80 protein-coding genes, 3 tRNA genes and 2 pseudogenes (1 of these 85 running past the window's edge) are annotated in these 115,343 nt (G+C 56.5%); 27 read left to right on the top strand and 58 right to left on the bottom strand.

The window, feature by feature from the left end; genetic code table 11:
• The 3 genes from ACZ5K9_RS07850 to ACZ5K9_RS07840 form a co-directional block, all read right to left on the bottom strand.
• A protein-coding gene (locus ACZ5K9_RS07850; RefSeq protein WP_464273860.1) for a right-handed parallel beta-helix repeat-containing protein crosses the window boundary here: on the bottom strand, positions 1–1,435 show its 5' portion. The gene continues 287 nt to the left of window position 1, outside the view; the window shows 1,435 of its 1,722 coding nt (coding positions 1–1,435); the start codon lies at positions 1,433–1,435; its stop codon lies beyond the left edge, outside the window.
• 81 nt (positions 1,436–1,516) lie between these two features.
• Positions 1,517–3,892 carry a S8 family serine peptidase gene (locus ACZ5K9_RS07845; RefSeq protein WP_464273859.1) on the bottom strand — a complete coding sequence of 792 codons (2,376 nt, stop codon included), beginning with the start codon at positions 3,890–3,892 and terminating at the stop codon, positions 1,517–1,519.
• Positions 3,893–4,321: 429 nt separating this feature from the next.
• On the bottom strand, positions 4,322–4,501 hold the full coding sequence (locus ACZ5K9_RS07840) for a hypothetical protein (RefSeq protein WP_464273858.1): 180 nt from the start codon (positions 4,499–4,501) through the stop codon (positions 4,322–4,324).
• 303 nt (positions 4,502–4,804) lie between these two features.
• On the opposite strand from ACZ5K9_RS07840, the gene ACZ5K9_RS07835 reads away from it, so the two are divergent.
• The 4 genes from ACZ5K9_RS07835 to ACZ5K9_RS07820 all read left to right on the top strand — a co-directional run bounded on the left by ACZ5K9_RS07835 (position 4,805) and on the right by ACZ5K9_RS07820 (position 9,660).
• Complete coding sequence (locus ACZ5K9_RS07835; RefSeq protein WP_464273857.1) at positions 4,805–5,734, top strand: LysR substrate-binding domain-containing protein; 930 nt, start codon at positions 4,805–4,807, stop codon at positions 5,732–5,734.
• A gap of 485 nt (positions 5,735–6,219) precedes the next feature.
• Positions 6,220–8,424, top strand: a complete 2,205-nt coding sequence (locus tag ACZ5K9_RS07830) for a molybdopterin-dependent oxidoreductase (RefSeq protein WP_464273856.1) — start codon at positions 6,220–6,222, stop codon at positions 8,422–8,424.
• Positions 8,425–8,435: 11 nt separating this feature from the next.
• Positions 8,436–9,041 (top strand): TorD/DmsD family molecular chaperone, encoded by a 606-nt coding sequence (locus tag ACZ5K9_RS07825; RefSeq protein WP_464273944.1) that lies wholly within the window; start codon positions 8,436–8,438, stop codon positions 9,039–9,041.
• 4 nt (positions 9,042–9,045) lie between these two features.
• Positions 9,046–9,660, top strand: coding sequence for a 4Fe-4S dicluster domain-containing protein (locus tag ACZ5K9_RS07820; protein ID WP_464273855.1), 615 nt, complete (start codon positions 9,046–9,048; stop codon positions 9,658–9,660).
• Positions 9,661–10,112: 452 nt separating this feature from the next.
• On the opposite strand, the gene ACZ5K9_RS07815 is transcribed toward ACZ5K9_RS07820, so the two are convergent.
• From ACZ5K9_RS07815 to ACZ5K9_RS07795, 5 genes are all read right to left on the bottom strand, one after another.
• Positions 10,113–12,398: an ATP-binding protein gene (locus ACZ5K9_RS07815; RefSeq protein WP_464273854.1), complete on the bottom strand. Its 2,286-nt coding sequence runs from the start codon at positions 12,396–12,398 to the stop codon at positions 10,113–10,115.
• Positions 12,395–15,322 (bottom strand): chemotaxis protein CheB, encoded by a 2,928-nt coding sequence (locus tag ACZ5K9_RS07810; protein ID WP_464273853.1) that lies wholly within the window; start codon positions 15,320–15,322, stop codon positions 12,395–12,397. Before ACZ5K9_RS07810 ends, ACZ5K9_RS07815 begins: the two co-directional genes overlap by 4 nt.
• Positions 15,323–15,622: 300 nt before the next feature.
• Positions 15,623–16,252 carry a response regulator gene (locus ACZ5K9_RS07805; protein ID WP_464273852.1) on the bottom strand — a complete coding sequence of 210 codons (630 nt, stop codon included), beginning with the start codon at positions 16,250–16,252 and terminating at the stop codon, positions 15,623–15,625.
• Positions 16,253–16,822: 570 nt separating this feature from the next.
• Positions 16,823–17,578, bottom strand: coding sequence for an SAM-dependent methyltransferase (locus ACZ5K9_RS07800; RefSeq protein ID WP_464273943.1), 756 nt, complete (start codon positions 17,576–17,578; stop codon positions 16,823–16,825).
• 312 nt (positions 17,579–17,890) lie between these two features.
• Positions 17,891–18,061 (bottom strand): hypothetical protein, encoded by a 171-nt coding sequence (locus ACZ5K9_RS07795; RefSeq protein WP_464273851.1) that lies wholly within the window; start codon positions 18,059–18,061, stop codon positions 17,891–17,893.
• A gap of 745 nt (positions 18,062–18,806) precedes the next feature.
• Here ACZ5K9_RS07795 and ACZ5K9_RS07790 point away from each other — a divergent pair.
• From ACZ5K9_RS07790 to ACZ5K9_RS07775, 4 genes are all read left to right on the top strand, one after another.
• Positions 18,807–19,061, top strand: coding sequence for a tyrosine-type recombinase/integrase (locus ACZ5K9_RS07790; protein ID WP_464273850.1), 255 nt, complete (start codon positions 18,807–18,809; stop codon positions 19,059–19,061).
• Between the two features lie 253 nt (positions 19,062–19,314).
• Complete coding sequence (locus ACZ5K9_RS07785) at positions 19,315–19,788, top strand: hypothetical protein (RefSeq protein ID WP_464273849.1); 474 nt, start codon at positions 19,315–19,317, stop codon at positions 19,786–19,788.
• 108 nt (positions 19,789–19,896) lie between these two features.
• A complete protein-coding gene (locus tag ACZ5K9_RS07780) occupies positions 19,897–20,439 on the top strand; it encodes a CBS domain-containing protein (protein ID WP_464273848.1) in 543 nt (180 codons plus the stop codon).
• 15 nt (positions 20,440–20,454) lie between these two features.
• A complete protein-coding gene (locus ACZ5K9_RS07775; protein ID WP_464273847.1) occupies positions 20,455–20,898 on the top strand; it encodes a magnesium transporter in 444 nt (147 codons plus the stop codon).
• Between the two features lie 843 nt (positions 20,899–21,741).
• Here ACZ5K9_RS07775 and ACZ5K9_RS07770 read toward each other — a convergent pair.
• Together ACZ5K9_RS07770 and ACZ5K9_RS07765 are read right to left on the bottom strand one after the other, a co-directional pair.
• Positions 21,742–22,779, bottom strand: coding sequence for a DUF4236 domain-containing protein (locus tag ACZ5K9_RS07770; RefSeq protein ID WP_464273846.1), 1,038 nt, complete (start codon positions 22,777–22,779; stop codon positions 21,742–21,744).
• Between the two features lie 1,365 nt (positions 22,780–24,144).
• Positions 24,145–24,897, bottom strand: a complete 753-nt coding sequence (locus ACZ5K9_RS07765; RefSeq protein WP_464273845.1) for a hypothetical protein — start codon at positions 24,895–24,897, stop codon at positions 24,145–24,147.
• Between the two features lie 198 nt (positions 24,898–25,095).
• Here ACZ5K9_RS07765 and ACZ5K9_RS07760 point away from each other — a divergent pair, with 198 nt between their 5' ends.
• Complete coding sequence (locus tag ACZ5K9_RS07760; RefSeq protein ID WP_464270968.1) at positions 25,096–26,421, top strand: IS1380 family transposase; 1,326 nt, start codon at positions 25,096–25,098, stop codon at positions 26,419–26,421.
• Between the two features lie 198 nt (positions 26,422–26,619).
• Here the strand turns inward: ACZ5K9_RS07760 and ACZ5K9_RS07755 are convergent, their stop codons facing one another.
• The 20 genes and pseudogenes from ACZ5K9_RS07755 to tadA form a co-directional block, all read right to left on the bottom strand.
• On the bottom strand, positions 26,620–28,713 hold the full coding sequence (locus tag ACZ5K9_RS07755) for a sacsin N-terminal ATP-binding-like domain-containing protein (protein WP_464273942.1): 2,094 nt from the start codon (positions 28,711–28,713) through the stop codon (positions 26,620–26,622).
• A 43-nt stretch (positions 28,714–28,756) separates the two neighbouring features.
• Positions 28,757–30,156 (bottom strand): IS3 family transposase gene (locus ACZ5K9_RS07750; protein ID WP_464271224.1). Its coding sequence is split into 2 segments (ribosomal slippage): positions 28,757–29,805 and positions 29,805–30,156, totalling 1,401 coding nucleotides; the frame shifts between segments, so codons are not numbered across the junction.
• Between the two features lie 253 nt (positions 30,157–30,409).
• The gene (locus ACZ5K9_RS07745) at positions 30,410–34,024 is read right to left on the bottom strand and encodes a helicase-related protein (protein WP_464273844.1); all 3,615 of its coding nucleotides are present in this window, start codon (positions 34,022–34,024) and stop codon (positions 30,410–30,412) included.
• Positions 34,025–34,248: 224 nt separating this feature from the next.
• Positions 34,249–37,161: an ATP-binding protein gene (locus tag ACZ5K9_RS07740; protein ID WP_464273843.1), complete on the bottom strand. Its 2,913-nt coding sequence runs from the start codon at positions 37,159–37,161 to the stop codon at positions 34,249–34,251.
• Positions 37,158–40,130, bottom strand: a complete 2,973-nt coding sequence (locus ACZ5K9_RS07735; RefSeq protein ID WP_464273842.1) for a DUF1156 domain-containing protein — start codon at positions 40,128–40,130, stop codon at positions 37,158–37,160. The genes ACZ5K9_RS07740 and ACZ5K9_RS07735 overlap by 4 nt, the downstream gene beginning before the upstream one ends.
• A gap of 14 nt (positions 40,131–40,144) precedes the next feature.
• Positions 40,145–40,690, bottom strand: coding sequence for a hypothetical protein (locus tag ACZ5K9_RS07730; protein ID WP_464273841.1), 546 nt, complete (start codon positions 40,688–40,690; stop codon positions 40,145–40,147).
• Complete coding sequence (locus ACZ5K9_RS07725) at positions 40,683–41,525, bottom strand: HD domain-containing protein (RefSeq protein ID WP_464273840.1); 843 nt, start codon at positions 41,523–41,525, stop codon at positions 40,683–40,685. The genes ACZ5K9_RS07730 and ACZ5K9_RS07725 overlap by 8 nt, the downstream gene beginning before the upstream one ends.
• 58 nt (positions 41,526–41,583) lie before the next feature.
• A pseudogene (locus ACZ5K9_RS07720) lies at positions 41,584–41,838 on the bottom strand (HD domain-containing protein); the annotation flags it as partial.
• A 185-nt stretch (positions 41,839–42,023) separates the two neighbouring features.
• Positions 42,024–45,542 carry a helicase-related protein gene (locus ACZ5K9_RS07715; protein WP_464273839.1) on the bottom strand — a complete coding sequence of 1,173 codons (3,519 nt, stop codon included), beginning with the start codon at positions 45,540–45,542 and terminating at the stop codon, positions 42,024–42,026.
• Between the two features lie 1,238 nt (positions 45,543–46,780).
• Positions 46,781–46,856: transfer RNA gene (locus ACZ5K9_RS07710), tRNA-Asn, on the bottom strand.
• A gap of 130 nt (positions 46,857–46,986) precedes the next feature.
• Positions 46,987–47,976 (bottom strand): pyruvate synthase subunit PorB, encoded by a 990-nt coding sequence (gene porB, locus ACZ5K9_RS07705; protein ID WP_464273838.1) that lies wholly within the window; start codon positions 47,974–47,976, stop codon positions 46,987–46,989.
• Positions 47,977–49,152, bottom strand: coding sequence for a transketolase C-terminal domain-containing protein (locus tag ACZ5K9_RS07700; protein WP_464273837.1), 1,176 nt, complete (start codon positions 49,150–49,152; stop codon positions 47,977–47,979).
• A gap of 1 nt (position 49,153) precedes the next feature.
• Positions 49,154–49,447 carry a 4Fe-4S binding protein gene (locus ACZ5K9_RS07695; protein ID WP_464273836.1) on the bottom strand — a complete coding sequence of 98 codons (294 nt, stop codon included), beginning with the start codon at positions 49,445–49,447 and terminating at the stop codon, positions 49,154–49,156.
• Between the two features lie 3 nt (positions 49,448–49,450).
• Entirely contained in the window at positions 49,451–49,999 is a 549-nt protein-coding gene (locus tag ACZ5K9_RS07690; protein ID WP_464273835.1) for a 2-oxoacid:acceptor oxidoreductase family protein, read from the bottom strand.
• Positions 50,000–50,170: 171 nt separating this feature from the next.
• The gene (gene recR / locus ACZ5K9_RS07685) at positions 50,171–50,779 is read right to left on the bottom strand and encodes a recombination mediator RecR (protein ID WP_464273834.1); all 609 of its coding nucleotides are present in this window, start codon (positions 50,777–50,779) and stop codon (positions 50,171–50,173) included.
• A gap of 15 nt (positions 50,780–50,794) precedes the next feature.
• Positions 50,795–51,130, bottom strand: a complete 336-nt coding sequence (locus tag ACZ5K9_RS07680) for a YbaB/EbfC family nucleoid-associated protein (RefSeq protein WP_464273833.1) — start codon at positions 51,128–51,130, stop codon at positions 50,795–50,797.
• Between the two features lie 7 nt (positions 51,131–51,137).
• Positions 51,138–52,892 carry a DNA polymerase III subunit gamma/tau gene (gene dnaX / locus ACZ5K9_RS07675; RefSeq protein WP_464273832.1) on the bottom strand — a complete coding sequence of 585 codons (1,755 nt, stop codon included), beginning with the start codon at positions 52,890–52,892 and terminating at the stop codon, positions 51,138–51,140.
• A 38-nt stretch (positions 52,893–52,930) separates the two neighbouring features.
• Positions 52,931–53,024 (bottom strand) — tRNA-Ser (locus ACZ5K9_RS07670).
• Between the two features lie 47 nt (positions 53,025–53,071).
• A tRNA-Ser gene (locus ACZ5K9_RS07665) sits at positions 53,072–53,167 on the bottom strand.
• The gene (tadA, locus tag ACZ5K9_RS07660; RefSeq protein WP_464273831.1) at positions 53,144–53,647 is read right to left on the bottom strand and encodes a tRNA adenosine(34) deaminase TadA; all 504 of its coding nucleotides are present in this window, start codon (positions 53,645–53,647) and stop codon (positions 53,144–53,146) included. Before tadA ends, ACZ5K9_RS07665 begins: the two co-directional genes overlap by 24 nt.
• 89 nt (positions 53,648–53,736) lie before the next feature.
• Here tadA and ACZ5K9_RS07655 point away from each other — a divergent pair, with 89 nt between their 5' ends.
• The 6 genes from ACZ5K9_RS07655 (at position 53,737) to queF (ending at position 60,526) form a co-directional block, all read left to right on the top strand.
• Positions 53,737–54,057 (top strand): hypothetical protein, encoded by a 321-nt coding sequence (locus tag ACZ5K9_RS07655; RefSeq protein WP_464273830.1) that lies wholly within the window; start codon positions 53,737–53,739, stop codon positions 54,055–54,057.
• Between the two features lie 261 nt (positions 54,058–54,318).
• The gene (locus tag ACZ5K9_RS07650) at positions 54,319–56,091 is read left to right on the top strand and encodes a penicillin-insensitive murein endopeptidase (RefSeq protein ID WP_464273829.1); all 1,773 of its coding nucleotides are present in this window, start codon (positions 54,319–54,321) and stop codon (positions 56,089–56,091) included.
• Positions 56,092–56,222: 131 nt separating this feature from the next.
• Positions 56,223–58,292 carry an elongation factor G gene (gene fusA / locus ACZ5K9_RS07645; protein ID WP_464273941.1) on the top strand — a complete coding sequence of 690 codons (2,070 nt, stop codon included), beginning with the start codon at positions 56,223–56,225 and terminating at the stop codon, positions 58,290–58,292.
• A 129-nt stretch (positions 58,293–58,421) separates the two neighbouring features.
• A complete protein-coding gene (locus ACZ5K9_RS07640; RefSeq protein ID WP_464273828.1) occupies positions 58,422–59,159 on the top strand; it encodes a hypothetical protein in 738 nt (245 codons plus the stop codon).
• Between the two features lie 101 nt (positions 59,160–59,260).
• Positions 59,261–59,974: a hypothetical protein gene (locus ACZ5K9_RS07635; protein WP_464273827.1), complete on the top strand. Its 714-nt coding sequence runs from the start codon at positions 59,261–59,263 to the stop codon at positions 59,972–59,974.
• 87 nt (positions 59,975–60,061) lie between these two features.
• Positions 60,062–60,526, top strand: a complete 465-nt coding sequence (gene queF, locus ACZ5K9_RS07630; protein WP_464273826.1) for a preQ(1) synthase — start codon at positions 60,062–60,064, stop codon at positions 60,524–60,526.
• Positions 60,527–60,554: 28 nt separating this feature from the next.
• Here the strand turns inward: queF and ACZ5K9_RS07625 are convergent, their stop codons facing one another.
• From ACZ5K9_RS07625 to ACZ5K9_RS07570, 12 genes and pseudogenes are all read right to left on the bottom strand, one after another.
• The gene (locus ACZ5K9_RS07625) at positions 60,555–61,934 is read right to left on the bottom strand and encodes a DUF4340 domain-containing protein (protein ID WP_464273825.1); all 1,380 of its coding nucleotides are present in this window, start codon (positions 61,932–61,934) and stop codon (positions 60,555–60,557) included.
• Positions 61,931–63,388 carry a GldG family protein gene (locus tag ACZ5K9_RS07620; RefSeq protein ID WP_464273824.1) on the bottom strand — a complete coding sequence of 486 codons (1,458 nt, stop codon included), beginning with the start codon at positions 63,386–63,388 and terminating at the stop codon, positions 61,931–61,933. Before ACZ5K9_RS07620 ends, ACZ5K9_RS07625 begins: the two co-directional genes overlap by 4 nt.
• A gap of 40 nt (positions 63,389–63,428) precedes the next feature.
• Complete coding sequence (locus ACZ5K9_RS07615) at positions 63,429–64,199, bottom strand: ABC transporter permease (RefSeq protein ID WP_464273823.1); 771 nt, start codon at positions 64,197–64,199, stop codon at positions 63,429–63,431.
• A complete protein-coding gene (locus ACZ5K9_RS07610) occupies positions 64,196–65,194 on the bottom strand; it encodes an ABC transporter ATP-binding protein (protein WP_464273822.1) in 999 nt (332 codons plus the stop codon). Before ACZ5K9_RS07610 ends, ACZ5K9_RS07615 begins: the two co-directional genes overlap by 4 nt.
• A gap of 66 nt (positions 65,195–65,260) precedes the next feature.
• Entirely contained in the window at positions 65,261–65,473 is a 213-nt protein-coding gene (locus ACZ5K9_RS07605; protein WP_464273821.1) for a cytoplasmic protein, read from the bottom strand.
• A 67-nt stretch (positions 65,474–65,540) separates the two neighbouring features.
• The gene (gene dnaJ / locus ACZ5K9_RS07600; protein ID WP_464273820.1) at positions 65,541–66,686 is read right to left on the bottom strand and encodes a molecular chaperone DnaJ; all 1,146 of its coding nucleotides are present in this window, start codon (positions 66,684–66,686) and stop codon (positions 65,541–65,543) included.
• Positions 66,687–66,776: 90 nt separating this feature from the next.
• Complete coding sequence (locus ACZ5K9_RS07595) at positions 66,777–67,112, bottom strand: hypothetical protein (RefSeq protein WP_464273819.1); 336 nt, start codon at positions 67,110–67,112, stop codon at positions 66,777–66,779.
• A gap of 215 nt (positions 67,113–67,327) precedes the next feature.
• Positions 67,328–67,516, bottom strand: a pseudogene (gene rpoZ, locus ACZ5K9_RS07590) (DNA-directed RNA polymerase subunit omega); the annotation flags it as partial.
• A 142-nt stretch (positions 67,517–67,658) separates the two neighbouring features.
• Entirely contained in the window at positions 67,659–69,278 is a 1,620-nt protein-coding gene (gene groL / locus ACZ5K9_RS07585; protein WP_464273818.1) for a chaperonin GroEL, read from the bottom strand.
• A 24-nt stretch (positions 69,279–69,302) separates the two neighbouring features.
• The gene (gene groES / locus ACZ5K9_RS07580; RefSeq protein ID WP_464273817.1) at positions 69,303–69,590 is read right to left on the bottom strand and encodes a co-chaperone GroES; all 288 of its coding nucleotides are present in this window, start codon (positions 69,588–69,590) and stop codon (positions 69,303–69,305) included.
• Between the two features lie 226 nt (positions 69,591–69,816).
• Positions 69,817–70,338 carry a cob(I)yrinic acid a,c-diamide adenosyltransferase gene (locus tag ACZ5K9_RS07575; RefSeq protein ID WP_464273816.1) on the bottom strand — a complete coding sequence of 174 codons (522 nt, stop codon included), beginning with the start codon at positions 70,336–70,338 and terminating at the stop codon, positions 69,817–69,819.
• A gap of 212 nt (positions 70,339–70,550) precedes the next feature.
• The gene (locus ACZ5K9_RS07570) at positions 70,551–73,151 is read right to left on the bottom strand and encodes a PAS domain S-box protein (RefSeq protein WP_464273815.1); all 2,601 of its coding nucleotides are present in this window, start codon (positions 73,149–73,151) and stop codon (positions 70,551–70,553) included.
• A gap of 103 nt (positions 73,152–73,254) precedes the next feature.
• Between ACZ5K9_RS07570 and ACZ5K9_RS07565 the strand changes: the two genes are divergently transcribed.
• The gene (locus ACZ5K9_RS07565; protein ID WP_464273814.1) at positions 73,255–74,586 is read left to right on the top strand and encodes a UDP-glucose dehydrogenase family protein; all 1,332 of its coding nucleotides are present in this window, start codon (positions 73,255–73,257) and stop codon (positions 74,584–74,586) included.
• 1 nt (position 74,587) lies between these two features.
• Here the strand turns inward: ACZ5K9_RS07565 and mraY are convergent, their stop codons facing one another.
• The 13 genes from mraY to ACZ5K9_RS07500 all read right to left on the bottom strand — a co-directional run bounded on the left by mraY (position 74,588) and on the right by ACZ5K9_RS07500 (position 88,018).
• The gene (mraY, locus tag ACZ5K9_RS07560) at positions 74,588–75,694 is read right to left on the bottom strand and encodes a phospho-N-acetylmuramoyl-pentapeptide-transferase (RefSeq protein WP_464273813.1); all 1,107 of its coding nucleotides are present in this window, start codon (positions 75,692–75,694) and stop codon (positions 74,588–74,590) included.
• A complete protein-coding gene (locus ACZ5K9_RS07555) occupies positions 75,691–77,856 on the bottom strand; it encodes a glycosyltransferase (RefSeq protein WP_464273812.1) in 2,166 nt (721 codons plus the stop codon). Before ACZ5K9_RS07555 ends, mraY begins: the two co-directional genes overlap by 4 nt.
• Positions 77,857–77,875: 19 nt before the next feature.
• Complete coding sequence (locus ACZ5K9_RS07550; RefSeq protein ID WP_464273811.1) at positions 77,876–78,523, bottom strand: L-threonylcarbamoyladenylate synthase; 648 nt, start codon at positions 78,521–78,523, stop codon at positions 77,876–77,878.
• Positions 78,520–79,044, bottom strand: coding sequence for a 5-(carboxyamino)imidazole ribonucleotide mutase (gene purE / locus ACZ5K9_RS07545; protein WP_464273810.1), 525 nt, complete (start codon positions 79,042–79,044; stop codon positions 78,520–78,522). The genes ACZ5K9_RS07550 and purE overlap by 4 nt, the downstream gene beginning before the upstream one ends.
• A 205-nt stretch (positions 79,045–79,249) precedes the next feature.
• Positions 79,250–80,545: a phosphoribosylamine--glycine ligase gene (purD, locus tag ACZ5K9_RS07540; RefSeq protein WP_464273809.1), complete on the bottom strand. Its 1,296-nt coding sequence runs from the start codon at positions 80,543–80,545 to the stop codon at positions 79,250–79,252.
• A 98-nt stretch (positions 80,546–80,643) separates the two neighbouring features.
• A complete protein-coding gene (locus tag ACZ5K9_RS07535; RefSeq protein ID WP_464273808.1) occupies positions 80,644–81,234 on the bottom strand; it encodes an IMP cyclohydrolase in 591 nt (196 codons plus the stop codon).
• A gap of 31 nt (positions 81,235–81,265) precedes the next feature.
• Positions 81,266–82,030 carry an ATP-binding protein gene (locus ACZ5K9_RS07530; RefSeq protein WP_464273807.1) on the bottom strand — a complete coding sequence of 255 codons (765 nt, stop codon included), beginning with the start codon at positions 82,028–82,030 and terminating at the stop codon, positions 81,266–81,268.
• A gap of 170 nt (positions 82,031–82,200) precedes the next feature.
• Entirely contained in the window at positions 82,201–83,127 is a 927-nt protein-coding gene (locus ACZ5K9_RS07525) for a methylenetetrahydrofolate reductase (RefSeq protein WP_464273806.1), read from the bottom strand.
• Entirely contained in the window at positions 83,124–83,795 is a 672-nt protein-coding gene (locus ACZ5K9_RS07520) for a methylenetetrahydrofolate reductase C-terminal domain-containing protein (RefSeq protein WP_464273805.1), read from the bottom strand. The genes ACZ5K9_RS07525 and ACZ5K9_RS07520 overlap by 4 nt, the downstream gene beginning before the upstream one ends.
• Positions 83,796–83,922: 127 nt before the next feature.
• On the bottom strand, positions 83,923–84,369 hold the full coding sequence (locus tag ACZ5K9_RS07515) for a hydrogenase iron-sulfur subunit (protein WP_464273804.1): 447 nt from the start codon (positions 84,367–84,369) through the stop codon (positions 83,923–83,925).
• Positions 84,370–84,528: 159 nt separating this feature from the next.
• Entirely contained in the window at positions 84,529–85,137 is a 609-nt protein-coding gene (locus ACZ5K9_RS07510) for an archaemetzincin family Zn-dependent metalloprotease (protein WP_464273803.1), read from the bottom strand.
• Entirely contained in the window at positions 85,134–86,483 is a 1,350-nt protein-coding gene (locus tag ACZ5K9_RS07505; RefSeq protein WP_464273802.1) for a sigma-54-dependent transcriptional regulator, read from the bottom strand. The genes ACZ5K9_RS07510 and ACZ5K9_RS07505 overlap by 4 nt, the downstream gene beginning before the upstream one ends.
• Entirely contained in the window at positions 86,483–88,018 is a 1,536-nt protein-coding gene (locus tag ACZ5K9_RS07500; protein ID WP_464273801.1) for a two-component system sensor histidine kinase NtrB, read from the bottom strand. Before ACZ5K9_RS07500 ends, ACZ5K9_RS07505 begins: the two co-directional genes overlap by 1 nt.
• A 272-nt stretch (positions 88,019–88,290) precedes the next feature.
• Between ACZ5K9_RS07500 and ACZ5K9_RS07495 the strand changes: the two genes are divergently transcribed.
• From ACZ5K9_RS07495 to ACZ5K9_RS07470, 6 genes are all read left to right on the top strand, one after another.
• Positions 88,291–89,199 carry a glycine cleavage system protein H gene (locus tag ACZ5K9_RS07495; RefSeq protein WP_464273800.1) on the top strand — a complete coding sequence of 303 codons (909 nt, stop codon included), beginning with the start codon at positions 88,291–88,293 and terminating at the stop codon, positions 89,197–89,199.
• Between the two features lie 104 nt (positions 89,200–89,303).
• Entirely contained in the window at positions 89,304–89,924 is a 621-nt protein-coding gene (locus ACZ5K9_RS07490) for a 4Fe-4S dicluster domain-containing protein (RefSeq protein ID WP_464273799.1), read from the top strand.
• 20 nt (positions 89,925–89,944) lie between these two features.
• Positions 89,945–90,799: a CoB--CoM heterodisulfide reductase iron-sulfur subunit B family protein gene (locus ACZ5K9_RS07485; RefSeq protein WP_464273798.1), complete on the top strand. Its 855-nt coding sequence runs from the start codon at positions 89,945–89,947 to the stop codon at positions 90,797–90,799.
• A 60-nt stretch (positions 90,800–90,859) separates the two neighbouring features.
• Positions 90,860–95,368, top strand: a complete 4,509-nt coding sequence (locus ACZ5K9_RS07480) for an NAD(P)-binding protein (RefSeq protein ID WP_464273797.1) — start codon at positions 90,860–90,862, stop codon at positions 95,366–95,368.
• Between the two features lie 210 nt (positions 95,369–95,578).
• A complete protein-coding gene (locus tag ACZ5K9_RS07475) occupies positions 95,579–98,344 on the top strand; it encodes an FAD-dependent oxidoreductase (protein WP_464273796.1) in 2,766 nt (921 codons plus the stop codon).
• A 48-nt stretch (positions 98,345–98,392) separates the two neighbouring features.
• A complete protein-coding gene (locus ACZ5K9_RS07470; protein WP_464273795.1) occupies positions 98,393–98,803 on the top strand; it encodes a hydrogenase iron-sulfur subunit in 411 nt (136 codons plus the stop codon).
• 93 nt (positions 98,804–98,896) lie between these two features.
• Here the strand turns inward: ACZ5K9_RS07470 and ACZ5K9_RS07465 are convergent, their stop codons facing one another.
• Entirely contained in the window at positions 98,897–99,787 is an 891-nt protein-coding gene (locus ACZ5K9_RS07465) for a bifunctional 5,10-methylenetetrahydrofolate dehydrogenase/5,10-methenyltetrahydrofolate cyclohydrolase (protein WP_464273794.1), read from the bottom strand.
• A gap of 72 nt (positions 99,788–99,859) precedes the next feature.
• Positions 99,860–101,623 carry a formate--tetrahydrofolate ligase gene (locus tag ACZ5K9_RS07460; RefSeq protein WP_464273793.1) on the bottom strand — a complete coding sequence of 588 codons (1,764 nt, stop codon included), beginning with the start codon at positions 101,621–101,623 and terminating at the stop codon, positions 99,860–99,862.
• Between the two features lie 570 nt (positions 101,624–102,193).
• On the opposite strand from ACZ5K9_RS07460, the gene dnaN reads away from it, so the two are divergent.
• The 5 genes from dnaN to ACZ5K9_RS07435 all read left to right on the top strand — a co-directional run bounded on the left by dnaN (position 102,194) and on the right by ACZ5K9_RS07435 (position 110,913).
• Positions 102,194–103,306 (top strand): DNA polymerase III subunit beta, encoded by a 1,113-nt coding sequence (gene dnaN / locus ACZ5K9_RS07455; RefSeq protein WP_464273792.1) that lies wholly within the window; start codon positions 102,194–102,196, stop codon positions 103,304–103,306.
• A gap of 225 nt (positions 103,307–103,531) precedes the next feature.
• Positions 103,532–105,973, top strand: a complete 2,442-nt coding sequence (gene gyrB, locus ACZ5K9_RS07450) for a DNA topoisomerase (ATP-hydrolyzing) subunit B (protein ID WP_464273791.1) — start codon at positions 103,532–103,534, stop codon at positions 105,971–105,973.
• Between the two features lie 48 nt (positions 105,974–106,021).
• A complete protein-coding gene (gyrA, locus tag ACZ5K9_RS07445; protein WP_464273790.1) occupies positions 106,022–108,448 on the top strand; it encodes a DNA gyrase subunit A in 2,427 nt (808 codons plus the stop codon).
• 5 nt (positions 108,449–108,453) lie between these two features.
• Positions 108,454–109,473: an NAD(P)H-dependent glycerol-3-phosphate dehydrogenase gene (locus tag ACZ5K9_RS07440; protein ID WP_464273940.1), complete on the top strand. Its 1,020-nt coding sequence runs from the start codon at positions 108,454–108,456 to the stop codon at positions 109,471–109,473.
• Positions 109,474–109,506: 33 nt separating this feature from the next.
• Complete coding sequence (locus ACZ5K9_RS07435; RefSeq protein ID WP_464273789.1) at positions 109,507–110,913, top strand: sensor histidine kinase; 1,407 nt, start codon at positions 109,507–109,509, stop codon at positions 110,911–110,913.
• Here ACZ5K9_RS07435 and ACZ5K9_RS07430 read toward each other — a convergent pair.
• Entirely contained in the window at positions 110,894–114,361 is a 3,468-nt protein-coding gene (locus tag ACZ5K9_RS07430; RefSeq protein ID WP_464273788.1) for a hypothetical protein, read from the bottom strand. The two genes, ACZ5K9_RS07435 and ACZ5K9_RS07430, sit on opposite strands and share 20 nt — an antisense overlap.
• Positions 114,362–115,343: the final 982 nt, after the last annotated feature.

Genomic DNA, 115,343 nt, shown 5'->3' with positions numbered 1-115,343 from the left:
CTTCAGTCACAAGAACGCCCAGCCGGGTCGCCGCTTCCACGCTATCGGAATACGAGAGGAGGCGGGAGCCTTCGCCCGAGATCCCGATGCCGACCTCAGATCCGAGAAGTGTATTTCCACTCATGCTCTCCAGCACGCTTCCACCGAGAACCGAAACGTTGGCGGTCCCGTTCCCCTCCATCCAATTCCATTTGAACGAAGCCCACACCGCGCCGCCGGCCAAGGTCAGACCGGAACGGTTCCGTTCCACCGCGTTGGCTTCGCCCAGAACGCCTCGGGTGCCAGGCCCGAGCAACCCGATCCCATCTTGAGCGTTTTCAACAATACGGTTCTGAAGGAGGGCTTCCAAGGTCGCACCTTCACCGCAGAAAACCCCGGCCTTGCCGTTCCATCGGGAAAGCGTTCGTTTCAGCCACCCCCGTGAGCCGGAAAACAACCCGTATCCGACCCCTGAATTGCCTCGCGTCAGCGAAAAATCCACCATCAAGACTCCCGATTGATCCGCGCCGAGACCGTCCAGGCTATTGCTTTCCGAAAAAACCATGACCACCGTCGCCGTCCCCCCGCGGCCCGCCGTGACACCGTCATAGGCATTCTCCGTAAAATGTCCTTTCACCACGTCCACGCGAGCGCCGTTGTAAGCGACGATTCCCCCACCGGCATGTCCACTGGAGACCACATCGCACAGAAACGCGGCGACTTCGCCATCGGCGGAAACTCCGCTTCCGGATGGGTTCCCCCAGACGGCAAGCCCACCCACCGAAACATTTTTCCCCTGCACGAGAATCGGCGAAAGTCCGGGCGTGGAAACACCGGAGCCGTCGATGGTCACACGGCCGGAACCCTCTCCGATGAGCATCTGACCGTCTTTCAATCGCAACACGGTGGAATCGGTCACGCGATAAGTCCCGGCCGGCACACGGATGAGACGGTTGTGGGGATTGTCGACCAGCTCCCGAAGACCCACCGCATCACCGGCTTTTGGGGAGAGGATGGTCGGATTTCCCACCTTCAAGGGAATAGAGGCCGCCGCGATATCCCCCTCGAAGCTTCTCACGGCAGCGCTGAGCCAGTACACACCTTCTCCGAGCAGACCAGCCGGAATGCGACGGACGGCAGAAACTTCGGTAAACGCCGCTTCATCCGGGCTGGAGACCTCCACCTCAGACAAGAAGTAGCTGGTTATGTCGAATTGATTGAAATAAATGACGAAATCCTGAAGCCCCGACCGCGGATGCTGCAGCCCTTCCAGATTCAGAACCCGAAGTCTGATCTCGAACCCGGCGTTGGTCTGCCCCGCACCTAGCGGCACAGGGGCCGTCGGCCCCGTAAAAGCGATTTCCATGGCGGCCGCCGGGTTACCTGCCGCCAGCACCAGAACGGCCGCTCCCAACACCAGCCATCCTCGGAACCCGTATCTCATTGTTCGAGCCAAACCGCCCTCCTTGGTTAGATCGCCCCACCAGGCATCCTCCCGGTCCTACCAGTCGAGATCCCTGTGAATTGCCCCGTTTCATCATTGAATGGTGGCAAAGCGGTCGGGCACGCTGTCGCATTGAAGATCAAGGAAAAACGTTTCGGTGAAAGGATCGAAAATACCGATTTCCGTTAATTGGTCTCCGTCCCAGTCTCCCACGAAAGCCGATACCCAAGGCATCACCCCGAACCGGATTCGGCGATCAGCGGTCCCGTTTTCATCGGTATCCAAATAAAAGGCCTGCACAGTCGGCCTGTAGATCCCAAAATCCACCAGACCGTCGCCGTCCCAATCGCCGGAAAGCGGAACATCCCCCGGCTCTCCCAGCTTTACCAGCCTATCGGCGTAGCCGTCTTCATTGAAATCCAAATAAAAGCGGGATTCATAAGGCCGGTAAATCCCCACATCATCGATACCGTCGCCGTCCCAGTCTCCCACAACGGGACGGTCACCCAGCGCCCCCAAGTAGATCCGCCTGTCCACCGTGCCATTTCCGTCGGTGTCCAGAAGAAAAAGATTTTCGTAGAGACGATAGACGCCGACCTTGTCACGACCGCTCCCGTCCCAATCGCCCACCACGGGCCAGTCGAACGGTCCCCCCATGGGAACGGTCCATTCCCACCATCCGTCGGCATTCACATCGAAATGGAAGGTCTGATTCTTGAACCATCCCAGTTCCTCCGTTTTGTCGCCGTCCCAATCGCCGACGAGCGGCACGGTCACGGCTTCCAACATCAAGGCTTGTACGAGTCCCGCGCCGAAAGCGTTGTCTGGGCCCGGCGGCCCCAGGTCTATGGCGCGCGACTGCAAAAAGCGCTTAATGCTTTCGGGACCCCAATCGGGATGGGCCTGCTTGATCAATGCCGCAACACCGGCCACATGAGGTGCGGCGGCGGAAGTCCCTGGAAAGCTCCGGGGGCCGTAAGCTGCCGTAGAAACCCAATCAGGACCGACAACATCCGGCTTGATCGTCCCATCGGGCAAGGGTCCCTGGTTGCTGAAAGGCTCTATCACGTGAGCGGCATTGAAAGGCACCGCTCCCACCGTAATGGCTAAGGGATGATCCGCAGGGGGATTCAAGAGCACCGTTTTCGAAGCATCATAGTACTTGAAGAAAGGAAAACTCTCATAACCGAGGAGAAGGCCCAATCTGGTGGGCTGGGCATTGTAGTTTTTTATCTGGACAAAATATCTTCGCCCAGGTTGAGGGTAGAATGCGCACGATTCGATCCCTATGGTCAGTTTATTCTGGTCTATCACCGACCCTGTCACCAACTGACCGTATTGATCGATAATGTAGAGATCATAATCATTTTTTGTCGTGCCTTGCTCCGAGTCCCAGGCCAAAACCAAAAAGACCGGCACGTTGGGAACGTATTGTCCGATGAGGATTTCGTTATAGTTTTCATGATTCGAAAAGTTGTGGCGACGATCACCGTCTGGGTCGTGAAATACCCCCTCCCACTTCTTCTGCGCATCATTTCCCGCCCCCTGACACCAGACCACGCCGCTTTGGACGACTGAGGTCACCGTTTGTTTCCATTGTTTCTCGAGTTCCGCCAGGTAATTTATGATCCATATGGTCTGAACATCAGCATAGAGCGCGTAGTAGATGAGAGCGCAGTACAATTTTAGGTTCATCACGATGGAGGAGCTGATGACGTGAACTCCTTGAGATCGGAGCCAATCCACGGCGCGATGAAAATCCACGTCCATGTCCCCGATAGCAGCCAAGTAAAGCTGTGCCTCAGGAGCCACGTCATGGACGATTTCAGCACAGGCTGTGCCGTGTGGGTTGGATTCGACAATCCATGGATCACCGAAAACCTTCACAACGGTCGAAGCAGGCAACTCCTTTCCGATCAACGACTGGTATCCTTTGAAGCCCACATCGATCACGCCGATGCGGATCCACCTCCCAGTCATCCCGAGTTGCTGCATCGGCCTGGCAAAAAGCGAGTCCAACGCTTCCGTCTGCACCCACTGCGGCTGTGGACGAATAGGTTCCCGAATCAGCCTGACCTTTTCCCATCGGGCCAATTCTTCGATTTGATCCCAGGGGATCCAAACCTGAACGTTGTTCCAGGCTGAGGCCCCCATGCGGCCTCCTAAGCTTCGAACCAGAGCATCCAGCTCATGGAGCAGCTGGGGATCTGCAGACATGTCCGCCGGGGCATCAAGAACGACAATGACCTTGTGGAGCTGAGATTCACCCTCAGGATCAAGCAATGGCTGCCTTCCACTTCTCTCACCTTCCACTGCCCGCTCTTTCAGCAAGTGCTGAAGGATCGGTCCGATCTTTTCGCTTGGTGCACGGCCTGTGTCGCTGCTCAAGGCTGGTGAAACCTGAGCACACAGAGCAGCAAGGAGGAAAATCACCCGAACATCAAGCTTGTACCTGCCGACCATCTCCATACCTCCGACCTTGCAATGGTTCCAAGACTCGGCCGCGTAAGACTTGGTGCGGCACTTTCAAGGCAGACCTTGGGTCGCAGATGATGATCTTCCGTGTCTGTAACCGCTCAGGTGACGATGGACGTGTGGCGTTCACACCTCGTCCTCAGAGGCTGCGTCCAAACTTCGGCGTTGAATTTTTTTATAATTTTTACCATTTGTGAAACTTGGTCAATCATGAATTTCGCAAAAGAAGCCATCGAACAACGCAGCGCAAAAGAGCGATCGGTTGACCCCACTTCTCCACAAACTGCCGTCGAGAGAGTTCAGGCGTATGCTCAAACCTTGATAACGCGCCATCTCCTCATACAGCCCTTGGCGCTCCCGCTCGCACGCGGACGGAAACCCTTTGAAATTCTCGACCTCGGTCGAGAGCCCCTTCCTGATTTGTTACGATTCCGCAAGAAATTCCTTTAAATCGGCGACCTCATGCGCCAGCGCATCCCGCTCGGCCCCCAATTCGGTGAGGTAGTTTTTGCACCCGTTTTCTTCGCCGAGCCCTTGCAATTCCCGGCGTGGTCTATCCGCTATATCCTCGTGGAAAAAGGCCGCCCAGGCTTTATCCGACATAAAATATTGGAATATTCCGAACGATCTTCATGAAGGCTTGCTGGTAGGCATACTTGCGATGATGGGAGGACTAGACGGACTTAGACACATAAGATCGCTATTCAGGGGTTTATTGCTCCCGGATTAACCATTTCGCCATTGTGCGCCTTATCCGTTCCATCCGACACGGTGAACCCGCATCTAAACCTCTAATTTTTTCTTGCCCACCGAAACGTGATTTTGATAGGCAGCAACGATGACCTGAATCAACAGATCCTTCTTTTCCCCTTGTCCAGTCCAGGCATCGCCCGGGAGGCGCCGCTCATGGAATGGAATTTATATAGCATCAAGGTTTTCTCCGAAGTGGTCCGCCGGAAGAGCTTTACAAAAGCGGCAAAAAGTTTGGGCTTGACCCAGCCGGCCGTCAGCCTTCAGGTGCTAAATCTGGAGAAACAAATGGGGTGCCCTCTGATGGTCCGCACGAGAACCGGGGCCATCACACTGACCCAAGCCGGTCAGGTGCTTTGGCGATACTCCCAAAAAATCTCCGAGCTGTTGCGAGACCTGGAAAAAGAGCTGAGGCCTTGGACGTCGGATCGAAGCCGAACGGTTGTCGTGGGCTGTTGCAGTATTGCCGGAGAATACGTGGTGCCTTCCTACACTATTGCTTTTCGGCAGAAAAGGCCTCAGGTGAACGTTCAGTGCCATGTGGGGCGCTGTGGTGACATATTCCAGCGCCTCCTGGAAGGGGTTCTTGATCTGGCTTTTGTCGGCATCCCGCCCGATGATTTTCGTCTCACCCAACACCCCTTCGTGCACATGCCGCTGCTCTGCTTCGAAGCGACACGACCATCGTCGCGACGTCTGTCCATCCGGCATTTGGTTCGGGAACCTCTGATCCTTCGGGAAGAAGGTTCAGGGACGCACCGGGCGTTTGTCGGGTTCCTTCATAGCCACAACCTCCGTTTGGACCAATTTGTCCTTGTGGCCACTTCGGAAAGCAACGAGGCCATTAAAGAAATGGTGTCCAGGCGATTGGGTTGGTCCATTTTGCCTGAGGCGGTCATTGAAAAGGAACTGACCTTGGGCCGCCTGAGCACTATTGAGCTTCACGAGGGCCACCCCGTCCAGGAGTTTTTTGTGGTTTACAGGAAGCAGGAGTTTTTGGACGGTCCGCAAAGGGAATTCGTCCGTTTTCTGCTGGAGTCTTCGCCTCCGATGCTGAGAAGGCATCAAAGCCCTCCGACATCATAAGCTTATTTTATAACATTAGTTGAAAATCCAATTGGACAGAGATTTCCCCGCTCTTTATTCTCGAGAATGTGGGTGATTTGCCACGCGGGCAGGACTCGTGGCGGACCATCGAATCCTCCAGATCTTTCTCTTATTCGGTGTTGCCTCCCTTCATCGTTTCCCTTCCCTAGATCGGTGCAAAGCTCCTGCCGGTGGCACAGGCGAGTCCAGGGACTCGTTCGAGAAGGTCGGGTTCAGTGCTGGTGCCCAAAAGGCGGCCCGTGCCCCGATGCCACAGGTGTATTTCCACGCGCCGGTCCACGCGGGCCCCCCTCGAGAAGAACGCTCCAGCGCTGGGCGGCATGATTGATCGATTTTCGAACACCCTTGGATGATTAGCAACTTTTCCTCATGGCTGGAGGGCACTGCCGGACGTTGTGAAACATGGTTCGTGCTCACATCCCAAAGGGGGCTTCGGACCGAAAAAACAGGGAGGAGGATTGCGTATGGGCCTACTGAGTCGCCGGCAATTCCTGCAATGGAGCACGGGAGGTATGGCTGCTGCGGCCCTGTCCGATTGGGTCTTTTTCAAGAAGATCCTGCAGGCGGCTTCTGAAGAGACCCAAAAACTTTATTACCACTCTTGCCACATCTGCGATTGCAACTGCGGCATGATCTATGAGTTGAAAAAGAGCCGTATCGTTGAAATGCGCGGTAATCCGGCGGACAAGCTGGGCGCTGCGGGAAAGCTGTGCGTCAAGGGCTATTCCACACCGCGTCTCTATCACGATCCCTGCCGACTCTCCTACCCATTGCAGCGGACGAATCCTCGCAAAGGGCGGGATCAAGACCCAGCGTGGAAAATCATCTCTTGGGACGAAGCCTTTGCCGTAGTCGGCGAACAATTTCGGCGCGTCTACGACAGATATGGACCTGAAGCCATTCTCATTTTTGCCAGGCCTAGGCCGTGGGATTCCCACCTTTGGTTTGCCATCGGCACACCAAACCAACTGTGCCATGTGGATACCTGCTATATCAACGAAGAAATAGCAGGCAAGGCCGTGTGTGGGGAACGCATCTGGGGATGGGATTTTTCCCATGCGAAGTACATCTTGGGATTTGGTTATGATCAACCAGGAAAAAGCAAGAATATTCATCAGAGAGAATTCATGGAGGCGCGCCGAAACGGCGCCAAGATCGTTATTTTCGACCCGCGTCTTTCGGAGACTGCGCAGAAGGCCGACGTGTGGATTCCCATTCGTCCCGGCACGGATACGGCGGCCATTCTTGCCATTATCCACGTGATCGTCAACGAAGGTTTATACGACAAGGAGTTTGTGGAGAACTACACGGTGGGTTTTGACAAACTGAAACCTCACGTGGCCAAGTACACGCCTCAGTGGGCCCAAAAGATTTGCGACGTGCCTGCGCAGACCTTGACGCAGATCGCCAGGGAATTTGGTTCCACGCGGCCGGCAACGCTGGCGTATCACAAGCGCGACGCCGGCGGCCCCGTCTTCATGAACTCATTCCAAACCGCCCATGCCATGGTTGTCTTGCAGAGCCTCGTGGGAGCGATGGACAGACCCGGAGGGCTTTATTTTTCACGATTGCCGAAGATGCCTTCCTTAAAAGAGGTCTATCAACTGTCGTATCCCGATATCCGGGATAAACCGCGGTTCGACGATCCGGAAAACGTCACGCCTCTGGCTTTTCAATCGAAAAAGGCGGGATTCAGCACTGCGGCCGACGCGATCCTCCGTGACCCCACGCCCCGAGTCGCCCTCTTTCATAGTTACAACACCACCTCTTTCCCCAATCCACAACATTTTGAAGAGGCGCTAAAAAAATTGGATTTTATCGTCAACGTGGACATGTACCTCACGGAACTGGGCATGTATGCGGACATTATTCTTCCTGAAAACCTCTGGATTGAAAGTAGCGGATTCACGGTACGCACCTACCAGGCCGAACGCCCTCAGGTCCTTTTGGACGAAGGGGCACCCAAACTTCGGGACACCCGAAGTTACGGCGAAATCGTCAACGGCATTCTGGCCGCCATGAAGCTTTACGACTTTGTGGTCGATCCGAAGAAACTTTCGGAAGCCCAGATGGCGGCTATGGGTTTGGACAAAGAAAAACTGCGTCAGGCCGGTGGGGTTTTCGATAGTGGCGAGCCTTTCCGGCCCACAGAAAAGTTCAAGACACCGAGCGGCAAGATCGAACTCTACAGCAGCGTGTTGGAAAAGGCAGGCCACAGCCCGATGCCCGAATGGGTCGAGCCCGCGTCCAAACCAAGCCCCGAGTATCCGTATTACATCGTGACGCACCATCTGCCTTGGATGCGGATGCTCAAAAACGCCAATGACCCGATCCTCAAGGACCTTCAATGCGAAAACAAAGTTCACATCCACACCAGCGTGGCCGCGAAGCTGGGTGTCAAGGATAAGGACTGGGTCTGGCTGGAATCCCCCGTGGGGCGCATCAAGCTTAAAGTAGCCATCACCGAAGGCATTCGCCCAGACACGGTCATGACCGAACACGGGTTCGGCATTTGGGCCAAAGGGCGATGTGAGGGTTTTGGTTGGGGACAAAACGAGGGGGAGATTCTTCCGGACAGATCCCTTGCGGAGATGAAGCAATGGAAAAGGCATGGAGCTGGCCGAGGGGTGGGGATCTGCGACACGACTGTGCGTCTCATCAAGGCGTAAGGCCCTTGGAAATGGAGAGGGCCGCCGTTCTGGCGCCGGTTCTGGCCTGGAGCAAAACGGCGGCGCGTTATCCTCAAAATGCCGGCCACATCGAATGGATTTTGGAACATTCCGAGCCCTTGGTCCATTGGGTCGGCGCCACACAGCCCCTTTTGGAAGAATTGTTGATCCGATGGATGGAAACGCCTCAGGCGGTCCTGGAGGCCCATCAGGTGGAATACACCAGGCTGTTTGTGGCGTGTTGGGGTGGGGTTCCGGCGCCCCTTTACGCGTCCTGGTATCTCGACGGGGAAAGCTTTCATGGAAGGGCCGCGGAAACGGCCATGAGGTTCTATGAGCGGTGGGGAGTTTTATGGCGGCAAACGGAACTCCGGGAACCGCCCGATCACCTGGCCGTGGAATTGGAATTTTTGGAGATGCTCTGTCGCGTTGTGGCCTCATCCCCAAAAAACCGTTCTCCGGATGCCGCGGCCGCCACGGATCTTTGGCACGATTTTCGGCGGCACCATTTTGATTTTTGGGTGCCCCGGTGCGTCGAGGCCATGGAGCGGCACGCCCGCATGCCGATTTACAGGGTTTTGGCCTTGAGCCTGGCGCACTTGGGCGAGGAGGGTTAATGATATGAAAGAGGTCGCTCGAGATCGTTACGTCATGATCTACAATGCGGATCTGTGTATCGGCTGCGCCGCCTGCAGTGTGGAGTGCCGCCGTTATTATGGCTTAGATGAAAAGCAAAGCTTTCGCCTACGGGTGGAAACCAAGGAAACCGGCCGTTTTCCAGACGTCATCATGGAGCACGTGCGGGTGTCCTGTGCCCATTGCGTCAACGCTGAGTGCATCAAAGAGTGCCCCACCGGGGCGACCTTTCGGGCCGAAGACGGCTTTGTCCTCATCACGCAGGAACGATGCATCGGCTGCGGTGCCTGTGTGGATGCCTGCCCATACGGGGCCCGATACCTCCGTCAAGTCGGACAGATGCTCAAGGCCGACAAGTGTTCCTGGTGCTATGCCCGTGTCTACGAAGGCCAAAAGCCGGTGTGCGTGGAAAAATGCATCACCGGGGCGCTGGTCTTTGGGCTGTCTTCAGATCCGGCCGTGAAACCATTGCTGGAAGACCCCGAGGTGGAGGTCTATCATCCGGAGTACAATACCAAGCCTCAATTGTATCGAAAGTCCGTGCGGCCTCGCCACAGAGAGCTCAAGGTGCTGGCTCAGTGGCCGCAGCCGCTGGTGTAAGGAAAGCGTACACAAACCAGGAACCCATGTGGGGCCCTTTACTTTGGAAAAACCGCCTCGGACAAAGGCCCCGAACATCTACTTGTGAAGCCATGGCGGGAAAGGTCGCCGGCATGGGTATTTTCCCTGTCATTCCAGGGGCCTCTGCCGGCTGTTTTTTGGAGCCCACTTATCCAAAATGATTCATGGAATCGACGAACAGCGCTCCAAGGTGCGGATGACTCCAAGTGCGGTCAGGACTTTTTCAGAGTTTATGCCCATCGAGGCGAATGCTCCAAGCACATTTTCGGCCCGGACGGGTGTCCTTTGCCTGGAGTATCCTCCTTGGCGCAGTCCACGACCGAATTTTACCTGGGGGATGTTCTCCGGCCGGGCGTTGAATCCTTGCCGGCAACGCAAAGTCCGTCCACGTTGGAGACCGCTCCCTGACTCGGTCCTCAGCACGGGGCGGCCTAACGGGAGGATAAGGACCTTCCCAACATGCGGCTGACCTTCAGGGCCAATTCCTCCCTCGAGAAAGGCTTCTTGAGAAGGACCTCCTGGGGAGAGCCAAAGTCATAGTTGGCAAGGTTTTCGCTGACGTAACCAGACATGAAAAGGATCTTGGTCCCGGGTTGCAGTCTTCGTATCTTATCGGCCAAGGTTTTTCCGTCCATGTAGGGCATGACTAAATCGGTGAGAAGAAGCTGAATCGGTTCCTTGAAAGTGGCCGCCAGTTTTAAAGCTTCGGCCGGATGGGATGCGCCGAGCACCTTATAGCCCAACCGTTCCAACATGGCCCCGGTTATGGCCAGATTTGCCGGGTCGTCCTCAACCACCATGACCGTCTCTCCTTTGCCTCTGGGAAGGCCAGCGGATCTTTTATCTGGTTTGGATTCCCGTTCCGGCAAACACCGAGGGAGAAAAATCTTAAAGGAGCTGCCCTGCCCCTTTTCGCTATGGACAATAATGTGGCCCTTGTTCTCCTTTACAATGCTGTACACAATGGACAATCCTAATCCTGTGCCTTTCCCCACTTCCTTGGTGGTGAAGAAAGGGTCGAAAATCTTGTTCAACGTCTCTGTGTCCATGCCGCAGCCCGTATCAGTTACCGTGAGAGTTACATAATCCCCAGGGACTAAACCCTCAGGCGAATTGGACACGTCGGACGAAAGGGACACATTAGCGGTCTCGACGACAATGTGCCCGACTCCTTGAATGGCGTCCCGCGCATTGATGCAGAGATTGGTCACCATTTGGTCCACTTGGGCGGGGTCCATACAAACCGGCCAGAGGTCAGATCCTGGTTTCCAAAGGATCTCGACATCTTCTCCGATGAGCCGTCTGAGCATTTTCAATATGTTTTCAATAGATTCATTAAGGTTGAGGCGGCGGGGTTCGAACATCTGCTTGCGGGCGAAAGTGAGAAGCTGGTGAACGATTTCCGCGGACTGTATACCGGCTTTCTGAATTTCCATGGCATGGGCATAAGCGGGATCACGAGGGGTAATCGTATCCAAAAGCAAATCCAGTCTTCCCAGGATCACTTGAAGCTTATTATTGAAATCGTGGGCCACGCCACCCGCGAGCCTCCCTAAAGATTCCATTTTCTGAGCCTCATGGAGCTGTTTTTCCAAAAGACGTTGGGCTGCTTCCAGGCGCCGGCGTTCCGCCTCATGCTTGTGCTTCTCCATGCGCGCGTGCAACAGAGGAGCCAGATAATCCGTGAGGGTTTTCACCGTTTCTAAGTCTCCTGAGGAAAAAAAGGCATCCGGATCGCTCACAGCCAGCATGCCCAAAAACTGCTTTCGAAAACGGATGGGGGCTATCAGAAGATTTGCCTCGCTTGTTTGACGATCTTCGCGCCCTTCAGGAAACACCATGATGGGTTTGGAACGCCTGCGAACATTTTTCCACCAGCGCCGACAGAGGTCCCCGCAGCGAAGACTGACACCGGGAGCTTGGAAAGACTCATCCCCCGACTCGTTTAGTTCCACGGATGTGGCCACAAAACCGCCGTCATCGTTCACGGCGATGACGGCCAGGCGGCAATTGAGTTCTTGAACCACGAGTCGAAGCAGGGCTCGCAAGGTTTCCTCTTCTGAACAGGTCAAAAAGATGCCGGCCACATCGTTACGAATCTTCAGCCGTCGTTCCGAAGCCTTCAATTCCTCGGTCATCTGCGCCATCTGTTCATGCGCCCGAACCATGTCGGTAATGTTGGTCATGGTGACGAGAAAATGTCGAAATGAGCTGTCTTTTTCAAAAATCGCGACCGTTTCCAAATGAACAATGAGCTCGCGGCCGGACCGAAGGCGCACAGGGACGGTCACAGATCCCCGCCCGCGGTTTTGGCGAACCTGGCTCAGATGATCAAAAAAGGTCTTGTGTGCGGCAGGGGCGACATGAACGATGAATGGTTTATTTTGAATGCTTTCTCGGTCGGCTTCCAAAAGATTACAGGTGGCGAGATTGGCTTCACTTATGCGTGCGTCCGCCGTGAGTGTCACATAGCCTACGGGCGCAAGATGGAAAAGTTCGTAGTATTTTCTTTGAGAGAGCTCCAGAAGTTCCTGGGTCTCGCGGAGCTCTCTGTTTTGCATCTCCAATTCTACATGATAGACGCTGAGTTCGTGAAGCAAGCCCTTCAGATCTAAAGTTTCCGCATCGGCACGAATGGAATCGCTTTTGGCGAACACGCTCTCCGCCTTCTTCCTCAGCGTTTCCATCCACCTGTCGTCTTTGGGTGACTGCGTCATCGTTTCGTTCCCTCTTGGATTAGAGTCGCCAACTCCACTAAAGCCCGCACTGCTCCGCTAGGATTCTTAATGGGAACCCATCGCAAAAGCCACCGGGCCCCATCACGCGCGGCAATCTCGACACTCTTGGGCTCAGCCCCCTTAAAGACATCGAGCAGCATCTCCCGATCGATGTGAATGCCCTGGGAATCCCAGAGTTCTTCACGGCTCAGTCCCACCAGTGCAGACGCATCCAATCCAAAGACGTCGCGAGAGGCTCGATTCGCCCATAAGACCTTCAATTCTTTGCCGAGATACAAAATCACATCAGAGACACTCTCTAAAATGAGATCTTTTTCCTTTTCGATCTTCGCCAAATCCTTTTGAATGGCTTTCACATCGGAGACGTCGACAAAAGTGACCACGGCCCCTTGGCAATTGCCATGCTCATCCAGGTAGGGAAAGATTTTCACAAGAACGGGGATTTCCTTCCGGTACAAGACTTCGCGGACCACCGTCTCGCCCGTATCCACGACAAACAAGACATCATCGATCATATTGGGATAATCCAAACTGTGGGCCAGGTGTTGCAAGGGCCGGCCAAGATCCTGTTCCATGAGATGAATGAAACGTGTGGCCGCCGGCGTAAAACGACGGATTTTCATTTCCCGGTCGAGAAAGAGGGTGCCGATGTCCGTACAGCGCAGGAGGTTGGTAAGGTCATTATTGAGCTGGGTGAGTTCCGCGATTTTGTTCTGATATTCCGCGTTGACCGTATAAAGTTCTTCGTTGACCGATTGAAGTTCTTGATTGGTGCTCTGAAGCTCCTCGTTGGACGCCAAGAGCTCCTCATTGGTCGCCTGAAGCTCTTCGTTGGACGTTTCCAGTTCTTCGATAGTGGCTTGGAGGTTTTCCCGCGTGTAGCGCAGTTCCTGTTCCAGGTCGACGATGCGCTGCTCCGCCTGATCTTTAGGATCAACGAGGGTGGCGTCGATAGTCTCCTGGTTGTTGGGTGTTTCTTCCTCCAAAAACACGAGATATAGGACGTTGCCCTGACGGCGCACTCGCTCAGGTACGATGCGCAAATGCACACGCCGAGGGCCGGCCGGCAGGTCCCTCACGGTGACGCCCTTGTACGTCACCTCTTTACCTTCTTTTTTCACGCGGTAAAGCGCCGTGCTTGCCGCCATGGACAGATCTTTAGGCATGAGTTGCAGCACATCCAAACTCACCTGGCCTGGGGATAGGCGGATAAAAAGCGAGGGGTCCCCTAGAAGGTACAAAAGATGAAAGTTTTCATCCACCACCAGGCACGTGGTGGCAAAGCGTTCCATGAGGGTTGTACAAATGCGTTCAATGAGCTCCCCGCTCTCGACGACTCTATGAATCTTTGAGGGTTCAAAGAGGCCGGCGGCTTTTCGTGGCATGGGCTCCGTCATTCTGAGGGTCTCGCCCAGGACGGGACGATGTTCGGCGCGGGTTCGAAAGATTTTCCATTTCTGATTATACGTGGTGAAGTAATGGGCTTGATCGCCCACCGATTCGCTGGCTCCGAGAAAGAGGAACCCACGGGGTTTGAGTGAGAACGTGAAATAGGCCAGAACCTTCTTTTGCATGGACGGCTGAAGATAGATGAGCAGGTTTCGGCAGCTGATGAGATCGATTCGAGTAAAGGGCGGATCTTTGCAGACATTGTGCGGGGCGAAGATGACCATTTCGCGCATCTGCCGACTCACCCGATAATTGCCTCCTGATTTGGTGAAGAAACGGGCCAATCTTTCAGGAGACACGTCTGCCGCAATACTTTCGGGGTAAATACCGTTTCCGGCATACTCCAAGGCTTCGCGATCAATGTCTGTGGCAAAGATTTTCATGTCCCACGGCCGGCCCGCCTCGGCATGGTATTCTAAAAACAGCATGGCCAATGAGTAAGCCTCTTCGCCGGTAGAACACCCGGCGCACCACACGCGTATAGGATCCTGAGGCCCGCGCCGTTCCACGATTTCGGGAATGACCTTTGCCTTGAGAAATTGAAATGCTTCCGGGTCGCGAAAGAAATTGGTGACCCCGATAAGCATTTCTTTATAGAGAAGATTCACTTCCCGGGGAGATTTGATGAGGTATTGGAAATAGTCTTGCAGCGTCTCGATCTGGTTGACGTGCATGCGCCGTTCCAAGCGCCGAATGACTGTGTTGGGTTTGTAGTAGGTGAAATCCACGCCGGTTTGGTTTTTCAACAAAAGCAGGATGTCCGCCAGAGGCTCCGTGCTTGGCCCGTTCAATGGCAGTCGTTCTGTCGGGACCCCGGGTTTTCGTGATGTGAATTTGACCAGCTCCGCAGGCATCTCTTGCGGCGGCAAAATGTAGTCGGCCACGCCCGTGGAAATGGCCGCCCTCGGCATACCGTTAAACTTGGCGGACATTTCATCCTGAACCATCACCATGCCGCCCGCTTCCTTCACGGCCCGGACTCCCCGCATCCCGTCGCTGCCGGTGCCGGAAAGGATGATCGCCACCGCGGCATCGCCTTGGTCGGCGGCCAAGGATCGAAGAAAAATGTCGATGGGAAGATGAATCACAGAACCATCTTCTTTTTCCGTGAGGATCAAGCGCCCATGCGAAATGGTCATGAGTTTTTTGGGGGGGATGAGATAGATGTGATTGGATACGACGGGCATGCCGTCTTCGGCACGAAGCACTTTCATGGGGGTGTGCTTGGAAAGGAGCTCAACCATCATGCTTTTGTAATCCGGAGATAAATGCTGCACGACGACGAAGGCCATTCCGGTATCCGAGGGCATGTTTTGAAAAAACTTCTCTAAGGCTTCCAAACCTCCCGCGGACGCCCCGATTCCCACAATGTGGTGGGGTGCGGTTCCAGGCTGGGGTTCCGCGGAGGGACTCTTGGCCACAAATTCGTTTCGGTTCTCTCGTGGCGAAGACATAAGCGATCCCTTCATGTGTCCGACTGTCAGCGAGCTGTTATTGAAATTTTCAATAAAAAAACTCGTGCGAATATCGGAAAAGTCTGTATTTTTTGTCAGATTTGTCTGACATCGGGTGCGGGCGGCGCGTCCCATTCCCGGCTAAATCATGGGGCTTCTGGCCTCTAGGGGGTTTCCCTAGACCGCACCTGGACGCCTTACCGACCTGGGGCGGCCTGCTATCCTTGGAAAAGAGGCTTCCTAATCGTGCCGGAATCGTTTCGACGTGTCTAAAAATTGCGGCAACACCGGGTGAGTTTCTCAAATAAGGCGGTTTTGAATAGCGTAGTAGGTGATTTGGGCATTGTTCGTCACACCGAGCTTTTCCAGAATCCTCGATCGGTAAGTGCTGATGGTCTTCGGAGAAAGGTGAAGCTCCGCGGCGATTTCTTTGTTGCTTTGGCCCTGAGCCAGCCTCAGGAAAATCTGGTATTCACGGCCGGAAAGCCTAAAGTGAGGGGGCGGTTCTTTGGCATCCGCTATCTCTTTGGCCAGGGCTTCAGCTACCCTTTCGCTGATATAACGAAACCCTTGAGCCACTCGGCGAACTGCCGTGACCAGATCGCTCAGGCCCATGGATTTGTGGACGTAACCCAAAGCCCCCGCTTTGAGAAGCCGCACGGCGTGATCTTCTGCAGGATGCATGCTCAGGATCAGAGTCTTGGTCTCGGGATGCTCCCGGTGTAGTCTTTCCAAAATCTCTAGCACGTCGGGTCCGGGCATGGAAATGTCCAGCAGGAGCACATCGCAGGTATGTTCTTTCAGGACGCGAAAAAGCTCCACTCCATCCCGAGCTTCTCCAACAACTCGAATATCTAGGGTCTTTTCCAAGATACGCCGCAACCCCTGGCGAATGAGCGGATGATCATCGGCGGTGACGACACGAATCATAGCGCGGTCCCTTCCGGGCTTTACTGTCAGGAAACTTACCTTATGGGGACTTTTACCAAAAAAGGGCTCCCGCGTCCAACTTTGCGCCCTACCTTCCCACCGCCGCCAAGGACGTGGACGATTTTTTGACAATATCGAGCCCTAACTGGATCCTTTTCCTCGTGAAGTCACAGATGAGTTATCACGGTCAACAGGCTGAAACAATCGATCCAACATCTCCCGGGCGATCCTCACTCCTTGCCATGACACAGCACTGAGGACCCAATCCCTTCCCTGGGCTATGGCGACATGGCCCGTGATCTACTTTTGCGAAAATTTCAACGCATGGCAAAGAAGAGGGCTTCCCGCCGCCGGCCTGCCCCGCCCACCCCATCAGCCGCGGGCTTCGCGACCCGGGACGCACCACCCGATCCTGATGGCGGACACCCTGCCTAGACATGCCTCAACGCCAAAGGGCGGGACGCAGGGGGCCTTGCCGCGCCGGTTGATTCCCCTTTACTGAGTGTCTCAACGGGCCGTCAGCTGATCGGGACACTCCTTTAAGAATCGTGTGTCGGGGGAATGAATGGATCATCGCCTCATCAGTGCGAACACCCCCCAGCCCAGGTACTCTCGAGTGTATGTGGCGTGGCGTGCGGGTTCAGAGGTCAGTAGTGCTCGAACCTCTCCGGCCAGGTCATCCTCGGGATTGGCATCAAGCCACCGGCGCATGGTGAGCCACTTGGCCGCCTCGTATCGATCCCAACCGTCTTGGTCGGCCAGAACCATTTCCACGACGTCGTAGCCCAGTCGCCCGAAAAAGGCGAGAAGCTCCGGAAGGCTGAGGAAGTCGGCGATCGATTCGGCAAGACATCCCTTGGCCACATCTTCCGTCGGCGGCACCTGCCGCCAATAGGGCTCGCCGATGAGGATCATGCCTCCTGTGCGGAGGCTCTGTGCGAGAAGTTCAATCGTGCCGGCGACGCCTCCCCCGATCCATGTGGCCCCGACACAAGCCGCCACATCGACCTTTTCGCCGGCCACATAGCCCGTGGCATCGCCGTGGATGAACGTGACCTGCGCGGCAACGCCGAGTTCTTCGGCACGCAGCTTCGCTTGCTCCGTAAACAAGCGGCTCAAGTCAATGCCGGTACCGACGATGCCGTGGTCACGCGCCCACGTGCACAGCATCTCTCCCGAACCACTGCCGAGGTCCAGGACCCGCATTCCCGGCTCCAGGCGCAGCGCCGAGCCGAGCGTGGCGAGCTTCTCCGATGTGAACGGGTTGTGAATGCGGTGAGCACTTTCGCTAATGGTGAATATCCGTGGGATGTCCGTTTCGGAAATTCTCCTTATGGGTGTGGATGAGTTCAGTCACTGCATAATTTGCAACTCTCGGCTTACCTCGCCCCCTCGGAATCCTCACTCTTTCGGGCCGCCGTCCTCTGGGCGAACCCGAGCGGCGTTTCGGAATCGTCCGTCGGTGATCAGCCCATGGCGTTCCAAGTGCTGCCGGCGTCTTGTTCCATACAGCCTTTCGGCTCGGCACGTCTGTTCTCAGATCGAGGTGAAGTCGGCTCGAACGAGGTGATCTCGCGCCCGCCCGGGCAGGATTTCCCATGAGAAGCCGTCGCGTCATTTCGCTTCGGCCACAATGCCTCACCGGGTCGCCACGTCCTCGTAGTCCGGGGCCGCGACGTAGGTTTTTTCGAGCCCGCTGCGCGCCCGGCGGTGCCGGCCGGGCGCATGGTCCACCCAGGCCCGTTCATATCGGAGGGTTCGAAAGAGATCTTCGGAACGGCCTTTCGTGTGGCGCAGGGCCACCCTCACAGGGTTCCCCTCGATGCGCTCGCTAACGCGAGCCCGCTCAGGGCTCTGGTTTTGCAGCGTAGCAGGGTCGTAGGAAATTGTCGGTGCTTTGCACCAGTTGCACGATTATTTGCAGATATTTCCGGCGCGCGCATCCCAGAGCAGCTCCGCCAGGGACAACTTCTCCACTACGTCGTTGGGGGCGATCTGGAGCAGGCACTCCAGTGACGCGATTGCATCGTCCCACCGTCGCCGACGCGGATACAGCTCCACAAGCCTTAACAAGACACTGCGCAAATTTGGCCCCACGTGCGCCTAAACCTCGCAAAACCAGGCGTTTTTTGCCTACTTTCCTTTTATCGCCATGTCCTCAGCCGCGTGGTAGCTCGACTGGAGGAGGGGATTCGCGCGCGCAAGCCCGAGCGGCTGTCTGTTGTCATGACGCGCGGGTGACTCAAGGCCGTTCTGGCGAGTCTCCCCGGCCATAACTGGCTTGTGGCCTTGCTGATGTATGGTTCTGGGTTGCGTTTGCTGGAGTGCCTCCGCCTGCCCGCGTTGGACCTCGATTTCTTTCGCAACGCAATTGATGTCCAAGCTGGAAAGCGAGCGAACTACCGAGTCTCAATGCTGTCGGAGTCGCTCCGAGCCCAAGTGCTGAAGCATTTTAAATCAGAGAAAAACATCCATGACCGGGACTTGGCAACCCCCTGGGGTCGGGTGCTACCTCCCGATGCCATCCACAGGGAATACCCGGACGCCCCCGGGAATGGCTCAGGCAGTGGGTGTTTCCGCACGAAAGCCGCTGAAAACTCGGGAAGAAAGACGGCATCACGGTCTCCAATCGATTATCCAGAAGGCCGTGAACGCCGCAGTGAGTAAGGGAGGTTTGGCCAAGCGTGCCACATGCCCCACCTTTCGCCATTCGTTCGCCACACAGTTGCTGAAATGCGGTTCCGACATCCGAACCATCCAGGAACTTCTTTGGCACAAAGACGTGAAGACCAGCATGATTACGTCCTGAACCGGGGCATCAAGGGTGTCGAGAGTCTCGTGGAAGACTTGCAACGGAGAAACGAGAGTGTAATATATAAAGCATCTTCCCCTGCAACCCGTGTAGAGAACACCCTGCTGACCGATGAGCGCGGGCGAGGGGCACAAAATTCCTCAGGCGGGATATTATGATATCGCCACCTATAGGTGTTATGGAGAAACCATATAGTTTTTGTGTAGCATTACTGAATCTCCAGCCGCGCAGCAATTTTTTGGAGGTTATCATGAAAAAGATCCTATCTGCACTTATTCTTTCTATTTGCTTAAGCCCGGGAACCTTGTCAGCCCAAGGTGCATTCTACCATCCAAACAGCAAAACCTACATTCATACACCGCGCACAACGCATGGGCCGCAAGGAGAACTTTATATCCACACACCCGGAGTGACCTATGGGCCAAATGGCGAAATCTATCTTCACACCTCAGGCGCAACTTTCGGCCCAAAGGGTGAAATCTACATTCACACCCCAGGTGCAACTTTCGGCCCTAAAGGCGAAGTCTACCTTCATACACCGGGCGCAACTTTCGGCCCAAAGGGTGAAATCTACATTCACACCCCAGGCGCAACTTTCGGCCCTAAAGGCGAAGTCTACATTCATACGCCGGGCGCAACTTTTGGCCCAAAAGGCGAAGTCTACATTCACACCCCAGGCGCAACCTTCGGCCCGAATGGGCAAACCTGGATTCATTCAGATTGAAACGCCTAACATTACCCTCCAAGGACGCACCGCAAGTGGCGCGCCCTTGAGATTGGACGATAGCGCGCAACGCAACTCCCTTAGATCGAAAACGAAATCTTCAAAACCTTGAATAATCAAGGCAGTCTCAACGACGGGCTGGGCCCAAAGCATCTTGCCGCCATTAGCCTCATGATGGCGGCCTTTTGTGTGGATCAGATCGTTCAACGATGTTGCCCGCTGTTTCAGGCCGCAGGGCAAAAGCTCCAGGGGACCGCCGTACTCGGTGGATTCGCGTTTCCGAAGGACTTGATCTCGGCCCGGCGCAACGCGCGGGTCGGCGACATCATGCATCGCGAGGTCATCTTTGCCCGGGTCGAGGACGACCAAGAAGACGCAGCCCGTAAAATCAAGAAATACGACCTGATCGCCCTGCCGGTGATCAACGGGGAAGACGCCCTGGTAGGGATCATCACCCACGACGACGCCATCGACATCATCACCCAGGAACACACCGAGGACATGGAAAAACTCATGGCCATCGCGGGTAGCCACGAGCCCGGCGTGTATTTGAAAACCTCCTCCTGGGTGCATTTCAAGAACCGCGCTTACTGGATCGTGGGACTCGCCGCCCTTGGCCTGATGTCGGGCATCATCATTCACCATTTCTAGGCCACCCAGACCAAGATGCTGATTCTGGCGCTCTACATGCCCATGGTGGCGGATACCGGCGGCAACACGGGCAGCCAGTCGGCAACGGTGGTTGTCCGCGCCCTGGCTTTGCGCGAGATTTCCCCGAAGGATGTCTTCAAGGTGCTGTTCAAGGAATTCAAGATTGCCATTTTGCTGGCAGTAACTCTTGCGGGGCTTTCCTGGGGCAAGGTGTTGTTCCTGTCGCGGGGCACGGATGTGCCTGCCGGTTTCTCCCTGGCCAAAATCGGCGCGGCCATCGCCATAGCGCTTGGCTTTCAAGTGGTGACGGCCACCTTGATCGGGGCACTGCTACCTTTGGGCGCGGCCAAGATGAAGTGGGATCCGGCGGTGGTGGCCAGCCCGGCCTTGACCACCGTCGTGGACATCACCGGCCTATTGATCTATTTCACTACGGCCAAATTACTGCTTGGGATATGACATGGTGGCTGCGGAGACCGTTGATCGTCGGCCGTATGTTGCCGATTTATCGAGGACATACCGGGGATATGACCATTTGATGGATTTTCAGCGGATGACACGGGATGCCGACGATGTCTGTTGAGCCGCTCGGCGCGGGGGCGCCATGCCGGCGGATACCGTAACTGGCTTCGACGGTTGGATGGCCATGGGGGAGACTCACCACAGCGGATCGGCCTGGGCGGCTGCGGCAGACAGGACATTTGCAAGAGCGATTCCATGCGGCCTGAAACGAGGACCTTGACCGCCTTGTGTGCTGAATGTGCTCAACTCTAAAATCCGCCTCACCAGGGTCGGGCCCTCACACGAAGTGTGCGTTGATCGACGCGCCGTAAGATTTCCATCGTGCCTCCGTCATCGATGGACGGCCGCCCTTCGTGTACAGCATCGCGACGACGGTCTGTTATCCATTCAGCAACCGTGGCCGGATGACTTAGACCATGACTCTGTCGAAACATTCCTCGGTGATCAGGGCAATGGCACGACATTTTTGGACGCCGGGTCGTCGAAGCTTATGGTTTCTATCCCAGTCGGTGCGTTTGCGGGAACCCTTGACACCGATCTTTCTGTTTTCCCAACGACATGGATCGGTTTGTCCCTCGTCTTCGCGACGACCCCAGGATCTGCAGGCGACGACAATGTTCCATGAGCCGCGGATGCTCCGCGCATCTCCATGTGTCATCCTGGTCATGGGTCGCCAAGGCAGTCCGGCGCAGGGGAAACCAGGAATTCGGCCTTATAACACGCGCCTGCCCTGCTAAGACCCATGGGGCAGACGGGTCTTATCACTACCCTTCGCCTTCCCTAAAGACCCAACCGGGCCGCCACGTCCTCGTAATCCGGGGTCTCGGCGTAAAGTTTTTCAAGCTCGCTGCGCGCCCGCTTCAGCTGCCCGAGGTCCTCGTAGACCAGGGCGCGTTCGTACCGGAGCGCCCGGAGCAGTTCTTCGGAGAGGTTTTTCCTCCGGCGCAGGGCGGCCGTCAGGGTGTCCAGCGCCGCCTCCAGCAGGCCGAGCCCGCGCAATGCTTTGGCCTTGTATAAGAGCAGCGCGGTATGGACCAGCGTCTCGTTCCCGATGCCTTGGGCCAACCGGAGAATCTTCCTGCAGGCGTTCTTGTCGCCCGGGCGGGTGAGGAGCAGCAATTCCGCGAGGGACAGCTTCACCACCACGTCGTCGGGTTCGAGCCGCCGCAAGCGCTCCAGGCAGGCCATCGCATCCTCCCATCGCTCCTGACGCTGGTAGACCTCCACCAGGCCCAACAGCACGCCGCGGAGATCCGGACCCACATGCGCGCACACCTCGTCTGTAATGGGGAGGCTCATGGTGGCGCTGATGCCGTACTTGGCAAAGTGGCGGCCCAAGTGCGTGTGTTTCTCGGCGGCCATCCCCAGGTACTTTGCAGCTTCTTCCAGCCGCTCCTGCTTGAGCGCCAAGAAGCCGGCGAGGTACGCGCCGTCGGCCAAATGGATGGCCTTCTCGAGGTGATCGAACGCCTTCTCTTCGTTGCCGAGGATTAACTCCCGGCATGCGTCCACAAGGGTCTCCTCGTCGTCCGGCGTGACCAGCCGCTTGAAAAAGCCCATGCTCAGACGATCCTCCGGGCGGACCCTTGGGACGGCAGGAGCGGAGGAGGCGCGTTCCCTGCCGTCTGACCTCCCGCTTGGCAGCGTGGTCGTGTAGAAAAGCCCTGTTCCCGGAATGCCCACCGTGGCCCGCTGACCCCTCGGACCAATGGTCAACTTGGCCCCGCGCGGACCGAACGAGAGCGACGGGCCCGATTGACTGAGGTTGAGGGTCACACCCGGTGCAATGGTGATTCTTTTCCAGAAACGAAAGCCCATGGAAAACCTCCTTCGACCTCATTTGACAAAACCGATTTCCACTGTGGGTCTCTTTCCCCCGGAGTGTTTCATTTTCCTCGCCGGCCCAAAGCCTCCGGGGGGAAGTCCCTCTTTCGTGGTAGAATCCGCATCTTCGCCCCCACGGCCGCACACCAAGTGAAGGCCTGGGGACAGCCATCGGGAAGAGGACGCGGACACCGGGACTTTCTCGAAGTCTCTTAAAGATTCCGCTGCTGGTGGAATGCCGCATTCTCTCCTCGGCGCCGATCCGTTATTTGGCCCCAGCTTTTTCGCTCCCGACCGACCTTCCATGGGTGGCCCCACGGGACCTCGCACCGCGGTCGGTCCTCTCCATGTTGATCCAAGTCCATGAGAAAGCTTGTACGCAAAAGCCGTTCTCTCGGTCAAATACTAACGGCCCTATGAGGCTTCTCGGACACTCCAGACCATCATCGCCACACGAGTCCATACGGGACAATGTCCTAACCATCGATCTTTGTGGTAGTTTCTCAATAGGCTGTTTTCGGCTGTCCCCTTTTGGGGAGGAGCACATGAACGGAGGAAAGACCAAATCAAAGAGAAAAATAAGGGCAAAGGTATGCGGGCAAAGGGAGTCTTTCGGCGAGAATCGCGCTTTCCCCTGCCCGTATTTCACAAAAAGTGGGGAATAGAGGGAAAAAGAAGGGTTGGCCTCCACGGTTTGAACGAACTTCCTCTTCTTCACCCCGAACTGCCCTTAAACGGAGGGGTGACCTGCACAAGCTCCGAAGTCCTGTTCGACCTGTTCATCATAGAAAGGAAGCTGGGAAACCGAGTCGTCTATCTGAAATTCGAGGGATTCGGGTTTGGGTGGGCGTCCCTGGTTGATTCGGCACAATCCCAAACAGCTTGAGATCTTATGGGTCACATCCTGGTCTTCAACAATTATGGATAACCCGCATCAGCCCTTGGCATATTGTCTGATCCCCTTTGAGAATATGCTAGTTCCCGGACGCCTTGTGCAAATTCATCGCGCATCCATCGGTAAGGGACTGGAGACGATAAATATGGAGGGATGTCTTCTGAAACCGCTGGCAGCCTCCGAAACTCAAGCAGGTCTCCGATGTGTTATCGAAAATCTTCTTTCATCGTAAGCGGCTGGATCACGGGAGCATAGAGGCAACTTCATCCAACTCGACGAAAGGTTTGCCGGCTGTTGCACGCTGCTTTTCATCGTTCCTCGAGTCACGATTGTGTTGGCGGATAATGCAGTGAGCGTTGAGGTGCAGTAGGTCACTAACGTGACCATTCCAAACCCGGTCATGCCATGCCAACCTTACTGAGAGATGCGTGATCTTGCTTTATCACCCATGTTGCCTTCCAATGCTACTCCTCGCTCCTTCCCATTTCTTCGAGAATCGTTTTCATATTGAACAGATGAGTCTCGACGAACTTAATGGTGGTTTCAAGTTCGCCGAGTCGCAACGGAGCCTCCAATGAGTCCACGTTGAGAAGGGCCTTTCGCAGATCGGCCATGGCCGCATTGTCCTTTTGGACAAGCTCTTTGTACATTGCAGCGCAAAGTGGGCACAGGGCCAAAAACTGCGCCTCATGCTCCTTGGGGAAGATGTCCTTGGTTAACGCTTCAACTGCCTCGAAGTAATACTCGCCATCAAGCTTTTTAAAGGGCATTTCCTTTTTGCAGATCTGACACACCATTTGACCGTCATTGTTGGTGTATTGTTCCCTGAGCCACTGTGAAGGATCGATAGCGCCTTTGGTTGTCCGAACGCTTCTTTTTCGCTCTTCATATTCTTTTCGGGGTGATTCGGAGAGTTGCTCTATTACCCTTTCGCGCCGACGCTCTGGGTTTGTCACCGGTTTTGTCGGGAATTTCACAGTCTCTCTTTTTCTTATTTCTTCAAGTAAATCTGGATATTTCTCTAACGCTTGGGCATATCGTAGTGTCTCTGGTTTGATACCAGCTTGCTCAGCGAGTCTTGCGACTATATCCTTTTTCATTCCAAGCAGGTCGGCCACCTTTTCATTGCGTTCAAACCCCTCAGGAAGTTGGTCTAGGCTAATCTCATCAGGACGGTAAAACTGACCATCCGCTCCCGGCAACCACTTGCTGTTCATCAGCAGGCGGCCAAAGGACTCTGAAATGCGCTCTTCCTTTCGGCTGTTTTCATAATTTTTTCTTGATGATATCTCAATCCCTTAATCCGTGAAATAGCGCCTATGCATAAAACTATTTTACTTTAGATATCTCATTGGATTTACATCTCATTTATGCTATAGGGTCTCCTGTCACATTTTCACCCGGCAGGTGCACTCATGAAGAAAATTGAGATCGAACAATCTTCGAAGGCCTTCTACAGCGGGCAGGCAGGCTTGGCCCTTGTGGGGAATCTGATCAACGGCTACACGAGCCTGTGCGAGCAGTTGGAAAAGGAAGTTCCAGGGCGACCAATGATCTCGCACGCGGATGTGGTCAAGACCTACTTGGGGCTTCTGTGTCTGGGCAAGAGTGACTTTGAAGCCGCTGCGGGCGTTGCCGGCGATGACTGGTTCCAACAGGCTCTGGACATTCAGAAGGTTCCTTCGCAAGAAACTTTGCGGCAACGTTTGGACAAGCACGCGAGAGTTTTCGAACGTGTTGCCGGCGCAAGTAGCGTAGAACTGCTTGAGAGGACTCAGGTTCCCGTGACGGCGCTTTCCACGGGGCACGTGCCTTTGGACCTGGATGTTTTCTGCCTGGACAATTCCGACACAAAGAAAGAAGGGGTGTCGCGCACGTACCGGGACTATGACGGATACGCGCCGATCGGGGCCTACCTTGGGCAGGAGGGATGGTGTCTGGGCCTGGAGCTTCGCCCTGGTTCTCAGCATTCTCAGAGCGGATTTGTTGACTTTTTGCGCAAGATGTTGGTGCATGCGCGCAAGGTGACCTGCAAGCCCCTTTTGGTGCGAACGGACTCGGCTCACGACGCCCTGGAAACGCTTGTGGAGCTTCGCCGACACCCCAAGCTGAGCTTTATCATCCAATGGAATCCGCGCCGGGCCGACGTCCTTTCCTGGCGTGATCGGGCCTTCAGTGAAGGCCGTGTGAGTGAGCCCCGCCCCGGCCAGAAAGTGGCGGTCTTCAGCACGTGGGTGACGCGACACCATGAAGAGAGAACCTATCGGTTTCGGCTGGTGATCCGGGTCACCGAGAGGATATCGGATAGCGAGGGGCAAATCTTGATCCGGCCGGATATCAAGCTGGAGGGCTGGTGGACGTCGCTTTCCGTCCCTGAAGAGGAAGTCATCGGGTTGTACGAGAAGCGGGGTCTGAGCGAGCAGTTTCACAGTGAGATCAAGTCCGACCTGGACTTGGAGCGGTTGCCGTCTGGAAAATTTGCCACCAATGCGCTGGTGTTGACCCTGGGCGGACTGGCTTACAACATTTTGCGCATCCTGGGGCAAAACGGGCTCCTGGGCCATTTTTCGCCCGTACGGCATCGGGCCAAGCGACGTCGCGTAAAGACCGTGATCCAGGAGCTGATCTATATGGCAGCGCGCGTGATCCGAAGCGCTCGTCGGCTGAAGCTCCAGTTTGGTCGGCATTGTCCCGCTTTTCACGCTTTTCGGAGTGTTTATCTGAAATTTTGCCCAGCGTAGGGATCGCCGCCGCAAAAGCCTGAAAGCTCCTCTGGCCATAAGGGGGTGAAGAGTGTCCGAAAATGTCTGAGATGGCATCGTCATGAGAGCTTTTCAGTCCTTGAAAAGGCGATGACCCGAAAAAGTGGCTGAATCAGGGCATCAATGAGCCCCAAAATGGGTTCCGAATCCATGCTCGTCAGTCCACCCAATCACACTTCACTGATTCAGGTCAATCGTCCCTCGTATGCATTCAGCGTTCGGCAATACTATTTCATTCCATATAAAAAGGCTTTTCTCTGCTGTTGGAGATGAAAGGGCAATCGACAATCCATCAACTTTAATATCTGGATCAAAGCCAGATAATCCTCGTTCATGCCAACCATGCCAATCCCTTAGACGGATATAGCCATAATAATCCTGTTCTCGTTTATCAACGCGAACTTTATCCCGCACATCAAGAATGGCAAACATTCTCAAAGCTTCTTCCATATCATTATAGATCGGGCTAATAAAGCCAACATCAGAATTGCCTGAAAAATACATTTCCAAGGTGTCATTATGAAAATACAAAGCATCAGGTTTTCGGTAAATCTCATCGCCATTGACAAATGGTCGTGACAGGATGAAAGGAGTCTCTTGAAGAGCATCCCTCAGTCTCTTTTGTTTCTCTTGTGAATCAGTTTGAAAGGCTTCGACGATTGTCGCAATATCCTGCAAATGTTCATCTATTTGTGGAGGATTTGTCGAGGTGTATTTGGCGAGCACCTGCTCGATGACTTCTGCTACTATATCGAACTCTGGAATCTTTAGATAAGATACCAGAAATGAGCGCACTTCGTCATGGCATGCTATCTCCGCCTTGACAGTTGGCAATCGGGAGTCCACAGCCGCTTTCGGCGGAAGGTAGGCGTTTGGTTTGTCATCATCATCAAATGGTCTAACGTGAGAGCCATTTTGTAATCGTATGAAGGGCTTTTTCCTTAATGGTCCATCGGGATCCCAATAGTTACCTGATCCTTTTTGCCATAGTGCCTTTTGGTTTGGAAGCTGGGTATAGAATCGAATCATCCAATCATCAGATTGAGCGCCAAAAAAAGCATGGTCCACCTTGCGTGAAAAACTGTCCGGTGTAATCAATTCAATCTTTAGCTCTTCCCGCAAATATTTCCATAGCTCATGTCGTCCTCTTTCAGTTATGTCCGCATGAATCCATTTGACGCCTTTCTGAAAAAGAACATTGAGCTGATCTTGGCGAAGTAATTCTCTCAACCATTCGGCACTTGCGAGTTTTGCATTTTGGGCTGAGACGAAGCTGTCATCGTCTGTTGGCAGCAGCTCTTTACTTGCAAGAGACTCCCGAACCGAGTTCGCAATCGGCAGAAACATACTGCCCGGACGAAAGTCCTCCATCCTTATTGGCAATGCTTCAAGGAGCGAGACATTTAATAGACCCAGGTCCTTGAGCTGCGGCAACACGTCAGCCATAAGATATGCAGTTTCGCGCACCAATGTCGCGTTCCAGTTGTCGTCTCTCGGAATATTGTCCCTCGCCGGCGTGGTCTTGTATGGTCCTTGGATCAAGAATCCAAATCGGGTTTCCTTCTCAGTTGGGAAGAAGACCACAAGTGGTGAATCCTTTATTTTCACCACTTCTTCCCGTTGTTCTTTCTCGTTCCTTTGCAGGCGAAAGCCGATCTCGACCGAAACTTGACGCGGGCCATCATCGCTAGGATTGGGCACATCAACAGGTCGTTCAAATATCAACCAACTTTCGCTTTCATCTTCGCCGTTGTTTTGTCCAATCACCGTCACCTCGCGTGCACCGCCCCGCGTGGTTTCGTCCCGCAGATAAACACCTCCCATCCCATCCGGCAATCTGTATTCGATCTCTTTGATTTTACGAAGAAAAAGCAGTGTCCTGGCGCTGAGCGTCCGAAGTCTCGTACTGATCTCCGTGTAGGCGACAACCGGTTCCAAATCCTCCTTGTTAAAAGGAAAGATGAAAAGGGTGGTCCATGAATCGCCAATGTCTTGCTTCTGCACGGCATATGGTCGAACATAATATTCAATTTTGAAGCTTTCATCTCCTGAGTGTATTTCAGGTGTTGTCGTGTAGGCGTAAACAGACTTGAAGCCGATCCCGAACTTACCGATCTGGGTCAGATCGTCAGCCTTGGTTCCTTCACCAACCCCACAGATGCCGCGTACATCTTTCTCATTAAATAAACGGCCGTCATGGCGAACCTCAAGTTTGTCTGTGAAAAGCTGAAAGAGCACCTTGGAGGCACCAGCATCCTCTGCGTTCTGCAGAAGCGGAATGTGTCAATGAAAATGAGACACCTCCGGTAAAATGTTAGACTCTTACAGCGTCGCTTGAAGGCTTGTTGATCCAGGCGGCAGTCGGCAATGCTGGAGGCCTGGGTATCTTGCCTTTGAAACGGCTAGGATTGGCCTCGAATGCTTGCTTGAGAACCTGTTGACGATGCTCCACGATCTGAGGCGCCAACCCGTAATGGAACTGCTCCGGTGTGACCAGCCCGAGACCCGAGTGGCGATGTTCTCGATTGTACCAATTGAAAAAATTCCGGCAAAAGGAGCGGGCATCCTCGGTGGAACCGAAACGTCCTGGAAATTGCGGACAGTACTTGAGGGTCTTGAACTGGGCTTCCGAATAGGGATTGTCATTGCTCACATGAGGCCGGCTATGGGTTTTGGTGACCCCCAAGTCCGATAGCAATTGGCCAACACACTTCGAGGTCATGGAGGATCCCCGATCCGCATGAACTGTAAGTTGGCCGTGAACAATACCCTGCTTTTTGCAGGTCTCCTCAATGAGCCTCTTTGCCAGGGCCGCACTTTCCCGGTGGGCAACCATCCATCCCACCACGTAGCGGCTAAAGATGTCCATGATCACGTAAAGGTAAAAATAGGTCCACTTGACGGGGCCCAATAACTTTGTAATGTCCCACGACCAAACCTCGTTGGCGCGGGTGGCGAGCAACTCGGGCTTTTCGTAAGCGGGGCGCTGCACCTGCCGGCGACGCTCCTTGACGCTTCCATGTTCGTCTTTCAGAATGCGATACATCGTGCGCACCGAGCAATGATACGTCCCCTCATCAAGCAGGCACGCAAAGATCTGGCGAGGGGCAGCATCCTGAAATCTCTCGCAGTGGAGTAGGTCTATCACCGTTTGCCTCTCCTGATCCGAAAGAGCCAACGGCGGAGCCGGACGATTTACCTGGGCTCTGGTGGGTTTCAGTCTACGATAGAAGGTTGCTCGGGCAATGCCCAAAGCATCACAGGCCTGGACGGTTCCCACCTCGGTTCGCAATTGGACCGCCGCTTTCATAAGTTGCTCTCGTCGCTTTCGTGATTGGGTTGGGGAATCCCCATGAGGTCTGAGATTTTTTTTTGAACCTCAATGATCGTCTGCGCCTTTTTGATCTGGTCTCTGAGGCGCTGATTTTCCCGCTCCAATTGGGCTACACGTTTTGCAAGATGGTGGTCCGGGTTCGCTTTTCGCCCCCGTTTTCGGGGAGACAATGCTTTGAGCTGCCCCTCATCTCGTTGTCTGCGCCACGTGGTCAAATTCGATGAATAAAGGCCTTCCCGGCGGAGAAGGGCGCCGATCTGCCCAGGCAATGTGCAGGCATCGGCTTCCTCGAGGATGCGCAACTTATAAGCAGCCGTGAATTTGCGGCGACGTTTTTTTTCCATGACCTCCGGATCCGGTGCGTTGAGATTGGTCGCCATGAGGGCAACTCCAGACGCCCTACTGGCCCCTTCCGTTACCCCCATTCCTACCCCCGTTTGCCGATTCTGAACTGATGTCATCTGATCCTGTCTCCTACCCGCCCAACTCAAATTTAACAAGGGGTAGGTGACTCACCTTCATTGGCACAGAGGGAGCTCGAAAATAAAATGCGTCCTATCCGTATATAGTCTTCCCAAAAAGGATAGATGACGTGTTCCCTGGCCATATTCGCGGATGTTGTCGTCACGTATTTTATCGTAGTCCGTTGGCACTGGGCGTATCTCCGATGTTCTCAATCACCCCGTATGCAACCGGCTCCGCGATTATTTCCGCCCTTTCCATGGCAATGTCCAAATCCTGAATGCGCCTCGCATAGTCCGCCTCAGCCGCCGAGATTTGAGACTGGCGCATTCTCTTAATCTTTTCGTTGCTGGCCTGCTTGAGCTGTTCCTCAAGAAGCGCTATCCGCGCCCGATGACTCTTTGTCAGGCTCTCCCGGCGAAATTCCGCTAATTCCCGCGTTCTTTGCCGATGCTTCGCCCGAGCATCGGACCACAGCTCATAATGTTGGGCATCGAGTCTGTCCCAAGTAATTGGGTCGATTACCTTGGCATCCTCAATATCAAGATCTGTTGCCTTTTCCAGCAAACGAGCAAGGTGAGAGGTGACCATTGGGGAGGAAGCGACCGGACGCAACAACAGATCTTCCCTGATCCCATGAAACCGCCATTGATAAATAGCAAACTCGTATCGACCCGGAGGAACGTCGCTGGAGTGAGCCTTAAGCATGGCGACCGCTCGTTTTTTCATATCGAACGACATCGCGGCTTGTCGAACCAAGGGATGTAACGGCATAATGAAAGCCGCCTCGGGATGCTCCGCCGCACATTCCGATTCAAAGGTTATCTTAAGCTGAGGATTATCTCCTTTAAGCCAGTTCTCCCACTCTCGGTAGGTAATAGTGTTTTGTTTGGGAAGCTGCTGATAATCGCGCAGCAGGATGCCTCGGGCTTCTTGGGAAAGACGCAGGGTTTTAAGGGGTTTTTCTCCGAGGATAAATTCCTGATCTTTTTCACAGGCCTTTTTTAAATACAGATGGACAATCCTTTGTACTGAGGTCGGTGATAACCAGTAACTCGAGGCATCCTCGATTTCTTTCCTCATCCGGTCTTCGGGCAAGTGGATGCCGAAAAGTTCCATTTGTCGTTGCTCGAGTTCCTCCTCCTCACGTATCAATCGAATCTTGTTGTCCGCCAACTGCTGAAGCTTCGCCCTCCGTTCCTCGTCACTTAAAGTCAAGTTGTCGGCAATATCTCGAATCTCCTTCGTGATTTCACCGAGAATCTCCTCGCTCCCGCCCAAAGCGCTGTTAAACACTCCTATGCGCAGAAGGCAACGTTCGTAGATATCAGCATCGACGGTGCCCGGCGTAATCAGGTTGATGATGGCGACGCTTTCGCTTTTCTGTCCGTGCCGGTCGATGCGGCCGATGCGTTGCTCCACGCGCATCGGATTCCAGGGCAAATCGTAGTTCACGATGCAATCGCAGAACTGGAAGTCGAGACCCTCGCAGCCAATTTCCGAGAGCAGCAGGACATCCAAGCTATCCGCATCGCTTCGATGCTTCGCGAAGCGACCTCGGAGATCGACGCGTTCTTCGTCCGGTGTCCCGCCGTGTACCATCCCGACGCGAAAACCATCCTTTTTGAGATGTTGATAGAGGTAATTGAGCGTGTGCCTGAAGCTGCTAAACAGCATCACCTTATTATTGGGCAGCTTCTGCTTGCTCTGGATGACGGCGCGTAGGGCCTCCAGTTTCGGATCGTAGGGGTCGAGCAATCGTGCACTCTCAAGAAGGGATTGGATTTGCGATTGTATGGTCTCGACCGTCTCGACTTGCAGAACCGCCTCAGTGTTATCGCCTTCCTCCCAGACCAGCTCATCAATATGACGTTTCAGAATATCTTCAAGAAAAGGAACCAGTCCGAAAAGGCAGCTCGCGGCTTGCCGCCTGATCGTGGTCATCATGAATTTGACATTGATATCTCCGCGAAGCCGGTCGAATATCTCGGCCTGAACCCTGAGGAGTTCGTCATGCAGAGCCTGCTGGGCGGGTGTGAAGGAAACGACCACGGTCTCAGGCTTCCGTATCGTGAAATCACCGATGTCCCTGCGGCGGGTCCTATTGATAATCCCTGCGAAAGTGTGCAGGGCTTCCATGTCCGTGATGATCTGAACACGTTCCTCATTTGTGACGTCGCCTTCGGACAGCCTGGAACGTATGCGGATAAAATTCGGATTGTGGCGTAGGATCGCCTGGCCCCACGCGGTGGCCGCAGCTTGGTCAAGGGCCTCACTTGTCCGGCGTTGCCATTCCGGCCCTTGAGCCCGGGCAAGCGATATCGCTTGGTTAATGTAAGGGTTGGGTTCCGCCATGTGCTCAAAACTCTCCCGATCGATAATCAAATCGGGACGAAGCGTATTGAGGAGGACGAAAAGGTCGTTACTTCCGAGCTGAATCGGTGTCGCAGTCAAGAAGATGACGGCCTCAGCGTGGTCACAGAAAAAGCGCACAGCTTTGTGGCTGAATGTATCTTGATTGCGTATGTGGTGCGCCTCGTCGACAATGACAAGGTCGAACCGAGGCGGTGGGTCGAGGTCAAGCAGCCCTTTCCTGCGTTTTCGCTTGCCGTCAGGTCGCGAACCATAAAGCAAAGCTTCATCGAACAAGGAATAGGGAACAATCACTTTTTGGTATTGCTCGGGCCAGACGCCCTCAAGGTCCATTTCGTTTATACAGTAACGCAGGGTGTCGCCATCGAGATGTGTGAAGCGTTCCTCGAAACGCTTCATTTCGTTCATCCATTTACGTTCGGTCACCAACGGGCGAGGGCACACGATAAGAACTGACCGCACATCACGTCTTGCCTGCAATTCGCGGAGAATAAGCCCTGCCTCGATGGTCTTGCCGACGCCAACGCCGTCGGCGATCAGTAATCGAGGCCGATCCGACCTGATGAACCGCAGCACGGGCCGAAATTGATACGGAATGAAATCCACACGGGCGGCGTTGAGCGAATAAAGTGTAGATAGGCCCGGATATTTGATTTGCAGCGCAGTGAGGTAGGCGTGGAACTGATCACAGGGTAAAAACGCGGTTTCGTCATCGGAAGTATCTTCGGGCTTTAACTGAGACGCATAGTAAGTCTGGGTTTGACCATTCACGAAGACCTTGAAGCGATTTTCCGGTTTGCCCGACAGGACGGCAATCACAGCACCGCGAATGTTTGGGTCAGACCGAAGACATACAATCTGCCCCGGTTCAAATTCGGCATCATTGCCTTTGGGCTTCAGAGAGAATTCAAGGGCAGCGGCATCGGCTTTCTCAGGCGATTCCATCTGTGTCGTGAGAAGCGCCATCTTTAAGGATCGCACCTCTTCTATTAGTGTTTCATTCGCCTTGATGACCCCAGCAAAACGCTGGAGAGTGTCTAAGTCGCGGTATATACGATCAACTGGAAAACCTTCAGTGGTCGCGTGTGCCCACCGGTTCCGGATAGTCTGCATTTCCTTGACGAAATGACGTGCCTCCGATGTCAGGCCGAGCTTGTTGGAAATCTGATACCAATTCTGATCGAGCACTCGAAGCAGCGCGGCGAGGTCCAAAGCACCGAGGGAGGCTATGCCCGGTTGTTCCATCCGCCGCCGCTGTTGGAACGACAAACTGTCCACGACGGCCTGATTCCACCAGTCTTTGAAAAGGTTCGGCAACTCCCGCTCAAGGAACAGGGCCAGGGACTTAGCCACCTCACTCAAAAGTCTCGAAAAAGCGGCTTGGGTATTTTGGTCATCAAGAAAGCCTGCCATATGCCATTCCTATCCCGAGATCCCATGGAGAATGGTGCTTCCGCTGTTCCCAATTCGCGACTTACACTATCGAGTTGTTTCCCGGCTTTTCCATTCCGAAAGTGCTGACGCTTGTGCAACAAGCCCTCGATTCGGAATTTGACCGGGTCAGAGTTGCCCAGCATGAGGCATCGCGCGCTGTTGAATCATCTTGCTGCTTCCTCGTGGATCACAATCTTCCTGCTTCATTCCTCTGCAGTATATCGGATATCTGCCTCGTCGAGTGGTTCAGACACGGCGTTGCGGAACCACGATGGATCGAACCCGGCAGAGGATATGCCCTCGATGCGGATTCGCACTTTGGCTCCGTCACACTGGTCGGCCAGGTTCGCGATGGCCGGGAAGGCCTTGAAGATCTGTTCTCTCGTCGCTTCAAAGGCAAAAGCAACCCGGTTCTTTCGACCGGCGGTATCCGTCCCGATAGTTACTGATCCGGTATCGATTCCCCTGCCCATTCCTCTCGGGGCCTCATGGACACTTGGTGGCAAGACAGAACCAGTTTCGACTCGTGCTGCTCCAGCGGGTTGGGCCACCGGCGCTTGCGGGATCGCTGCCGGCATCATGAGAAAGCCGGTTTCGAAGTCGATCTCGTCATCATCAATGGGGCGGCCGAAAAAGACTTTATCTAAATTTATCTGGTACTTTCCATCTGGACCAAGAACAGGGCTGCCCCCATTCACATAGGCGAAGACGCCTTCCGATACGCCGCGAGCAATACCTTTACGCAGGACGGATGCGGATTCCAACCGGGGAGGGAAGATATCACGGAAGAACGATTCAAGCACATCGGACGCCTTGATGCCCATGAGCGGTGGCTCCCCCTCGATTAAAGATTCTCCGAGCCGCACCCGCTCGGCAATCTTCCGTGGCGTCACCGATCCGTGAATGCGCGGCGTCCCCACGCTGGTGAGAAGTTCCATGATCCGCTCGTGGATGCCGGTCGCCTGAAGTGGTCGGCCGCCCCGTTCCACCTTTTCGATTTCCACTTGACCGTCCTGAACCCGAGGCAACCAGACGGCCGTGTAAAGCTCCCGGAAGCATGACTCGGCCGCAGCTTGCTCTGTGCGTTTCCTCTCCCGTAGTTGATCAAGCTGGTCCTTGGTGAGCCGAAGTTGCTGCTTCTTGGCTTCCACGCGGTCGATGGCCAAGAGATACCGTACAGCACGCCGCAAAGCCTCGATTTGTCTTTTTTCCGGTATCGCAAGACCCAGGGCGTTGCGGTAGCGTCGGGGACGATTCCCGTATTGGGTCAGGTACTCCTTGGCCTGGTGTTCTTGCTCCGATTTGTCCTCGGCAGCGAACTCGAGGGGAAGGTAGGCAACAAGGAATCGTGGGTCCTCATCGGGAATGTCCTGGCTCTTCGCCGGCCAGACGATGGCCGTATGATGACCGGCCAGGCGAGCATCCAGCATCTCCTTGATCTGGCTTCGGACCGGGCCGTGTCCGCGCACCTGGGAATCCTCGCGGGCAATGCTCTGCTCCGCATCCTCGATCAGCTTGGTGACATTCGGGTCCTTCTTGAAGCAATACCGGACGCCATCGTAATGCAGGTAGAGGCATGTATTGCGGAGTTCGGACAGGACGGCAGTGGCCGTGATGTTGTCCAAGTCGGGACCGACACAGGCCGCAAGTAGTTCGTTCTCCGTAACGCCGGGCGGCAATGTTTCGTCGTTGCCCGAGCCCTCACGCCTCAATCCGCCAAATGAATACAAAAGGATGGCCGTGGCAATGCGCGTGGCAGGTTTCACATGGGCAAGCGCCGGCGTCTCGCGCGCCATCCGCTCGTCGATTCGTTTTGCCCGGGCATTCGGACCGTCGATGTCCGCCGTTATCACCGGGTCATAGTCGTTCTGCACCCCGAGCTCTTTGAGCATTTTGACCCGGACGTCCACGTCCTTGAGTGGTATATCTCCGGGCCCGACAAGTGCCTTCGCCCCGCCGTTCTTCTTGAGGGAATACAGGCAGGAAGCCAGGAATCGCAATGCACCGCGTGTTCTCTGGAAGGCATCCACGGCGGTCCAGCGTTCCCTCATGATGTCGATGAGCGCGGGATGAAACGGATACGCCGCCCGCATCCGATCACGCAAAAGGCAGCCTTCCTCCTCGGCTTGCTGGCGCTCGGAGGGGGTTTCGGCATAGGCGCGCCGCGTGCCGGTTACCACGTCCTGATAGGCTGTGGCAACTTCCGTGGCTATGGAAACATCAGGAACCTCTCCCAACAGACGCCGCTGCAGGATCGGAAGGATCTCATCGCCGGAGACGGGCTCCCTGAGTTGATCCACCCGAGAGGCGAGCTTGTCGATCTCGGCAAGCAGTCCCACGTTTCCTAAGGCTTCCCTGGCGCTCCAGGTGAGCGAATAGACGAGCGCGGCCTTCTCGCTGCTGGCCACCTCGACGGTCAGGTTCTGGAAAAAATCCTTGGTCTGGCGCTGGAGGGTGGAATCGAGAACGCTGACCGCCGCGGAGCGCTCCATATATTTGAGCACTTCGTCGAGGAGGATGAGGACCGGCCTGCCGTCAGACCCCTTGGTGAGCAGATCACGGATGATATCCCCGCCTGGAGCCACGCGATCCTTGTCGTGATCGGCCACCAGGGGAAAGGCCTTTTCGGGGTCGATCTGCCAGGCAATCCAGCCCCACATGGTCTGGATCGTCCGGCCGTCATCGAGCGTCTTGCCGTTGCGGGCATCGAATTTCTCGCCGTCGAAAACGGCTACGGCCACTTTGCCGGGTCGGGCGAATTCCTTCGCCTCCGGGATGCCGTCCAGGGCTTCTCGGTTCCGTGCGGCATGGAACAGCGCCGCAAGGGTATGCGATTTACCCCCGCCGAAGGGGGTGCGGAGCTTGAGCACTCGGTTGTATCCGCTCTTTCCGGCCAGGCAAGCCAGCACTTCCTCGAGGAGCTTTCGCAGATCGGCAGTGAGATATGTCGCCCGAAAGAAGGCCTCCGGGTCTCGGTTGACCACGGGAACGTTTGGATCACCCGCGGCGATGGCTCCGAGATCAATAGCGAATACCGCCTCGGTCAGTGCCCCCGCTTCCACATCAGGATGGAGCTTGACCAGGTCGGTCCAGGGACGAAACTGGTGGGTGCTCATTGTTTGCCTCCATCGAATTGCATACGTATCTGACCGGTCTTTACATCGACGTCTGACAGTCTCGTATCAATCAATGCCCGCCAGTTCGCGAGGAGTTTCTTGAGCGCGGCACCTTCCGCTGGTGTTGTAAGCATCGCAGGCGACTGGCTGGAAGCCTGTCCTCCCTCCAACGCCGTTCCGGCCAGGGTCTGGGCGACCAGTCGCAACCGTTCGCGGTCCGGCCGCGCCTCATCGAGGAAAGCATTGAGCTTGCGGGGCTCGTTTTCCAGCAGCCAGAGGATGCGGTGCAGGATGTCGATCAGCGGGGAGGGTTTGCCGTCATCTTTTGGCATCCCCAGCTTTTCGTCATCACCCCGTTCGGTGAAATCTCGAAGCCGGTAATTCCCCTTCTTTTTTTCGACCAGCGCGCGGCTTCCGGACGAGAGTCCGTTCTGGCCATCCAGCTCTACATTCTGGCCGTAGGTGAAAACGATGGCCTCGCCCGCGTCCATCTCGGCCGCCTTGTAGGTGTAGCGCCAGAGCACGTAGAACCGGCTCGGGCCGTCCACCGCGGCGACACCGCTCCCGGCCACACCGAAAATCTTTTCCAGAAGCGTCTCCAGCACGACCCCTTCCACCTCGGCCAGGAACTTCTCGGCCGGGACCTCCTCGCCGTTGGCGTATTCCACACGGGCGAATTTGGTAAAGGCGCGCAGACCCGCGCCCACGGCGGCGATGACCAGGTCCGCGCCGGTGATGCCCATCTTCCAGAGCGAATCCACGCGCTCGCGGACGATCGTATCGAGGTCGGGGCGGACATCGTCTTCGTAAGAGCCGGTCAACATACCTTCCCGCTTCCGCGCCACCAGAAAGATGCTGGAGGCGAGGGCAGCAGACTCCTGTGCGCGGAGTCTACCGGGCTTCTCCGTATCAAGCGGCCAGGCTTCCGTGACGATAAATCCGGCACGACGAAGCGCGTCCACCAGGGTAGCCCAACCGAGGGTCGTCTTGTGGGCATAGACCACGGTCATCTGGCCGCCGGGTTTGAGCACGCGGTTGGCCTCGGCAAAGGCCTGTGCCATCATACGTTCATAGGCGGCGCGGGCCTTCTCCTTGCTGCCGCCGTGACGCATCGCATCGGCTACGGCCTCTTGTTTTTTTGGTGTGCCTTCCGTGGCGAAATGTTCAGGATAGAGATGGCCGATGGTGCGTTTAAGCCAGACGTAAAAGAAGTCAGAGATGTCGGCGTAGGGAACGTTGTCGTAGTACGGCGGGTCGGTGATGACGGCATCGAAGGAGGCATCGGGCCAGGGAAGCGCGGTTGCCGACCCGCGGGTGACGGTGGCACGAGTTGAAATATCCGAATCAGGCGATTTTAATGCCGAAACAATATCATCGGCTCCCCAACCACCGCTACCAATATTAAAAGGATTTGCCTCGGCAAAGTCCCAAACCATGGGAAGTGCTTGGCGACCGAATGTGTGGGCTATTCGACTGCTTCCAAAATAGTTATGAACGCACAGAGAGGAGTTAAAATCAACCATTCGACTCAGCATAGCACCCAAATACGTCGCCACAGCTTTGGCACGTTCACGCTCCACGCCCTCACGCTCCAATTCTCCCACAGCTTCCCGCACCGCCGCGGCAAAGGTGAGTAAACAGAGCATCTGGCGGGGGGTGAAGAGATCGCCCCAAGTCTTCACACCATAGGGCTGCACGCGGAAGCCCAGCGTCCCCTGCTTCGGCATCGGCTCGCTCGGCACGGTCAGGCCGGTGCGTCGGCACAGGGTCTCGATGCGGGCGCGGATCGCGTTATCATCCGGCCAAAACTGGGGGTAGTCGTCGGCCGAGAGGTAGATTTTCCCCTGACGTCCCGGCCGGGTGCAGACAATGGCCATCATCTGGTGGGAAGACAGGCGCCCTGCCTTGCCCTCGCTTTTCACGTAGTCGCTGTCCGCCACGGTGCCGCAGAAGGGGCAGGTGGCGTTGCCGCCTTTGGAGAAGGCCGCCGGATCGAAGCCAAGTCCCTTTTCGGTAGGGCTTTCGACCACCGCGAAGCGCACCCGCTTTTCCTCCTTGGGCGCAATCATCTCGAGCGCCACGTAGCGGTCTTTTTTCTTGCACATCCAGGTCTGGCGCACGAGCGGCACGCTCGCCCCGCAGGATGGATTCTTGCAGCGGACGGTCCGTGTCCAGAGGTAAGCAACCGGCATGAGGTATCCGGGAGGGATGCTTTCCTTGTCTGAAGACTGCCACATCTCGGCCTGGACGGCCGGTCTGTTCCCCTTGTAGTCGGGATCGGGTATCAGTGGATAAAGGTCGCCGATCTCGGCCTTGACCTTCTTGAGCACCCATTCGCCCCAGTAGCGGACCTCATCGGCCAGGCCGCCCCAGGTGGTTTCGCCCTTCGCGTTCTCGGGGCCGGTCATACCGCGGACATTCGGGTCGGGCTTGCCGTATTTCTGCGGATAGACCAGGGTGCAGAGCTCGATAATGTGCGCCACCGGGTTGAGGTCGAGGGCGTAGGCTTCACAACCGAGGCGCAGGGCTTCCAGAGGGATGGCTCCGCCACCGGCGAACATGTCAAGCACCTTGGGACGCGGGGCGCGGCCTTCTTCGATATCCTCGACAGACACCTTCTTGCCGGTCTCAATGGTCAGCCGCTCGGCATGGGCTTCGAAGATGTGCCCCTGGGCTTCCTTGATGACGGTAGGGTTGCCCGGATATTTGCAGAGCCGCTCGATGAACTTGGCCGCATTGGCCCTGCCCAGGCTCTGCTTTTTATTGTCCGGCCCGTTCTCCGGGACGAACCGCGACGCCGGGACAAGCGCCCCGTACACCGCTGCCCGGCAGGCCACAAGGGGACGCCGGGCCCACCAGAGGTGAAGGGTCGAAATGTGCCCCTTGCGCACGGATTTCTCCCGCGACGCCTCGGCACTGATGGCCTGGATCGGCAGGAAGTCTTCGATGAGTCTGCGGTCGTCAGACATGTAGGGGCTCCTTATCAAGGCAGGATTTTGTGAACTTCATCTAGCATTTGATCCACTTCGCGAATAGCCTCCAGGGCCTGATCGTTTGAAATGTGCGGCTTGATCCCCGAGAGTTTGGCCGCCCTTTTCTCGGGTGGCTCGCCTACCCCCTCCGGCTCGGTGATATAAAGCGCTGTTGCCAAACGTTCAAGGTCAGCAACACCTTTGGCGCCGAGTTTGCCAGCCACATAGGCGATCTTGTCTTCATACAATCCAAGTGTCCTCCGATAGTTGTTCTGAAGCTTTTTGGCCAACTCGGTGGGCATGATGGTAGGGCCATACGGCAAGCGCGGAACCAGCCGAATCAGCCCATCCGCCCTGAGGCTCGTCAGTTCGTCGCGCAGGTCGAAGGAAAAGGGTCCATGCTTATACAAGATGAATTCGAATTCCAGAGGTATCTTCGTAAGTTCCTGTGCGAAGAAAACAGCTTTTTGGGCGTGCGTTTCCCCGCACCAACTCCCCTTTTCGTGCAGGTTCTCCAGTAGCCGCGTAATCAGCGCCGCTCGCTTCAGTCTATCCATTGTCATCCTCCTCTTTTTGAGGCTTGATGATTGTATTCAGATTTTCCGTCAGCCACTTTTCCGCCCGGTCGAAAATATCCCGTTCTGCGAAGACGTAATCCACAGAGAGCACCGGCACGTTGTTAAGGACTTCTGAGACAGCGAGCGACGAGACGATGCGGCCATCGCGCATACGCACCGGGAAATCGGGCGAGCTGCCCTCCTGGGAATAACGATCGTGGCGGAACAAGTCGTCACCGAATTTTTCCTTTAAAGCGTTGAAGATCACCTGGCCGGCTTCCGGGTTTATTTCCACGTCGTTCGGGTTCCTTTCGTACAAGCGTTTGAAATGCTCGCGCCGGACAATTCGGCGGGCATGGGAATGCGCTGGTTTGCCGGTGTCAAAGGCCGCCTGGAGAAACGCCGCAGTGACCTCGTTGTCCGTGATCGATAAAAACTCCCCGATATCCGTGGGGAAAACCCCATTGGGAAGCCAATCTTTCAGAAAGTCTTTTAAGTGGATGTCATAGATCCTTCGAATGGGATGAAAATAGACCTGGGAATACATGAAATAGCGAGCGACTACCAAGGCTTCTGCAGATTGAATACCCCCTTCATCTACACCCAAAGCGGGTTCCCCAAGTCCGTTCGCGTCGTCGGCCATAGGCGTAGGGAGAATTTGGAGAGTATCGATGAGGCGATAGTGGTCGAACTTGCCATATGCGACGCCAAGGTGGTGGGAATCGCGCAAAAGGTAATCCATGCGGTCGACCCCGAAAGCGTCTCCGACAATAATCTCTGAAAGGATGGCTTCCCAGTCTGAGAACCGGAGATCTTTCGCCTTTTTGGGACCCACTGCAAGCTTGATGATGTCCTCTTGCCGAAGCGGTGGGGGTCATGTTTTCCCAAATCTGCCTCATCTCTTCGCTGGCGATTATCTCCCTAGTAACTCGTTCGTGATCCCACCCGTCGGGGAGCAAATCCTCCGCGGCATGGGAAAAGGGCAGGTGACCGATGTCGTGGCAAAGGGCCGCCATGCGTAGAACCCTGCGCCAGTATCGCAACTCGTCGGTGTTTGCCTTCCCCAGCGGTTGGAGACGACTTCGAATTTCATCTGAGATGTTGTTCGGGTTTGTAACAACATCGAAAACACGGCTTGCCAGCTCCATGACCCCAAGGGAGTGTTCAAACCGTTTATGTGTAGCTCCAGGATACACGAGAAATGTCAGGGCCAACTGATGAATATGGCGCAACCTTTGAAAAGGTCTTGAGTTCAGCACTTCCCGTTCGTGATTGTCCAATCTGACAAATACGTGAATTGGATCTCTGATCTCGTGGATAGGTTTGGGCATGGTCATATTCCACTCTTTCCTGCCGACAATATGGCTTCGGCGGAAATCTTATAAAACCTCGCCGCCACGATCTCTCGTTTGACATGGTCGAGCTTGGCCACGGGGTTGTGGATGCGCACGATTTCAGGGGAATCACTCAAGGGATCCCACACTACATAGAGCCAGTAGGTCTCGGCCAGTTGCGCCGCCTTGTACCACTCGTTGGTGGTCAGCCTGACCGGCTGCCCGCGCAGGCGTCCTTTGACCTCGATTCTCTTGACGAAGACCTCGCCGGTGGCTTCATCGGCGATCTTGTGAGCGCGGATGTCGAAGCCCAACTTCAGATGACCGACCCGCTCGATTCGGTCTTGGGGGAAGCCCTCGGCGACAAGCGCTTCGATTACCTTATCCTCGGCGGCGATCTCGCTCTGCCGGCGGATATTCGGATCGAGTTCATCCGCTAAGTCGGCGAGCTGGGTCTGGGTGTCCGCATCGGGACCAAGGACAACGGCGGTGCCCATATGCTTGACCGGGCCGGTTCTGGCAATCTCAAGACGATTTAAACCGTCGAGCCGTTCCTTGCGTTGGCGCTCAAGCTCATCCGCATATTTCCTAGCCTCATCCGCAGCAAGTTTAAATTCAGGTTTGGTCACTGCTTCGGCGGCAAGCCGCATGGCGCGCTCCTGGGCACGGTCAATCCGGGCCTTGAACGACTTTTCCAGGTATTCCCGGCAAATCCGGGCAAAATGCTGCCGTTCACGCTGACAGCGGGCGCGGCATTCGAGTTGATAGGTGCGTTTCAGAAAATCGGAGGCTCCCTGTGTGGGGGGAGGTTCCATTTCTCGCGGCGGATGCGGATGCGTCGCTAGGTTGAGCAAGATGTCGCTTGAGACGAGCTCGTAATGCCCTTGCTCCTCCCGCACAGCCACGAGTTCGCCATAGAGCGGCACGTCGTTCCCTTTTGAGTCCTTGCCACGGATTGATATCTCGAAAAAATGAATGCAATAGGGCTCTGTGCACAGCGGATCAACGAAGAAACTAACACCTCCGATCAAACCCGCCAGACGTTCATTGAGTTTCTCGTCCACTGCCGCATAGAGCGGATGCCCCGGCCCCAACAATACTGCATCCAGATGGGCGTCTTGCTCAAGGTGATGCTTATGGAAGGTGATCTTCCGGTAGGATAATTCGGGTTTTCCGACCTTCTGGACACAGCGGAGGCGTTCAGAGCGAAGATCCGCAAGGACGTGCTCGACGCGCCACAATCCGTCGGCCCTTGGTTCGACCCGAAGACCGACTTCACGGGCAGCGGCGATAAATTGTGCCTCGACATATCGCGGCATGAGCCGCCGTTCCTCGACCTCGAGGTTCCGGCGCTGGAATGCTGAGAAATCGACATGGCTGCGCGCAAGGGCAATGCCCGTACCTTCCTCGTATTCTTTTAGCTTGGCCGGATCGATGCGATCAATTTGATCGAGATACTCATCGAGCCGCCGGGGATCATAGGCCGCGTCACGGAGCATGTCCGCGAGGTTTACGTCGTTCAGCGACAGCACTTCACCGATCACGTCGAAAACGCGGCCTTCGAGGGCCTCGTTCATCTGATCCAGCTTTTCCAAAAGACGATGGAGAATCCGGCCTTCAACGATGGGCTGGCCGTCTTCGGAGTCCTTGGCCACAAAGTTGAAAGCGTAAACGTCCCGGTCCTGACCGATGCGATGGATGCGGCCCAGGCGCTGCTCCAGCCGCGTCGGATTCCAGGGCATGTCGTAGTTGATCATGAGGTGGCAGAACTGGAGATTGATCCCTTCGCCAGCGGCCTCCGTTGCGATGCATACCTGTGCCCCGGTTCTGAAAACCTCCTGAGTCCGCTTGCGTTCATGCGGGTTCATGCCGCCGTGGATTTCGCAGGTGGAAAAACCCCATCGTTCAAGATGCTGGCGCACGTAGCTAAGGGTATCCCGGTGTTCCGTGAAGATCAGGAGCTTTCCGCGGCCGTCCTTCAGGTCCTTGAACTGCGCCTCGCCGAGGCATTTCTTCAATGCGGCCAGTTTGGAATCGTTTGCGTTTTCACGAACCCTTCGCGCCTGCTCGACGAGCTCCTTGAGGGCGGAGATTTCCGCGCGCAACTGTTCAAGTTCCAGTGCGGCCGTGTACTCATCGACCAATTGATCGCGTACCGCCTCGTCGAGATCGTCCTCATCCTGCTCGGCATCAGGCAACCGACCCTGTAAAGCGGCCAATCGCTTGGCACGCTGGACCGGGGGAAGCCCCGCGAGCTCTTCCAGGAGATCTTCCTGCTTTTTCAACCGCCGTTTGAGAGACTCATGGATGGCGCAGGTAGAACTTACCAACCTGCGTTGCAGAACCGTTCGGGTCAGTGCCGCAGAGGAACGTCTTTGGCCGGTCTGCTGAGGGATAAACTCGTTGATGTAAGCGGTGACGCTCTTGTAAAGATTGTACTCGTCGCTGTTCAGGCAGAAAGTGACGGTATGTGCGTGTCGATCCGGAAATAAGCGCTTACCATTGACATCTTTCAAGTCTTCTTTGAGGCGGCGTAAACACCACGGCGAATCCTTGCCGAGTCGGAAAACGTTTTGTCTTATTTCAGCAGCCTGCTTCCCCAGGCGGTGCGGTTCCGGAAAAAGGTCCGGATCAATGAGCCGAAGAAAATGAGCGAACTTATCTTCATCCCCATGGTGGGGTGTGGCAGTCAGGAGGAGGACATGGTCTGCTTGTGAGGTGAGACGCAACGCCAGATCATAGCGTTTCGTTGTCGCCACCTTGGATTCGCGATTCTTACCGCCTGGGGCTGTCCGGGCCGAACACTTGTGGGCCTCGTCGATGATGACAAGGTCCCATCGCTGTTGCCAGACCCGCTCCCGCACGTCATCTTGCTTCGCGTAGTCAATGGAAGCGATGATCTGTGAAGACCTCTGCCATGGATTGGTCAATTGCTGTTGGTCGACAGCGGCGAAGATAATGTCGAAAGGCTCGCCGAACCAGCGGAGCATTTCGTCCTGCCACTGTATGGTGAGCGGTGCGGGGCACAGGATAAGAATGCGCTCAATAGCCTCTCGAAGTTTCATCTCCTTTACCAGGAGCCCCGCCATGATCGTCTTGCCAGCTCCTGGATCATCCGCCAGTAGAAACCGCAACCTGGGCTGTGGAAGCATGGCTTGGTACACCGCTTCAATCTGGTGCGGCAGCGTCCGGATCCCTGAAAGACTCACGGCAAACTGTTGGTCATGGGCATAAGCCAGACGGATGCGGGCCGACTCAACCAGGAGTCGGAGCTTCTCGGCGTCCACTGGGCCTGCAACTCCGGCTTGCTCAGGCCCACTACCAAGGACAGCCGAGGCTTCTTCCGCGGAGATGACAGCCTCTTCCAATGAGCCGTCGGGAAGACGCACACGGCACTCAAAGCCTGCGGAATCATGAGAACCAAGTGGTCGCGCATCTTCCAGGACCACGGGTACATCGAAGTGCCCTGGGAGGAAAATCCGTTGCCCAATCCGACCAGTGAGCCTCGTTGTCCTCATTGCCGCCCTCTTTTGAGAATTCTTTTCGGCATTGGTTCATTGGCTTGGTTTTTCGAGAAGGATCGAATCTAACCGGGATTCGGACCTTTCTTTTACGCGTTGTCTTGGCAAAGCCGATTGTCATAAGTCGAGGCGAGTGCCCCTACGCACACGGTGAACTCGAAGCCTTCTTTCGTCGAGCTAGCTAAGAGCTGTCTTTTCCCCTCATCAACGGCAGCCATATGGTCAAAGCCAACCCGGCGTTGGAAAGCTCACATTTCAATAGCGTCAATTGCTACCATCGCGGTACATATTTATTTGTTATATTAACGTTTACGCACCGGCTTCATGCCGGTCAAGAAAAAACTCTCCAACGGCAGCCACGCCGGCTCAGGCTCCGGTTGACACCCGGCCGCCAAGGATTCACGGCCAACGTTTGGCGTTGAGCTCCACCCTGTCGGTGCTGAGCCTTCCCGGACGGGTCGGATGTGCAGGAACCGCAGACAAACCCAGATGGATAACAAGGGGCCCCCTATCAAAACAGCTCGATCCGGGCGGGTCGAGCTTATTTTCTCGGGCTTCCAGGGACAGACTGCCTTCGCTTCGCTCGGGGTGAACTTGGCGCACAAGGCCTTTACGGATAATGCGAGAATCGGGCGGCGAGCTTTCGAGTCATCGGCAAAAGGGAAGTTTTGTTCTTTCCACCAACCTTTGACTTTTCGCACAGAACCAAGTCCGATTTCTCAGGACTTCCGAAACGGACGCCCTTCGCTTTGCGCAGCGTAGACTTACCGGACAGGGCTGCAACGGGGAGAGGGGAGATGAACTCACGCGCCGATTTTCGTAAGATTAACAGCGACTAAGCCTCTCAGCTTTTCGACAAACTTTGGCTTGTTTTTGCCTGATTTCTCCGGACCTATACCACCGACTCGCTTCGCTCAGGCTGAACATGCCGCAAGGGGGGCGACGGGGAGGGAAACGTTGAATCGGCCGCGGGATTTCCTGCCAACCCGCAGAGGGCGAGCCTTTTTTGCTTGCCCGCACCCCTCGTTTTCCTGTGCTCTTCGGGCCGCGGAGGATTTGTCGGGGTAGGACTCGGAGTAGAGGACACGGGCCTTATGCAGGGCCATGCGGTGGGCCACATCCGGTGATGCTCAGGTTAAGTAACCCACGCCGTCGGCAAAGAGAGACGAATCCCACAGGCCCACCTCCTAAAAAGACAAAAAGGCTCAATCCATAAGGACCGAGCCTGATCTGTCTGGCTCCCCGGGACGGACTCGAACCGCCAACCTAGTGGTTAACAGCCACCCGCTCTGCCGATTGAGCTACCGGGGAATGTGACGCTTCGTCGACCGCCGAAGCGCCGCGAACCATTAGCAGAGGTGCCGTCTTTTGTCAAGGGGAAACCTGGCCGGGCCGGTGTTTCCCAGCCCTTTCGGCACCCGTGGCGACCACCGCAAGGTCATCACTCGCCCTGGGTTTCCTCCCCTTCCTTTTTTTCGGCCTCGCCGCTCATCGCACAGCGCCGGAGCAGCTCCTCGTACTCCTCGTCCACGCGGCGCTGAATATCTTCGATATCCTTTTCCGTCAGGTGCCGGAAACGACGCTGCACCTTGAAGTATTCACTCACCGGCTTGGGCTTGGCCACCTTGCGCGACAAAATCCACTTGCCGTCAATGACTTCGTACAGCGGAAAGACCTTGGTCTGCACCGCCAATCGAGCCACTTCGATGGCCAAATCCGTTTCATGGCGCCATCCCGTCGGACAAGGTGAATAAATGTGGAGGTACGCCGGGCCCGGAATCATCGCCGCCTTCTTCACCTTGTTCATGAGATCCAAAGCGAAGGCGGGGGAGGCCGTGGCCACATACGGAATGCCGTGGGCCGCGGCAATGTAGGCCACGTTCTTTTTCCACGTGCGCTGCCCGATGCTCTTCTTGCCCGGAGGCGATGTGGTGGTCATGGCGCCGTAAGGTGTCGACGAAGAGCGCTGGATGCCGGTGTTCATGTAAGCTTCGTTGTCCAAACACACATAGATGAAATTGTGCCCCCGCTCCAGCGCGCCGCTCAGCGCCTGCAACCCGATGTCCGCCGTGCCCCCGTCGCCGCCGTAGGCCAGAAAAACCACGTCCGGCTGATGGATTTTGCCTTTGCGATTCATGGCCTTGTAGGCCGACTCCACCCCACTGATGACCGCCGCCGCGTTTTCAAAAGCCACGTGAATCCACGGCACACGCCACGCCGTCTGCGGGAAAGGCGAGGTGACGATCTCCATACACCCGGTGGCGCTCGCCACAATGACGTTTTCTCCCAAGGCCTTGAGAACCTGGCGCAGCGCCAAGATCTCACCGCAGCCCTGGCACGCGCGATGGCCGGGAGAAAGCGGTTCCACCTCGGGGAGCTTCTTCGGGTTAAAACCCTTGAAATCCTTGAGTGCTTCCGCTGCGATGCCCATTTATTCCCTCACATTCACGATTTCGTAGCCCATGGGAAGGCCCTTGGCGAGCCCATCGCTCGTCTTGGCCGCCATCCTCTCGAAGTCTTCCACCGTCACATCCCGACCGCCCAAGCCGGCAATGAAGTTCTGCACGTAGATCGAATGACCGTGGTCGTAGAGCGCCGCTTTGACTTCGACGCACAGAGGACCGCTGCGCGTGCTGAAGGCCATGGCACGGTCCACCACGGCCACGGCTTTGGCCGCCTTCAGGACATCCACCAAGTCCTTGGCCGGAAACGGACGCCAGAGCCTCAAACGCACCAAGCCCACCTTCTTGCCTTCGGCCCGCATTTTGTCCACGGCCGTCATGGCCGTTTCAGACACGCTGCCCACCGTCAGAAGAAGAATCTCCGCCCCGTCCGTCTTGTAGGTTTCCACAGGATGATAAGCCCGGCCGAACTGCTTTTCGAATTCCTGCCAGGCTTCCACGATCACAGGCAAAGCGCCGTTCATGGCCTCATCCTGCGCCTTCTTGGCCTCCGTGTAAACCTCCGGCATCCCCACGGGACCAAAGGTCATCGGGGTTCGTGGGTCAAGACGGATCTGCGGCTTATACGGCGGCAGATACCTCTGCACCTCTTCCTTGTCCGGAAGCCATATGGGCTCGATCATGTGGGTCAAGGTGAAGCCGTCCAAATTGACCATGACAGGAAGCAGCACGCGGGGGTCTTCAGCCACACGATAGGCATGGACCAACAGATCCACCACTTCCTGGCCGTTTTCGGCCACCGTCTGGATCCAGCCCGTGTCCCGGGCCATCATCATGTCCGAATGGTCGTTCCAGATGTTGATGGGAGCACTCAGGGCGCGGTTGGCCACCGCCATGACAATAGGCAGCCGCAAACTGGAGGCGATGTAGCAGATTTCGGCCATGAGGGCATAGCCTTGAGAGCTGGTGGAGGTGAAGGTGCGCGCCCCGGCCGCCGCCGCGCCCACACAGGTGCTCATGGCACTGTGTTCCGATTCCACAGGCACGAATTCCGCGTCCAAATGCCCATCCGCCACCAACTCCGACAGATGCTCCACGATATGCGTCTGCGGCGTGATGGGGTACGCCGCGATGACGTCCACATCGCACAGACCCACCACTTCGGCCGCGGCGATGGAGACTTCCATTCCCACTCTCTTGCCCATCTCACTTCTCCTCCTCTACCATCTGGATGGCGTCCTTGGGACATTCCCGAGCGCAGATGCCGCAGCCTTTGCAGTAGTAATAGTTGGCCTCGTAATATCCCTCGGCCGTCCGCGTATAGACCATGTCCGGGCAAAAGATGTAGCACTGGCCGCACTTATTGCACAGCTCGTAGTTGGTCACCGGCCGCATGGAGCGCCAGTCGCCGGTTTTGAGCTGCGCCGCCGTGCCGGGCTCCGTCAAAGTGCACCCCAGCGCCAGGTCTTTCCACCTTACGATTCCCGTTTCCTTGGCCACCGTTCATCCCTCCACGACCGTTTCTTCATAGGCCCGAAGACAGGCCTTCAAATTCTTTTCCGCAATGGGACCGAAACGCTTCTCCACAGGGCCGCGCAAGGCATCGATGGAAATCACCTGGGTGGCCTTGATGAGCGCGCCCAGCATGGTGGTGTTGGTGATGGGGACCCGAAGCACTTCCACCGCGATGGTGCTGGCATCCACCACGGCCAGACGCCGGGTCAAGCCCAAGGAACGCCGCAGTTCCGGCGCACTGAGCTTGGTGTTCACCACAAGGATGCCGTCTTCGGGCACCCCGGCTTCCACGTTGACGATCTGGAGCAGCGTCGGGTCCAACACGACCACAATATTGGGATTGTAGACCTTCTCCCGAGTCCGAATCTGCTGATCGCTCACCCGCACAAACGCCATGACGGGAGCGCCCCGTCGTTCAGGGCCGAAACTCGGAAAGGCTTGGGCGTACTTGCCCTGTTCAATGGCAGCCAGGGCGGTGAGTTCCGCAGACGTCACCCCTCCCTGTCCGCCTCGACCGTGAAATCGAATCTCCACCATAAACATACTCCGTTGTCTGTCACTGGTTCAGGGCAGGACCGCTTGCGCGGCGGTGTGTTGTGGGACAAAGGCGGTTGCGGCTTCCCGGATGTGTCCTTGTTCCCGCACAACCCACGATCACTCGTGCCTATATAACGGCTCAACTTCTCAAGGGTCAAGCCATTTTGTGCTTCATTGCACGTGCCGGCGCCCCTGGAGGGCTCTTTCCAGAGTCACCTTGTCCGCATACTTCACATCGCCGCCCATGGGGATGCCGGAAGCAATGCGCGACACCCTGACGGGCTTCTTCTCCAGGAGCTTCATCAGGTAATGCGCCGTCGCTTCCCCGTCGCCGGTGGGGTTGGTGGCGAGGATCACTTCCCGCACCCCTTCCCGCTCCAGGCGCTGCAGGAGTTCCGCGATGCGCAGATCCTCCGGCCCGATGCCGTCCAGAGGCGTCAAGGTGCCCTGGAGCACGTGGTAGCGCCCTTTGAAAGCCCCGGATTCTTCAATGGCCAGCAGGTCGGCACTGGTTTCCACCACACAGAGTTCCCCCGTGTTACGGTTGGGATCGGCGCACAGGGAACACAGGGACCCATCGGTGAAATGGAAACACACCGGACAGGTGTGGATCGTCTCCTTGAGCCGCACGAGATTCTCCGCCAAGCCGCGCACCTCCTCTTCCGGAGCCTTGAGAAGGTGCATGGCCATCCGCGTGGCGCTCTTTTCTCCGATCCCCGGCAACTTGGACAGCCTCCGCACCAGCTCCCGCAACACGGGAGGATGGGCTTTCGTCACCATGGAACCCGTCCTTTCCTAAAAAAGGCCCGGGAGGCTGAAGCCCGGCGGCAGGTTCACCCCACCGGCCAATTTCCCGATTTCCTCGGCCATCATCTGCTGCGACCTCTTGAGCGCCTCGTTGACAGCCGCTGTAATGAGATCTTCCAGCATTTCCACGTCCTCAGGGTCCACCACTTGTCGATCGATGCGGATTTTGACGATCTCCTGACGCCCGTTGGCCACCGCCGTCACCATGCCTCCACCGGATGACGCTTCCACCGTGCGCTGGGACAATTCTTCCTGGACTTCGGCCAATCGCTTTTGGAAATTTTTCAACTGCTGCAAGGGGTTGAATCCTTTCATCGTCGGCATCGCCTCCTCATGTGGGATTGTGCGTCTCGCCCGAGCGGTGTCGTGCGGGCTTGGACGGCCGGATCGGTCGGATTTCGACCAGTTCCCCGCCCAGAATCTCCAGAGCCTGCTGCACCACGGGATGGCGCAACACCGCAGCCGTCGCATGGCCAGACTCTTTCCGGGACGGCGACCCCTCTCGGGTTGAGGCCTTTTTCACGGAAAACCTTAGGGTGCACGTGGGCTTCCGGCCACCGAAATACTGGGCAAGATGCCCGCGGAGCGTCTGTCCGCTTTCTCCGTTTTTGATGCTTTCTTCGTAAATCTCCAGGACTTCCACCGTCAGGAGATCCGGCGACGCGGCTCTCGCCGCACTCTGGGCCAGCTTGGCCCCGGTGATGGGATCCCGCTGTTCCAACCAGCGGCAAAAGGCGTCCCAGTGCTCCACCACCTCTTCCACACTCACCGTCCCGCCTGACGCGGGGTCCACGCCGGACCCGCCCACCTCGTCCGCTGTGAGCTTGCCCGGACGGCTTTCCTCGGAGGGCTCGGAAGACCGGCCAGCAGCCCGTCCCTCCTTTGCCAAAGGCTCCCAGGAGGCCGCAGGAACGGCGGCACGCGGAGTCACCGTGCCTCCAGGCGGCACTCCCGGCCCGATCCGGTGGAGCCGCTCCAGAATGCTCTCCACGGATTCGGCCCTCGGCAGACAGGCAAGCCGAAGCAGCAGAACCTCCAGGGTCACCCGGGGAAGTGAAGCCCGCCGAATATCCTCTTCCCCGGAAACGAGGATCTGGAAGCACTGGAAAAGATGTTCCTCCGTGGTCCTTTCCACCATCTGCCGCAGCCGTTCTTCTTCCCGGATGGGTTCCTTCCCTCTGGACCCGTCTCGACGTACCGACACGGCCAATAGGTCCCGAAAAAGTTCACACAGACGCTGGCAGAAGCGACGGCTGTCCATTCCCCGTCGGTCGATGCGCTCCACCACATCCAGGCACGCCGCGGGATTGTGGGTCAAAACGGCTTCAGCCGCCTCGAAGACACTTTCTCGATCCACCACACCGAGCAGATCCAAGAGTTCTCTGTCTTCTTGATCGTCCCCCCGAAGGGCCAAGAGCTGCTCCATGAGGCTCTGGGCATCCCGCATGCTCCCGTCGGCTTCGCGCGCCACGGCATCCAATACGGAATCCGACAACGTCACGCCCTCATCCCGAGCGATCCTTTGGAGTTGGCTAAGGATCTCCGCCGCGGAAATCCGACGGAAGTCATAACGCTGACAGCGGCTCAAGATGGTTGCCGGAATCTTGTGGGGTTCTGTGGTGGCAAAGATGAAGACCACGTGGCCCGGAGGTTCCTCCAGGGTTTTCAACAGCGCGTTGAAAGCCTCCGTGGTGAGCATGTGGACTTCATCAATAATGTAGATTTTATAGGCACTCTTGGTGGGCCGGTACCGGACGGTCTCCCGCAGTTCTCGGATGCTGTCGATGCCTCGGTTACTCGCCCCGTCGATTTCCAGGACATCCACGGACTTGCCCAGACTGATTTCGGCACAGTTGGAGCACCGGTTGCACGGCACCGGACTGACGCCCTTTTCGCAGTTCAGAGCTTTGGCCAAAATCCGGGCCACCGAGGTCTTGCCCACACCCCGAGCTCCCGTGAAGAGGTAGGCATGGGCGATTCGGCCGGATTGCAGGGCGTTTTTCAGCGTTCGGGTCACATGGGGCTGCCCGACCACTTCCTCAAGGGTCTGAGGGCGCCATTTGCGGGCAAGAACCAGATAGGACATGGGGACATCGAAGGCATGGGTTTGTGGAGCAAAAAAGGTGGCGGAGAGAGAGGGATTCGAACCCTCGGTTCCGCTTTTGACGGAACACACGATTTCCAGTCGTGCCCCTTCGGCCAGCTCGGGCATCTCTCCGCAACGCAGCACCTGATTCAATGACAAAGAACAACCTTCGGGAGTACTGGCGGAGAGGGTGGGATTCGAACCCACGTGCCCTGCTCTTCACAGGACAAGTCGATTTCGAGTCGACCCCGTTACGGCCACTTCGGTACCTCTCCGCGCATGCGGCGTTTGTCCAGGCGCCGCTCCTGAAAAAACCAGGCGAGCCGCGCCGAACACTCATCGGTGCGGACCCCGCCCAGAACCCGAACACTATGATTGAAACATCCCGGCTTTGTCAAGTCCACAACACCGCCTGCCGCCCCGCTCTTGGAATCGGCGGCCCCGAAGACCACCATGCCCACCCGGGCCTGGATCACGGCCCCCAGGCACATGGGGCACGGCTCCAGGGTCACATAGAGGATCGTGCCCGAAAGACGGTGGTTGCGCAAAACGGCGGACGCCCGCCGCAGAGCCACCATTTCCGCATGGGCCGTGGGATCCCGGGCCGTCACGGTCAGGTTATGGGCCCGTGCCCACACGATGCCGTCCACGCCCACCAAAACCGCCCCCACCGGCACTTCGCCCGATTCCGCCGCCCGATCCGCCTCCTGCAGACTCAGGCCCATGAAATAATCGTGATCCAAAGCGTCGCCCACCTGTGGCACCCTTTCCCGCTGTTGCCGTGAAGTTGGAGGTTTCTTAGCTTAGTCACGAGAATACGGCAACCTGAACCCGGAGGCTGCCCATGGATTCCCGAAACCGAGACGACGACCCGCAGTTTGTGCCCCGAGGCGGCCTTCTGCGCGTCTATCAACCCGCGGGGAGCGCCGATGCGGGCAAGAAAAATCCTTGTCCTGACTGTCATTTCTGTCAGCAATGCTCCGAAGCCCGCTGCCAGGCCTGCCGTCGGACCCGACTCCCGGGTCGGCGCTTGAGCCTTTCAGAACAAATCGCCCTCTACGAGCGCCTTAATGCTCGCACCGCTTCCGAACCCTCCCCCGAAAAGGGCCCCTTGAGCGTCACGATACGAGAAAAATCACAATCCGACGGGGCATCGAAGAATTAGATTCCCCTTACTTTTTCCATGTCATTGAGCGGCTTTGCATTTTTTCTTTGACAGATCCTTTTCCTTCCTTTAGTTAGGAATACGTTTCACGATGCACGGCGCGCCGCAGGATGTTCCATGGGGGGTGCGCCCATCGAGGTTTCACCCTGGCGGTGAAGGGCACCGCCGTACGATAAGAGGTCACTCGACGCGTATACAAAGGTAAACCCCGAGCGAAGGAGGGACATCCTGGAGCGGTCGGCCAATCTATTATTGTGTGGCATGAGGTCAGCCGGCCTCCACCTTCCCAGGGCGCGCCGGCGTTGGTTTTTCACTCTTTTCGGCACCGTGACCACACTCTGTTCCTGCCTCATCTGGACCTCCGCTTCCCACGCCCTCACCCAGTCCATCGGAGAACCCTGGAACGGTCGCCTCGTGAACGGTATCGTCTTCCCCACGGACATGGGAGGCTACAAGGTCCGAGACCCCGATCTGGCGTATGCGACCCCGGAACTCATCGGGAGCTTGTTGGAAGCCATCGAAGCGGTGCGCGACAAATACCCCAACACGGTGGATCTTTTCATTGGGGATTTTTCGGCTCCGGGTGGCGGGCGGCTCAAGGGACATAAGTCCCACCAGAACGGACGCGATGTGGATCTGGGGATGTACGCCATCGGCAACGAGCCCTTGGACCGCTTCATCCCCATGCACGCAGGCAATCTGGATGTGCCGAAAACCTGGTGTCTCATCGAAGCCCTCATTCGCACAGGCCGCGTGCAATATCTTTTCGTGGACCGAAAAATCCAACGAATGCTTTTCGAGTTCGCGCTATCCCGGGGGTTCGACGAGAGCCTTCTCAACCGATTGTTCAACGATGTCGGGTCGGGATCTTCGGAAGCCGCCATCCGGCATGAACCCCTACACAACGACCACATCCATGTCCGTTTTGACGCCCCGTGGTCCACTTTGGCGGCCCAAGCCGGGTCGTTGGATCCCGAAAAGAAGGCCCTCATCGAGTTGGCCCAGGCGGGCTTTCTTCCCAAAAGAGTCCTCTATTACGTGGACAAGCGGGCAACAGACCTCGGCGCTTTGGCCATGAGTTTCGGCGTCCGAGTGGAAGACCTCGCACGATGGAACCACCTCAACCCCAATGCCCCCCTGATACCCGGCACTCCCTTGGTGTATTATCGCCGAGCCTTTGAATTGGAGCCCGTCCATCTGGCCGAAAGCCTGAGGCTGCGAACCCTCATCCCTCTGGAACCCGTCCAGGTGGCCTCGGTGGCCTCCCTTCCGCCTGTGGATGTGAGTTCGTGGCTCCGTGCAGCCGAGGCGGCCCCCAAAGTTGAAAAGAAAGTCGAAAGAGTCCACGCGGTACAGCGGCATGAGACTCTGGAGTCCATCGCCCGGAAGTATGGGCTGTCGGCAACACAACTGGCCCGCATGAACAACATTTCTTCCAAAAAGCCACTGCGTGCGGGATCCAAGCTGGTAGTCGGTTACTCCACGCCGAAGTCGTCTCCGGGGGAAAAGCGGGAGAGCGGCTTCCAGCCGATGCCGACGGCACCGCTGAAAAACGCGCCCCCATCGGCCGTTTTTTCCGATAAGCCGGAACCGCAGACGGCCCTTACCCACGTGGTGAAAAAAGGCGATACCCTTTCTGCCATCGCGAAAAAATACCGGGTTTCCGAGAGCGACCTCCGAACGTGGAACAAGCTGAGCACGAAGGAGACTCTCTCCAACGGTCGCACCCTCGTCGTGGCCCCGCCTCGGCAGGAGCCTCCATCGGCTTCCCAAACGAAATCATCGGGAGGAGGCGTCACACGTCGGGAGACGCCAAAGGCTCAGACGGCGACGAGCCCCCCCTCGGTATCCAAGGGGTCTTCCGGGCAGAAGAGTCCGTCCACCGTACACACGGTGAGCCCGGGCGAAAATCTCTTCTCCATCTCCCGAAAGTACAAGGTGGACGCGGAAAAGATCAGGACGGCGAATCAGATCGATGATCCGAAGAAAATCAAACCTGGGGTTCGCTTGAAAATCCCCCTCGCACAGTCGTAGCCCTGTATTTTTTTCTTCCCTTTCGGCGTGATTTTTGATAACCACGGTCTCCCCCAACGGGCACAAAATGAGTGCCCGTTTTTGTTTTCTTTGGGGCGGGGAACGCTTCTATGGCTTTTTTGGAGACGTTTATGATCAAGGACCTGACCACGTTACGGAACATCGGCATCAGCGCTCACATCGATTCGGGAAAAACCACGCTGACGGAGCGCATCCTTTTTTACACGCGGAAGATTCATGCCATCCATGAGGTCAAGGGAAAGGATGGGGTGGGTGCCACCATGGATTCCATGGAACTGGAAAAAGAACGCGGCATCACCATCCAGTCCGCAGCGACCCACTGCCTCTGGAAGGGTCACCCCATTAACATCATTGACACGCCGGGCCATGTGGATTTCACCATCGAGGTGGAGCGGGCCTTGAGGGTCTTGGACGGGGCCATCCTCGTGTTGTGCGGTGTGGGCGGCGTCCAAAGCCAATCGGTGACCGTGGACCGACAGATGAAGCGATATCGCGTACCGCGCATCGCCTTTGTGAACAAGTGTGACCGAGCCGGGGCAAATCCCCTCAAGGTTGCCGACCAGCTCCGTGAGAAATTGGGGCATGTCCCGGTCCTGCTCCAAATCCCTCTGGGGGTGGAAGCCGCCCATGAAGGCGTGGTGGATCTCATCCGCATGAAAGCGTTGACCTTTGAGGGGCCGAACGGGGAAGAGGTCCGAGAACACGCTATCCCTGCGGAACTTCACGCATTGGCCGCCGAAAAGCGGGAAGAAATGCTCGACACCCTGTCACTTTTCTCGGACGAACTCACCGAAGCCATTTTGGAAGAAACGGTCACGGAAGAGATCATCCATGCCGCCGTTCGCCAGGCAACCCTCGATCTGCGCATCACCCCCGTGCTTATGGGCTCCGCCTACAAAAACAAAGGGGTCCAACCGCTCCTCGACGCCGTGCTTCGCTACTTGCCCAGCCCGGCCGACATCGTCAACACGGCCTTGGACGCCGATCGAGACAACGAAGAGGTGCCGCTGAAGGCCAGCCCAGATCTCCCCTTGGTCATGCTCGCCTTCAAACTGGAAGTGACCCGATACGGACAGTTGACCTATGTGCGCATCTACCAGGGATCCATCCAAAAGGGATCCACCATCGTGAACACCCGCACGGGCAAAGTGTCCAAAGTCGGGCGCCTCTGTCGCATGCACGCGGACGAGATGGAAGACATCGAGGCCGCCGGCGCCGGGGATATTGTCGCCCTTTTCGGGATCGACTGTGCGTCGGGAGACAGCTTTACGGACGGCAGCCGGCGCCTGACCATGACCTCCATTTACGTCCCCGAACCCGTGATCTCCTTGGCCATCAAGCCCAAGGACAAGAAAGCGGAGATGAATCTCAGCAAGGCTCTGGCTCGGTTCACCAAAGAGGACCCCACCTTCCGCTCGTTCTTGGACGAGGAAACCGGGGAGACCCTCATCAGTGGCATGGGGGAGCTGCACTTGGACGTGTACGTGGAACGCATGAGGCGCGAGTACGGCGCCGAAGTGACCACCGGACAGCCTAAGGTGGCCTATCGCGAAACCATCACCCAAAGAGCCGAATTCGATTACACACACAAGAAACAAACCGGCGGGGCGGGCCAGTACGGCCGAGTGGCGGGTTTCATCGAGCCTTTGGAAGAGGGAGACTACGAGTTTGTCAATCAGATCACCGGCGGGGTCATTCCCCAAGAGTTCATCCCCTCGTGCGACAAAGGATTCCGCGCCTGCTTGAAGAAAGGTTCCTTGGGAGGATTTCCCATCACCGGTGTGCGCGTCACCATCCATGACGGCAACACCCATCCCGTGGACTCTTCGGATCTGGCTTTTCAACAGGCCGCCATCGGCGCGTTTCGTCAGGCGTACGAAAAGGCCAAACCGCAACTCATGGAACCCCTCATGCGCGTTGTCGTCGAAACCCCCTCGGAATTCCAGGGGGCTGTTCTCGGCACCCTGAATCAGCGTCGAGGGATTATTATCAGCACGGCGGAAGACGGGACCTTTTCCAGCATCGAAGCGGAAGTGCCCCTGTCGGAAATGTTCGGGTATTCCACCGTGCTGAGGTCCGCAACCCAAGGCAAAGCGGAATTCACCATGGAATTCGCGCGCTACAGCCCCGTGCCCAAGGGAATCGCCGAAGAGGTGATCCGCAAAAAACGAGAGGAATAGAGACGGTGGAGCCGGCAGCTTTCACCTCTACCCTTTCGGTGGCCTCGTGTTGTATGATGCATTGGCAAGGGCCGCCGGCACGGCGTCCATGGTTCACCGTCCTGAAATTTTCTCAAAGGAGAAGTTTTCATGGCATCATTTGATGGGTTTTCCCACCTTCCGGCAACCCTCGTTCGCTCCTGCCTCGGACATCCGCTCCTTCCGGGGCAGATGGGCGTGCTTCTCGCCAGGGCAGGTGTCGGCAAAACGGCCTGCCTGACCCATATCGCCCTCGAAGCGCTCGGCCACGGAGACAAGGTCCTGCATACCTGCATCGACGAGCTGCCCGACAAGATTAAAATCTGGTACGATGAACTCTTCCGCAATTTCAAAAGCGCCGTCGGGGACGAAGCGGTGTTGAAAACCATTAAGGAGGCCATGGGGTCCTCCAGGTTCATCATGTCCTACCTGCACCACACCTTCAGCCCGGCCAAGTTGGAAGAGAACGTTCAAAGCCTTCAGGATCAGGTGTCTTTTGCACCGAACCTCATCATTATCGACGGGCTGGATTTCGAGCGGGTCTCTCGCAAGCAGCTGGAAGCCATCCAGAAAACGGCCGAAAAACACGGATCCTCCGTGTGGTTTTCCTGCCGCATCCACCGACACATCGATATCGCCAACGACAAGGGGGTACCGTATCCGTGTCACGAGATTGACGACCTCTTTCAGGCGATCATCCTGTTGGAGCCGCAAGCGCAGTATATTTCCATGGTCGTTTTGAAACACGGGGATCAGTACAAGCCGGATCACCCGGCATTATTTCTCAATCCGCGAACTTTTCTCTTGACCCACGTTCATGAGGCGATGAAAGCCCAGTCTGGCGTCTAAGCCCGAAGGAACCCGGTGCCCGCGGTCTCGGGCAATGCGGTCCCCCGCACTGTCGGGGCGGCGGCCGCCAAGGGCGCACGGGGCTCCCGGGAGGTGACATTGTGCAAGACGATCTCATCACGTGCCTGACCCGGCAAGTCAAAGAAGAGGTCCTCGAAAACTACCTGACGCAAAGACGTCTCATCGAGCTGGAAACGGAAGACGTGGAGGCGCAAGCAGAGACCGTGCGGACCTTGGCCCAGGAAGTGGGCAAGCGATTCACCCGCCTCGGTTACCTGTCCGTGGACCCCGAGATGCTGGAACGCCTCATCGCCCTCCTGCAAATCCCGCAGAACTCCTTTTGGCGCGAATGCCTCGAAAAACCCTTCGCCCGGGGCGTGCGGTTCATCAAGGTCACCGCCTTGACGCATAAGGGGAAGTTCCGAAAACTCTTTGTGGAGTCTTACAACCGGCTGCTCACATGGATGGGCAAATATAAGGACGCATATCAGGATCTGGAACTGGAAGTGCGGGCGCTGAATATCAATATCCAAGCGTTCCAGTCAAACTTCGACCTCTTGACCATTCTGAACTTCCTCAAGAGCCTCGACGTGTGTGGATTGGAACACAAGCACTTTTTAGGCAGCAACTTCACGGCGGAAGAAATTATGTCCGTAGAAAAAAAACTCTATATTCACCCCATGAAAATCGAACGATTTCAGCTGCCGTCCCCGTTGGATCTCCCCCCGACACCCCTCATCCAGGAGGACCTGGGAAAGCTCGCCGAGGACATCTTCCGTCAACACCACAACCAAATCAAACGACTCATGCGGTAAGGAACCTCTCCGACGGGAAGGGGCGGCACGGCATCCCGTCGCCAAATCCCGAAACGCACGGCACCCTGCACCGAGGAAGTTCCGCTCATGCCCAATGACGGTGACCAACTGACTCTCCTGGGACGATCCACACCCATTCCCGCCCATCCCGATGCGGCGGTCTTGGAAACTTTCGCCAATCCGCATCCCGACATGGACTATGTGGTGCGCTTGACGGCCCCCGAATTCACATCGCTGTGCCCGATTACGGGGCAGCCCGATTTTGCCGTCATCATTGTGGATTACGTGCCCAATAAGAAGCTTGTGGAGAGCAAGTCTTTCAAACTCTTCCTCGGGAGTTTTCGCAATCATGGGGCATTCCACGAAGCCTGCACGGTGACCATTCACAAGCGCCTGCAGCACGCCATGGAACCCAAATATCTGCGGGTCGTGGGACTGTGGTATGCGCGGGGCGGCATCACCATCGACGTTGTGGTGGAAACGGGGCAGCTGCCGGAAGGATGCCGACCCCTGCCGCTGGAAAAGACCAGCTACAGGGGAGGCCGTGAATAAGTGGGAATCCCGGGGACAGAAGGCCTATTTATGATGAGGCTTTCTCCGACGGGCTGTTGAGGACTTCCTGGAACTTCTTTTCGATTTCCCTGATTTTTTCGCTGCGCACAAGAAAAGTGTCCCCGGAACCCGTACACAACGGCAAAAGCTGGGCGTCATCGTCCCGGTCCAAACCCGGCCATGACAGCACAGCGGCATTTCCATCCTTTGCATAAAACACCATCCGGTTGGCATTCTTTTCGTCCGAACACGCGGTCCCGCCGGAGGCCTTCTCCTCGTACTCCAAGTCCTCCCATTCCCAAAACACGGGGCGCACCCGCCACGATTCCTTGAGCCGGCGGCGCGATCCGTCAGGGGTCACATGGACCCATTTGTTGTCCTCTTGAGCAATCAGCTCACCTTTCTGGCCCCGCAGCGTGTATTCCACTCGGGAAATGTTCTTGGAATCCACTGTGGCCACGGAACGATCCTCCACATCGCGGACCGTTTTCGGCAGATCTTTGAGCACCGACCCGTCCACCGTGACCAGGGTGGACATTTGGGAGCTGACGGCGACATAGGAGGCGGCATCATCTATTTTGCGGCCGATGCGCAGGGACTTTTCGGACCCGTCGGCACCCTGCAGCAGGACATGGACTTCGGGAGCCCCCGACTCCCACAGGGCATCCCCTTGGACCGAGTCCTCGAGGAAGGTTTTCGCCCGCAGCCATCGGAGCTGGTTGAGGATATTCTCCACCTTCGAGGGCTTCATGCGTCGGTCGGGCTCCTGCGGACAGCGCCACGCCTCCTTGTTTTTTTCGTCCCGCACAAGCTCGACCCGCTCCCCTGTTGCCCACGAGACCGTGATCTTTTGCACGCCCTCTTCGTCAAAAGACAGCAAATCACGGCGCCGGAGTTCATCCGGTCCCTTGTTCAGCGCGTTCATTTGGGCGGCGGCCAGGAGAAACACGGTCTTGTCTTCCCCTTTGACGGCGTAGTGACTCTCGCCTGTCGGGTTTTTCGACCCGAAGCGGATCTCCTGCCACGTCTCCCCGACACGGAACCGTACGACCAAACCGGGATCGGCCAGACCATAGAGGCTGACATCTTTGGGCGTCGAATCCACGTCCCGGTTCTTTTCAAGCTCCACCAGGCTATGGACCAATGTGTCCACAACACCTTGATCCGCTTCGGTATTCACCGGCCGTTGCAAAACCCATGAGCCGTCCTTTTTCAACAATTGGACGGCCGGCTTGCCCTGAGCTTCGATGAAGACTTCGTCCACCGCCTGAGCGCTGAATGAAAAAAGCCGCTTTTGGGCCCGCTCCGCTTCGTCTTTTTCCCGCTTCTTTACGACCTCGAAATAATAATAGTAGCCTCCGAGGAGCGCCAAAACGAGCAGGTAGACAAGAGAGTGACGCCACTTCATCGCTGAGACCTCCGGACACGGTACACCCCGAATCCCACGAGGACGACCATCATGGGAACACCCACCATGGACGTCCAAAAGACGAGTCGCGCTTGGTTTTCCGTGAGCATTAAGGTCTGGGCTTTGTGCTTCCGAGGTTCGATAGTGATCAGGGTTTCTTCTTCTGCCAAGAAATGCACCATGTTGAGGAAAAGATCCCCGTTGCCGGACACCCCGAAGTGGGTGTTATCCACAAAGTCCGAATCGCCAAACACCACCAGGTATCCCAAAGTGGGCTTCGACTGGGAATCCGCTGCCTCTTTTTCTGTCGTTTCGGACCCGCCGGAGCCCTCCTTCGGCGCGGGAGCCGGGGCATTTTTCTGGACAAATTTCTTCGTGTCCACCGCGGCTAAGACCCCCAAGGAAACGGGGCCGGCTTTGTCCGTGCCTTCCTCGAAACTCGCTTCCCCCCGAAAGAGCCGCTCAAGGTCGGTCTCCGCCCACGCGTTTTCGGAGGTGGACGCCAGGGTCACCACGGTCACGCCGTCGGGAGGCGATTTTGCGGCATGGACCGATCGGGCTTCGGAATAAAAGGTCGCCACATTGAATCCCTGGGTGATCTTGTGGGATCCGTACTGGGTCACCACCGGCATGAGGTAGCTTCCTCCAAAGACGCGGCTCAATTTATCGATGATGACATCATCACCCAAGTCGACCCCGTATTTTTCCACCAGGGACCGAACCCCCCCGTCTTTTTGCGGATCGAGGAAGAACACCACCTTGCCCCCTTGGAGCAAATAGGCTTCCAAAGACTTGATCTCTTCGGGGAAAAGCGTTTTTTCCGGCCCCGCCACGATCACCACGGCCGCATCGTCAGGCACTTGGGGTTGCTGCATCAAATTGAGCGGTTTGACCTGATAGTTTTCTCTGGCCAACGCCGACTTGGCCGATGAGTAACCGTTCTTGTTCATGTCCTCCACAGAACGTTCCCCATGGCCCGTGAGGAAATACAAGGTTTTGTCCTCGTCGCGAGTCAGTTTAAAGAGCGCGTTGGTCAAGGCCTCTTCATCGGCGCGAGGCACCGTTTCCCTACGCCCCAACCCTTCCACCACCAAAACACCATAGTCCCGAATTTCATACTGTCGGGCCAGTTGGGGCTCACGATCCGGGTCGATGAATTCATATTGGATGTTCTTGTTATAGTACCGATAGGTTTCCAGAAGATCCTTTGCCCGGCTGCCATCGGACGCACCGCTGGCGAAAAAGGCTTTAATGGTCACGGGTTCTTGAATGGAGGCCAAGATCTTTCGACTCTGCTCCGACAAACTGAACTGACCCGTTTCGGTCAGGTCCGCCCGCAAAGGGTGCCTCTCGGCGATAAGGGCGACCACCACCAGGATGGCCAAAAAAACCACGGTGGAAAACACCGCGCTGGATCCATAATGCAGCCGTCGCGATTTCCAACTCTTGGGCATGATGGAACGCCTCCGTCAGATTCGGTGCGGTTTCTTCGCCTCAGCCGCGCCACCGATAGGACTCGATCTGGCGCACGGTGACAAAAAGAAAAAAGCTCGTAAAAATGAGGTAGTAAATCACGTCCCGGGAGTCGAGGACGCCTTTGGAGAAAGTGTCGAAATGCCGGATGATGGAAAGGTACTCCACCAACCGCATGGATGTGGGCCCCATGATGGAACTCAGCCATCCGATAACCCAAAAGAGCAGCAAAGCGCCGAAAGAGAGGACCGCCGCCACGATCTGGTTTCGGGTCAAGGCCGAAGAAAACATCCCCAGTGACAAGAAGGCCGCGCCCATGAGAAACAGCCCGAGATAGGCGCTCAGTACAGCCTTCCAGTTGGGATCCGCCACGACGCCCAAAATCGCCATGCACGGCATGGTCCCGAGGAGGAGAAGGGCCAGGGTGGTGAGCACCCCGGCGAACTTTGCCGCCAGAACCCCCTTGTCGGTCACTGGCAGAGTGAACAGCAGCTCCATGGTTCCCGAACGGCGCTCATCGGCGTAGGTTCGCATGGTCAACAGAGGCGCCGTGAGCAGGAGCACCACGCCGAGGTCCATGAGCACAGGGCGCACCACCATGTCCATGAGGTTCAACTGGTGAGCCATAAAAGGGTTCTGAGAAGCCTGAAAGCTCACCATGTTGAAGTAAGCCAACGCTGTATAGAAAAAATAGCCGTTTAGCACCAAGAAGATGAACGCCACCACATAAAAAATGGGAGAGGCGAAAAGCGCGTAAAGCTCTTTAAGATAGACAGCCCAAAAACCTCTCATGCCGCTGTACCCTCCGTGTCGGCCGTTGACCGGACGTGTTCGCCCTCGGTCCCGGTGAGCTCTGCTGAAGGTTCTTCCGTCACCAGGTGCATAAAAATGTCTTCCAGGCTCAAGTCCACGGCCTTCAGTTCCAAAAGATCCACTCCATGGCGCACTGCCGTGCGCGCCAACTCGGGGCGTAAGTCTGTGCTCCGATCCGTCTCCACCAGCAGCCGCAAGGGATTGTCTGCTTCCTTGATGACGTTTAAGACCCCCTGGAGGCTTCTCAAGGAGTCCGTGAGCCCAGTGCCGTCTCCGGACACGGTCAGACAGATCTTTGCCGACTTCTGCAGCTGCGCCGTGAGAACCCCCGGCGCATCCGTGGCCACGATGCGCCCTTTGTTGATGATGAGCACCCGCTGACAGATCTGGGCGACTTCCGGCAGGATGTGACTGCTGAGCAGCACCGTATGGTCTTCCCGTAACTCCTGGATAAGTTTTCGGATTTCGATGATTTGGGTCGGATCCAGCCCGATGGTGGGTTCATCGAGGATCAGCACCGGTGGATTATTGACCAAGGCCTGAGCCAATCCCACCCTTTGTCGGTAGCCTTTGGAAAGGTTGCCGATGATGCGGTTCCGGACGGACTCCAACCCACAGACCGCCGTCACACGATCCACTTCCCTGCCCATTTCCTTCCAGGGCACACCCTTGACCTGAGCGACAAAAGTCAGGAAGCGCCGGACGGTCATTTCATTGTATAAGGGAACATTTTCCGGCAGATATCCGATTCGGCGCCGCACTTCCAAAGAATTCTCTAGGCAGTCCAGGCCGTCCACCTTGGCGGAGCCGGCCGTAGGGGGCATGAAGCAGGTGAGGATGCGGATCGTGGTGGATTTTCCCGCCCCGTTGGGGCCGAGAAATCCCACGACTTCCCCCTTGGCAATCTCAAAGCTCACATCCTGGATGGCCGGAACCGTGCCGTACCATTTGGTCAATCCCTGCGCTTCAATCATTTTCGGTCACCTCTGCATCCTTGGACACCCCAAAGCCGACTTCGAGAACCTCTGCGCTTCTCCGCGTCATGCCGTAATGATGCGCACTTCACGTTCTTGTCTGACGGTCTTGGTTCCCACCGATGTGGCACAAACCCCGCAAAGGTACTCATGGAGCTCCCCGTCAGGCAGGATCAGCAGAAGCCGGCTCCGAACCGGCATGGCCTGCCGACACCGCGGGCAGTAAAGTGCCGTGGCTCGGAAATCCTGGTATTGGCCGGTATGGCGGTCAACCCACACGATGGACCCTCCTTCGACACATGCCGAGGCGTAGGTATCCCCCTATGGGAAACACGGAGCGACCGATTCAGCGGGCGGCTTCCCCCACGACCCGGTCCTTGTCATGATGGCGTTTGCTCCAGGGCCATTTGCGGCCTTTCTTTTCGGCCTTTTCTTCTTCGATGGCCCAAAACTCCTGGAGAAGTTCTCTTTGGCGGGGCGTGATCTTGGAGGGGATGGTCACATCGATCTGGACGAACAAATTTCCTCGGCCGTAGCCGCGCAAAGACGGCACCCCTTCCCCGTGAAATTGGAGGACCGTCCCGGGTTGGGTGCCCGGTTCAATTTTGATGATCTTTTCCCCGTCGAGGGTTTTCAGGACGACTTCGTCGCCCAAAATGGCTTGAACAAAAGAGACGGATATCTTGGCGTAGAGATCGTTGCCGTCCCTTTCAAAAACTTCGTGAGGCTGAACTTTGAGCCGCACGTAGAGGTCCCCTGCCACACCCCCGCGATAGCCGCTCTCTCCCTCGCCACGCAAACGCAGCCGTGTCCCGGAGTCGACTCCCGGCGGCACTTTGACGTGGACGGTCTTGACACGCCGGACCCGGCCTTGGCCACCGCAATCCCGGCATGGGGTCGTGATCACACGGCCTGCGCCGTGGCAACGCGTGCACGTGGTGGCGATGCGGAAAAAGCCTTGGCTTTGGACTACTTGCCCACGGCCCCGGCACAACGGGCACTGGCTTTCCGACGATCCCGGCTCCGACCCGTTCCCGCCACAACGCTCGCACTGCCGGAAGGTGTCGATTTGCAAATCCTTTTCCGTGCCGAAAATGGCCTCTTCAAAGGTGATCTCCAGCTCATACAGCAGGTCGTTTCCCGGGCGTGCGCTTGAGCGGGATCTTGGGGATGTGCCGAAATTGAAACTGAAAAATTCCTGAAAAATGTCGCCGAAGGAACTGAATATGTCGTCGAAACCTTGAAACCCTTGAAATCCGCTGCCCCGCAGCCCTTCATGGCCGAACTGATCGTAGAGCTGACGCTTTTGAGGATCGCGGAGCACTTCGTATGCTTCCGCCGCCTCCTTAAACCGCTCCTCGGCTTCCTTGTCCCCTGGATTTCGGTCGGGGTGATATTGCAGGGCCAGTTTCCGATAGGCTTTCTTTATTTCTTCTTCGCTGGCATTGCGAGAAACACCAAGGATTTCATAATAGTCCCGGGTCGTTGCCATAGTCTTTGTCACCTGTGCATCCGAGGCAGTGATGGGGTTTCCCAAAGGGTAGCGGAACCGAAGGTTCCATAAGCATGCCGATGGGGTTTGTCAAGAAACCTGTTCCCGCGCCCGCTGCGCGTACAGGGTCTTGCCCAGAGACTCGGCCCGCTCCTCCAGGGCTTTCCACTGGTGGGCAGGGGGATCCTTTTTGAGCAGCCGATAAAGCCGGACAAAAAGGAAAGCGTCTCCTTCTTCGACGGCCAGGGAAACCAGCCTTTCGATTTCAGCCCACGCTTGGGCCTTTTCATAGAAATCCACGGCGTCGTGGATCAGGCCCGCCTCTTCGAAAGCTCGACCCTGCGCGGTGAGCTCATCCACGGAAACCGGCGAGCGGTTGAGGATTTCTCGTTTTTCGAGACACGACAAGAATCCTCCCTTTCCCATCGCCCCATCACCCTAGGCGCCCATAGAGAGGCGCTTCAGTCAAGGTCTTCATCCTTTTCGATGTGCTCTTCGGCCACGGCCTCTTCCATGGATTCTTCCAGGGATCCCGTATGGGCCGATTCCTCCATCACTTCCTGAATTTCCTGGGAACTGGAAGCAATCCGACGGCGCCGCAAGAGTTCGCCGTTTTGGTCCTCCCGGGCTTCCAATTCCAAGATGTTCTCCGGGGTCACTTTCCCTGCGGCAATTTCCCTCAAGGCAATGACCACTTCCTTGTTTTTGGGGGCGTCGATGAGCGGCGTGGCCCCTTTTCTCAATTGAAGCACACGACGGACCGCCAAATGAACCAAGGCGAACCGGTTTTCCACCTGCCTGAGGCAGTCTTCCACTGTGACGCGAGCCATGACGGCATCTCCTTTCCTGCACGGCAACTGGGTCGAAACGTTCCGTGCTTAGCAAAATCGCTGCCGTCAGCGCAATAAAAAAGAACCCGGACGTGGTCCGGGTTCTCTTCCAGCGCCGACATCCGGCCCGATGGATGGCGGATTAGTACATATCCTCCATGGGCGGCGTGTGCGTTTCTTTCTTTTCCTTCGGTTTCTCGGCGATCATGGCTTCCGTGGTGAGCAACAAGGATGCCACACTCGCCGCGTTCTGCAAGGCGAAGCGCACCACCTTGGTGGGGTCGATGACGCCGGCGGCGATGAGGTCTTCATAGACTTCCCGCTCGGCATTGAAACCGAAAGCCCCTTCGCCTTCCCGGACCTTTTCCACCACCACGGACCCTTCATGGCCGGCGTTGTCCGCAATCTGGCGCAGCGGAGCTTCCAGGGCCTTGCGGACAATATCCAGGCCGAACTTTTCCTCACCTTCCAGCTGCAACCCGTCCAAAGCCTTCTGGCACCGCAGCAGCGCCACACCGCCACCGGGCACAATCCCTTCTTCCACCGCCGCCCGGGTCGCATTCAGGGCGTCTTCCACACGGGCCTTCTTTTCCTTCATCTCCGTTTCCGTCGCCGCGCCCACGCGGATCACGGCCACGCCACCCACCAGCTTGGCCAGGCGTTCTTGAAGCTTCTCACGGTCGTAGTCGCTGGTGGTTTCTTCAATCTGGACTCGAATCTGCTTGACCCGCGCCTCGATGGCCTCTTTGGATCCGGCGCCATCCACAATGGTGGTGTTGTCTTTATCCACCACGACGCGCTTGGCCGTGCCCAAATCCTTGAGGGTGACATTTTCCAGCTTCACACCCAAGTCTTCGGAAACCACCTGACCGCCGGTCAAAATGGCGATATCCTGGAGCATGGCTTTGCGACGGTCACCGAACCCAGGAGCCTTGACGGCACAGACCTTCAAGGTCCCGCGCAGCTTGTTGACCACCAGTGTCGCCAAGGCTTCGCCTTCCACGTCCTCGGCAATGATGAGCAGCGGTTTGCCCATCTTGGCAATCTGTTCGAGGAGCGGCAAGAGATCTTTCATGCCGCTGATCTTCTTCTCATGGCACAAGGTGTAGGTGTCCTCCAGGATCACTTCCATCTTTTCGGGGTCGGTGACGAAGTACGGGGAGATGTAGCCTCGATCGAACTGCATCCCTTCCACCACGTCCAGAGTGGTTTCCATCCCCTTGGCTTCTTCCACCGTGATGACGCCTTCTTTGCCCACCTTGTTCATGGCTTCGGCGATGATGTCCCCAATGGTCGCATCGTTGTTGGCGGAAATGGTCCCGACTTGGGCGATTTCCCTCTGGTCTTTGGTGGGCTTGCTCATTTCTTTGAGAGCCTCGACGGCCTTGGCCACCGCTTTCTCAATGCCGCGCTTCAGGGCCATGGGGTTGTGCCCCGCGGCCACGAGCTTGAACCCTTCATGGGCGATGGCCTGCGCCAGGATGGTCGCCGTGGTGGTCCCGTCTCCCGCCACATCGCTGGTCTTGCTGGCCACTTCCTTAACCATCTGAGCGCCCATGTTGAGGAATTTGTCCTCAAGTTCGATTTCTTTGGCCACCGTGACACCGTCCTTGGTCACCGTGGGCGATCCGAAAGTTTTTTCAATGACCACATTGCGGCCCTTGGGCCCCAGGGTCACCTTGACCGCATCGGCCAAGATATCGACACCTTTCAAAATCTTGGAACGCGCTTCGCTGTAATATTTGATTTCCTTGGCTGCCATGGTCTGTCCTCCTCATCCATGCGATCAGTCGAGAATGGCCAAGATATCGTCTTCACGCATAATGAGAAGCTCTTCGCCTTCCACCTTGACTTCCGTGCCGGCATACTTGGAGAAGAGCACCCGGTCGCCTTCCTTGACCATCAGGGGGACCACCTCGCCCTTGTCCAGCAGCTTGCCCTTGCCCACGGCGAGCACTTTGCCTTGCTGAGGTTTTTCCTTGGCCGTATCGGGGATGATGATCCCGCCTTGGGTCCGTTCCTCTTCTTCCAACCGTTTGACGATCACTCGGTCATGCAGTGGACGTAACTTCATGGCCTTCAACTCCTTTTTCGTCTTGCCGTGATGTTAGCACTCAGCCGTGCTGAGTGCTAATAGCAAATAAAGACCTTGAGGCAAAATGGCAAGTCCAAAAAAAGGAAAGGAAAACAGACAAAAAGCCGAAGTGGGCCGAAGCCGAAAGGATGCCTGAAAAAACTTTCGTTTTTTTTCATTTTCTCTTTTTAACGTCTTTTTTCGAGTTTCCTGTCGCCGCTCCCGGTTACGGGTATTTTTCGGCATATCGCGCCATGGTAAACAGAAGGTCCGCCAGGCGGTTCAGGTAGGCGTGAACAAGGGGATCTTCCAACATCCCCGCCTCCTTCAGCCCGACGGCCCGCCGTTCGGCCCGACGAATCACCGTTCGCGCCACATCCAAGGCGGCACTCACACTATTGGCCCCAGGCAACACAAAATGACGAGGAAGCGGCACCTCCTGCTGTAGCGTTTCGATCCATTCCTCCAGCCTCTCCACATGTTGCGCCTCCACTTTCCAGTCGGTGGATTTTTCCGAGCTGCAAGCCAATTGCGCCCCGAGCACAAGGAGGTCCTCCTGAATCGTCTGGACCATATGACGCAGCTTCTCATTGGTGCTGAAAGCCTTTGCCAGCCCGAGAACTGAGCTGGCTTCATCCAACGTGCCGTACGCCTCCGGCCTCAGGCTGTCCTTAGAAACCCTTTCCCCCGTGAGCAGACTCGTTTCTCCTGCATCTCCTTTTTTGGAAAATCTGAAAACTTGCCCCACCTCTTGCTCCTTCCGTTCTCGATCCCTGTCCCGTCATGTGAAAGTGCCAAAAATAAACCATTCGACCGGATTCCTCCCCAAAGCCCCATCCTGGCGATGCTTGTCGCCGCAGGGTCCCATCTCCACAAGCACGACTCTTGACACTCCCTGAGAGAATTGACCGCCGGTGTGATGGCATGCCCTGGTCGCAGGCATCTCGGGGCACCTGCGGCCTAAAGCTTGGCTTCCTGCGGCCCAGGTTCCGGCTCCGTGGCGGGCATCACCGGGAAAACGACCGTAAACACACTTCCCACCCCCAAAGTGCTCTGAACGTCCAGTTCGGCACCATGGAGGCGCACCAATTCCCGCACCACGGCCAAACCGATTCCGGAACCCCGGGCCACGGTTCCCGAGATGCCCACCCGGTAAAAGTCATCGAAGATGCGTCGCAGATCCTCATGAGGGATGCCGATGCCGGAATCCTCCACGGACACGCGAAAGCGTTCGGGACTCTCCCATTTTCCCCGCACCGTCACGTGGCCTCCCGGGCGGTTGTACTTGACCGCATTGGAAAAGAGGTTGTGGAAGATGCGAAGCAATTTGTTGTAATCGCCCAGGATAGGAACTGGGTCGACCGGCATGTCCACGGCAACGGTGAGCCGATTGGTCTCGGCAAGAATCTTTAAAAGAAAGAGGGCCGCTCGAAGCACATCCTGTAAGTCCACTTTTTCTTTGCGCAAAGTGAGGCTTCCGGATTTGATCCGGGTGTAGTCGAGGAGTTCTTCGACGAGAATCATCTCGCGGCTCACGCCGATCAGACAGTAGCGCAAAAACTCCTCTTGCCGCTCAGTCACCGGGCCCCATCGACCTTGGAGCAACTTTTCCAAAAAAGCCCTCACGGGGATGAGCGGGGTGCGAAGATCGTGACTGATGCCCGCCAGGAATTTGTCCTTGAGTTCCTCCACGCTCTTGAGATCATTGTAGGCTTGCTCGAGCCTTTCCAAAATACCTTCCCGCTCACTCACGTCGCGGATCACCCGCACATAACCACGCAATGCATCCTTTCCATCCTTGAGGACACCGAGGGTCGCTTCCCCCGCGAAGAGGGATCCGTCCTTGCGCCGCCACCGAAGGGTGGCGCGTTCGGCGCGCCCCGCAGGAGAGGAAGTCTGACAGGCCGGCTCTTGTGCTTCTTCCGCCAATAGTGTGGACAAGGGGCGGCCGAGGACTTCATGGCGCAGGTATCCGAACATATTCGGGAAACCTGGTTCGTTCACGTCCACGATGGCGTCGGAAACGTCGGTCACCACAATGGCATCCCGGCTGGTGCGAAACAGGGTGCGATAATATTCTTCCGTATCCCGCAGAGCTTTTTCCGCCGCTTTCCGATCGGAAATATCCCGAATAATGGCGTACACGAAATTCGCTTCACCCGCCTCTCCGGGCACAATCCCCGCACGGAGCCAGCCCACCTGCCTTTTCCCGTCCTGACGGCAAAAATGGAGTTCCCCTTCCCAGGGCCCTTCAAGCATGAGAGGCCATATCGTTTTTTCGAATTTTTCCCGATCCGTCGGGCAAACCAGGTCGTGAAGGCGGGTGAGCAAGGCATCCCCGCGCCGCAGAAAGCCAAAAAATTCGTGGGCTGATGGATTGGCGTAAAAGAAGGTTCCCTTGGGGGAACACAAGACCACGGCATCCTGGGCCTGATGGACCAGGGTTTGAAACCGTTTGAGTTTCTGATGTTGCGTGTTCAGGTAGGCCACACCTTCATTGAACCCATCGGTCAGTTCACCGATTTCGTCGGCCGTCGTCACGGGCACACGGATATCCCATCGTCCTTGGCTGAATTCCCGAAATGCTTCCTGGAGGCGCCTCAGGGGGCGAACCAGATAGGTCGCGAGACCCCAGGCAACCACCAGGGAAAGAACGAGGGCGAAAACGCCGGCCCAAGCGGCCGCGGACAGCAGGGCGGATTGGGGTATGCCGGCGCTTTTCATGGGTAAAGCCACTGCCAGGGGCCATTGCAACTTCGGCAAAGCAGTGGAGACCACCAGAATCTCTTGGCCTCCTAAGCTCATGGCCATCGGCTCCTTATGACGGCCGCTGAGGAAGATCTGGCCGAGCCGAGATGTGAGTTCATCCCCAGCGGACTTCTCCACCCAAGGGGCAGCCTTGATGATGGATCCGTCCGCCCGGCCCGGTCTGCCGAACAGAACGATCGTTTCATCGTAGAGCCTTTTCGGTAAAGGAGCCGTAGCGCTCAAGGCCGAGAGATCCACGACAAAGGTCATAAAAACCGGCCAGGGTTTGCCCTCGGCCGTCCGTCTCAGCCCAAACTCCATGACGACAGCTCCGGATTCTCCAGGCTCAGGTCCTCTGGCGAAACACCCTTTGGGAAAAAGAGCGATGGGATCGCAACTGCTGAGGGATTCCGCGAGCAACCGCTCCTCCCCATAGCTCAGGAGGATATGGCCCAATCCATCCCGTAAAGACACCGCCGTCACCCAGGGAAAAAGGTGCAGAAAATATCGGGCGTGCTCCAGAAAGGTCTGTTTTGGAACCAGATCCACCGATGCCCGAAGGTTCTCTTCCTGGCCTCCCGGTCGGGAAACCCATGTGAGGACGGATGATTCCACGTGTCGAAGGGCATCTTCCAGGTTGTGTTCCACAAAGTGAGCAAGGGTGGAGGCCGCCGCGGCTACTTCGCCGGTACTTTTGAGTCGAACCAGGCGGCTTCCATGCCAGAATAGAATCGCGCCCGTGGTCGCCGAAGTCACAACACTCACGGCCACGATCGCTGCAAAGATTTTCGCCCCGAGAGACGCTCGGTGCATGGCTTGGCTCTTCACTTCTCGGATGGCTGTGTTAAAGTGGCGGCCGCTGAAATTGATTTTCATCTTTCAACAAAAGTCTACTGCATCCGAAGACGAGGAGACAATGAAAATAGCGGTCATCGGTACAGGATATGTGGGGTTGGTCAGCGGCACGTGCTTTGCCGAATTCGGCCACGAGGTCGCGTGCATTGACATCGACGCCCACAAGATTCAACGGCTGCGGGAGGGACAGCTCCCTATCTACGAACCGGGACTTCAACCCATGGTGGAAAAGAACTGCGCCGCGGGAAGGCTCGAGTTTTCTTCGGAGTTCGATCCCTTCATCGGCGCGGCCGACGTCATCTTCATCGCCGTGGGAACCCCGGCTTCCCGTCGAGGCGACGGCTATGCCGATCTCAGCTATGTTTATGACGCCGCCCGGACCATCGCTCCGCGACTTAAAGACTACACCGTAGTCGTCAACAAAAGCACCGTCCCCGTGGGAACCGCCCGCCAGGTGGCCCGTATCATCGCCCAAGAGAACCCACAAGCCGATTTCGATGTGGCCAGTAACCCAGAGTTTTTGAGGGAAGGGGCAGCCATCGCCGATTTTATGCGCCCCGATCGGGTCGTCCTCGGGGTCGAGAGTCCCCGGGCCGAAGAGCGGCTCCGAGCCATCTATCGCCCCTTGTATCTCATTGAAACCCCTTTTGTGGTCACCACTATTGAAACCGCGGAACTCATTAAGTATGCCTCCAATGCGTTCTTGGCCACAAAGATCAGCTTCATCAACGAAATGGCCAATCTATGCGAAGAGGTGGGTGCTGACGTCCACGCCGTGGCCAAGGGTATGGGGCTGGATGGTCGAATCGGCCGCAAGTTTCTCCACCCCGGGCCGGGTTACGGCGGCTCCTGTTTCCCCAAAGACACCCTGGCCCTGCTCAGAATCGCCCAGGAGCACGGTGTGGCCTGCCGCATCGTGGAAGCCGTCGTGGAAGTCAACGCGGCCCAGAAAGCCCGAATGGTCCGCAAGATCCGGGCAGCCCTTGGTGGCTCGGAGGCGGGGAAAACCGTCGCCGTCCTGGGTCTGGCCTTCAAGCCGGAAACAGATGACATGCGGGAGGCCCCGGCCTTGACCATCATCCCGGCCCTGATGGAGCACGGAGCCGTGGTTCGGGCCCATGACCCGCAGGCCATGAAAGAGGCCGCCAAGCACCTTCCCGAAGTCGTCTATTGCTCTTCGCCCTACGACGCCTGCCACGGGGCCCACTGCGTGGTGCTGCTGACGGAATGGAACGAATACCGGGCTCTGGATCTCGCCCGGATCAAAACCCTTTTGCGGGAGCCCATTTTCGTGGATTTGCGCAATGTTTACGAACCCGAGCAGATGAAGGCTTTAGGGTTTCATTACGATTGCGTCGGGCGTAAGATCCCGGAGAAGAGGCCCGCTCGGTGAATTAACGAATTTTGAGGGTCGCCAGGGCGACGAGGGCCAAAAGCCCGGAAATGATCCACAGGCGGATGACCACCTTGGTTTCCGCAATGCCGCGATGCTGCAAATCGTGATGCAGGGGCGCGCGATAGAAGAGGCGGCGCCCCAGCCAACGAACCCCGATTTTGTCCTGAATCTGACTACTCAAGGCTTCGGCCACAAATAGCCCACCCAGGATCGGAAACAAAAATTCCTGCTTGAGCAGCACCGAGACCACGGCCACTGTGCCTCCAATGGCCAGAGATCCGGTGTCGCCCATGAAGATTTGCGCAGGATAGGCGTTGTACCAAAGAAATCCCAGCCCGGCACCCATAAAGGCCGCTCCGAACACGGTCAATTCCCCGGCCCCTTTGAGATAGGGGTAGAAAAGATAGGCCGAGTAGATCGTGTTTCCCTGGACGTAGGCAAAAACCCCAAGAACCCCCATGACGAACAAAGAAGGAGTGATGGCCAACCCGTCCAGCCCGTCGGTGATGTTGACGGCGTTGGAAACAAAAATGACGAAAAGAAAAATAAAGAGGGCGTACAGGATCGGGTGCAGGGTCAATACGGGAACCTTGACAAACGGAATGTAGATCCGCACCGCCATCTCCGGGCCAATGGGCGACAGTGGACCCACCATGATCCACGCGAATCCCGCGCTGAACAAGCTCTGCAGGGCCAGTTTCGTCCTCTCCGACAAGCCCCGGTTGCCGCTTTTTTTGACGATTTTTCGATAATCGTCTGCAAAACCCATGAGCGCGTGCCACAGCATGGCGATTATGGGCCACAATAGAAAAGCGTTCCCCCAGTTGCCCCAGAGTCCCATGGAAAAAACCACGGCACTTACAATCAACACACCGCCCATGGTGGGTGTGCCGCTCTTGTCGTGAGTCGACAAGCCCGTTTCCCGCCGTTGGTCCTGGAAACCCCGCCGGTGCACGTATAGGATGAATCGCCGACTGAAGATAAACATGAAGGCCGCGGCGGTAAGGGCCGCCATGATGGCTCTGAAGGTCAAATAATTGATCAAACGCAGAAAGGACAAAGCTGGCCAGGTATCTAGGACAAAATTCGCCAATTCGTAGATCATGCGTGTTTCCCGACAACGGCTCCAGGTTCGGCCCGTCCGCCGGTGGGCGCGGCTGTCCCGGCCCGTCGGCACAACTGCCGCACCGCATTGTAGTTTTCACGGATGACAAAATGAGGCCGAAAGTCAGGGGCGGTCAGGATAAACTGGTCCAGCCGCTGCAAGAGCTCTTCACACGGCCAGATGACCTGCCGTTCCATGAGTCTGCGCACGCCCATCAGAGCGGCGTTGCGCACCTGCCAGTGGAAGGCTTCCCCGAGACTCAAGAGCGCCTCCAAAGCCCGACCATCAGTGCCCACCTCCCCCAAAGCGCGCGCCGCTTCGACCTTGACCTCAAAACACCGATCCTCGAGTTTTTTCACCAGCACCTTGAGCCAGCGTTCTTTCCCGGCCAAATGTCTCCCGAAATGGGACGCGGCTCGGCAGGCCTGAGCCCTCACCTCGTAATACGGATCTTCCATGGCCTCCATGAGCACGTCTTCCACCGCTCGATCCAACCGGTTCAACACCATCAAGGCCATGACGGCGTTGCGGCGAATAAACCCCACCTGCCTGTAATCGCCTCCGAAGAGACGTTCAAGTTTTGAAGCCGGCGTGCGGTCGTAAAGCATGTGGATCAAGGTCGCCGTCTTTTCATGGTATCGGGTCAAGCCGATGAGCTTGACGCCCAGATTGCGCGCGGCCCACGCCGGCTGTACCAGCAGCGCCGCGGCCCGATATCGGTAATAGGCCAGATCTTCTGCAATACCGGGAACCTGCTCGGGATCGTAGTGCTGCGGATTAGCCTCATAGGCACCTTGGAGACGCCGCAGCAGCTGGTGGTTGGACAGAAGAGGAGGAAAAGAGTCCACGCTGGAGGATGTCCACCCGTTGTCGAAAGCGTGGTCCCCATACAGCTCGCTCACAATTCTCGCCGACGCTTGTTTTCTGAAAAATTGGCGGCATCGTTCGGACATTTCGGCGAGCTTGACCTCATCGGCAAGGAGATCCAAGATCTTGGCGGCCAGATACGCGCCGTCGATGCGATCGCACAAACTCCCTCCTTCCACCACCGTGTCCTCAAAGAGCACTTCGGCGGCGCGAGCCCGCTTCATGGCCCGTGCGTTCATGACCTGGTGATCGCCGGGAAGATTGGCTTTGGGGATCAACAGCGAGGGCTTCCCCAATCGGGCGAGTTCATTGAGGCTCCCCGCTCCGCTCCGGCACACGACCAAGTCGCTCACCGCATAGATTTCCGCAATGTTATGGAAGTAGTCCTGGCGGTAATAGAAATCCGCAAACGAAGCCAGAATGTCTTCGCCATAGCGTTGCCGCAAGAGGGTTTCGGTGTCCTGTACGGCGTTGTAGTCTTCCGAGGCGGCCAACCCCATGCCGTGAATGACAAAAAGCCGATCCCGATGCAACGCCAGAACGGCCAAAGCCTCCACCACGGCCCGGTTGATGGTTCTCGCCCCTTGAGAACCACCGAAGATAAAGACCACCTTGCGCCCTTCCGGGATGGTGAAAGGCAGTCTTTGCCGCGCTTCCTCCTTGGGGATCTCGAGGATGGAGTGGCGCACCGGATAGCCCACCACGGCCCCGTTTTTGGGAAAATAGGCCAGAGTTTGAGGAAAGGTGAGGAGGACTCGAGTGGCGTAGCGCCCCAGAAGGAGGTTCATCTGCCCAGGGACGCTGTTCTGTTCATGAATGAACACGTCGACCGGCGCGATGCGTAACCCCCTGAGGATGAGGCCTGCCGTCACGATCGGGGCGCTCACATATCCCCCGGTGGCGATGATCCAATGAGGTCGGAATCGGGCCAAAATGCCGATGGATTGCAGGATTCCCCACGCCAGAGCGACCAGGAAACGCAATAAAGCCAGTGACGGTCGAAACCCGGGAAGCCCCCGGGAAGAAACGAACTCCAAAGGCAGTCCCGCCCGTTTGACAATGACAGCTTCCGCCTTGCCGGCCACACCGACGTAGAGGAAACGGGCGTCCGGCTCCCGTCTCTTGATCGCCTCGGCAATGGCCAACGCGGGGTTCACATGGCCGCCCGTACCCCCGCCTGTCAGGACGACACGCCTCGGCCCTCCTGGGTTTTTCCGCCATTTTCGGGCCAAGCTCCATCCAAGTCCACAAAGAGCCCCCAAGACCAAGAGCAGGCAGACAAGCCAGGAAATCAAAGTGCCTCCACCGGCGTCCCTATTGGGCCGCGCCGAAAAATAAAGACAAAGTTGTACGGGAAACCGCCCCTTCCCGAAGAATCTTCCATGAAAACCGTTCCTGGTGAAACCGCACGGCCACCAGGGTTGATGGAGGAGAAGGGGGAAGCGGCCCGCAGTCCACAAGCCCGTCCACCGAGCCCAACAGATCCGGAGGGAGCGCTTGCGGGTCCGACACCGACGGTTCCCCGGAAAGGTTGGCGCTGGTGGCCACAATCCACCCTCCACACGCTCTGGCGAGCATCCCTGCCACGGGATGGGAACTCACACGAACGGCGATAGTCCCATCCACCGACTGGAGGCTCTTGGGCACGTGAGCGGAGGCTTGCAAAACCAAGGTCAAGGGACCCGGCCAAAACCGCTCCGCGAGCCGATCCAAGGGATCAGATCGCCAGACCACCCATTCCCGAACGATGTCCGCATCCGCCGCAATGAGAGGAAGTGCTTTGCCCGGTGAGCGCCCTTTGATGGAGTAAATCCTTTCTACAACGCCGGGGATCCAGGGATTCCCACCCAGTCCGTAGACGGTCTCCGTAGGGTATATGATCACCCCACCTCGGCCGAGCACCTCCTTTAAATCCTGGGGCACGGGCTCCATGGGGCAGAGCCATCGCCGAAAAACGCTCATGGAAGTCCTTGAACCCTTATGGACGCATCGATTTTCTGATTCTTGGCCAAGACGTCTTCGGCCATCTCCGACTTGTATCGTTTGAGGGCTTCCGCCAAAGCCGCATCCGATAAAGCCAAAATCTGCACGGCAAAAAGAGCCGCATTGCGGGCGCCGCCTTTTCCGATGGCCATGGTCGCCACCGGAATGCCAGGAGGCATCTGCACGGTCGACAACAGCGCATCCATCCCCTGCAAGGGAGACGAGTCCACCGGTACACCGATGACGGGGAGCGTCGTTTTGGAGGCCAGCACCCCCGCAAGGTGCGCAGCCCACCCGGCTGCAGCAATGATCACCTTGAGACCGCGCTCCAGCGCCGTTGCGGCGTACTGGGCCGCGCGCTCCGGAGTCCGATGCGCTGAAAGCACTGCCGCTTCAAAGGGGACCTGAAACCTTCGGAGCACCTCGAAAGCCCCTTCCATCACGGGAAGGTCCGAATCGCTTCCCATCAACACGCCCACTATAGGTTTTCCTTGCGCCATTTTCCCTCCTTACCTCGTCCAGCCGTTATCCTTAGGGCCACCGGAATCCCCTGGACCTTCACGGCTCTTGGGTTCCGTCGGACCGCGCGCCGTCCCGACCGTCCTCAACCCTGCCCGTCTCTCAGAAAAATCGTGGAGCACATTTGCCTTTGGACTGAAAAGGCGCCCCGCCCGAGCTTCAACAGGGCGATCCTCGTCCGATTTTTCAGTCCTTGCCAATATCTTTCCTGTAGTACATCCCTTCAAAGCGGACTTTTTCCATCTCCTGATAGGCGAGGGCTCGAGCCTCAGCCAGCGTTTCCCCTGAACTCACAATGCCGAACACTCTTCCCCCGGAAGTGATCAGCGTGCCGTTTTCCCCCCATTCCGTGCCCGAATGAAAAACCAAACACCCGGGGTCGACTTGATCCAGGCCGTAAATGGGCACCCCGATTTTATAGCGGTCCGGATAACCCTTATACCAGCCCTTTTTCCCCTTGGTGCGGCCACTGACGGCAATCAAACACAAGCGGTAGCGGGGATCCCACCGCAGTGGCACATCACGAAGCCGTCCAGCCAGGATGGCTTCGCAAACGTCCACCAAGTCTGTTTCCAGCCGAGGCAGAATCACCTGCGCCTCCGGATCTCCCAGCCGGATGTTGATCTCCAGCACGTAAGGGGTGATTCCCGAAGCTTCTTGCACCAGCATCAACCCCAGGTAAAGGATGCCCCGGTAGAGAATTCCGTGCTTTTCCCGAATCCCTTCGATCAAAGGTTCGGCCACCCGGTTCATGATGGTGCGAACAAGTTCTTCGTCGAGCCAGGGATGAGGTGAGTAGGAACCCATTCCCCCCGTGTTTTTTCCTTGGTCGTCGTCAAAGGCACGCTTGTAGTCCTGGGCGGCCACCATGGGCACAAGGCTGTAGCCGTCGGAAAAACAAAAGAACGACAATTCCCTTCCGTACAGGCGTTTTTCAATGTCCACCCGGGATCCGGCATCTCCGAAAATTCTGGCTTCCATGATATCGTGGATGGCAGCTTCCGCATCGGCCACGTCGTCGCACACCAAAGAGCCTTTGCCTGCCGCGAGCCCATCGGCCTTGACCACCACAGGATAGCCCACGGAACGCACATAGGCGCGCGCCGCCTCTGGGTCTGAAAAAACAGCAAATTCGGGCACCGGAATCCCCAGCTCTTGGAGCATGATCTTGGTGTCGCATTTGCTGGACTCCAGACGGCTCGCTCGACGATCGGGTCCGATGATGGGCAGACCGCGGCTTTCAAAAAGGTCGACAATGCCCGCCGACAGGGGTTTTTCCGGACCCACGAAGGTCAGGTCAATGCCCGCCTGTTCCGCAAAATCCGCAATGGCCTCAGGGGTCTGCGCCTCCACACATTCGGCCGTTAACGAAATGCCTGCGTTCCCATGGGCGACATAAACCTTTTTGACCCTGTCGCTTTGAGCGAATTTCCACGCAATGGCATGATCCCTGCCGCCGCTTCCCACAACGAGTATTTTCATGGAACTTTTCCCCGCAGGCTAAAGGATCAGGAACACGAAAGCGGGGAGGTCCCCGCTTGTCAGATCCACGAAATTTCTGAAAATCTCTATGTCTTACCCTATCGACTTTCGAGATACCGGCAGATCGCCCCATCATATCGATGGGTGAGGCAAAAGGCTTTAGCTGCCAACCTCAGTCGGGTTTCCTCGGAAACCTTCCCCGCATTGGCATCCATTTCCCGCAAAATCCCATCATAGTCCTGGGGATCCGTCACCACCACCACATGGGCATGGTTTTTCGCGGCGGCTCGGATGAGCGCCGGACCTCCAATGTCAATGTTTTCAATGGCATCCTCGAAACGACATCCGGGGGTGGAAACCGTTTTCTCAAAGGCGTAAAGATTCACCACCACCATGTCGATGGGTTCGATCCCGTGGGCCGCCAACGTTTCCATGTGCTCAGGCCGGTCCCTCATGGCCAGGATACCCCCATGGATTTTGGGCTGCAGCGTCTTGACCCGTCCGTCCAGCATTTCCGGAAAACCGGTGTATTCGGAGACTTCCCGCAAGGGCACCCCGGCCTCCATGAGCACTTTCGCGGTCCCTCCCGTGGACAACAACCGGACCCCGTGGCGCCTCAACCCCTGCGCGAAAGGCACCAAGCCCGTCTTATCCGTGACACTCAGCAACGCTTGTTGAACGGCGATCATCTCATGGCCCTCCTTGAACGCCTCAGCCCAATCATCCGGTTTTTTGGACGTCTTGCACGATGCTGTCAAAAAGAGCCCACGCGGATTGAACCATCTTGGAATCCTGGGGGAGTTGGCTTGTGGGTTTCCCCTCTCTGTCGAATTGAGCCAGAAGTGGATCCGCGGGCATGGTGTAGATGGCTCCATTGGAAAACATCTTCAGGACCTCGTCAGGCCAATGCGTCGGCGGCTCCTGGACTTGGTTGACCACTAAGATCTTCTTACCCACCCTCATGGGGAGGCTGTCCACCAGTTCCGCAATCCGGCAGGCCGCCGTCAAACCCCGCCGGCTGGGATCGGAGACCAGAACCAGCACATCCACGTCCTTTTGGGTGAGGCGGCTGAAATGTTCCATGCCGGCTTCGTTGTCAATGATCAGGTACTTATAATTTTTCATCAGTCGGTCCAGAAGACTGGCGAGCAGGTTGTTGGCGGCACAATAGCACCCCGGTCCCTCCGGCTGGCCCATGGCGATGAGGTCAAAACCATCTCCCTCAACGAGGGCCTGTTCCATCTTCATCTCCATGAAGATGTCCTTGGTCATGCCCGTCGGGACGTCCTTTTTCATCATTTCTCGAGCTTCCGAAAGGGTCTCGGCCAAAGGCACGCCCAGCACCTCGTTGAGGTTGGCATTGGAGTCCGCATCCACAGCCAAGACAGGCTTCATCCCTTTTTCGATCAAGTATCGAATGAGAAGGCCGGCGAGGGTTGTCTTGCCCGTGCCGCCTTTGCCTCCAAAGGCCACCGTCAGTCCCATGAGGAAATCCTCCTTTGGCATTCTCGCATCGCCTCCGTGCGGGAAGGCGCGTTATCGTAGTCGTGAGGAGCCCTTTGTGTCAACCGGTCCTCGGCCGTCCGGCCAACGGACAAACAAAAAAAGGTGGAACGATCGTTCCACCTTTTGTCCGTCGCCGCCCGAAGGCGTTTTCAGTTGACGGTCGGTCTCGGCAGCAGGCCTGCTGCCTCGAGGATTTCAGGCACCTTGTGCTCCCATTCAATGGCCATCAGGTGGATTCCCTTGACACCGGGAATTTCCCGGACTTCCTGGATCTGTTCCACCGCGATCTTGATCCCTTCGTCTGCTTGTTTCTTCTTGTCCACACCTTTCAATCGCTCGATGTAGTAATCGGGCACATCGAGACCTGGGACGAAATTGGCCATGTACCGGGCCATGCCCACGGATTTCAGCGGGGTGATGCCCGCCATGATGTAACATTTTTCGGTGAGGCCTTCCTCGTGGGCGATGTGCATATACTTGCGGAACTTTTCCATATTGTAGATGCATTGGGTTTGAATAAAATCCACCCCGGCGTCGATTTTCTTGGCCAAACGTGTCACGCGGAATTCAAAGGGATCGCCAAAGGGATTGGCGGCCGCCCCGATGAAAAATTTCGGAACTCCCTCCAGTTCCTGCCCGCTCAGCATCTTGCCTTCATCCCGAAGCTTTTTCACAATGCTGATCAACTGCATGGAATCCACGTCGAAGACGTTTTTGGACTGAGGGTGATCCCCAAAGCGGTTATGGTCCCCGGAAAGGCACAACACATTGCGAATCCCCAAAGCATACGCCCCGAGCAGGTCACTTTGCATGGCAATGCGGTTGCGGTCCCGGCAGACCATCTGCAAGTTGGGCTCCAGGCCCATGTCCACCAACAGCTTGCACACGGCCACGCTGGACATGCGGACCACTGAGGTTTGATTGTCCGTCACGTTGATGGAATCCACCACCCCGCGCAGATGACTGGCCTTCTTTTCGATGACTTCAACCGAGGCGCCGCGGGGAGGACCCAACTCACCCGTGACCGCAAAATGCCCTTGGGTGAAAATTTTTTCAAGGTTACTTCCGGCTTTCATAGCTTCAAATCCTCCCTGACGATCTTGCGGGGTCCTCCGTCACGGCTCGTGGACCAATCCTTGATGGGAAACACCGGTCGAAGCTTTTCCAGCTGCCCGAGCTCCACCATGCGGTCATAGATCAAATGCCAAATGCAGTCGATCTCTGGGCTGACTTCGCACTTCTTGTTGGCGGAACCACCGCACGGGCCGTTCATGAGGCTCTTGGAGCAGCGCGCGATGGGACAGAGCCCGCCGAAATTGTGGATGATGCAATTGCCGCACGACTGGCAAAACTCCGCCCAGACGCCGTGTTCCAAAGCCCCGCCGATGAAGGTGGTGTTCAGCATGGGATAGACGGGGATGGTGTACCTTTTGGCGATGAACTGCGGACCGACGCTGCAGGCCATGGACAGCACCGCATCAAACCCGTTGTCCTTGAGCATGGGGGCCAGTTGATCCACATATTCGGGGTCGCACTGGCGTTCCAACGTGTGCTCGACCACCTCCAACGGGTGGCCTTGTTTTTTCCTGGCGATCCGAAGCGCGGAGCCCAAAATGCCCACTTCCTTTGTGCCTCCGGCACAACAGACCGTCACGCAACCCTTGCAGCCGACCAAGAGAACCTTCTTGAAGTCGGCCACCATCGCAAGGATCTCCTCGATGGGTTTCCTTTCGGCAACAACCATAAACTCTTCCCTCCCTTGCCGCGTCCGCCGAGGCGTAACCCCCGCGGACTAGTCCCACACCCGTGATGCGGGCCACGTGCGTCCGCACCCCTATTGCGCGCTGGCTTGGTGTTTTCCCCAAATCCGCCTATTGGGCGACCTCCATCCACGAAAGGCATTCCTCGGCATTCCGCAAAGGACTGGGGCCGAGGTTTCGAATCCGCTCCGTCATTTCTCTTGCGATAGCCGCAAACCGGGGCCCGTCTGAGGCCGAGACGTTGAACATCTCCACCCGCTCCGGCTCCAAACCCACCTCCTGCAATATCTTCTTCACCGCCATCACCCGCCGCTTGGCTTTAAGGTTGCCAGTGCGGAAATGGCATTCACCTTCCATGCATCCCGCCACGTAAACGCCGTCCGCCCCCGTCTCAATGGCCTTGAGCAGATGGATCATGTCCACCCGGCCTGTGCATGGGACGTTGACAATCCGCACATTGGGGGGATAGTTGAGCCGCATCGAACCTGCCAGGTCCGCTGCCGTGTAGGCTCAATACATGCAACAAAAAGCCACAATCCTGGGTTCAAAGTCACTCATCGAAAACTCGCCGTGGGATGCGGCCCCGGCGCCGCCTCCTATCATCATGGGGTCGTCACCGATGGCGTTTAGGGCGCAGGCAATGAGACAATTTTCACAGATCAAGCTATAGCCAATGGGTTTTTTATTGTCAAGGAGACTGGGCGCCTCTGTGTTCTTTTACGAAAAACCGGGCTCAGCCAGGCCCCTCTTGGCCTCTTTCAAAATAAATGCACAGCGCGGGCAGAAAAAGAGACGAATCCGGTCCAGGATCTGAACCGTCGAGGCGAAATGCATGAGGCAGCGAGGGTCGTCGCAATGAAAAAGCGACAAGGTGTGAGCCGCTTCGTGCAGGGCCACCTTGGCCAACCGCTCGTAATACTGATCCAAGCCCACGTCCGTGCCGTCCGGGTTGCGGCGCAACCGGAAGCCGGACACCACTGCGCATCGTCCCCCCAACTGCGCCTCTCCAAAAACAAATCGGAGGATGGGCACGCCTAAATCCACGGACACCACCGCAACAATCTTGCGGTAAGGCAGGGGGGCGCTCCATTCATTCAAAGCCGCGATGAGCCTGGAGGCATCGTACTGGCGGCGATCCGACACATAACACGCCTCCGGGACGGCCCGCCGTTCCAGCATGTCCGTCGCCAAGCCCAAGACGGCTTGAAGGTTGGCCACCACGATGCGCACCGCCGCCTCCCCCACGTCACCCAAGGGCACGACGCCGATCGCGGCATGAAGCCCATGATCCCTCGCCAACCCCTCACCGTCTTCGGCGGCCTTCACGCGTTCCCCTGCAGTTTGTACTTCTTGATTTTTTGGTGAAGGGTCGTCCGGTTGATCTTGAGAATCCGTGCGGCCTGACTGATATTGCCCTGACACAGGTTCAAGATGCGTTGAATATGGAGTTTTTCCATCTCCTCCAGGGATTGCGGCTCCACAGTTCCAACGATCCGCTTCAAAAAGGCGAAATCGTCTTCCGTCAGGACCCGTCCCTTGGCCAAAACCACAGCCCTCTCCACGGCGTTTTCCAGTTCCCGCACGTTGCCGGGCCATTCATAGGCACACAGGAGTTCCAGAGCTTTTTTGTCCAAACCCTCTACAGGTTTGTTGGTCTCCTTGCGAAATCGCCGCAAAAAGAAATCGGCCAAAAGCGGAATATCTTCGCGGCGGGCCCTCAGCGGGGGCACTTCCACCTCCACCACGTTCAACCGAAAATAGAAATCCCGTCGGAAATACCCTTCTTCCATGGCCTTGCTGAGATCCTTGTGCGTGGCGGAAATGAGCCGGAAATCCACAGGGATGTCCCTGGTGCCGCCCACCCGATGGATGCGCCGCTCCTCCAGAACGCGCAACAAATCCACCTGCATTTTCATCGGGATCTCACCCACTTCGTCCAGGAACAGCGTACCGCCGCGCACGAGTTCCAGGCGGCCTTTTTTGGCCTTGACCGCCCCCGTAAAAGAGCCCACCTCATGACCGAAAAGTTCACTTTCCAAAAGGCTCTCCGTAAAAGCCCCACAATTGATGGCAATAAAGGGGCCGTACCGCCGAGAGCTGCGCGCATGAATGGCCTTGGCCACCAGTTCCTTGCCAGTCCCTGTCTCCCCCTTGATCAGCACCGGAGAATCCACGGCTGCCACCTGCTCCACCATCTGGAAGAGAGCCTGCATGGCCGGGGACACGCCGATCATGTCATGGTAGCGTTCGACGGCCGCTGTGGCCATCTGCTCCCGCAGAAGGATGTTTTCGTCAATGAGTTTTTTGTGCTGAAGGAGTTTTTCCACGAGCAGCGCCAACTGCTCGGGTTCGAAAGGTTTCATGAGATAATCGTTGGCACCCAACTTCATGGCTTCCACAGCGCTCTCCACCGAACCGTACGCTGTGATCATGACCACCATGGTGCCAGGATAGCGTTGCTTGATCAGTTTCAGCACATCGAGGCCGCTCATGTCCGGCATCTTAATGTCAAGAAAAACCAAATCGTAACCGGCCCTGTCGAGACGTTCGACGGCTTCTTGGCCTCCCGAAGCGGCCTCCACCTGGTAGCCCCCCTTCTTGAGCCAACCGATCAAAGATTCCCGGACAATGAGTTCATCGTCCACCACAAGGATTTTGAAACGCCCCGCCATCAGGCTTCCCGCTTTTCGTCCGAGGTTTCCGATGCGATGGGAAAACGCACAATGAAGCACGAGCCTTTTCCCACCTCGCTCTTCACATAGATGGTCCCACGATGTTGCTTCACGATACCATAGACGACGGAAAGACCAAGGCCTACGCCCTTATCTTGGCTCTTGGTGCTAAAAAAAGGCTCAAATATCTGGGACATGAGTTCTTTGGGAATCCCGACGCCAGTATCTTCCACCTCCACGCGGATCGCATGGCGATCGGCATCCAGCGCTGTCCGGATCGTCAGTTGCCCCCCCTCGGGCATGGCTTCCATGGCGTTGAAGATGAGGTTGATAAAACACTGCTGGATTTGCCCTGGATCCCCTTCCACATCCGGCAACGGTTCTTCGATTTCCAACTTCAATGCCACATGCTGAAGCTCCATCCGGTGTCGGCTCAATAAAATCACGTTCTGCATCACCTTGTTCACGTTGAAGGGCCGACGCTCCAACTTCTGCTGCCTGGCAAAAGACAAGAGGTTGGAGACAATGGAGCTGCATCGCGCCGACTCCGTGTCGATGAGCTGGAGATAGTACTTGAACTGATGGATATCGACTTTCGACAGCCCCTCTTCCAGTTGGTGGCGCATCAAGCGGGCCAAGGCATGGATGCCGGAAAGGGGATTGTTGATCTCGTGCACGGCGCTGGCCACCAATTTTCCCAGGGCAATCATCTTGTCTTCATGGATGAGGCGGGCCAGGTCCCTCTTGAGCGCCTGGGTCTTCTGTTCGAGTTTTTGCTCCAGCTCGTCCGTGATGTCTCTTTGAATTTCCAAGACGAGTTCTACGGCTCCATATGGGCTTTTCAGGGGCACCGTGGTGATCTCACAATATCTCACTTCGTTGTTCCGATCGTAGTGCTCGTGAATGGCATGGCCTGTGCTGCCCGTCTGGAGGCATTCTTCCATGGGGCAATGAGCGTCCTTCAAATCACAGGGGTCCAATGTGCGGTGCGAAATCTGGTAGCAGAATTTCCCAAGGATTTCGTCCTTGCTGATGCCCACCCAATCCAAAAACGCCCGGTTCGCATCCACAATCTTGCGGTCGGGCTGCAGGATCAAAACCCGGTCCCGAATGCTGGAAAACATGCTCTCCACAATGCCTTCCACAAGCTCCAACTGGCGCTCACGTAAAAGGGATTCTTCCTGAAACCGAATGATGTCTCCAAAAAGGCGGGAAATGGCCGCTTCCAGCACTCTCACCTTGGCGGGACTGTGCTTGATAAAATCTTCGAGCAGTTCTTCCTTGCCGGTCAACTGGATGACCAAATCCAGATCCGGAATCTGATAGAAATCCTTGTAGTCCTTGGTCACAAAAATGCCCATGGCTCGGGCCCGCTGCACGCCCACGGCTTCCTCATTGGGATCGGCTACGGCGACGATCTGCGCCTGAAGGTCCGGAAAGCGCCGCTCATCCATCATTTCCAAAAGCGCTTTGCACCGCCGGCCTCCGCCAATGACCGCAATGCGCATAGGCCGATCTTTGCCATGGCCTTTCATGAGGCTTCCTCCGCACGCAGCCCAGCCCGTACCGCCCTCTTGCGGGATCGGGCCGGCACTGGAAGATGTCTAAAAAAACAACAGGGTGTTGTTTATTCCCATAGCCACCCCGCACGGTCCACGGGACACCCTTCCCTGAGGATGGCTCGCATGAGTTTTTAACTCATTATTTTTTCTCATGAATCTGTGATCATCCCCCTTTTTGTTCCACAACTGGCATGATCCATGCTCATCAAGGGAGTGACTCAACACCCCGGAAAGGAGGGTCCATCATGAAGGTGCAATCGATCCACGACAAAAAAGCCAAAGTCCGTGTCTTCGGTCTCGAGGGTGACCACCCCTGTGTGTGGATGAAGGCCGGTGTCATCAATTTCAAGCTGTGCGACAACGCCTACGACTGCCTCTCGTGCGCCTTTGATAAAGCCATGTCTCAAAGGTTGGAAGCCGGAGATCCGCATTTTCATGCCTGGCGATCTGGGTATCAAGAAAAAACCTACAGTCAGAAGGAATGCCGGCATATGCTCACGGGGCGAGTCCCGGTGCGTTATTGCGGCAACGCCTATGAATGCGCCACGTGCGAATTCGATCAAATGCTGGAACATCGCAGCATGACGGAACTCATCGGCGCCCCGAAGATTGAGATGGTCTCCGGATTTCGCGTGGCTGAGGGCTATTATTACCACCCGCGTCACACCTGGGCTCGGGTCGAGCATGGAGGGTTAGTGCGTTTTGGTGTTGATGATTTCACCATGCACTTGTTAGGATACATCACTCATGTTCGGCTTCCTAAGTTGGGTGTCCATGTAGAAGGAAACAAAGCGGCGTGGACATTCCGGCGGGAAGAGAAAATCGCGCCCTTGGTGGCCCCCGCGGATGGTGTGGTCGTTACGGTGAACCACAGAGCCGTGGAAGATCCACAGCTGATCAAGGACGATCCCTATGGAGAGGGTTGGCTGATCGTTGTCGAACCGCGCCGGATCAAGAAAGATCTGGCGGAACTCTACACGGATCAGGCCGCCCGAGCCTGGCTCAGCGCTGAAGTGCACCGATTGGAAGCTTTGGTGGCCCCGGAGAGCGAACTTCCTCTGGCCGCAACCGGTGGTGAGGTGGTCGAGGACATCTATGGCAGTGTGGCGCATCTCAAGTGGGATCAGCTTGTGGCGGAGTTTCTCGCGCCTTGATGTGAGCTTGTCTATGAATCGTGGCGCCGCCGGAAACGGTGGCGTGTTCCCCTGTCGAGAACGGGACGGATGTCCCGTTCTCTTTTTTTGTCGGGAGGTGCGCGATGGAAGCAGTCGAGGCTGTGGTCTACCTGGAACCGAACTATGACGTGACGGATCAAGTTTCGGCTTTAAGCGGCATCAAGCCGGAGCTCTGCTACCAGTGCCGCAAGTGCACCAGCGGGTGTCCTCTGACATTCGCCATGGATCACTATCCGGATCAAATCGTGCGCTACCTGCTGCTGGGCCTCGAGGAAAAGGTTCTCTCGAGCCGAACCATCTGGGTGTGTTCGTCCTGCGAGACGTGCACCACACGATGCCCCAATGACATCGACATTGCAGGGTTGATGGACTACCTGAAACAACAAGCCCACGCCAGGGGGTTGATCCAGCCTTCGCACAACTTCACTTACGCTTTTCATAAAACTTTCCTCGATGATATCCGTCGACGAGGCCGCGTTTTCGAAACCGGACTCCTGCAACGCTACATGCTCTCCAGTGGGGCGTGGAAAGCAAAACTTGCCGACGGCACGCTGTGGGACGAGATCCGCCTCGGCCTGGCCCTCTGGCGCCGTGGCCGATTGCCTTTGCGGCCCAAAGGCATCCGAAACGTTGAGGAGGTTCGTGGACTCTTCGACAAGACCCATATGCCGAGCCGCGAAGCGGGCCAAAGGTCCTCATGCTGATCTGAAGCGAAGGAGAGGGTATGCCTACTGTGGGTTACTATCCCGGATGTTCGTTGGAGGGTACCGCGCGGGATTACGCGGCGTCCATCGAGGGACTCTGTCACCTGCTGGAAATCGACCTTGTGGAGCTGGACGACTGGAACTGCTGCGGGGCTACGGCGGCGCACAGCCTGGATCACGAGCTGTCCATCGAACTGCCGGCCCGCAACCTGATTTTGGCCCAACAGCAGGGCCTCACAGACCTCACCGCGCCGTGTGCTTTGTGCTTCAACCGATTGAAAGCGGCGGAAAAGGCTTTGAAGAAAAAGGCTTCCGGGGATGCTCCCGTCGGAAAAGAACTCAACGTGCAGGTCTGGGATCTCGTGGAGTACTTTTGTCGCCCTGAAATTCTGGAAGCCATCCAACGGCGCGTGGTCCGCCCCTTAAAAGGCCTGCGAGCCGTCTGCTATTACGGGTGCATGGTCAATCGCCCACCTAAAATCACCGACGCTCGAGCCTGGGAAAACCCCACGAACATGGAGCAGCTGATGGAATTGGTTGGGGTTGAAGTGCTCGACTGGCCGTTCAAGACCGATTGTTGCGGCGCCAGTCATGCTGTGGCCCGACCGGACCTGGTCACCGCGCTGGTCGGGAAGCTCTTCCGAAGGGCCGTGGATCAGGGTGCCAACTGCATGGTCGTCTCCTGCCAGATGTGTCATGCCAATTTGGACCTGTATCAGGGTCGTGTCGCCCAAGAGCTTCGGCTTCCCCTGAATATGCCCATTTTCTATTTCACCGACCTGATCGCCCTCGCCCTTGGGGAAACCAAGGCTCTGGATTGGGTGAAGCGACACATGGTGAACCCCGAGCCCGTGCTCACATCCTTAGGTTATTGAACGATTATCAACCACCCCTACGTGCTGGAACACCGGCTTTGAATGCGACAGGGAGGCGTCATGAGCGCTCAGATGGCATCAGCACCATCCGTTAACGGTTCGGTCATGGTCATCGGAGGCGGCATTGCCGGCATGCAGGCAAGCCTGGATTTGGCCAACAGCGGTTATCGAGTCCTTTTGGTGGAGAAGGACATCAGCATCGGCGGCAACATGGCCAAATTGGACAAAACCTTCCCGACAAACGATTGTTCCACCTGCATGATCTCCCCGAAGCTTATCGAAGTGGCCAGTCACCCGAATATCGACATCCTCACCCGCACCACGGCGACCGAGTTGGAAGGTGAACCCGGGCGGTTTCGGGTCACCCTGCGCCGTGAACCTCGTTACGTCTTGGAAGACCGCTGCACGGCCTGTGGAGAATGCCTGAAGGTCTGCCCCATCGAACTCCCTGCCGACTTCAATCAGGGGTTGGACACCCGAAAGGCCATCTACCGCCATTTCCCCCAGGCCATTCCCTCCACTTTCGCCATTGACAAGAAAGGCATGGCCCCCTGCAAGGCCGCCTGTCCTGCAGGAATCAGTGTCCAGGGCTACATTGCCCTCATCGCCCAAGGGCGGTACCGAGAGGCTTTGGATCTCATCCGTAAGGACAATCCCTTGCCAGCAGTTTGCGGCCGCGTCTGCCATCACCCGTGTGAAACCGTGTGCAGCCGGGGAACGGTGGACGAACCCGTCGCCATCGATTTCTTGAAAAGATTTGTCTGCGACTGGGAAGCCCAGGCAGGCCCGGGGCCATTGCCTCCCAAAAAAGAACCCAACGGGCGGCGGGTGGCCATTGTCGGTGCCGGGCCGGCGGGCCTGACGGCGGCTTATTATCTGGCGCTGGAGGGGTATGGTGTCACCATCTTCGAGGCGATGCCCGAACCGGGCGGCTGGCTGCGCTACGGCATCCCCGAATACCGCCTACCGCGCCATGTGCTCAAAGCCGAAATCGATTATATCCAGCGACTGGGGGTGGAAATCCGCACGAACACCGCTTTGGGAAAAGACTTTCAACTGGAAGACCTCCGCCGACAAGGCTTTGAGGCTTTCTTCCTCGCCCTCGGCACCCAGAAGGATCTCAAGCTCAACATCCCGGGGGAGAACCTTCGGGAGGTCTATACAGGAACGAGCTTTCTGAGATTGCTGAACACCGGCCAGAGACCTCCGGTCGGACGCAAGGTGGCGGTGATCGGCGGCGGCAACTGCGCCATGGACGTGGCCCGATCCTGTGTCCGCTTGGGTTTGGAAGAGGTCCACCTCTTCTACCGGAGGAGCCGAGAGGAAATGCCGGCCAATCCGGAAGAAATCGAAGAGGCTTTGCATGAGGGTGTCCAGATGCATTTTCTGTCGGCGCCTGTGGCTATCCACGGCGATCCGGAAGGCCATGTCACCGCCATCGAATGCATCCGCATGGAGCTCGGCGAGGCAGATGAAAGCGGCCGCCGCCGCCCGATTCCGGTGGCAGGGTCCGAGTTCCAGGTGCACATCGATGGGGTGATCGCCGCGGTGGGTCTCATGACCGATCCGGCCGTCATTGACGCCATGGACCCAGACAGCCGTCCCGTGATCAGCCGCTGGGGAACCTTTGTGGTGGATCCGGTGACCTACGAAACCAATCGAGCGGGTGTTTTTGCCGGCGGGGATGTGACCTCCGGCCCGGCCACCGTCGTCCAGGCCATCGCCGCCGGAAAAGAGGTGGCCATCTCCATCGACCGGTATCTGCGGGGCGTCGATTTGCGGGACGGCCGTTTGGTTCGCTCGCGCACAGCACCGTGCCCGGAAAAACCGGTCCGAAAAACGCCTCGTCACGAGATGCCTCGGTTGGATGCAAAAGAACGCACCCAGTCCTTTCAAGAGGTGCAGTTGGGTTTTGATGAAGAAACCGCCCGGGCCGAAGCGCAAAGATGCCTTCAGTGCGGCGTGTGCAGCGAATGTTATCGGTGCGTGGACGCGTGTTTGCCCCAAGCCATCGACCACAACATGCAGCCCCGGGAAGAAACTGTGGAAGTCGGGGCCATCCTGTATGCCTGTGGGTTCGCGCCCTTTGATGCCGCCTCCAAACCTGAATACGGGTACGGCCGCTATCCCAATGTCATCACCAGCTTGGAATACGAAAGGATTCTGGCAGCCTCCGGACCGACGGGCGGGCATGTGCGCAGGCCCAGCGATGGTGCCGTCCCGAAAAAAATGGCCTGGATTCAATGCGTGGGATCCCGGGACGCGTCCATCGGGCGGGATTACTGTTCCAGCGTGTGTTGCATGTACGCCACGAAACAGGCCATTGTCACCAAAGATCACGAACCGGATGTGGAAACCACCATTTTTTACATCGACCTCCGCGCCATGGGAAAGGGTTTCGAAAGGTACTGGGAGAGAGCCCAATCGCAGCACGGGGTGCGTTACATCCGGTGCCAGATCAGCCGCATCATAGAGACCGTTGACGGCCACCATCTGGAAATCTCCTATGTGGATGAAAACAACTCGCTCCAAAGGGAGATCTTCGACATGGTGGTCCTTTCGGTGGGCCTTGCCCCGACGGATGCCGCCAAGGAAACGGCCCACTGCCTTGGGGTGGAAATCGACCGGTTTGGTTTCCTCCTGTCGGACCCTCTAGACCCCGTGCAGACCACTCGACCAGGAGTGTTTTCCTGTGGAGTGAGCACAGATCCTAAAGACATTCCCGAAACCGTGGCTCAAGGGAGCGCCGCGGCGGCATCGGCTCAATGTTTGCTCGCTTCGGCCCGCCATACCCGAACGACACCGCCCGTGATGGTCCAAGAACATTCCCTCCCAGGAGATATCCCTCGCATCGGCGTTTTTGTCTGCCACTGCGGGATCAACATTGCAGGTGTCGTGGACGTGGAGGCGGTAGCGGCTTACGCCGCCTCTTTGCCCAACGTGGTCCATGCCGAAAACCTTCTGTTCACGTGTTCCACGGATTCCACGGAAAAAATCAAAAAGATTATTCAGGAAAAGAACCTCAACCGTGTTGTCGTCGCGTCGTGTTCCCCTCGAACCCACGAACCTTTGTTCCAGGAATGCCTGCGGGAAGCCGGGGTGAACAAATATCTTTTTGAGATGGCCAACATCCGGGATCAATGTTCGTGGGTGCATGGCACGACACCCAGCGAAGCGACAGAAAAGGCCAAAGACCTTGTGCGCATGGCCGTCGCAAAAGCCCTTTTCCTGGAACCGCTGCAAGAAATGCCGGTGGCCGTCACCCAAAAAGCCCTGGTGGTTGGAGGGGGCATGGCGGGGATGACCGCAGCTCGCCACCTGGCGGATCAAGGGTTCCTGACGTATCTGGTGGATCGGGAGCCCGAGCTCGGCGGTCAAGCCCGCGCCTGGATGCGTTACCATCCCAGCGGGATCGACATCACCCGGGCCGTTTCCCACGCCATGGAAACGGTCCGGAACCATCCGAACATCGAGGTCCTCACCCAAGCGAAAATCCTGTCCTTCGAGGGCCACACAGGGCATTTCCTCAGCCGTGTCCAAACGCCTCAAGGCGAGCGGACACTGGATTACGGCGCATTGATTGTGGCCACAGGCGCTGAAGAATACCAGCCAAAGGAATACGGTTACGGAACGGATCAGCGCGTGGTCACGCAGCTCCAGCTGCAGAAAATTCTGGCTGACCCCACCGAGGGCACACAAACTTTGTCTCATGTGGTCATGATCCAATGTGTTGGCTCACGGGACGAAGAGCGGCCCTATTGCAGCCGGGTGTGTTGCACCGCTGCGGTGGCCAATGCCTTGCGGATAAAAGAAAAGAACCCTGAGGCGCGTGTCTCGATTCTTTACCGAGACATTCGGACCTTTGGAACCCGTGAGCTTCTCTACAGACAGGCGCGGGAAGCCGGGGTCCGGTTTTTCCGCTATCGGCCCGAACAGAAACCCGAGGTAATCTTTGAGCACGACACCGTCCACATTCGCCTCTTTGACCAAAACCTGCGGGAAAACATCCGGCTCCGGGCCGACCTTGTGGTGTTGAGTGCAGCCATCGTGCCGAGGGGTTCCAATGCGGATCTGGCAGGCCTGTTTAAATTGAGCACCGACGCGGATGGGTTTTTCATGGAGGCCCACATCAAGCTCCGACCTTTGGATTTCGCAAGCCCTGGCCTTTATCTTTGCGGCCTCGCCCATAGCCCGAAGTTCCTCGAGGAATCCATCGCGCAAGCCAAAGGGGCCGCAGCACGAGCCGCTACGGTGCTCAGCAAGGACAAACTCTTTGTCGGGGGGCGGGTCGCCGTCGTGGATTCGGCCAAATGCGCCGTGTGCCTCACTTGTGTGCGCACCTGCCCTTATGAAGTCCCTGTGGTCGTTACCCCAACGACATCTGTGCGTCGGTCTGCATATATCGATCCGGCCAAATGTCAGGGATGCGGCGCCTGCGTGGCCGAATGCCCGGCCAAGGCCATTCAGTTGCAGCATTTTACGGACGCCCAGTTGCTCCACAAAGCCGTGGCCGCTGTCTGTGAGGACGTGGCAATGCCGGCAGGTCGCGCTGCCGGCGAAAAACAATGAAACTTGACGTTGCCTCTTTTTTCACATAGAAGGAACATGTCTTGTGGATTATCTGCCCGCGGTATGGAGCACCGAACCTTCAACAGCAGGCCGGAATAAGTGCCTTTTTCCTCAAAGATCGCATGAAGGCGATGGGCGCCGTAAGGGTTGCCGCCGTGGAGTCGGGGTGCTTTTTGTCCGTTGAGCCATCAAAAGAGTTGAGGGAATCTTATGAGTGAAACAAAAGAAAACAAGAACAAAGGCAATGTCCTGGTGGTTGGAGGCGGTGTCGCCGGGCTGAATGCCGCTTTAGACCTGGCGGCACAAGGCTACCACGTGGACCTGGTGGAAAAAGAAAGCGAGCTGGGCGGAACGGTCGCCAAGCTCCACCGGCTCTATCCCTTGTGTAGTTGTTGCAAGGCGGCGAGCCGAGCCACTCTTTGTCAACTGCATCCCAACATCCGCACATGGACCCAGTCCAGTGTGGCCCGGATTTCGGGCAATGCCGGGGCCTTTCAAGCGGTGATTGCCGGCCCGGCCGGCGAAACCCCCATCGAGGCCCAGTCGGTGATCTTGGCACTGGGTGTCGAACCGTTTAACCCGCAGGCCTATGACACTTATGCTTATGCCGCCTTCGAAAACGTGATCAGCAGCATCGAACTGGAATGGTTACAGAAACCTGTGGGACCGTTCCAAGGGGTGCCCAAGCGGCCGTCGGATGGCCAGGTTCCCAAGAAGGTCGCGTGGCTTCAGTGCGTGGGATCCCGTGAAATCAATAAATGCGACGCCCCCTATTGCTCGTCCGTCTGCTGTATGTACGCCCTCAAAGAAGCTGTGCACCTCAAGGATACTGTACCCGATGCCGAAACGACCATTTTCTTCATGGATATGCGAACCCACGGCAAAGGGTATGAAAGATATTTCGAAGACGCCAAGCAGAAGGGTGTCCGCCTTGTGCGAAGCCGCATTCATAGCATCGAAAAAGCCGCGGGCACCGAAGACCTGGTTTTAGAATACGTCGATGAAAACGGCACAAAGCAGGTGGAAACCTTCGACTTGGTGGTGCTTTCCGTCGGCCTGCGCCCGTCGCCCGAACTGGAGGGCTTGGCCAAGATGTTGGGCGTCACCCTTACCGAAGACCACTATGTGGCTTCGGAGAGCTTCAAACCTTGTGAAACCAATGTGCCGGGAGTTTTTGTGTGTGGCGGCGCGGCGGGACCTCGAGACGTCCATCAAAGCGTTGTGGAGGCCGCCGCTGCCGCGGGCAAAGCCGCGGCGTGGATGAAAGGAACTTCAGGAAACGGAGCAGCGCCGGAATTTCGGGATGTGCGCACAGAGGCGCCAGCCGTCGGCGTGGTGCTGAGTCTGTGTCCTTCGAAATTGCCCGAATTCGAGGCTCTCCTCGATCCTCTGGCAAACTTTGTGAAAGGCCTTCCCGGGGTCACCTTCGTGGAGCGGTTGGATTTGCGAGATAGCAGTTCTCTTGCCCGCTTGACGGACCGGATCAAGACGGGGGGGATCAACCGCCTTGTGTACGCGAGCTGCACGCCCATCGTCCACCGGGAATTGATCGAAGGCGCCATGCAGGAAGCGGGGTTGAACCCGACGTTGTACGAGTTTGTCGATCTGCGCACGCTGGGAAGCACTCCGGTGGAAATGACCCGATTGCAAAGCCTTTTCCGGGCTGCGGTTCTCAAAGCCCGCATGCTGGAACCATTGCCCTACGTCAAAGTCCCGGTGAAAAAATCGGCTCTGGTGGTCGGGGGAGGCTTGGCCGGGATGCAAGCGGCTCTAGCTTTTGCCGAAATGGGCGTGCCTGTGACGCTCGTGGAAAAGAAAGAGCAATTGGGCGGTCATGCTCACAAGGTCAAGTCCTCCTGGAAGGGTGAATCTGTGCAGGAGTTGCTCAAAGCCACCATTGCCAAAGTCACCCAAGAACCTCAGATCACCGTCCTGACTTCGGCCGAAGTCGTGGGAGCCCGGGGATTTGCGGGCAATTACATCAGCACGGTGCTTCAGGGGGGACAGAAAAAAGAGGTGGAACACGGCGTCGTCGTGTTGGCTACAGGCGCCCACTCCCTGAAACCACAGGAATACGCCTACGGTCAACACCCGCAGATTTATCGGTGGAGCGATTTTACAAAGAAGTTTATGGCTGAACCGGAGGCGTTCCGGTCGGCACGGTGCGGGGTGTTCATCCAGTGCGTCGGCAGCCGCGAACCCGAGCGCCCCTATTGCAGTCGTTTGTGCTGCAGTTTCGCCGTACGATCGGCTATCGATCTCAAAGCCCTGAACCCGGACATGGATGTTTACGTCCTATATCGGGAAGTGCGCACCTTTGGAGAAAGGGAGCGCATCTACAAGGAAGCCCGAGAAAAAGGCGTGTTTTTCATTCGCTACGACCTGGATTCCAAACCTCAAGTGAGTCTCGACGGAGGCCAGTTGAAGGTGGTGGTCACGGATCCCATTCTTGGCCGATCCATCGCCCTTTCCCCCGATTTCATTTCCTTGCAGACGGCCATCCTTCCGCCGGAAGTCGGAGATCTTGCCGGCTATTACAAAGTGTCTCTAAACGAGGACGGCTTTTTGAGTGAATCCCCGGCAAAGATGCGCCCGGTGGATGGAGAGACAGATGGTGTTTTCTTCGCCGGTTTGGCCTTGGCTCCCAAGGGTGTGGAGGAGAGTCTGGCCGAAGGGTGGGCTGCGGCCGCGCGCGCCATGCGCCTGCTCAGCCGAGACGTCATGCTTGTGGGCGGTGCGGTAGCCGAGGTGGACCCTGACAAGTGCGCGGTATGCTTGACTTGTGTGCGCACATGCCCGTTCCACATTCCCTACATCGACAGCCCCCAAGGACACGCCTTCATCGACCCTGGGCTGTGTCAAGGCTGCGGCATGTGTGTGAGCGAATGCCCCGGCAAGGCCATTTCGTTCCGACGACTCAGCGACGATCACATCGCCGTGATGGCCAGAGACCTGCTAGGATCCGCCGTCAGTTAAGGATCGCCGAGCTGCGGCCTACCGACTCAAGAAACAAGGAGTGGTCCTATGAGCACCTTTGAACCGCAAATTATCGCGTATTGCTGCGCCAACTGCGCCTCTTCGGCCGCCCAGATTTCCGAGAAGATGGGGCTGAGTCTGCCGGACAACGTCAAGGTGATTCAACTGCCCTGTACGGGCCGCTTGGACAGCCTCCATCTTTTGAAAGCGTTGGAAGCGGGAGCCGACGGTGTGTACGTGGCCGGCTGTCAACCGGATAGCTGCCAATACAAACACGGGGTGGATAAGGCCCAAAAGAAGGTCAAATATGTCCAGGGTCTGCTGCCCGCTCTGGGAATGGAAGCGGATCGGGTGGCCCTCTTTCACATGATGGCCGGAAAAGGTCAGGAATTCGTAGAGTCCGCCAAGACCATGGTGGAAAAGATTCGGGCGTTGGGTCCGAGCCCTCTTAAAGAATAACGACTCCGAGTCTGGAGAACCTAAAACACACCGGGCGATGCCTCCGATCTTTCAGAGGGATCGCCCGGTTTTTGTCTGCCGCTGGGCGCCTTTTCAGTCTTTAATGTTGTGATGGACCTTGCACGCCCGGACGGTGTTTTTCATCAACATGGTGATGGTCATGGGGCCCACGCCGCCGGGAACCGGCGTGATGGCGCTGGCCACTTCCTTGGCTTCATCAAACGCCACATCGCCTTTAAGGATTCTCTTACCATCAGACGTCTGCCCGACTTCGTTGACGCCGACGTCGATCACCACCGCACCGGGTTTAATCCAGTCCCCCTTTACGTACTCGGTGACACCGGCAGCGACGATAAGGATGTCCGCCCGCTTCGTATGGAACTGAACGTCCTTGGTGCGCGTATGGCAAACCGTGACCGTGGCGTTGGCCCCTTTTCCCTTCTGCATCATCATGACGGCAATGGGTTTGCCCACGATGTTGGAACGGCCGATAACCACCACTTCCGCCCCCGAAGTCTCTGTTCCCGACCGAATGAGCAGCTCTTGGATTCCCGCAGGGGTGCAAGGAAGATAATCCGGTTGTCCGATCATGAGCTTACCGACATTGAAGGGGTGAAACGCGTCCACATCTTTGCCCGGATCAATGGCATAAAGGACTTTGTTTTCATCGATATGTTTCGGCAACGGCAACTGGACCAGAATCCCGTCGATCTTGGGATCCTTGTTGTATTTGTCGATCAGAGCCAGAAGGTCCTCTTCGGAAATACTGGCCGGCTGATTGTCCTGGACGGAGTAGAAACCTAATTCATGGGCCGCTTTCTGCTTGGCCCGCACGTAGCTTTGAGAGGCCGGGTTTTCCCCAACGAGGATGGTCACAAGGCCCGGTTCCACACCGTACTTTTCTTTGATCCTCTTGACTTCCTCAGCCAGTTCTTCGCGGATCTGTTTGGCGACTTCCGCCCCTTTGATCAGCTTTGCCGACATTGTCTCCTCCTTTCAACCTACAAAAACGACAGCGGGGGGTCAGCACCCCCCGCCGCCAATGCCATTTATTGACTAGAACAAGCCCATGACTTTCCCGGTTTTCACATCCACGTCAATGCGGCGGAAGGCCGGGTCGGAAGAGGTTCCGGGCATGAGGCTGATCGTGCCGGCGCACGGGCAGAGGAACTTGGCCCCGGAATAGATGAGGACGTCGCGAATGGGCAGGATCCAGCCCTTGGGAACTCCCTTGAGAGACGGATCGTGGGTGAGGCTCAGGTGCGTCTTCACCATCATGGTGGCAAAGTCGGCGTACTTCGGATCAGATTCCAGCATCTTCGCTTTGGCTTCCGCTTCCGGTTGCCAGGCCACACCGTCGGCCCCGTACACTTCCTTGGCGATGATTTCAACGCGATCACGCAGCTTCATCTCAATCGGGTAAAGGAACTTGAACTCACTGGGTTGATCGCAGGCCTCGATGACCGCATCGGCCAGTTCCAAGGCACCCTCGCCGCCCTTGAGCCAATGTTCGGACAGAGCGCACCGGGCACCTGCAGCTTCCGCCGCCTTCCGCACCACGGCGATTTCGTCTTTGGTGTCGGTATGGAAGGCATTGATGCACACCACGGGATTCATACCGGATTTCCGAATGGTATTGATGTGGTGGACCATGTTGGCGATGCCCTTTTCCACCAACGCCACATTTTCCTTCGTGTATTCTTCGGGCAGCGGGAGCCCTGCGACAACTTTCGGCCCACCACCGTGCATCTTGAGGGCGCGGATGGTGGTGGTCAACACGGACACATGCGGTTTCAGGCCGCTGAAGCGGCACTTCACGTTCCAGAATTTTTCAAAGCCGATGTCGGCCGCAAAGCCACTTTCCGTGACATGGTAATCAAAGAGCTTCAGGCCCACGCGGTCGCCGATGATGGAGGACTGGCCCACTGCGATGTTGGCAAACGGACCCGCATGGATCATCACCGGCTGGTATTCGGCGGTGCAGCACAGGGTCGGGTTGATAGACTCCACCATGAAGGCCGTCATGGCCCCGGCCACTTCCAGGTCTCCCGTGGTGATGGGGTTGCCGCGTTTGTCAAAGGCCACCGTGATCTTGCCCATTTTATCCCGCAGGTCAGGCAAATCCCTGACGATGGACAAAATGGCCATGATTTCAGAGCTCACAGCGATGCCGAACTTGGACTGCATGGTGTAGCCGTCAAAGCGTCCACCCAAACCAATGACGATGTTGCGCAGCGCCTGGGCACAAAAATCGATGACCCAGCCCATTTCCACTCGGGTGGGGTCAATATCCAAGCGGCGCATGCGGGTCAGCCGCTGGAGCTGCTCGTCAGTGTAGTTGCGTTCATGCTGCATGCGGGCCGTCAATGCCACCATGGCCAAGTTGTGGGCGTTCATGATGTTGTTGATGTCGCCCGTGAGGCCCATGGAAAATTCCGTCATGGGAATGAGCAGCGCATTGCCTCCGCCGGCCGCCGTGCCTTTGATGTTCATGGTCGGACCACCGGAAGGCTGACGCAAACACCCGCCGACGTTTTTGCCCCGCTTGCCCAAGCCTTCGATGAGCCCCAAAGACGTGGTGCTTTTTCCTTCACCCAAGGGAGTCGGTGTGATGGCCGTGACTTCAACGTATTTGCCATCGGGCTTGTCTTTCAATCTGTCGATGATCTTCATGAAGTTGAGACGGCACAGGCGCCCGATGGGGATGACTTCGTCTTTTTGCAGCCCCAATTGTTCGCGCCAATGGTCGGGCGTGGGCATGTTCTTTTCGGCTTCTTCGGAAATCTGCCAATCTGCCATTTTGGTCGGATCGTAGGGCATACTCTTCCTCCTGCATCGTAAGCGTTATGGATCGGGCTGTGGGCTTGTCCTCGCAGGCTCCGACGCACTCCGAGGGGCCCGTGTCACTCCGGGCCGTACAGGCAACACCCCTGTGGGCACGGCTCCAAAGATCGGCCTGTCAGAACAGGGCCACGAACAGTGTGATGAATGGGGAATCTATTTCGCCACAAGAACTATTTTTCACATTCCTGCGCACGGTATCGGAGCTTTGAATGGTTGTCAAGTGGAAAAGGTCATAAGAATCTACGCCATCTAGGTCACTTGGCCCTTAAATGACTCTGTGGACACTCGTCCTAAAAGCCGTTCAGAAAGGGAGGGCACGTCCTCATGGATTGTTCAAAAGTGTTCATGGTTTCCCCCCTCCCTGATGGGGCACCGTAGAAGCGGTGCATACGCAACTCTAAATCCGGTTCAATGATATTCCAAGAAAACCTATAGGTTGCGTTGGTTTTTGACATTTGAACGTCGCTCTATTATGGTTGCTTCACCCTTTGAGAAGAAAACGATTTTCATAATCTAGAAACCGTGTTCGACAAAGGAATCGAGCCCATGAAGTGCATGGTGAATCGCGAAGCCCTGCTGGCCGGATTGCAAAAGGTGGTCGGAATCACGGAACAAAAGAGAACAACCATGCAGGTGCTCACCCACGTACTGCTCGAGGCAACGGCAGACAACCGATTGTGTTTTTCGGCGACGGACTTGGAAATCAGCCTGCGCACCAGTGTTGAGGCTCAGGTGATGACAAACGGGCAGATCACTGTGCCTGCCCGAAAACTCCTGGAAGGGGTAAAAGAGCTCAAGCAAGAGCGTGTTGAGTGCGAACTGATGGAAAACAACCGACTGGGGGTGACTGCGGGTTCTGTTCACTACGCATTGGCGACAATTCCTGCGGTGGATTTCCCTTATTTTGAAACCGTCACCCCGGCCGTCACTCATCCGATGGATCCGAAGACGCTCCGCCGTGGTTTGGAAAACACGCTCTACGCCGTCCCCCATGATGAAGACGCTCTCAGCGTTCCTGGCACCTTCTGGCACAAAAAAGACAATGATCGGCTCTGCCTGGTGAGCTCCGATGGACATAGGCTCGCCTTGAACGAAATCGTGTTCCCTGCGGAGGCCTTCTTTGGCGAAGAACGGGGTGTCCTTGTGCCTCGAAAAGGAGTGCAAGAGATCATCCGGTTGTTGGAAAAAACCGACAGTGTCGTTGGAGCCGTCCATGAAAACCGGCTCGTTTTCCAAACCCCAGACACCTATCTCAGCATTCACCTCCTGGAGGAATCCTTTCCCCAATATGAAGTCATTATTCCCCAAACGGTGGCAGGCGGCATTGATGTTCCAAGGGCGGAATTCCATCAAGCTCTCCGTCGCATGGCCGTGGTTGCCGATGCATCGGCCATTCATGTCCGCCTGACGATTTCCCAGGACCTCCTCAGCTTGGACGCGGGCAGTGCAGAGCTGGGCACGGCTCATGAAGAGATCCCTGTGGATTATACCGGCGAAAAGTTTACCGTGGCGTTCAATATCCGGTATGTCTTGGACGTCGTCCAGAACTTTGAGGGTCCGACCATCCGGTTCCAGTGGGTGGACGAGTACCACGGGGGGATTTTTCGGGATCCGGAGAACCCTGGGGTGCTGGCCCTTATCATGCCCATGATGGTTTAGGATTTGCTAAGGCTTTTTCCACCGCGCAGGACCCCTCCAGGGGGCCAAGATCTAATATATTGAAATCTCATCATAAATTCTTTCCAACAAGCCCATCCTTTGATTGAAACCTGGAAAAAAAAAGGGTATAAAGGACTGCTTTGAACTATCCACTGCGCGTCCGCGCCGCCACGGGTGGCGGCGCGGATCCGCAGACCCTCTCATGGTGTGAGAAAGAGACTTGCTATGGAGCACAACCCCGAACGATGGCAAGACGTACCTGAAGATTCCGTGAACGCGAAAGCGGATGAGGACTACACGGGACACAACATCACGGTTCTGGAAGGGCTGGATGCCGTGCGTAAGCGCCCTTCCATGTACATCGGCAATGTATCCACCGAGGGTTTGCATCAGCTGGTCTACGAAGTGGTGGACAACAGCATCGACGAAGCGTTGGCCGGGTACTGTGATCACATTCAGGTGACCATCCACCTCGATGGGAGCGTGACCGTGGAAGACAACGGTCGAGGGATCCCTGTGGACATTCACGAAAAGGAAGGTCTCCCTGCTGTGGAAGTGGTCATGACCCGGTTACATGCCGGCGGCAAGTTCGACGGTGGGGCCTATAAGGTCTCCGGAGGCCTTCATGGCGTGGGCGTTTCCGTCGTGAACGCCCTCAGTGAATACCTGGAGGTGGAAATCCGGCGGGACGGCAAGGTTTATTCTCAGCGTTACGAACGAGGGAAGACCAAAACGCGTCTCGAACAGATCGGGGAAACACGCCGTCGAGGCACTCGCGTGACCTTCAAACCCGATGCGGAGATCCTGACGGATACGGACCTCAGCTTTGACATCCTGTCGCAAAGAATGCGCGAGCTGGCGTTTCTGAACAAAGGCCTCCGCATTGACCTTATCGACGAACGCACCTCTAAGGAAAAGAGTTTCCATTACGAGGGCGGGCTCATCCAATTCGTGGAATACCTCAATCGGAACAAAGAACCTCTCCACCCTGAGGTGGTTTCCATCGAAGGCAAACGCCAGGACGTGGTCATTGAGATCGCCTTCCAATACAATCGCACCTACAACGAAAAAATCTTTACCTTTGCCAACAATATCAACACACGGGAAGGCGGATCCCATCTGGTGGGCTTCAAGGCGGGGTTGACGCGGAGCATCAAACAATATGCCTTGCAAAATAAAGTGCCCAAGTCGGATGTGGATCGCATGACGGGGGATGACGTTCGCGAGGGTCTCTCGGCCGTAGTCAGTGTGAAGCTTCGTGAGCCTCAGTTTGAGGGACAAACGAAGACAAAACTGGGCAACAGCGACGTGAAGGGCATGGTGGAGACCCTGACTTATGAAAAATTGAGCGCCTTCTTTGAAGAAAACCCAAGGGTCATCCGGGCGATTCTCGACAAGGTGCTGGAAGCCATGCGGGCTCGGGAAGCGGCCCGCAGAGCCAAGGAACTCACGCGGCGCAAAGGTATCCTTAGTGACCATTCCCTGCCGGGAAAACTGGCCGATTGTCAGGAAAGGGATCCAGAAAAGAGCGAGATTTTCATTGTGGAAGGCGACTCGGCCGGGGGATCGGCAAAGCAGGGGCGGGATCGCCGTTTCCAGGCAGTGCTTCCATTGCGCGGTAAAATTCTCAACGTGGAGAAGGCCCGTTTTGACAAGATGCTGGAGAACCAGGAAATCCGCACCATGATTTCCGCCTTGGGAACAGGGATCGGCCAGGACGAATTCGATCCGGGGAAATTGCGCTATCACAAAATCATCATCATGACGGACGCCGACGTGGACGGGGCCCACATCCGCACTCTGCTGCTGACGTTTTTTTTCCGCATGATGCCGGACCTCATCGAGCGAGGCCACCTCTACATCGCCCAGCCGCCCTTGTACCGTGTCGTGGCCGGGAAGAAAGAGCTTTATTTGAAAGACGACGCCGAACTGGACGCGTTCCTCGTGGCCCGGGCCACTGAAAAACAGCAGGTTTACATCGGGAGTCGTGAAGCCGCGCTCGAGCCCGACCAGCTTGTCAAACTCATGAAAGCGTATTCGCAGTACCAGGATTGGTTGGGACGCTTAAGCCGTAAGGGAATCCACCAAGATCTTCTGAAGTTTCTCGCTCACACATTGGCGTATCAGGATTTTGTCCCGGAAGACCAGGCGAGCATGGAGCGGTTGCGAGAGGCTTTGGATGCCGCCGGCTGGGCCGTATCCGAAATCGCGATGGAAGAAGAACACCGGGGCTACGATGTGGAGATCTATCAGCCGACCAACGGGCAAGAACGTTTTCGGCTGAGTTATGGATTCCTCAAATCCGTGGAGTTCCGGAAACTGGTGGAGCTTTGTCAGCAACTGGCTCCGTTGGACGAGCGCCCGTATCGCGTGGTGACCGCGACGGGGGAAAGAACTCTGGAAGATCCTCAGGCGCTGTTTCAATATCTCAAGGATGAAGCATACAAGGGACTCACCGTCCAACGATATAAAGGTCTTGGAGAGATGAATCCGGAACAACTGTGGGAAACGACCATGAACCCGCAGACCCGAACCCTTATGCGGGTTCGGATTGATGATGAATACATGGCCGACGAACTCTTCACTACGCTCATGGGGGATCGTGTCGAACCCCGACGGGTATTCATCCAGGAAAACGCGCTCGATTTTCGGGAGCTCGATATCTGACAAATTCCAGCAGATACCAAACGGGTAGTGCGTTAGGAGAGGGTTTTTATGAGTTTTGCGACCGTCAATATCGAGGATGAAATCAAGCTTTCATACCTCGATTATGCCATGAGCGTGATCATCGGGCGGGCTTTGCCTGATGTACGGGACGGGCTGAAACCTGTGCATCGGCGGGTGCTCTACGCCATGTACGAACTGAACAATGACTACAACAAACCCTACAAAAAATCGGCCCGCATTGTCGGCGATGTCATCGGTAAGTACCACCCCCACGGAGACGCTGCGGTCTACGATACGATCGTTCGCATGGCCCAGGACTTTTCCATGCGCTATCCCTTGGTGGATGGCCAGGGAAATTTTGGATCCATAGACGGGGATCCACCGGCGGCCATGCGGTACACAGAAATCCGTATGGCTCGGTTGGCCCACGAGTTTCTTCACGACATTGAAAAAGAAACCGTAGATTTTTTGCCCAACTACGACAACTCCCTAAAAGAGCCTTCTGTTCTGCCCACTCGGGTCCCAAACCTCCTTCTGAACGGTGCGTCGGGCATCGCCGTGGGCATGGCCACCAATATTCCCCCGCACAATATCACGGAGCTGTGCCGTGGGCTCCAGCTGCTTTTGAAGAACCCGGAAGCCGGGATTGCAGATCTCATGCGCCACGTGCGCGGGCCTGATTTTCCTACCGGCGGATTCATCATTGGGACGGAAGCGATCCGAGAGGCCTATGAAACAGGCCGTGGGATCATCCGGATGCGAGGGCGGGTGGAGACGGAGGAGACGGGCAAGAGGCGACAGATCATCATCTCGGAGCTGCCTTTTCAGGTCAACAAAGCCAGGTTGTTGGAACGTATTGCCGAACTGGTCAAAGAAAAAAGGATCCAAGGGATTCAGGATATTCGTGATGAATCCAACCGGGAAGGCATGCGGATCGTCCTTGTCCTGAAAGCTGGAGAAAACCCTCAGGTCATCGAAAACCAGCTGTATAAGTACACTGCCGTGGAGGCCACTTTCGGGGTCACGCTGCTGGCGGTCGTCAACAACCGCCCTGAACTCCTCAACCTCAAGAGCTTGTTACAACATTTCCTGGATTTCCGAAGGGATGTGGTGGTGCGCCGTACGCGCTTTGAACTGCGCCAAGCGGAAAAGCGAGCCCACATCCTGGAAGGTTTGAAGAAAGCCTTGGATCATTTGGATGAGGTGATCCAATGGATCCGCTCCGCACCTCATCCTGCGGCGGCCAAACAACGGCTGATGGAATTCTTGGAACTCACCGATGGGCAGGCGCAGGCCATCTTGGACATGCGGCTGCAGCGTTTGACGGCCTTGGAGAGGGAAAAGATTCTGAACGAATACGAGCAACTGCTCAAGGACATCGAAAGATTCCAAGCTATTTTGGCCTCTCCGGCGCTGGTGGACGAATTGATCCACCAAGAGCTCCAGGAGATCATAGAAAACTACGGCGATGAACGAAGGACGCAGATCCTTCCGGAAGGTCCTGAAAGGCCGACCGATGAGGATCTCATCGACGACAAAGAGGTGGTGGTGACCATCTCCCATGCAGGGTATGTGAAACGAACCCCGGTGGACATCTATCGGATTCAACGGCGAGGAGGCAAAGGCCGCACCGGGATGAGTATCCGGGAAGAGGACTTCGTGCGGGCATTGTTCACGGCGTCTACCCACGACTACCTTCTGGTTTTCACGTCGCTCGGTCGCGTCTACTGGCTCAAAGTGCATCAGATTCCGGAAGTGGGCCCGGCTTCCATGGGAAAAGCGATTGTCAATCTTCTTCCGCTTCAAGAAGACGAAAAAGTGGCCACCATCATGCCTATCAGGGACTTCAACCAAGAGGGTTTTGTGGTCATCGCCACAAGAAACGGTGTCGTGAAAAAAACGGAGCTCCAGGCCTTCAGTAATCCCCGGGCGAAAGGTATCCGAGCCATCGCCATTGACGAAGGTGACGAGCTCATTGCCGCCTGCTTGACCGATGGGACAAAAGACCTGTTTTTCATGACCCGCGCCGGCAAGTGCATTCGAATCGCCGAGTCCACAGTGCGGCCTATGGGACGGGAAGCCCGGGGTGTGAAGGCGATGGAGCTTGCGGGCAGCGTTCTGGTGGGCATGGATATCCTTGAGGAAGGATACTCAATGCTTGTGGTCACCCGTAAGGGGTATGGGAAAAGAACGGCATCCTCGGAATATAAGGTTCAGGGTCGGGGCGGCCAGGGCGTCCTCAACGTCCGGATTACGGAGAAAAACGGTGAGGTTGTGGCTTTTCGCCAAGTGAGAGACGACGATGAAGTGCTGCTGATCACCAACACCGGGCGGTTGATTCGTCTTAAGGTCCGGGAAATCAGGGAAATGGGACGATCGACTCAGGGCGTCAAACTCATGGAGTTGGACGAGACGGAGGAGATCATGGATGTGGCTGTAGTGGCGGAATCCGCTGAGGAGGATGCGGGGCGGTGAGAGCGTTGGAACGCATCGGGGTGATCGGAGCCGGCAGTTGGGGGACGACTCTGGCCCAGCTTTTGGCCGAGAAGGGTTATTGGATTGACTTGTGGGTTTTTGAAAGAGAGTTGTGTGCAGCCATACGCGAGAGCAGAGAGAATATCCTGTACCTGTCCGGATTCCCATTGCATGAGCGCATTGTCCCGTCCAACGACATCGCCGCTGTAACCGAGGGTTCCCACCTTCTGGTGATGGTGGTTCCCTCCCATGTGTACCGGTCCGTTGCGGTCCAAATGGTCCCGCATATCCGAAAGAACACGGTTATTGTGTCCGCCACCAAGGGAATAGAAAACGAAACCCTGTTGACCATGTCCGGGATCTGGAAAGAAATTCTCCCTGAGGCATTGGGGGTTCGAGTCGTCACCCTCGCAGGACCCTCTTTTGCGCGGGAAGTCATGAGAAAGACGCCAACGGCGGTCACCGTGGCGGCGGAAGATCTGCAGACGGCCGAAGAAGTGCAGCAGGTTTTCCACACCCCATATTTTCGGGTCTATACAAGCCCCGATAAAGTGGGGGTGGAACTGGCCGGTGCGCTGAAAAACGTCATTGCCATTGCCGCTGGCGTCTGTGATGGTCTGGGGTACGGACTGAACACGCGGGCGGCCTTGATCACGCGAGGCCTGGCTGAAATCACGCGACTGGGTGTCAGATTGGGGGCTCATCCGCTGACTTTTGCCGGCCTTTCCGGCATCGGGGACCTCTTGCTGACCTGCACCGGTGACTTGAGTCGCAATCGTACCGTGGGGTATCGCCTGGGGTGCGGCGAACCACTCAAAGAGATTTTGGCGGACATGCGAATGGTGGCCGAAGGGATTCGCACCTGTGCCTCGGTGCATCAGATGGCCCAAAAAATGGGCGTGGAGATGCCCATTTGCGAGCAAATGTACCGAATCCTCTATGAGAACAAGGACCCACGGCAAGCCGTCTGGGACCTCATGGAAAGGGACCTCAAATCCGAGCTGGAGTTTCCCATCCCGGGATAGGGTTTCTCCGTGAGGAAGGGAGCCTGAAAAGCCATGGGCAATGAAGCACTTCAACAAATGGCGGCGCGGGTGCGGGAAAAGAAATCCGCCTACGAGCGTTACAACTTCGAGAGGCTTCAGGAAGAGGCGTTCGCCACATTTTTCGATCTCGCCCAAGAATATACAAGCCTCGACAACCTGTACCTTATTTGCGTGACGGTGCCGAAAGAGTTTTTCGATCTGGAAAGCCGACTCTACGTGTTGCATCACAAAACAGGGCGGCTGGAAAAGGTCTGCACCAGCGAAGACGGGCTGATTGCCGAAACGCACGCCCGGCAAGGAATGCTGCCCGAGTTGTCTGACAAAATCAAAGAGACGGAGGAATCTTACATTCTGCCCATTCGCGGCAATGTGGCCCTCACCCAGTGGCTGCCGTTTGCCGGTCGAAACTCCATACTCGGACTATTTGAAATTTATCCCAAGGACCGTGTCGACGAGAAGGGACTTTTTTTCCTGGAAAAATTCAGCAACCGTATCGGCTATAACTTGCATCAAAAACTCCTCATTCAGCAAAATATTCAACACATCAAATTTATCAACCAGTTGGTTTCTGATATTGAACACAATGTGATTTCTCCGAACCTTTATTATAAGCTCTTTATACTTCGGCTGAAAAAGGGCCTTGATAATTATCGAAAAGTCCAGGAAGATCTTCGAGATCTCATTATGTTCACCCAAACCCAGGACAGCAAGCTGTGCCGTGAACTTTGCGAGCTTTATCATGCGCTGGCAACGCACAACGACGCTTTGGAAGAAGAATACCATGCGTTGAAAAAGCACTATGAACATACCAGTCTTTTCTTAGAAACTTTGTTGCGTCGGGATCATTTCGAAAAAGGCACGTATGTGTTGCGACGGCAACCGTGCAATTTCAGGACGGAGATTGTCCAGCCTCTTTTGGAGCGGTACCTGCCGATTTTTGCGAAGGCGGGCATCATGGTTGACAACAAGCTGGATGAGATTCCCGACGAGGAGGTGACGCTCTTTGTTGACAAGGGGCTGATTTCTCAAGTCTTTGAAAACCTTTTCTCCAACGCCGTCAAATACACGCGGGAGGTTGAGGACGCCCACGGTCAAAAAGTGAAGTTTATTTCTTATCACCGAAAGATCCTAAAAAACTATTTCGGTGAGGGGATTCACGGGGTTCAGTTCAGTATCTTCACGACAGGCCAGCCCCTGAGCGCCGAAGAAGCTCAGCAGCTTTTCGATGAAGGATTTCGAGGCTCCAATGTGGGCCGAGAAAAGGGAACCGGGCATGGATTGCATTTTGTAAAAAACGTTGTGGAAATCCACGGTGGCGAAGTGGGTTGCGAACCGAAAAAGTACGGCAACACGATTTATTTCATCTTGCCTCTTAAAGAGCCTCAAGATCTTTCATCCCCTAATGCATTGAACGCGTAGTCGATGAGCTTTTTATTTTCGTGTCGATATAGGACGCAATCATTGCCTCATATTCTTTGCCCACATAATGGCGGAATCGGAAGAGTTCCGTCTTGAGGGAGTTCCAGTAGGCGATCAGGGCCTCGGCGTTGTCCAAGGCATAGATAGTTTCAGAGACTTTGGTCAGGAACTCATCCCGAAGCCGCGTCCGATGATGGTCGACCATTTCTTGGAGCAGCACGTGGTGTTCCTCCGTGAGAAAGGCCTTAGCTACGGATTGGGACAGCCGTGTGGAAAAATGATCGAATTCCTCAAAGGTGGACAATCGGGCCAAATCGTCCTGGATATCACAAAGCAAAGCCCGACTGATTTCCTCAAGGCGTTTGTGGTAAGCGGTCTTCAGGCTCTCGGCCTGTTCCGGGGTCGAGAAGGGCAACGTATGTATTTTTCTCATTTGCTCTCGATAGACGTGGCGTAGCTCTTCATGGGTTTGCGCTTCGCTGATGGCTCGCACCAGGGCCTCCACCTGGAGGCTCCCTCGCAAACTCAACCGGACAGCCGGCCCAAACGGACTTGTTTCCACCAAGAAAAGCTCGCTCACGGGATCCCCCGGCGGCGTTGAAAACATCCAATCTGCAAGGTTTTCCATCGAAATATCCGTAAGGTATTGTTCCAAGGTTTGGTGACGATACCGGACGGCACGGCTGAGTGGACGAAAACTGATAAGGCCTCCCGACGGTGGAGACGGGATGTGGCGGTGATAGGTCATCAGACCGATCATAAGCATTTTCAACGAGGCTTTCAGGGACAGAAAAGGGGGAAGGTTCTGAAAGTCATAGATCCGCAGACCGCCTCCAAAGGAATCCAAGCTGTAAAGCAAGTAGGCTTTTAAGGGCTCTGGCAGCTGCTGCACCTCCTGAAGGATTTCCATGGACTTGGAAAAGCACCTTTGGAAGTGTTCCAAGCCGAGGCTTCGCAATCCCTTTTGATGATGGATAAAGACCACCGGGACGTTCATGAACCCCATTTGCAAGTCGTGAAAATCCACCCAAGGAATCCCCATGAGGCGCAAGAGCCTTTCGAAGGCTTCAACCTGACGGCCACACCACAAGGACTCGTCACAATCTGGTTCCCGAGGGTATACCTGGGGCAGATTGCTGAGCGAGGTTTGCAATGCGAGAACACGGGAAACGGACGCAGATCCATGAAGAATGGTTCTTCCTTTGTCTCGGAGTTTCTCCTTGTAATACTCAGGCCATGAACTTCCCGTTTTGATCACGTGAAGACAGGCGTGACGGTAGTCAAGAAACACGTCGAGCACGTCTTCCGTTAGGAGACCTTCTTCGACCGAAGCCGAGGCGAGAACGGAATGGAGCACATAGGCGTCCAGGAGATCTCTGTCATGAGCTTCGGTCCACCGGGTGATGGCGGACACAGGTTCCGCGCCCTGGAAGACATGCCCGAGGAGTCCGTGATGTCGAATGAGCTCGAGGGTCAAATCGCGCACTTCTTCCTTGAGCCCAAATGGTTCCAGAATACCTCGTTGCCGCAAGATGTGCACGCTGCGTTCCGCGTGGGTCCAGATCCGATCAAGGATTTTTTGTTCTTGGGTGTAGGTTTCCAATTTGCCCAAATCCTGAAAGACCAGAGCCAATGTTAGTGCTTGGTACAATGGGGGGCGGACTTCCTGAATACGCTCCAGTAAGTGTTCGAGCGTTTCCAGCTGATGGTGTTTGGCGCCAATGTCTTCCGCCGCCAACGGCCCGAACTCCTGTTTGGCCATCTGGTAAAATGTATTCAAATCTTGAAAATTTTCCCTGTCCTTGAGGATGAGCGCTTGGAACTTCTGAAGGCACCGCATGACGTAGGCGCCCACCGATTGGCGCTTTCGTGTGGGACGGTTTTCCATCAATTGACCGAGACGATGCAGATCGGGCAGGACAAATCGAAGCAGATTGGGGCAGTGGTGGACCCAGAGCTGAACCGTGTCAAAAATTTCTTCCGGGACAAGGATCTGAGAAAGAAACACCTCTCGGATCCTTTTTTCAATGTGCGCCAGGTGCAGACCCATAATTGAGGGACTTGGCGGCCCTTCTTGATGCACATCGGGTTCGCTGTGGCCTTCCTCTTCCAAGTAGGTCCTGTAACTGGAAAGCTCTGAAAAAAGGCGTTCCAGATCGGTCACATCTTTCAAGCTCACATCTTTCAGCTTTCGCGTTTCGAATTTCCCTAAGAGTTCTTCGATGAGTCGCACATTTTCCTGCACGTCCACAAAGGAGACATCCGTGGCTTTGGTGTCCGAGTTGAGGGACAGTCGCAGGCCGGTGCTGTGAAGAAAGGTGGGATGACCTGTCAGCAGCTTTGTCCGAATAACATCCAGCTCATCCCCATGCATGGTTTCAACGGGAAGACTGTGGAGGGCTTGCTTGATTTTCTCCAGCCGACCCGCCTTCTTTTCCTCAGGGATGTCTGCGAGCAAAGGATTGAAGTTGACGATGCGGTGTGGGCTGACCTGTACGGTCACCCAAAGGAGTTTCAAGCCGGATTCGGGGCCTAGAGAAGGAAACAGGTGGCCGGTGCCGTGAAACTCCGTCTGCAGGAATTGTCGGAAAAAGAACGTCTGCCGTGGGATGGATCCGTCGCGAAACCGTGATCGAAAATGGTCAACCGTTTGAGCTAATTGGAGAATCTGGTCGACCTTCCGGATTTTTTCGGGATCGTAATCACACAGAACTTCCCTTTCGTAAGGACCTTTGTCCAGAAGTTCGTGCCACGTGTTGAGGAAGTCGAAGAGGTTAAAGAACTTGAGCATTTCTCGGAGGGCCTTGTATTGGACCCCGCCCATTTCACTGATGCGGCGGTCTTCCAACACGTCCCAATCCAAGTGGGGATTTGTAGCGACACGCACGGCGTCATCGTAGATGCGAAAGACTTCTTCGATTTGCACGGACGTAAGAGGATGCCCGAAGGACGCCGTGATTTCGGCCACACTCATGAGTCGGCAGATTCGAAGTTTATCCAGGACGCCTTGGGCTTCTCCACCCGAGGCGGCATGGGTGAGGGGTTTCAGGTTACGAGCAGGCATTTTGCCAAGCACGATGCGGCTCATAGCGCTATGGCCGGTGACGATGAGGACGAGTTCGGTCAGCTGAGCCGGCGTAAAACCATGGAGGGAGAGCTTTTCGAGATTTTCCAGAATGGGTGTCGAGGGACCCTCGAGGTGGTCCGGATTCAGGGTGTCTTCAATGGCTTGAAGTTTATCCGCCTGGCGTAAAAGTTGTCGGATAGGCAAAAAGGCCTCGTCGCTGAGTTCTCGACGGCGAAAAGGATTAAGCAGGCGGTCCCTTTCCACCTCTCCCGTGTGGAGAGATCGGCCGTCTCGGATCTGAGCCAATGCCCGAAGGACGTCGCCAACGTATCGGAAAGAATTGCGGTAAGAGGCCGTCAGCTCCGGATGGCATCCCATCATGCCGCTTTTTTTGGCATTCTCCTCCACATTTTTTCTGGAAATTGGCGCCCTGCGGGGCGTGCCTGGCAAAAACCCCCAAATTCCTTGGCCAAGGTGTGCCCAAGTGCAAGCGGTTCTGCCAACGTTCTGCATAGACCCGGGTGCTGGTGGTATCCACGAGACGGAGATCAAAATATGGAGCGAAGGCTCTTTCCCAGGGCGTCGGAATGCCTTTTCGGAAGTGGTGAGGGAGCGGACGGTCGAGGTGCGGCAAGTCGTCGATTTGTTCAAAAGAGAAAAGATCCACGTGCGGGATCCGAAAACTCTCCTGAACAAGACTCTCCGTAACGGGGTCATGTTGGACGTAAAAAAAGAAGTCTAAAGGATGGATCGGCAAAAGGCGGCCTTGAAACGCATACCTTTTGTGGGTCTTGAAAATATGGGAGAAAAGCAAAAACTTCTTGAGTTCCTCGTCGGAAAGAAACTCCACCTCGTAATCGGAACCTTTTTCCAGACATCCGGGACAGTCTGCGAGAACGACGACCTTTCCATGAGGCTCCAGAAGATCATAAATCTTTCCGGCAATGTAGCCTGCGTATCTAAGAAGCCGTCGTTTTTGCGGCGTCGGCTGTTTGGGTTTTGGCAGAGGCTGTCCGATAAGGTAGTCGTAGGGATCGCGCGGGAAAACGGCCACATCGAAAAAAGTGCGCCAAGATCGTAATTTTCGGATATCGTCCATGATGAAAAGCCGATGGTTGGACAATCTCGCGGTGAGGTCATGGGCGAGGAGGTCTTTTGCGGTGCTGAACAGGGCGATGTCCAGCCGCTCGGAACCCGTGGCGCGGACGTGATCGGCTATCACTTTTTCCACGGCTTCCGCTTTCACTCTCACATCCTGAACTGATTGCGCCACAAGGTTGATGGGAATGAGGTAATAACGTGTTCCTTGGTTTGAAAATCGGATAAGCAGCCCCAGCTTCTTGTAGATTTCATTCAGTCGCTC

The organism is Desulfosoma profundi, from assembly GCF_055387865.1.
This window is presented reverse-complemented; position numbering and strand designations above follow the sequence as displayed.

Bases quoted from the DNA above. Each gene is read 5' to 3' on its own strand.
- ACZ5K9_RS07845 (WP_464273859.1), bottom strand. From the start codon at position 3,892: ATGGAGATGGTCGGCAGGTACAAGCTTGATGTTCGGGTGATTTTCCTC.
- ACZ5K9_RS07840 (WP_464273858.1), bottom strand. From the start codon at position 4,501: ATGTCGGATAAAGCCTGGGCGGCCTTTTTCCACGAGGATATAGCGGAT.
- ACZ5K9_RS07835 (WP_464273857.1), top strand. From the start codon at position 4,805: ATGGAATGGAATTTATATAGCATCAAGGTTTTCTCCGAAGTGGTCCGC.
- ACZ5K9_RS07830 (WP_464273856.1), top strand. From the start codon at position 6,220: ATGGGCCTACTGAGTCGCCGGCAATTCCTGCAATGGAGCACGGGAGGT.
- ACZ5K9_RS07825 (WP_464273944.1), top strand. From the start codon at position 8,436: ATGGAGAGGGCCGCCGTTCTGGCGCCGGTTCTGGCCTGGAGCAAAACG.
- ACZ5K9_RS07820 (WP_464273855.1), top strand. From the start codon at position 9,046: ATGAAAGAGGTCGCTCGAGATCGTTACGTCATGATCTACAATGCGGAT.
- ACZ5K9_RS07815 (WP_464273854.1), bottom strand. From the start codon at position 12,398: ATGACGCAGTCACCCAAAGACGACAGGTGGATGGAAACGCTGAGGAAG.
- ACZ5K9_RS07810 (WP_464273853.1), bottom strand. From the start codon at position 15,322: ATGTCTTCGCCACGAGAGAACCGAAACGAATTTGTGGCCAAGAGTCCC.
- ACZ5K9_RS07805 (WP_464273852.1), bottom strand. From the start codon at position 16,252: ATGATTCGTGTCGTCACCGCCGATGATCATCCGCTCATTCGCCAGGGG.
- ACZ5K9_RS07790 (WP_464273850.1), top strand. From the start codon at position 18,807: ATGGCTCAGGCAGTGGGTGTTTCCGCACGAAAGCCGCTGAAAACTCGG.
- ACZ5K9_RS07785 (WP_464273849.1), top strand. From the start codon at position 19,315: ATGAAAAAGATCCTATCTGCACTTATTCTTTCTATTTGCTTAAGCCCG.
- ACZ5K9_RS07775 (WP_464273847.1), top strand. From the start codon at position 20,455: ATGCTGATTCTGGCGCTCTACATGCCCATGGTGGCGGATACCGGCGGC.
- ACZ5K9_RS07770 (WP_464273846.1), bottom strand. From the start codon at position 22,779: ATGGGCTTTCGTTTCTGGAAAAGAATCACCATTGCACCGGGTGTGACC.
- ACZ5K9_RS07765 (WP_464273845.1), bottom strand. From the start codon at position 24,897: ATGAACAGCAAGTGGTTGCCGGGAGCGGATGGTCAGTTTTACCGTCCT.
- ACZ5K9_RS07760 (WP_464270968.1), top strand. From the start codon at position 25,096: ATGAAGAAAATTGAGATCGAACAATCTTCGAAGGCCTTCTACAGCGGG.
- ACZ5K9_RS07745 (WP_464273844.1), bottom strand. From the start codon at position 34,024: ATGGCAGGCTTTCTTGATGACCAAAATACCCAAGCCGCTTTTTCGAGA.
- ACZ5K9_RS07740 (WP_464273843.1), bottom strand. From the start codon at position 37,161: ATGAGCACCCACCAGTTTCGTCCCTGGACCGACCTGGTCAAGCTCCAT.
- ACZ5K9_RS07735 (WP_464273842.1), bottom strand. From the start codon at position 40,130: ATGTCTGACGACCGCAGACTCATCGAAGACTTCCTGCCGATCCAGGCC.
- ACZ5K9_RS07730 (WP_464273841.1), bottom strand. From the start codon at position 40,690: ATGGATAGACTGAAGCGAGCGGCGCTGATTACGCGGCTACTGGAGAAC.
- ACZ5K9_RS07715 (WP_464273839.1), bottom strand. From the start codon at position 45,542: ATGAGGACAACGAGGCTCACTGGTCGGATTGGGCAACGGATTTTCCTC.
- porB (WP_464273838.1), bottom strand. From the start codon at position 47,976: ATGGGCATCGCAGCGGAAGCACTCAAGGATTTCAAGGGTTTTAACCCG.
- ACZ5K9_RS07700 (WP_464273837.1), bottom strand. From the start codon at position 49,152: ATGGGCAAGAGAGTGGGAATGGAAGTCTCCATCGCCGCGGCCGAAGTG.
- ACZ5K9_RS07690 (WP_464273835.1), bottom strand. From the start codon at position 49,999: ATGGTGGAGATTCGATTTCACGGTCGAGGCGGACAGGGAGGGGTGACG.
- recR (WP_464273834.1), bottom strand. From the start codon at position 50,779: ATGGTGACGAAAGCCCATCCTCCCGTGTTGCGGGAGCTGGTGCGGAGG.
- ACZ5K9_RS07680 (WP_464273833.1), bottom strand. From the start codon at position 51,130: ATGCCGACGATGAAAGGATTCAACCCCTTGCAGCAGTTGAAAAATTTC.
- dnaX (WP_464273832.1), bottom strand. From the start codon at position 52,892: ATGTCCTATCTGGTTCTTGCCCGCAAATGGCGCCCTCAGACCCTTGAG.
- ACZ5K9_RS07655 (WP_464273830.1), top strand. From the start codon at position 53,737: ATGGATTCCCGAAACCGAGACGACGACCCGCAGTTTGTGCCCCGAGGC.
- ACZ5K9_RS07650 (WP_464273829.1), top strand. From the start codon at position 54,319: ATGAGGTCAGCCGGCCTCCACCTTCCCAGGGCGCGCCGGCGTTGGTTT.
- fusA (WP_464273941.1), top strand. From the start codon at position 56,223: ATGATCAAGGACCTGACCACGTTACGGAACATCGGCATCAGCGCTCAC.
- ACZ5K9_RS07640 (WP_464273828.1), top strand. From the start codon at position 58,422: ATGGCATCATTTGATGGGTTTTCCCACCTTCCGGCAACCCTCGTTCGC.
- queF (WP_464273826.1), top strand. From the start codon at position 60,062: ATGCCCAATGACGGTGACCAACTGACTCTCCTGGGACGATCCACACCC.
- ACZ5K9_RS07625 (WP_464273825.1), bottom strand. From the start codon at position 61,934: ATGAAGTGGCGTCACTCTCTTGTCTACCTGCTCGTTTTGGCGCTCCTC.
- ACZ5K9_RS07620 (WP_464273824.1), bottom strand. From the start codon at position 63,388: ATGCCCAAGAGTTGGAAATCGCGACGGCTGCATTATGGATCCAGCGCG.
- ACZ5K9_RS07615 (WP_464273823.1), bottom strand. From the start codon at position 64,199: ATGAGAGGTTTTTGGGCTGTCTATCTTAAAGAGCTTTACGCGCTTTTC.
- ACZ5K9_RS07610 (WP_464273822.1), bottom strand. From the start codon at position 65,194: ATGATTGAAGCGCAGGGATTGACCAAATGGTACGGCACGGTTCCGGCC.
- dnaJ (WP_464273820.1), bottom strand. From the start codon at position 66,686: ATGGCAACGACCCGGGACTATTATGAAATCCTTGGTGTTTCTCGCAAT.
- ACZ5K9_RS07595 (WP_464273819.1), bottom strand. From the start codon at position 67,112: ATGGGAAAGGGAGGATTCTTGTCGTGTCTCGAAAAACGAGAAATCCTC.
- groL (WP_464273818.1), bottom strand. From the start codon at position 69,278: ATGGCAGCCAAGGAAATCAAATATTACAGCGAAGCGCGTTCCAAGATT.
- groES (WP_464273817.1), bottom strand. From the start codon at position 69,590: ATGAAGTTACGTCCACTGCATGACCGAGTGATCGTCAAACGGTTGGAA.
- ACZ5K9_RS07570 (WP_464273815.1), bottom strand. From the start codon at position 73,151: ATGCACCGAGCGTCTCTCGGGGCGAAAATCTTTGCAGCGATCGTGGCC.
- ACZ5K9_RS07565 (WP_464273814.1), top strand. From the start codon at position 73,255: ATGAAAATAGCGGTCATCGGTACAGGATATGTGGGGTTGGTCAGCGGC.
- mraY (WP_464273813.1), bottom strand. From the start codon at position 75,694: ATGATCTACGAATTGGCGAATTTTGTCCTAGATACCTGGCCAGCTTTG.
- ACZ5K9_RS07550 (WP_464273811.1), bottom strand. From the start codon at position 78,523: ATGAGCGTTTTTCGGCGATGGCTCTGCCCCATGGAGCCCGTGCCCCAG.
- purE (WP_464273810.1), bottom strand. From the start codon at position 79,044: ATGGCGCAAGGAAAACCTATAGTGGGCGTGTTGATGGGAAGCGATTCG.
- purD (WP_464273809.1), bottom strand. From the start codon at position 80,545: ATGAAAATACTCGTTGTGGGAAGCGGCGGCAGGGATCATGCCATTGCG.
- ACZ5K9_RS07535 (WP_464273808.1), bottom strand. From the start codon at position 81,234: ATGATCGCCGTTCAACAAGCGTTGCTGAGTGTCACGGATAAGACGGGC.
- ACZ5K9_RS07530 (WP_464273807.1), bottom strand. From the start codon at position 82,030: ATGGGACTGACGGTGGCCTTTGGAGGCAAAGGCGGCACGGGCAAGACA.
- ACZ5K9_RS07525 (WP_464273806.1), bottom strand. From the start codon at position 83,127: ATGAAAGCCGGAAGTAACCTTGAAAAAATTTTCACCCAAGGGCATTTT.
- ACZ5K9_RS07520 (WP_464273805.1), bottom strand. From the start codon at position 83,795: ATGGTTGTTGCCGAAAGGAAACCCATCGAGGAGATCCTTGCGATGGTG.
- ACZ5K9_RS07505 (WP_464273802.1), bottom strand. From the start codon at position 86,483: ATGGCGGGGCGTTTCAAAATCCTTGTGGTGGACGATGAACTCATTGTC.
- ACZ5K9_RS07500 (WP_464273801.1), bottom strand. From the start codon at position 88,018: ATGAAAGGCCATGGCAAAGATCGGCCTATGCGCATTGCGGTCATTGGC.
- ACZ5K9_RS07495 (WP_464273800.1), top strand. From the start codon at position 88,291: ATGAAGGTGCAATCGATCCACGACAAAAAAGCCAAAGTCCGTGTCTTC.
- ACZ5K9_RS07490 (WP_464273799.1), top strand. From the start codon at position 89,304: ATGGAAGCAGTCGAGGCTGTGGTCTACCTGGAACCGAACTATGACGTG.
- ACZ5K9_RS07485 (WP_464273798.1), top strand. From the start codon at position 89,945: ATGCCTACTGTGGGTTACTATCCCGGATGTTCGTTGGAGGGTACCGCG.
- ACZ5K9_RS07480 (WP_464273797.1), top strand. From the start codon at position 90,860: ATGAGCGCTCAGATGGCATCAGCACCATCCGTTAACGGTTCGGTCATG.
- ACZ5K9_RS07475 (WP_464273796.1), top strand. From the start codon at position 95,579: ATGAGTGAAACAAAAGAAAACAAGAACAAAGGCAATGTCCTGGTGGTT.
- ACZ5K9_RS07470 (WP_464273795.1), top strand. From the start codon at position 98,393: ATGAGCACCTTTGAACCGCAAATTATCGCGTATTGCTGCGCCAACTGC.
- ACZ5K9_RS07465 (WP_464273794.1), bottom strand. From the start codon at position 99,787: ATGTCGGCAAAGCTGATCAAAGGGGCGGAAGTCGCCAAACAGATCCGC.
- ACZ5K9_RS07460 (WP_464273793.1), bottom strand. From the start codon at position 101,623: ATGCCCTACGATCCGACCAAAATGGCAGATTGGCAGATTTCCGAAGAA.
- dnaN (WP_464273792.1), top strand. From the start codon at position 102,194: ATGAAGTGCATGGTGAATCGCGAAGCCCTGCTGGCCGGATTGCAAAAG.
- gyrB (WP_464273791.1), top strand. From the start codon at position 103,532: ATGGAGCACAACCCCGAACGATGGCAAGACGTACCTGAAGATTCCGTG.
- gyrA (WP_464273790.1), top strand. From the start codon at position 106,022: ATGAGTTTTGCGACCGTCAATATCGAGGATGAAATCAAGCTTTCATAC.
- ACZ5K9_RS07435 (WP_464273789.1), top strand. From the start codon at position 109,507: ATGGGCAATGAAGCACTTCAACAAATGGCGGCGCGGGTGCGGGAAAAG.
- ACZ5K9_RS07430 (WP_464273788.1), bottom strand. From the start codon at position 114,361: ATGATGGGATGCCATCCGGAGCTGACGGCCTCTTACCGCAATTCTTTC.